Origin of the sequence: Rhodococcus sp. 66b, from assembly GCF_002076325.1 — a bacterium.
Lineage (GTDB): Bacteria > Actinomycetota > Actinomycetes > Mycobacteriales > Mycobacteriaceae > Rhodococcus_F > Rhodococcus_F erythropolis.
On sequence record NZ_MUZB01000001.1, the window covers coordinates 57,672 to 173,014 of the forward strand.

A 115,343-nucleotide genomic window follows, 5' to 3' on the forward strand; every position below is an offset into this window, starting at 1 on the left:
CCGAGTCCGGATCCGCGAACGTGGACGACACGGACATTGCCGTGCGTATCGCTCGCTTCGTCCAAGTACGACGGCACACCGTCCTCAGGGATTCGGCCGTCGAGTAAGAGCCCGAAAGCCATGGCGTTGAGTCGAGTTCGCTCGGCCCGTAGTCGAACCGGTTTCTCGAGTTCGAGAGTGAGCAGCGAGACCGCATGCCCGAGCAACACTCTGTCGATATTGCTCAGGGGCCCGGCGCCCGCCATGGCGAGGTAGCCGTGCCAACTGTCGGTGACGCCGACGGGGGACAGTGTCAGCGTCCGTTCGGGTGTGCTCTGCGAGATCGACGCCGGAGCGTTGGGATCGCGGGTGGTGGCCGCGACCGCGCGAACCTCGGTGATCAACGACTTCTGGTTTGCCGGATGCACCGCGGTGATCCGATCACCGACAAACGCCACCGAAGTTTTTGTGGCCGTGGCCAGTTCACGCACGATCGCCGACACGCCACCGCGCAGCGCAACGCGGGTGATGCGTGTCTGTACTTCTGCCGCGCGGAGTACCGATTCGTATTCTTGCTGGCTCAGACGGGTCATCACCGCGCGCGTGACCGCCGCGAACGGGGTCGTGAACGGCACTTCCAGCAGGGGGAGCCCGCGACTGCGGGCGGCGGCAATCAGGTCTGCGGGCACACTCTCGTGGGAAAGGCCGGTCCCGAAACCCAGAGCCGATACTTCTGCGGCGGCCAGACGGTCGATGTACTCGCTGTAGTCGGTGGCGTCCGCGCCCACCAGTGCCAGCCCGGTGGTGAGCACCAATTCGCCGCCGGAAAGCCACGGGGTGGGGTCCGTCAGCTCTGTGGCCTGCGCAAACGTGACGGGGTGGGTGGCGGCTGCTCGGTCGGTGAGCAGAGCCAGCGAGAGGTGTTTCTGGCGCAAGAGCCACGAGATCGGAACCGTCACCTGATCAAGGCTAGCTGTCGTTGCCGATATGGAGTAGCCCTGGAGCTTCGGGTATCCATTTCGGCAGTGCTTGCGATGCTTCGCGCGTCGCATACTCGAATGCAATACACAACCGAGAGGGTGGTCACATGAGTGCAATCGAATACCGGCTTCCGCAGGAGCGTCGCATCGTCACGGAGTTCCCGGGCCCGCGCTCGGCTGCGCTCGCCGAACGCCGTAAGAAGGTCGTCGGCGCCGGCGTCGCATCCACCCTCCCGGTCTACGTCGCCGACGCAGACGGCGGAGTCATCGTCGACGTCGACGGCAACTCGCTGATCGACCTCGGTGCCGGTATCGCGGTGACCAGCGTCGGTGCTTCCAACCCGGCCGTCGTGTCCGCAGTTCAGGATCAGGTCGCGCACTTCACCCACACCTGTTTCATGGTCGCTCCGTACGAGGGCTACGTCGAGGTCGCCGAGCGTCTCGCCGAGCTCACCCCCGGTGACCACGAGAAGCGTTCCGTGCTGTTCAACTCCGGCGCAGAAGCCGTCGAGAACGCCGTCAAGATCGCCCGTCACGCAACCGGTCGCGACGCAGTCGTCGTCTTCGACCACGCGTACCACGGCCGCACCAACCTCACGATGGCACTGACCTCGAAGTCCATGCCGTACAAGAGCGGCTTCGGTCCGTTCGCCCCCGAGGTCTACCGCGTCCCGATGTCCTACCCGTACCGCGAGGGCCTCAACGTCGACGGCTCCAAGATCACGGGTGAGCAGGCCGCACAGCGCGCCATCACGATGATCGAGAAGCAGGTCGGTGCTGCCAACACGGCCGCCATCCTCATCGAGCCCATTCAGGGCGAGGGCGGATTCATCGTTCCCGCAGAAGGATTCCTCCCGACGCTCGTCGCGTGGGCCAAGGAGAACGGCGTCGTCTTCATCGCCGACGAGGTTCAGGCAGGCTTCGCTCGTACCGGCGCCTGGTTCGCCAGCGATCACGAGGGCATCGTCCCCGACCTGGTCACTCTCGCCAAGGGCATCGCAGGCGGCATGCCGCTCGCCGCTGTCACGGGCCGCGCCGAGCTCATCGACGCCGTCCACCCCGGCGGCCTCGGTGGCACCTACGGCGGTAACCCCGTCGCCTGCGCCGCTGCATTGGCGTCCATCGACCAGATGCGCGAGCTCGACCTCTGTGGCCGCGCACGCACCATCGAGTCGACCGTCGTCGGCCGAATGAACGCACTGGCAAAGGAACTCGACGTCATCGGTGACGTTCGCGGTCGCGGCGCCATGCTCGCCATCGAGCTGGTCAAGCCCGGTGGGCAGGAGCCGGACGCCGATATCACCAAGAAGATCGCCGCCGAATGCCTCGCTGCCGGCGTCGTGATCCTCACCTGCGGTACCTACGGCAACGTCATCCGTCTGCTCCCGCCGCTGGTCATCTCCGAAGAGCTGCTCGACGACGCGTTGACCGTCCTCGAGACCGCTATCCGCACTGCAGCACAGGGGAACTGACATGTCCAACGTCTCGGATCTTCTCGACTCGGTACCCAAGGGTCTCTGGCTCGGCGGCAAGCTCGTCCCGGCCGAGAAGACCTTTGCGGTCTACAACCCGGCAACGGGTGAGGAACTCGCCCAGGTAGCCGACGCCACCGCTGCCGACGGTATCCGTGCGCTCGACCTCGCCGCTGCGGCGCAGGAAGACTGGGCGGCCACGCCGGCACGTGTACGCGGCGAGATCCTGCGCACCGCCTTCGAATTGCTGCACGCCCGCGCCGAGGACTTCGCGCTGATGATGACCCTGGAAATGGGTAAGTCGTTGGCAGAGAGCCGCGGTGAGGTCAACTACGGCGGCGAATTCCTGCGCTGGTTCAGTGAGGAAGCAGTACGCATCGGCGGACGTTTCACGCAGGCTCCGGCCGGCAACGGTCGCATCCTGGTCACCAAGGAAGCCGTCGGACCGGTCCTTGCGATCACCCCGTGGAACTTCCCGCTCGCCATGGGCACACGCAAGATCGGACCGGCGCTGGCTGCCGGTTGCACCATCATCGTCAAGCCCGCCGAGGACACGCCGCTGACCATGCAGCTCCTCGGTCAGGTGTTCGCCGATGCCGGTCTGCCCGACGGTGTGCTCTCGATCCTCCCGACGTCCGACGCGGCCTCCATCAGTGGACCGCTGATGGAAGATGCGCGTCTGCGCAAGGTCACCTTCACCGGCTCCACGGGCGTCGGAAAGCTGTTGGTGCGGGGTGCTGCTGACAAGCTGCTCCGCACGTCGATGGAACTCGGTGGCAATGCGCCGTTCATCGTCTTCGACGACGCCGACATCGACGCAGCTGTCGACGGCGCAATGCTCGCGAAGATGCGTAACGGCGGCGAGGCCTGCACCGCGGCCAACCGCATCTACGTAGCCAACTCGGTGCGCGAGGAGTTCACCGACAAGTTCACCGCCAAGGTTGCGGCCTTGAAGGTGGGCGCCGGTGACGCCGAGGGCACCAACATCGGCCCGCTGATCAACACCAAGCAGCTCGCAACCGTCACCGGACTCGTCGACGACGCCGTGTCCAAGGGCGCTCGCGTTCGCACCGGTGGATCGGCGCCCGAAGGAGCCGGCTTCTTCTTCACCCCAACCGTTCTGGATCAGGTGCCCGCCGATGCGCGCCTGCTGAAGGAAGAGATCTTCGGACCCGTTGCGGCAGTGGTCGGTTTCGACACCGAAGACGAAGCGATCGCGGCTGCGAACAACACCGAGTACGGCCTCGTGGCGTACTTCTACACCCGCGACATCGACCGGGCGATGCGCGTCTCGGCCAAGCTGGACACCGGCATGGTCGGCGTCAATCGCGGCGCGATCTCCGATGCTGCGGCGCCGTTCGGTGGCGTGAAGGAATCGGGCTTCGGCCGTGAAGGCGGAACCGAGGGTATCGACGAGTATCTCGATACCAAGTACGTAGCGCTGTAACTTGCTGTGCGCCTTTATTAACCGCGGGCGGTTAATAAAGGCGCACAGTTGTCTATTGACCTAACGGAGTGGGGCGGTAGTACTTGCCCTCGTGGTAGAGCAGCGGTGCGGCAGCGGATTCGTCGTCCTCTTCGGCGTGAACCCGCGTGACGAGTCCGATGACCAGCGTGTGGTCGCCGACAGGGATCAACTGGTCGACCTTGACGCGCATCCAGCTGGGGGTGCCGTGCAGAACCGGCTCCCCGGTGTCGAGCACTGCCCACAGTGACTCGTCTGCAAAACGCTGATCGGCGCTACGCGCAAAGCGCTGGGCCAGATGCTGCTGATGTTCGCCGAGAAGGTGGATCACCAAAGACTCGGCGGCCTTGAGCGCATTGATGCTCGACGACGTCTCCGCGATGTTGAACGAGACGAGCGGCGGCTCGAGGGAGACGGACGAGAACGAGGTGGCGGTGAATCCCACCGGGCCGGTACCCGAATCGAGGGTCACGACGGTGACACCTGCGGGGTGGCGGCGAAGCGCTGCACGGTAGTCACCGGCGCAGATGCCGGTGGACAACTCGGGCGTCGCTGCTACTTCGGGGACGTCGGGGGTGGTGTGGCTGGAAACGGCATTCGGCTTGTCAGACAACGGGAACTCTCCGGCTGGAACTCGAGGTGTGCGGTGTGGTCGAGGTGACTGCGCTCGGCATACACAGACATGCGTCGGTGCGGCACAGATCTACGTGTCGTCGACGCCAGTGGTTACCGGCCGGGGTCCTGGTTGCAGTGCACATGGTGCGTCCAACTATAGGTGGACGCACGTCTGAGTGGGTTCGGACCGGGTTGGCTGAAGTGCGTCAGTCCATGTCGACGGCGAGGCCGGCCGTGATTCGAAGGAGTTCGGAGTACGTCGTGCGAAAGACCGTGTTCGGGTGCCCGGCAGCAGCCCACAATTCGGGGTACTGCTCGAGGGCGGTATCGATGTAGGTGGGCAGGTTGGTGGGATGCCCGAGCGGAGCGACCCCACCGATCGGCTGGCCCGTTGCCGACTTCGCCATTTCCAGCGGCGCCCGCGTGAGCTTGCCTTCGAGGCGTTCGCCGGTGGCTTTCAGATTGACCTGATGTGCGCCGGAGACCAGCAGTAGGACCGGGTCGTCGTCGAGAAGGAACACGAGCGACTTGGTGATCGCGCCTACCTCCACCCCGACGGCCGCCGCTGCCTCGGCCGCGGTGTGCGTGGCTTCGGGCTGCGTGACGATGACGCCGTGGTGACCCCGTGAGATCAGTGTTTCGGCGACGTGCGAGGCGTTGGGGTGGAGGAGGCTCGTCATGAGTTCAGACTAGGACTAGTCGGCGTTCGCCACAGCTGGAGTCGGCGTCGTGTCGGTGGACTTTCGGTTACGACGGATCGTGAAGCCGAACAGCATGACCGCACCGATCAGCGCGTACAGGAAAAGCGTCAGAGCAGGCTGGCCGACGCCGACGTTGTTGAAGTAGACGATGCTCCGCACGCCTTCGGTGCCGGCGCCGGGTGTGATCCATCGGCCGATGGCGGCATAGAACGAGGGAATCACGTTGGAGCCGAATGCGCCTCCCGCACTGGGATTGCCGAGAATCACGAAGACGGCGATAGCCAGCGGGACTGCCAGAACGCCGATGGCAGCGCGCAATCCGAGTGTGAACATGGCGGTGCCGAACACCACGGCTGTTCCCAGGATCCAGAGCGGGAACCAGTGGCCCGCGAAAGTTCCGAGCACGTGTGAGGTGATGAGTGCGCCGAGGGCTCCCGAGATGATCGAGTAGATCGCGATCACGCCCGTGTGTGCGCTTGCCTGTCGGAGGGTCTTCGGCGCACCGATGAACAGTCCGATGGCTGCCGCAAGGAGATAGCCGCCGACGACCCAGCCGACCGAGAGGTAGAAGCCGGAGAGTCCGCGGTTGTCGTGTGCTCCGACGGGGATCTCGTCGCGGACGACGAACTGTCGGTCCTGCGTCGCCTCGACCTTCGTGAACACCGCTTCGAGCGACGTCGCGATGGAGCTGCCGCCCGCGCTCGCGGTGATCAGGGTGTCCGGTCCGGCCGGGTTGATGACAAACGCGCCCTGGATCTCGCGGTCGTTGATCATGCGGCGAGCGGTCGCCGTGCTGTCGACCACCTGAGCGTCGAGCGGGCTGCCGTCGATGGCATTGAGTTTGTCGGCGATCTGCTGATCCATGCCGTCCGGTGTGCCCTGATCGGCGATGACCGCGATTTCGATGTCTCGCGGAGTCGGCTGATGGAAGGCGGCGACGTAGCTGAGGATGAAGCCCATCTGCAGCAGGAGCACGCCGACGAACAGCGCGGCCATCACCTTGGGTGCGCCGTATTTCACGAGCAGATTGTCGTGGTGGTGTTCGTCGTGGGTGGAGCTGTTGTCTGGTGCGGCGTGTGCCGGATGCGTAGTGGTCACGAAAGAGTCCTGATCTTGTCGAAAGTAAAGAGCTTGTCAATACCCGAGGTATTGAATACTCTAGGTATCGTGACTGAATCTCGTCAACCGGACTGGACGCCGGTAACCCGCCCCGGACGTGACGTGGTGCGGCAAAGACTGCTCGACGCTGCGGCGGAAGAGTTTGCGGAGCGCGGATTCAGTGCTGCACGTCTCACTGAAGTTGCTCGCCGAGCGGGCTTCACCAAGGGGGCTGTCTACTCCAACTTCGAGTCGAAACAGGATCTGTTCGCCGAACTGTTCGCGCAACGGTCTCTCGAACTGGCCGGCCGTGTGCTTGCCGAGATCGCCGGGATGAACCCGGCCGACGCGGCGGGTAAAGGTGGCGAGGCCATTGCAACGTGGATGGTCGACGACCCGGGGTGGTCACTGCTCGTCCTCGAATTCGGAGTGCTCGCCGGACGTGATCCGCAGATCGCTCAGGCGTACTTACGTGAGCGTCGCCACTTGCGCAGTCAACTCGTGGAGTTGATCGGTGAACGTGCCCGCGAATGGGGAGTGGACGATTCCTTCGATGTGCGGACCACTGCAATCTCGTTGATGGCCTTGATATCCGGGCTCGTTCTCGAGCACTCGGTGGATCCGGAAGAAGTTGATCAGAGCGTGATGGGTGCCGCCGTGACGGCACTCTTCGCCGGCGCCGTCGCACGGGCAGGATTGCCCGCCGTCTGAGTTGCTCGGTTGACAGGCAACAGATTTGAGAACTACCCTCTGGGTGCAGTACCTCGTTAGGTGAGGCTTCTGCACGAACACAGGCCACTGATCTCACGACGTCGAGAGACGCCCAAGGTTAGGACAGATCTCCCCGGCTTAAGGGGTGATCCAAAGTGGCTTCCCGGTCTTGATCGGGACACGTCGTGCAGTGCCAAAACTCGGACGTGGAGGTGTTTTCGCAGCTTGATGCCGGTTTCTTCCGGCGAAGGCGAGAGTACGTCGATATTCGGTTCTCCTGGCGTGTGCTGTGCGCATGTACTTTGTGTGGCGTCAACGGACGCCCCGAACTTTCAGGAGGTGACCATCGTGGACGACCCGCCGAGTCGATATTCGACCCATCCTTCTGTTCTTACCGACGGTGCTCACCCCGGCATTTTGCTCGTCAGTCTCTGACCTTCGCACCCTCGGTTTCATCTGCGCGGCTTTGTCGCGTCCGCTGACGACTTCCGTTGTCGTTCAGCGCATTCTGCTGCCCTCATGCACTGGCACTGTCCCGTGCACGCTGGCAGTCGAGGAGATTCGTCATGTCATTTTCCGTTCTCGCATTGCGGCCACGGCCCACGAGAAACAGTGCACAACAAACACCTTCAACGGTCCTGGCAAAAGAAAGCGCACAGGAATTGGTCGACTACTCGGCCTCGGACACGCGCACCGTTCTCGCAGATCTGACTACGACGGCCAACGGCCTTCGTGACGATCAGATCGACGATCTTCGTCGGCGATACGGGCGCAACGATGTCCGCCACGACCGCCCGGCGCCGGCGATCGTGCAGTTCGCGCAAGCTTTCAAGAATCCGTTCATCTTGATCCTGGTGTTCCTCGCCCTGATCATGGTCGGGACCGACGTGGTGTGGGCAGACCCGGAAGACGGTCCCTCCTACGAGGGCATTATCACCCTCGGGCTGATGATCTTTGTCAGTGTGTCCCTGAGGTTCTGGCAGGAATACCGTTCGACTCGGGCTGCCGAGGCACTCAAGGCCATGGTCACGACAACTGTCGCGGCCACCCGCAAGATCAACAACACCGTGGTCACGGCTGAGATTCCGATCGAGCAGCTACTGCCAGGTGATGTAGTCCAGCTTGCCGCCGGCGACATGATCCCGGCCGATGTCCGCATCATCCGGGCCAAAGATCTACAGGTCAATCAGTCAATGCTCAGCGGTGAGTCGATGCCGGCCGAGAAGTCGGCGGAACCGTCGACGGGGATCGACGTCGATCGGCTGCTCGAGGCCGAGAACATCGGGTTCATGGGTACTTCCGTCGTGTCGGGCAGCGGCACCGCCGTCGCGGTGCACACCGGCAAGCGGACTTACTTCGGCGCCATGACAGCACAATTGGCGTCCAAGCGACCCGAAACCAGCTTCGACGTCGGGGTGCGCAGTGTCAGCTACCTGCTGATCAAGTTCATGCTGATCATGGTTCCCGCGGTTTTCATCATCAACGGACTGACCAAGGACTGGAGCCAAGCACTACTCTTCGGCGTCGCCACCGCGGTGGGGTTGACCCCCGAAATGTTGCCGCTCATCGTGACTGCGAACCTGGCCAAGGGTGCGCTCCACATGTCGCGCAAGAAGGTGATCGTCAAGCAGATCAACGCGATTCAGAACTTCGGTGCCATGGACGTTCTGTGCACGGACAAGACCGGAACTCTCACCGAGGACCGCATCGTTCTCGGTGAGCATCTCGATACTGCCGGACGTAAGTCCGAGGACGTATTGCGTCTCGCGGCAGTCAATTCCGTGAATCAGACCGGATTGCGCAGTCTTCTCGACGACGCGGTGATCGAGGCCGCCGGTCCCGAAGTGGTCGAGGAGATCTCGCGTCGGCACGGGTTGGTGGACGAGATTCCCTTCGACTTCAAGCGCCGTCGACTCTCCGTGGTGGTCGACCACGGCGACGCCGATCTGATCGTCACCAAAGGTGCAGTGGAAGAGCTCCTTTCGGTCTGTGAATCGGTGGAACTGGACGGGGTGACCCACCAATTGACGCCGGGATGGCTGGCCCGAGTCGACCGTCTGGTCGCGGAACTGAACGGTCAGGGCAAGCGAGTGCTTGCGGTGGCAACCAAGACAGTCGTCGAAGAGCAGCGCCGCGAGTACTCGACGGCCGACGAAGAGGGTATGACCCTGGTTGGACTGCTGGCCTTCCTCGACCCGCCGAAGGAATCTGCGGCCGGGGCGATCGAAGCCCTCGCGAGCCACGGAGTCGCGGTCAAGGTAGTGACGGGTGACAACGAATTGGTCGCCGAAACCGTCTGCGGCAAAGTCGGTATCGATGTCGGGACCGTGGTCTCCGGCGCCGAGATCGAAGCGTTGAACGACGACGCCCTCGACGAGTTGGTGCAGCGGACAACCGTCTTCGCGAAGACGGATCCGATGCAGAAGGCACGCATTGTCGAATCGCTGCGCCGGGTCGGCCACACGGTTGGTTTCCTTGGTGACGGTGTCAACGACGCACCCGCACTTCGGGCGGCGGACGTCGGCATCTCCGTCGACACAGCGGCGGACATCGCCCGCGAATCCGCGGACATCATCTTGCTGGAGAAGGACCTCGGCGTACTCGAACAAGGAGTCATCGAAGGGCGTCGTACCTTCGGAAACATCCAGAAGTACATCAAGATGACTGCGTCGTCGAACTTCGGGAACGTCTTCTCGGTGCTCGTCGCCAGTGCCTTGCTGCCGTTCATCCCCATGATTCCCGTAGTTCTGTTGTTGCAGAACCTGATCTACGATCTCTCGATGCTCACGATCCCGTGGGACCGCGTCGACGACGACTTCCTCGCGAAGCCCCGCAAGTGGGAGACCAAGAGCCTTCGCCGGTTCATGGTGTTCATCGGCCCGATCAGTTCGATCTTCGACATCTCGACCTTCGCGCTGATGTGGTTCGTGTTCGCTGCCAACTCTCCCGAGCATGCAGCGCTGTTCCAATCGGGTTGGTTCATCGAGTCGTTGATCTCGCAGACGCTGATCGTTCACATGATCCGCACCCGCAAGATCCCGTTCATCCAGTCGCGTGCTTCGCTTCCGGTACTGCTCAGCACGGGCGCCGCCTGCGTCTTCGCGCTGGTGTTCCCGTTCACGTCCTGGGGCCATTCCCTCGGGTTGGTTTCACTGCCGTGGAACTACTTCCCGTGGTTGGTCCTCACTCTCGCGGCTTACTGCGTCGTCACGCAGGTGGCCAAGGGAATGTTCATCCGTCGATTCGCGACTTGGCTCTAGGAGTTCACCGTGGAAATCCACGTCATCCTTGTGCGGATAGCGCTCGGACTCGTCCTCGGCGCTGCCGTCGGGATCGAAAGGCAATGGCGCGCAAGGATGGCGGGTCTGCGAACCAACGCGTTGGTGAGCTTGGGTGCGACGCTCTTCGTCATCATGGGCGCGTACGGGTTTCAGGGGCCGGACGCTGATCCGACGCGCGTCGCAGCGCAGATCGTCTCGGGGATCGGCTTCCTCGGTGCCGGGGTGATCATGAAGCAGGGAGCCTCGGTCACCGGCCTGAACACCGCCGCAACCTTGTGGGCCACGGCCGCCGTCGGTGCGCTGGCAGGCGGCGGAATGTACTGGGTTGCGGTGCTCGGTGCCGGTGCAATCATGTTGGCGAATACGTTGTTGAGGCCGTTGGGCCGGATGATGGATCACCAGCCTGCCCGCACCGGGCGCGAGGAACCGCCGGCTGACTACACCTTCGAGGTGACCTGCCACGGTGACGCCGAAGCTCACATCAGAGGGCTTACCGTGCAGTCCATTTCGAGGCCGGAGTTCCAGCTCCGGTCAGTGCAGTCCTTCGACATCCCGGACAGCGACCGCGTACGAGTGGTCGCGGAATTGGCCGCAGCGGAGCGTGACGACGGACTCCTGGAATCCGCCGTCAGCCGGCTTAGCCTGGAACCGTTGGTAACTCACGTTCGCTGGGAGGTGGAGCCGTCGAAGTAGATTCGAGGTCTCGGTCAGCTAGCGTGCATGTTCCTGCGGCGCAAGAGAGTTCCCCGGTGCGATATTCGCGCAGTTCGACGGAGCAGGCTTGCCGGTGAATCGGTCGTCGATCCAGGTGAGCGCACCGGGGAGCCAGAGCATGGCGCCGAGGAAGTGGCTGATGGTGTCGTACTGGTCGTACTGAATCGGCAGGCCGGCGTCGCAATACTTGCGTGCGAGGGTACGGACGTCGCCCGTGATCATGACGCCGTCGCCTGCTCCGACGCCGGGGCCACCGGGTTGGGTGCCCTCGATAGTGCCGTTGGCTGCCTGAGCGATGAACATCGGAATCGTCGGTGTGGCTGCGGTGCCCATGTTGATCTTGTTCACGACATCGACGTACTCGGGAACCGTATTGGGATCGGCGTACTCGGGCTTGACCAGTTCCTGCCAGGTCAGACCGGGGTACTGTGCCAGCACATTGCCGATGGACGCGTCTTCGAGTCGAGCCATGACGTCGCGTCCACGGTCACTGAGATACTTTCCGAAATCGATGTCGTACGAACGCGCAACGCCGACGATTGCCATGCCGACGACGCCGCCCCACCCGATGCTTCCGCTCGCGTAGCGAAGGTTGTTGGCCGGATTGACCAGCACGCCGCCCTGCGCGGCACCGATCAAGTTGTCGTTGATCTCCGGTGCGTACGCGGGAGCGAGGATCGAAGCCCAGTTGGTGGCGATCGCTCCGCCGGAGTACCCCATCAGCGCGATCTCTGCGTCGTCGGTGATTCCGGTTTCCGGGACATCTTTGGCCGCACGCAGAGCGTCGAGCGTCATCATCCCGTATTCGGGTCCGGCAGCGAAGTTTGCATCCGGGCCTTCGGTGTCCGGGACGACGATCGTGTAGCCGAGGGCGAAGAGCGGCCCGAACAAGGCTGCCTCGATGGACGTGAAGGTTCCGCCGACGTTGAAATTGCGCCCACTCGGCGTCCAATCTCCGATCGGGGTGTTGCCCGCGATGGCCCGCGACGGACTGTCGTCGGGGTTCAGTGAATCGTAAAAGGATTGGTACGAAACAACTTTATCCGGTTGAGCGTTGGCCGGGCGCAGGATCGAGGTGACGTTGGCCGACGGCTGACCGAGGGCGTCGGTTGATCGGTAGAGAACCTGCACTGCCTGTATCGGGGTCGGGATGTTGAGAATGGTGTACGGCACGGTGCGAGTCTCGAGGACCGCGCCTGGAGCGTACGACGAGAGAGGCGCCGCGCCCTCGTAGCTGTAGAAACTGTCATCAGGGGACTGGGCAAGAGCCGGCTGCGCGAGTGCTGCCGGTGCACCGACGCCTGTCAGTGCAACCGCGAGTACTCCGACAACTGTGCGAGATAAGACCCTCGACGACATACTCGTCCTCCACATTGGTGTGCCACGCCCCACCCTGAGATCGCGGTGTGACGACCACCATATATTACTCGCGGGTAATGTGGGGATCGGTCAGATCGGGCGCAGGCTCGAGGTCTCGGCGTAGGAAGATTTCGGAGGGCTCGCCTGGGAGTAACAGAACTCCCGCGTCGGTGTATCCCATTGCGCGATAGAAGTTCTGGGCTGATTCGTCGGCGAGTGTCGAGGTGAGGACCTGCGAGTGTCCCGCGCGGCTCATGCGTTTTTCCCAATCTGTGACCAAAGCGCGCCCGATGCCTTGGCCGCGGTTCGAAGACAGGACGGTCAGCATGTTCATGAACGGAATCTCGTCCCAGAACAAGCCCCAGCGGAGCCATCCGATTGGTTTCCCGCTGTCCTCGGCGACGAGTATCCGGCCGCGTTGGATCACTGACGCGAGTTCCTCGGCTGCGATGTGTGAGTCGTGCTCACGTAAGAACGGCAAGTCTGTCTGCGCTGCGACGCGAATGTTCACCACAGAAGTCAGTATCGCCGTTCACTCGGAGTTGATGGCGTTCGGCTTGGACAGGTAGACGACTCCGGGGATGTGGCTGGGGTCCGGCGGCAATTGGGAGTAGCCCGCTCGGGTGTACACGCGAATGTTCCGCACGCTCTTGCTTCCGGTGAACAGCTCGAAACTTGTGGTGTGCTCCGGAGCGTTCTGTTCCACGTGCTGCAAGAGGCGTCGGCCGAGGCCGTTGCCCGCCAAGTCCGGTGCCACCATGAGGCGCCCTATCTGCCATGCGGTTCCGTCGGCTGTGCCGCGGACGGCCCCGACGAGTCGGCCGCCGCGTCGTGCGGTCCAGACAGTCGACTCCTGAACCCAGGCTCGGACCGTGGGTAGGTCCTCGTGGAGCGGGGGTATGTCCATGCTGTTGTTCGAGATTGCTTCCGAGACCCAGCAACAGCGTTGTAGAACAAGGATTTCCGCGGCGTCCTCGTCCGCTGCGCGCTCTATGACTATCTCGTTCATGGTTTCCCTTACAAATAGGTTCTTCGCACCCGCAGGGCAATTGTTCACCCGCAGGCTGAATTTGGCGCGCGGCTGAACAATTGCCGCGCGGCTGTGAATGCAGAGCGTTTCAATTCAGGCATAACAAACAAAACGCCCGCAACCAATTGGTCGCGGGCGTTTCGAGAAAGAACGTCAGACAGTTGCCGGAGTGTTCTCGTCTAACTTCGGATCTGCGTTCGCGATTCGCTTGTTGCGAATGAGGCTGCTGATGAAAGCAGCGCCGATCAAGAAGACACCGACCAGGCCGGTGATGATCTCGTTGATGTGAACGCCGATGGACACCATCAAGATGACGGCCAGAGCGCCGATGGCCCAGTGCGCACCGTGCTCGAGGTAGACGTAATCGGAGAGCGTGCCCTTGCGGACCAGGAAGACCGTGATGGAACGGACGAACATCGCGCCGACGAAGCCGAGGCCGAGGGCGATGATGATCGGGTCTGCGGTGATGGCGAATGCGCCGATGACGCCGTCGAAGGAGAAGGACGCGTCGAGGACTTCGAGGTAGAGGAACAGGAAGAAGCCGGCCTTGCCGGTTGCCTTCGCGAATTCGGTGGGACCACCGGACTTGGTGGTCTCCTCTTCTTCGCCTTCTTCCGGCAAGTTGAACAGTTCACCCAATCCGTTGACCGCGATGTAGGTGATCATGCCCAGAACGCCCGAGATCATGACGGTGGAGACCTTGTCGTCAGCAGCGAGGAAAGAACCACTGAGAACCAGGACGATGCCGGCTACGACGACGGAGAGCTGATCGAGCTTGCCGATGCGAGCGAGGGGCTTCTCCAGCCAGGACAGCCAGGTAATCTCACGCTCTTCGAAGATGAAGCCGAGGAAGAGCATCAGCAAGAACATGCCACCGAAGGCAGCGATCTGCGGGTGAGCGTCGGTGAGGATGGTTTCGTAGCTCGGCTCGCCGTTGGCGAAGTAAGCGGCGTCGTCTGCAGGCGGGTTGAGCGCGAGGTCGAGCGCAGCTACAGGTCCGAGCCCGGAAGCAGCCCAGACGATCACGAGCGGGAACACCAGACGCATACCGAAGACGGCGATGACAATGCCGATGGTGAGGAAGATCTTCTGCCAGAAGTCACTCATTCTTCGCAGAACGGTGGCATTGATGACGGCGTTGTCGAAGGAAAGCGAGATTTCCAGAATCGACAGGATGATGACGAGGAACAGTGCCTCGGGTCCGCCGTAGATGAACGCGACGATCATCGCGATGATGGAGATCGCGATGGATAAACCGAATATTCGCAGTACCACGGAGCGTGGCCCTTTCTAGTTGGTCAATGCAGAGTGGTTACTGCAAGCGGTCTCTCACCGCATCCGAACGTGAAAACGGGGAGGGTTCCACAGACTACTGCGGAACCTTCCCCGAGTCAGCTCGTCGAGAGCGAAGATCAGACGTTGACGCCGTAATCGCGCGCGATGCCGGACAGGCCGGATGCGTAACCCTGGCCGATTGCGCGGAACTTCCACTCTGCACCGTTGCGGTACAGCTCACCGAAGACCATGGCGGTTTCGGTGGAAGCGTCCTCGGAGAGGTCGTAGCGAGCGAGCTCGTTGCCGTTGGCCTTGTCGACGACGCGGATGTACGCGTTGCGGACCTGACCGAAGGACTGCGAGCGAGCCTCTGCGTCGTAGATCGAGACGGGGAAGACAACGCTTTCGATCTCGGCGGGAACCGCTGCGAGGTTCACGTCGATCTGCTCGTCGTCGCCTTCGCCTTCGCCGTCCGTGTTGTCACCCTTGTGCTCGATCGAGCCGTCGGGCGAGCGGAGGTTGTTGAAGAAGATGAAGTGCTGGTCGGAGAGGACCTTCTTGTTCGAGCCTGCGCCGATTGCGCTGGCGTCGAGGTCGAAAGCAGCTCCGGTGGTGGAACGCGCGTCCCAGCCCAGGCCGACGACCACTGCAGTCAGGTTCGGGGCCTCCTTCGTGAGAGAGACATTGCCGCCTTTGGTCAAGCTGACGCCCATTCAGGGGTCCTTTCAAGAGGAGAGACAAGGCCCACTACGACGCGAAGTCGTCTTGGGAGTGTGTTTACCTCCACCACCCTAACCGCAGTTCCGGTGTGTTCGCCGTAACAGCAGAATTACGAACCGAGAAGCGAAGTGCTGGACCCGTAGGATTCAATCGTGGTGGGAAGATGGTCGGAGCGCTTCAATCGGGGGGCAAGAGTGGGGGAGTCGGTCAGTCGTGCGCGGGAGGCGCAGACGGCCATGGTTTCGGCGTTCCTCGACATGGACAAGCGGCAGACCATCGCGTCGGCAGCAGTCGACGCTTCCGCCGAGCTGTATCCCGAGCGAGGGTTGCGCGCTGCGTGGGAACCCGTTCGGGATCGGTGCTTCCAGGCTGCGTCGGACTACCTCGACACCTCCGAGCGCTATGGCAACGATCAGGTACTCCACCAGAACCCGAACGGTGCTCGGGCGGCGTTCGAAAAGTCGGTAGCCGAACTCGTCGAGGCGGCGAAGGGCGTCGACGCCTTCTACAACGGGCATCGTGCGCACCTCGAGCAGGCGACGGTCACGATGTCCGCCATTCCCGTCCTCGGCCAACAGGCCCGAACCCTGGCAAACGCCGTCCGGGAAAAACTGGCTGCCACCGATCAGCGCTATCGCGAGTACCCGTCGGTGGTGACGGCCTCCGAACACCTCGACGACGCGGTTGCAGCGCTCGACAATGCGCGCTCATCCGGTCGCGCCGACGCAGTCCGCACGCGGGCCGAGAGTGTCCGCGAAGCGGTATCGGCGCTCGAGGAAGCATTGGCAGAAGCCCCGTCGACCCAGCACCGTGCCGAGATGACGATCTCCTCGGTCTCGACCAGGTTGTCGGCAGTGCGCACTCGAGTGGACCGCCTCGACCCGGCGTACTCCGCATTGCTGCGCGAGTTCAACGCCGCGAGTTCCGCTGACCTCGTCGACAACAGCAGTCGCAGTCGAGCGCATATCGATCAGGCCGACATCGATCTCAAGGAAGCGAAGCAGTCGCTGGCTGCGGGAAACCCCGAACATGCACTCGCTTTGATGGCCGAAGCCCGCGTGCACCTCGCCGACGCCGAAGCGTGTGCCGACGCCGTGACGGACCGTCTCGCTACTCTGCGTGCAGTTCGGGCAGATCCGAGCCAAAAGGAACGTGAGGTTCGTTTCCGGCTGAAAGACGCCCAGATGTTCGCTGTTAACCAAGGGTTGGTGGCGGAGTGGGGCTCCGTACTCGATGCTCAACTAGCAAGGATCGAGCGAGCGAGTGCGTCACTGTCGGGAACTCATCCGGACTACTGGTCGTATGTATTACAGCTGGACTCGGTATCGACGTTCATCACCGAAGTTGTCGAGAAGATGCGGGCGCGAGCCGGCAAAAACTGAATGGTCGGGCCGATCGGGGGATCGGAGTTGCTCGACGCGTTGTCACAGGGGGTCGTTTCATGGACTTGATTGCGGTTACAGAGAGAAGAGAAATGCAGCACTTTCAACATCTCGAGGACGACGTGCGGGAGCAACTGTTCCTGCATGCGCCTCGATCGTTCGCGGATTCCGACGAGAGGGATCTGCTCGCGATTGCTCTGGGTGCAACTCTCTACGTTCCTGCCACCCGAGCCGGGTTGGCCGACATCGTGGTCAAGCGTGCGTCCGAGGGCGTCAGCTCGATGGTGCTCGATCTCGAGGACGCCGTCGCTGATCACGAGGTCGAATCGGCGCGGGCAAACGCGGTTGACGCTCTCGACAAGATCGCGTCCACCGACGCCGTCGGCATGCTGCTGTTCGTGCGGGTTCGTGAAGTCGCGGACATCCACAAGGTCGCCGCGTCGTTGACCGAGGGGCGCGCCGCGCTCACCGGGTTCGTCATCCCGAAGTTCGGCAGCGAGTCCGGCCCCGTGTTTCTCGACGCCGTCGCGGACGCATCCGAGTTGCTGGGTAAGCATCTCTACGCGATGCCGGTACTCGAATCACCCGCGCTGGTTCACCGCGATACACGTGATCTCGAATTGCGCACCATCAGTGGGATTCTCGCGCAACACCGCGAGCGCATCCTTGCCGTCCGCATCGGCGCCACCGACATGTGCAGCACCTTCGGCATCCGTCGTGACCGCGATCTGACCATCTACGACGTGCGCGTGGTGGTCGACGTCATCGCCGACATCGTCAACTACCTCGGCCGCGCCGACGGTTCGGGTTTTGTCATCACCGGGCCGGTGTGGGAGTACTTCGCCGATCACGAACGCATGTTCCGGCCGATGCTGCGCGCCACCCCGTTCGAGGAACACGACGCCGTCCGGTTCCGTCAGCATCTCGTCAGCCGCGACCTCGACGGCCTGCTCCGTGAGATCGCGCTGGACCGAGCCAATGGAATCCAGGGCAAGACGGTCATCCACCCGTCGCACGTCGCGGCGGTCAATGCTCTCTCCGCGGTCACGCACGAGGAGTACCACGATGCCCTCGACATTCTCGGTGCCGACGCCGGGGGAGTGCAGGCCTCCGGCTACCGGAACAAGATGAACGAGATGAAGCCGCACCGCAATTGGGCCCATCAGACTGCGCTCCGCGCTCACGTGTTCGGTGTGACCAACAAGGGGATCACGTTTGTCGAGTTGCTGACGGCGTTGGTCGATCGATGACAGAGGTTGTCCAGTCCCGGGACGTTCCCTGGGCTACAGCAGAATTCGGCTTGGACCTCGTTCACGGTGATTCGTCGCTCGGGCATTCGGTGCCCGATCTGGTGATCCCGGGTCTTCGGCGGAATCCGCGTCGCGCTCACCTGCTGGTGTCCACTGTGCTGGGAAAGCACGTGCCCACCGAGCCGTCCGTGGTCATCGGTGCTGCCGACGACCTCGGCGATCTGGTGCGGACAACCCTCGGTGAGGGTGTCGACGTCGTCGTGCTCGGGTTTGCCGAAACCGCAACAGGTTTGGGTCATTGCGTTGCGGCCCGTCTGCGCGCTCACTGCTACCTGCACTCGACTCGTCGCGACGTACCCGGGGCTACGACGCTCGCCGGGTTCGAGGAGGGACACTCGCACGCCACGAGCCATCTGATGCAGCCGACGTCAGCCGAGCTGTTCGAGAACGACCTGCCACTGGTCCTCGTCGACGACGAGATCTCCACCGGCGCCACCGCGATCGATGCCATCCGGGCACTGCACGGGCAATGCCCGCGCAGCCGCTATGTCGTGGCCTCGCTGGTGGACATGAGAACCGAGGAACACCGAGCCGCCAGCGAAGCCGCGGCCACGGAACTGGGTGTACGAATCGACTACGTCTCTCTCGCTTCGGGTTCGACGGTCCTGCCCGACGGCCTGACCGAGCGCGTCACGGCGCTGGATGCTCCGGATCTCAACCCGATCGGTGATCGCCGCGGCACGCTGTCTCGGATGGATCTGCCGTGGCCCGCGCAAGTCCCCGACGGAGGCCGGCACGGTTTTCTCGATGGCGACACCGCGGCATTCGAGTCAGCCGTCGAGGCAGCGGTGTCCATTCTCGGATCGTCGATCGACGCGTCGCGTGCTGTGATCGTGATCGGTCACGAGGAGTTGATGTACCTGCCACTGCGCATCGCCGCGGGCTTGGAAAGCTCTGGGCGAGCGGTTCGGTACCAGACCACGACGCGTTCACCCGCCTACGTCGTCGACGTGCCGGGATACCCGCTGCGTCGCGGGTTCACCTTTCCGGCACCGGAACTGGGCGAGAACGAACCCCGATACGTCTACAACGCGCAGTGGCCTGACGCGGCGGTCGACGCCCTTGCCTTGCTCGTGGTGGACGAGCCCGCCGATACCGATCGGTTGACGGCGATGGACGGGGTGATCGAGGTGTTGCGGAACTCCGGCACCGACGTCCTGGTTGCCACCGTTCGCGGGGCCGATCCGTCGGCGCTGCGAGAATCCAGAGCAGGAGGCTCGTCATGAACGAACCATTGGTCGGGCCCGAATTCGGTTCGTACGCGCCGGGCGAAGTGAAGTGGCTGCTCAAGGATCTTTCGCACGTGGATCTCGAAGCGGATGTATCCGTGCGCGAGAAGCGTATTCAGTCGGGTGAGGCGCACTATGCCGAGTCTCTCCCCATCGAGTACCAACCCGATCAGGCATACCGGGATCTTTTCGAGACGGTGCTCGCCGAGAGCGCTCCACGGTTGGCGCGCGCTGTCGGGACCGTGATGGACTTGGTGCTGGCCGAGCGGGGGAGTGACATCACGCTGGTCTCACTCGCCCGGGCCGGAACACCGATCGGGATTCTGATGCGGCGCTGGGCCCAGCAGACCCGCGGGTTGACGTTGCCGCACTACGCGGTGTCCATCGTCCGTGGCAAAGGTATCGATTCCGTCGCACTCGATTATCTTGCGCACCATCACGACTCGGAGAACGTCGTCTTCGTCGACGGCTGGACAGGTAAGGGCGCCATCGCCCGCGAACTCGACGCAGCGTTGACGGAGTACCACGAGGCAGGCGGAGCCAAGTTCGATTCCGATCTGGCTGTTCTCGCCGACCCCGGCCACTGCGTGCGAACGTACGGAACCCGCGACGACTTCCTGATCGCGTCGGCGTGCCTCAATTCGACGGTGTCCGGCTTGGTCTCACGAACTGTCCTCAACGACACCCTTATCGGGCCCGGCGATTTCCACGGCGCCAAGTTCTACGCCGACCTCGCCGACGTCGACGTCTCCAATCGGTTGCTCGACGTGGTCTCGGCCGAGTTCGATTCGGTTCGCGGCGACGCAGCGGATTCTCTTGCTGCAGTGCTCGAATCCGATCGGACGCCGACCTGGGCCGGCTGGGAGTCGGTGGAGAAGGTGCAAGCCGAGTACGGGATCTCGACGGTCAACTTCGTCAAACCCGGTGTCGGAGAAACAACCAGGGTGTTGCTGCGCCGGCTCCCCTGGAAGGTTCTGGTGCGTGAACTCGACGCCCCGGAGCATGCACACATCCGGTTGTTGGCGCAGGCCCGCGGGGTTCCGGTCGAGGTGGTACCCGACCTCGCCTACTCGTGTGTCGGGCTGATCAAGGACATCACGTGAGCCGTGCGGACACCGCTGCGTCCCAGGTCCTGATCGCCACGGATCTGGACCGCACGATGATCTATTCGCAGGCCGCGATCGGCGGCGATCCCAGTGGCTCCGACCTGGATTCGGCGCCGAGCCCCCTGTGCGTCGAGTACTACAACGGCGGTCCGCTCTCGCACATGAGCGTCGAATCGATCGAACTGCTGACCGCGCTTAGCTCGCGGGTTCCGGTGATTCCGACAACCACCAGGACCATTGCGCAGTTCCAGCGGATCGATCTTCCCGGCGGACCGTGGAAGTACGCCATTACGAGCAACGGCGGAAACATCCTGGTGGACGGCGAAGCCGATCGCGAGTGGCGAAACGAGATCGACCGTTCGACCAGCAAGTCCGGCGCCGAATTGCCGCAGGTTCAGGCCGAACTGGAATCACGGATCGACTCGAGCTGGGTCAGCTCCATTCGTGTTGCCGACGACCTGTTTCCGTACCTGGTCGTCGATCTGGCCCTGATGCCGAGTGAATTCGAAACCGAATGGAATCACTGGTGCGTGACGCGGGGCTGGAACGTTTCGCGTCAAGGCCGGAAGATCTACACGATGCCCGACGCCGTGTCGAAGTCACGCGCACTGGCAGAGGTGCGCCGCAGACTGGTCGAGTCGGGTGATCTGGATCAATCCGCAGTCGTGATCTCGGCAGGTGACGGCGCATTGGATGCGGACATGCTCGAATACTCCGATTTCGCGATCCGGCCGAGGCACGGTGAGCTGGAAGAACTGAATTGGCAACGGCCGACCGTTACTGTGACAGAAAGGTCCGGTATCGCAGCGAGCGCGGAGATATTGCGGTGGTTCTCTTCCGCGCTCGGGTAATACACGCTCTCTATGAAGGGGATTTAGTTGTCTGTATCGCTTGCCAAAGGGCAGAACGGCCCGCTGGACGTCTCGGATGTAGTTGTGTCGGTTCAGCTGGCTGCAGCCGCTGACCTGTCTGCACTCCTCGTGACGAGCAACGGAAAAGTTCGTTCCGACGCCGACTTCGTCTTCTTCAACCAGCCGACCGGACCCGGCGTGCAATTGGTGCCCAACCCGGGTGGCACTGCCTCACTCCGAGTCTCGCTCGCCGGCGTCCCTGCCGATATCGAGCAGGTTCGCGCCGTGATCACGCTCGACGACGCTTCGTCGAACTTCGGGCGCAGCGCTGCACCCACCGCTCGGGTCTCCGACGCGGCCGGGAACGTGTTGTACGAGTACGTGATCGACGGTCTCACCACCGAGTCCATCGTCATCGCGCTCGAGGTGTACCGACGCCAGGGTGCGTGGAAGGTGCGCGCCGTCGGCCAGGGGTACGCGGGTGGATTTGCCGCGCTGGTCACCGATCACGGTGTGTCCGTCGACGATGCACCCGCGCCGCCGCCGCCCACTCCGGTCGCGGCTCCGGCTCCGATCACCCCGCCCTCGTCCGTCGCTCCTACTCCGCCGGCGTACAACCAGCCGCCGCAGCAGCAGCCTTCGTACAACGCGCCGCCGGTTCCGCCGGCCCCGCCCGCGTACAACCAGCCGCCTGCCTACAACCAGGGACCGACGCCGCCGGCCTACCCGCCGGCGCAGCAGCCTGCGTACAACCAGCAGCCGACTTACAACCAGGCACCCCCGGCGCCTCCCGTGCAGAACCAGCCGCCGGCGCAGCAGCCCGAGGTGAGCCTGGTCAAGGGACGCCCCGTCAGCCTGACCAAGGGCCAGAAGGTCACGCTCCGCAAGGAGGGCGGCGTCGCGCTCACCATGATCCAGATGGGTCTGGGTTGGGATCCGATCAAGAAGAGCGGTCTGTTCGGAAGCCGTACCGCCGACGTCGACCTAGACGCTTCGGCACTCCTGTACGCCGACGGCAACCTCGTCGACGTCTGTTACTACGGTCAGCTGACGTCCAAGGACGGCTCGGTCCGTCACATGGGTGACAACCTGACGGGCGACGGAGATGGTGACGACGAGGTCATGCTCGTCGATCTGCAGCGGGTCCCGGCTCACGTGACCACCGTGATCTTCACCGTGACCTCGTACCGCGGACACACGTTCGAGCAGGTCTCCAACGCTTTCTGCCGTCTCGTGGACAGCACCACCAACTCTGAGCTCGCTCGATACACGCTCCAGGGCGGCATGGCTTTCACCGGAATGGTGATGGCAAAGGTGTACCGCGCGAACGGCGAATGGAAGCTGCAGGCCATCGGTGAAGGTATCCAGGCCAAGCACGCAGGAGAAGCTGCGCCGCAGCTGGGCCGTTTCCTCACTGCTTGAGTCGAGACTGCATAGTCGAGATGAATCCGGTTCGGCGGTAGGTGGTTTCGATCGCCGTCCGCCGAACCGGACATCGTTGTCCCCTCCGTGCGTTAACCTCATGCGGCATGTCGAGCCGTCAGTCGAGCGGCCGTGCGCGAGAGGACTTGGCACAGTAGATGATCACTCGAGGGAAACTTCTCGGTCGGGCGGCGGCCGTCGCAGGCGTTGTGCTGGCGCTCGTGAGCACCGGAATCGCGCAGGCTTCGGTGCCCCAGTCGGCACCGCCGGCAGGTTTTTCCGAGACCGGGATCAAGTACGTCGCCCTCGGTGACTCCCGCGCCTCCGGTCCAAGGCTGGAACCGATGTACCCCGACGCCTGCTCGCGTTCGTACGAGAACTTCGCGGGCAAGATCTCGCGGGCGCTCGACGTGGCCGAGTTCGCTGATGTCTCTTGCAGCGCGGCACGCGCCGAGAACATCATCGACACCCCACAGCTGATTCCGAACTACTGGCCCGTCCAGCTCGATGCCGTTCACCCGGACACCGACCTGATTACCATCTCGATCGGCGGCAACGACTCCAACAGCATCTTCCTCGGCCCCCTGTGCGTCGCTCCGGGACCGGGAACCGATCGTGGATGTCGGTACGACCCGCTCGCGAATTCCGTCGCCCAGTCCGGAATCGACCGGGCTGCCGGAGAATTGGATCGCATCCTGACCGCGGTCACGCAGCGCGCGCCTAACGCTCGCATCTACCTGATCGGAGAGGGCGGCATGATCTCCTCTCGCGGATGCTGGCCGAACATCCCGTTCTCAGACGCCGACGCATCCTGGTTCATGGACTACTTCGCTCGCTACAACACGAAGTTCGACGAGGTCGCCCACGCCCACGGTGTGCGCACTGTCGACATTGCGGCGGCGAGCATCGCCGGCGGGCACGACGCGTGTGCGAGTGCAGATCAGCGTTGGTTCGAAGGCCTGTTCTCGGAGTCGACGGCGCAGCGCTTGCACTTCACGGACGCCGGGATGACCGCGGTGGCCGATCTAGTGGTGGCGGACCTGCAAGGCTGACCGAGAGAGCCCGGTCATGGCATAGTTCGCTGCTGTGGGTATGACTTTTGTTCCCGGACAGAACGCGCCGCTGCAGGCGCCCGTGGTGACGTTTCGAGCCGAGAGCCAGACGCCGTTCGACGTGTCGGCGCTGGTAGCGGACGCGAACCTGCGGGCATTGACGTCCGCGGACTTCGTGTTCTACAACCAACCATCCACCGCTGGAGTGCAACTCGACCAGAGCGGCATCCGGGTGGAACTCGATCGACTTCACCCCGATGCCGCAGCAGTGTTGTGCATCGTCAGCGTGGATCCGGCAGCGACGGCCGCGGGAGCCTTTCGCACGGCCGGGCTCTCCGCCACCCTGAGCGATCAATCCGGTTCGGTCCTGGCCGAATTCGCGATCCCCACCGCAGGCACCGAGACAGCGGTCATCTGCTGGGAGCTGTACCGAAAGTCCGGTGCCTGGAAGATTCGGGCCGTAGGGCAGGGCTATGCGGGTGGTCTGGCGGAACTGATCTCGGTGCACGGCGTCGAGGTCGACGACGAGCCGGCACAACCAGCCCCGACAGCCGCGCCCGCGTGGGACTCCGCGGTGGAGCCGTTGGAGGTGGGCCGCGGCCTCGAGCGTGCGTGGATGATCTTCGAGGACGCCTCCCGATCTGCCGCTTCCTTCGTCTCCAGCAGTGAGTACGCGCTTGCCCGTTTGGACGAGGATCTGACCGCAGCCGTCGCAGATCCGTCGTTGCGGAACTCGGCAGCGGGAGTGGCGGCGCGCGATGCCGCACAGAAGCGTCACGACGACCTCGTCACACTCGCGCGGGACAATCACGCCCGCGACAGCGCTCAGCTTGCGCACGAACTCGGTGTGATCGACGGCGTGCTCCCACGGTCGATGGCGTCGTGGAAGTCGGTGTCGTGGGCGGGAACAACTGATCCGGCCCAGATCACGGCCGTCAGCGACGGTATGCGTCTTGGCGAGCTGTCGGCTCCGGACCGCGGCACGCTCACCGTGCCCTACTGCGTCCCGTTGCCATTGCGCCGGCCGATCTGGGTGGACAGCACGTCGAGCAAAGCGGCGCTCGGACTGATCAGCGCCGTCACCGTGCGCGTCATGGCCGCCGGCCCGATGCCGCTACTCGACGTCGTCGATCTGACCGGCTCGCTGACGCCACTGACCGACCGACTGGCACCCATGCTCGCGGGGCCGGTCATCACCGCTCACACCGAGATCTCGGCGCGCTTGCGGGCACTGGCCGAGGCCGTCGACATGGGCGAGCTCGCGCGAATGAGTGGTGTCGCAGATGGCCCGAGTTCCCTGCGCCTGTTGATCCTCAGCGATTTCCCGCACGGATACTCCGCCGAAGACGCACAGACCATCATGTTCCTCGCCGAACGCGGGCCGGCAATCGGTTTGTCCATACTGATTGTCGGAGAGGACGAGTCGAACTTCGCGGAAGAATCCGTCGCCGCGCTGTCCGAGGGGTGCCAACATCTTTCGGCAGCAGGGCAGACGGAGGTTCACGATCCGTGGACCCGCACGCAATGGCACTTCACCCCGGACGTGCTCGACCCGATCTCCGAGTCGCGAATTCTGGCAGTGTTCGACCGCACCTAGTGGCCGATGGCGGATTGCCGAGCGCACAGGCAGAGTGGTGGTACGACCACGCGCGGTGTGTGGCGGCTATACTCGAGGAGACTCATGGCATTCTGGGATCAGTTGAAGGCTAAGGCTCAGGAGATGAACGGCCAGCTCAAGACAAAGACCAGCCAGTTCCAGAACAAGGAATTCAAGAACGCGAGCATGGCAATGTGCGCGTTGATCGCCGCCGCAGACGGTTCGATCGATCCGTCGGAGCGTCAGAAGACCGCCGCGCTGATCATGAGCAACGAGTCGCTCGCGGTCTTCCCGCCGGACGAGCTTCGTGAGCAGTTCGACTGGTACTGCAGCAAGCTGTCCTCGGACTACGAGTTCGGCAAGGTCGAGGCAACCGCGACCATCGCCAAGCTCAAGTCGAAGCAGGATCAGGCCCGCGCAGTCATCCAGATCGGCATCATCATCGGCGGCGCGGACGGCAACTTCGACGAGCACGAGCGCGGCGTCGTACGCGACATGTGTTTTGCAGTCGGAATCTCTCCGGCCGAGTTCGATCTCTGATCGATTCAGAGCATGAAAGCGGGTGCGGCGCGAAAGCGCCGCACCCGCTTTTCTTTTCAGTACTCGGGATAACCGTCCTCGGGTCCCAGCATGCGCTCGATCCTCGTCCGCGTGATCTTGGCGAGCTCGTCGACGCAGACCTTGCGCTCGACGGACCGCTCGTTGGACATGCGCTCGCCGATGTTCTCGAGCAGGTCGTCGGCGTCGTGGCCGTGCGAACACCACAGATACCGGAAGCCGAAGTTCCGCTCGTACTCCTCGCCGGCGCGATAGATGGTTGCCATGACGGCGTCGTCCGGAACCCAGATCGAGCATTGCTCGAGGTGGGACGGCACGCTGTTCCTACGGACGCCGACCGGTGGATGGCATTGCAGGGCGCGTTCGACGTCGACGTCCGAGAGGTTGAGAATCGCGTCCTCGGCGCGCGAGAGGATCTCCGCGTGATCGGCGAACGGACGTCCGTCGCTGACCCACCCGGCCCAGGTCAGCGAGCAGCAGCACTCGAACAGTGCGTGAACTGCCTTCTGTCGCGGTAGTTCGTTGAAGCGCTCCAACCCGATCGATTGATGTAGCAGCATGTGACCTCCCGGCCCGTTGTGCCTTCAGGCGCGCTCGACATGCCGCGCGGTAACCAGATGCGCGACCATTTCGATAATCCGCCGCTTCACCTGGGAAAGGAAGGTTTGCTCACCGAGTTTTCAGGTTCTTAACGCGGCGTAACGAGCTGACCCACACAACGCAGGAGCCCCACCGGCGACAACCGGCGAGGCTCCAGACCGGGACCCCTTGGAAGGAAAAGACCCGATCGTGACTGACCTTCTTCTCTGGTCGGCCCGTATCCAGCTAGGCGCTTTGCTCGCTCGGGCTCGCGATCGCCACCGGCGCCTTCGTACCTTCTTTCGCCGTGCAACGAGACCTCACACTGCAAGCACGGATCATCGAAAACCTCGTCGGGATCTTCCCTGCGAACGTCGACAGCGCAACCATCGCCATCACCAGCAAGCTCAAAACGAACACCAAGGTCGTTAATAGGGCGCTCGCTGCGAAAAAGTGCGCAGAGACCAGTTCCGCGGTCGACGTTGAGTAGTTGTACGGATTCGCGGGTGTCGCTGCGCGTGCAGGCTCAGGATGTGACCATCTGGCGGAAGATCGGCGTGTTGTTCCTTGCATTGGTCTGGACGCTCGTGGCGGCGGCCTTGGTGTTGTTCGGTCTGTGGGATTCAATCGACACGAGCTGTGACGGACCTGCGGAACGCGACATGGCCGGTGGCGGATGGCTGGTGATCGCGACGTTGTCCGTATGGTCTGGGGCATTCGTCGTGTGCGCGCTTCGTCTCCGCACCGTGACTGCGGCCGTGCTCGCGACACTGTCGGTCGTATCGTCGACACTGGTCGTGGTGAACATGCTCGCCACTGCCTCGGGCCTTTGTTGGTGAATGTCTATTCGCCTTCCTGGTCGTTCACGCGTTCGGATTTTTCGATGATCGCGTGCATCGAAAAAATGCTTATACCCAACGTGATCACCCCCTCGAACTTCCCGAAAAGAACCGCGTTAAGAAGTTCAGAAGTGTTGCAGGAAAACAATTTTGGGCCCGGGTTGCATAGGTGATCAAGTGCCCCACAGATTCGTTACCCCAGTTCCGCCCGTTCTGGACAGGCTTTCGGGTTCCGCTCATTAGCCACCGTGGTCTTGGACATACTGAGGTCATGACGAGCCGAGGAGTGGTACGTAGTTGGGACGTGGGGGGTATGCAGGGCGTGATCGACTCCGCAGACACTCCGGGCGGTAGCTGGACCTCATGGACATCTGTAGTGGTCCACGGGTTCCCGGGTTTGGTCGAAGGTCAGGAAGTCGAGTTCGAGTGGAATCAACTCGACGAGGCGGCAGACGGTTACGACTTTCACACCGTGCAGGCGTGGCCAGTCGGCGAGGACCACACGCCGCCGGGACCGCCCGGTTTCAGGGCTTGGGATATCGATCCCGACGGCACCGTTCACGAGGTCACCGATCTAGACATCACCGACCTCGACGATACGATCGCGCCCCCGATCGGCACCCCAGCGATCGGTGTCGTCACCACGTGGAATGGTGAGGAAGGCTGGGGAGTCATCGACTCCGCGGACACTCCGGGCGGTTGTTGGACCTTCTACAGCGCCCTACACCCCGACGAAGTCATCAACGCTCGGCCGGGCGACAGTTTCAGCATCGGCGGAGGGATCAGCGCTCTCGTCGTCGGAGAGCAGGTCGACTTCGAATGGGAGCCGGTCATCGACCAGGACGGATACAAATTTCGTGCGATCAAGGTCAGGCCGCGGCGGGATATCCCCCCGTGGCGCGTCGAACGAATCGGTAGGTAGCTCGACATCGACGGCACGTCGACGACCACTTGCCCTGCCTCGAACGCCGCGAAGCGCTCGCCAACCGCAGCCTCGAGCACCCTCGCATCAAAGTCCCACCTCACTGGCTCAACGTCGACGGACCGATCATGCTCGAGGTAGCCCTTGGGCATGCCTCTTCGTGCGCATTCGACCCCGAAGACAACCATCAATCGTGCACCGTGCCACATCATTGCCCTCACCACGCATTTCCAGCCACACCTTGTGCGCGCCGTAGACCGAATAGTTCTCGGTATGCACGGCTGACCTCGGCTGTAAGTTCTTCGTCGTGCACGGTCCGCTGGCCCCTCGACTGCAGGAGCGGCACCCGAAGATGGTCGAACCAGTACGCCGGCGCCGCCGGTTCGCGCAGAATGGAAGTCGGCGCAGACACCGACGAACCACGGGAGCGATGCGATGATCCGACGACGGCTCGGCCAAGCATTGATGGTGATCGCACTCGCCTCCGCGGCCGTTTCGACCGCGCCCGTCCACGCGCAGGAACCGTCGTCAATCACGACGCCGGGCACAGTGACCGCGGCAACTTCCCTGCCGCACTCCTTCTGGATTCCCGGCGCCGCCAACGCATCAAAGCTCACGTACTGGTCCACGGGACCGCTGAACCAGCCCGCGTTGAGTACGGGCGCGCTCTTCCTGCCCCCCGGCGATCCACCCGACGGCGGCTGGCCGGTCATCTCGTGGGCTCACGGCACTGTAGGTATTTCCGACCAGTGCGCTCCCACCGTGACCGGGACCGTCGGCAGTCCGTACCTCACGAACTGGCTCTCGCAGGGCTACGCGATCGTCGCGACCGACTACGTGGGGCTCGGCACGCCGGGAATCCACGCGTACCTGGACGGACCGTCGGCGGCGCACAGCGTGATCGACATGGTGCGTGCCGCGCGTGCGGTCGAACCGTCGCTCTCACCGCGGTGGTTGGCACTCGGACAGTCTCAGGGCGGGCAGGCCGCTATGGTCACGGCAGCGATGGCCACACGGTACGCACCCGAATTGGACTACCGGGGCGCGGTCGCGACCGGGGCGCCGTCCAATCTGGAGAACCTTGCACCACTCGTGGTGCCGGACTTTCCCCGCTTGCCACTGACCGGTAGCACCGTGTTCGTCTCGTACCTCTTGGCCGGACTCCGGGCGGCGCGACCCGATCTCGACATCGATCGCTACCTGACACCACGCGGCACGGATGCCCTGGCCCGAGCCGAAACCGACTGCTACCAGGACATGGCATCGGGCCTCGGCGACGTCACGATCGGCGATCTGGTGAACCGGCCCCTCGACGATCCCGCGGTGCTGGCTGCTGCTCGCGGCATGCTGGAGATCCCGACGACCGGGTACGACCGGCCAGTGTTCCTCGGGCAGGGGCTGACGGACGAGATGGTGCCGGCACCGCTGGCTTTGAAACTCGCGGCCGAACTCGCCGCCAACCGCCAGCCAGTTACATTCCGAACATATCCGACCGGTCATATCGAGACGATGCGGGCAGCGCTCCCCGAAAGCCTCTCGTTCGTCCGGAATCTCTTCCAGCCGTAGGTGAATTCACGCGTTTGTCGCATGGCTGGCAGGGGTCCGCTTGCGGCTCGCGATCTCGTCGGAGAGCTGCTGCACGTGGGCGGGGTCCGCGTCCCTGGCAAGGGCGACGTAGTGGTCCATGACGGCCGGCCGGTAGCGCACGGGCAACGTCTGTCCCGGGGCGAGTCGCGTCAGTTCGGTGATCGTGAGGTCTTCGTCTGCGATACCGCGGAACGAGATGCCGTCGGAGGTCTCCACGTCGAACATCAGGACCGCGCGTGGATTGCTGTTGACCTCCCGCCAGTCGACGAGAACGCCGAGCGCAAGCGCCCCCGTACGTAGTTCCGCACTGCGCTTGCGTGCATCACTGCTCATGAGCGGGTTCGGGGCGACGCCAGGAAAGTCGGGCCCGACGCCGAGCGATTCCCGACTCAGGTCAGGCCGGAGCTTTGACATCACATCGTCGAGCGTCATCTTCGAATCGTGGCGCTTCTTCTTCCAACCGAACATCCTGCCCCTCCCTCACCTCGGTGCCGGAATCTCGGCCTGGCGCTTCGCTCTGACCGCGATTGTATGTCGCGGTCATTCCCGATCTCCGTCACATCGTCCCGTCGCGATGGGGTCGCCGTCTGCGGTCGCGGACGGGCTCGGTCAGGGCACCTGTCTGTCGGACGAGTCATAGACCAGGAACCCTTGTCAGTTGGATCATCTACTGCATTCGCCTGCTCGGCGGTCCGGCCACCTGCGGTGTCCACGCGAAGAGAAATTCGCTGCGCTCCGCGATGACCTTTCCGCAGCACTGGCAGGCCATGATCGAGCACCATGAGACCACGCCCGAACAGACCTACACGTGGGCAAATTGGATAAAAACTAAGGCGCCACAACAAAACCCGACGCCAGTCGAGATTCGGCCGACTCCCAAGCTGGGCGCTCCGGAGCGAAAACTAGCCGACCTCGACACCACCAAGTTTCACATCCACTGGCGCCCCGATGCCGATCACCACATGCAAGCAGGGCTGGGCGGAGGGTTTCGTGGTTGTCGACGCCGTCGATGGCGGCGTCGAAGTCCCCTACGGCATCTCTGATGGAAATACGTCCAACCCTGGGTCAGCATCGCCGGAAAGTCGAGTATGGTCCGGTCATGGGCCGACTCACAGAACTACTCAAGTCCGTAAAATCACTCGGATCGCGCAAAGACACCGCCGCCAAGCAGGAAAAACGCGCACTGGATCGGTGGGAAAACGAAGGCGGCCCTGTCGCAGAGGATCCACGACAACGCTGACCTCGGACGAATGCCAGCGCGCCTGGACCGATCAACCCAGCCAGAATGGGCCGCAACGACCTGATCGGCGCCGGCAGTGCAGACCTCGACGCACACGGAAGTACAACAGACGTTTTCGACGGCTGAGGTCGGTCGCACTACGTCGTGGGCAGTGACGAATCCCCTTGGTGATCAGTGGCTATGACGACCACCTGAACAACAGCGTCTTCAGGCATCTCGGGGTAGTAGTTGACCCGGAGTTGTCTTGCGAAATTCGTCATGTCGGTGCCGGGTGGCTGGCGAGCTGCTAGCGGCGACAGATGAGCGAGATCGTACGTTTCTACAGCGGTGACCTGTCCTGCAAGGGGGCGGGCGGTCGGGTGATTGTCGAAGATGAAAATTGCCGGCCCTTTGTGAATGTCTTCGCGCCAGCGGACGGTGGAAACTTTCGCGCCAGAAATCACTGCCGTGTAATGCTTCTGATGAAAGTGCACGGTTTGAGCAGGCGCGCCGGTCGTCATGTTCGCATTGTCCACTGAGTGTCTCCTCCGGACCATAGATCGAACGAAGAATCGCGTTCAACGACTCCCCGCCCCGGTAAGCCCGTCCTGCTCCCAATGGCTTGTCACTGATATTCGCCGACTTCTGAGGCTGCAGATGTTCACCGGATGCGTTCTCGCAGAATGCTCGAACCTCGTGGCCGAGGTCGGTTGTGCCAGAAGCAATAAACAAAGCCGGCTGTGCGAGCAACGGCGCACCGGTACCCGCGTGAGCGGTCGGTGGGAGTGCGGCGTCAACCGACGTGGACGTGTGGCCGTCGGGACTGGTCGGGTTCGGCGCGGCGGAGAACCTCACGGGTCACCGGAGCGGTTTCGCCCTCACCGATGAAGAGGAATCGGAGCAGGTACATGATCGGGTTTCCCTCGGTCCACTCGAAGTAGACGTCGGGAATCACGCCGGTGATGTCTCTCGTCCGCAGGAGAACCGCCGCAATGGTGTTGGGGACGGCAGGGCTGTCGACCCAGAGGATCCGGTGCTCACCGCGCTGTCGTCCGTGGACGAGGAGATCGGTGCTGAATTCGGAGGAGTCCGTGACATTTACTTCGATGAAGATGATCGACTCCGCCTCCGGGATGTTGCTTTCGGCGCGCTGCTGCGATTCCTTCTGCCGATACTCGTCCTCGTCGAGACGATCGACGTCGTGCGCCACCATCGCGAGGTAACCCTTCTCGGCTGCCTCGGAGATGAATCGCAGTGCAGTCTCGTCGAATTCGACAGAGGTTGCCCGTAGTTCGAAGGCTCGCGAGATCCGGGAAAGGAAGGACACCACCATGATCGCGGCGATGAAAAACGACGCCACTTTCACACCGTCTGGACGTTCGAAGATGTTCGCGATCGTCGTGTAGACGAACAAAACTGCGACAAAACTGAACCCTACGAACAGTTTTCGCTGACCGTGCTTGCGAGCGGACAGGGCAACGGCGACGGTCGCCGACGAGATGAGCACGAGGACACCGGTTGCGTACGCGGAACTCTGAGCGTCGACACCGGCGTCGAAGTAGATCGTGACAGTGATGGCGATGACGCTGAACACGAGGACCAGCGGACGCACGGCGCGGGCCCACGACGGCGCCATGCCGTAGCGGGGGAGATACCTCGGAACAAGATTGAGCAACCCTGCCATTGCCGACGCACCGGCAAACCAGAGGATCAGAATCGTGCTGAGATCGTAGGCAGTTCCGAAGATCTCACCCAGATAGTCGTGCGCGAGGAAGGCAAGCGCGCGACCGTTGGCAGCGCCTCCGGGCTGGAACTCGTTTTCTGGGATCAGGATGGTGGTGACCAGGCTCGACGTCAGCAGGAATCCGCTCATGATCAGCGCCGCCGTGGTGAGCAGGCGCCGTGCACCTTTGATGCGGCCACGTGGATTCTGTTCGGTGTCGTGCGGATCGCCCTTGATCTGCGGCATGACCGCGACGCCGGTTTCGAAGCCGGACAGACCGAGAGCCAACTTCGGGAAGACGATCAGCGCGATCAGGATCATCATCGCCGGGTTTCCGTGCTCGGTGGTCATGGCGCGCGTCCAGTCGGTGACCAACGACGGCGCGGTCGCGATGTGCCACAAACCTACGGAGATGACCACCACGTTCAAGGCGAGGTAGACGGCGACCAATCCGACAGCGATACCGATCGCTTCGGTGAATCCGCGGAGGAATACCGCGGCGAGGAGCGCGAGCAGAACAAGGGTGACGGCGACGGTGTGTCCGGAGAGAAAGGTTGGAGCAAAAGGATTCTCGACGAGGTGCGCCGTGGCATCGGCAGCCGAGAGCGTCATAGTGATGAGGAAATCGGTGGCCGCGAATCCGAGAAGCACGAGAACGAAGATCTTGCCGCGCCACTTGGGCAGCAGCTTCTCGAGCATGGCGATCGACCCCTCGCCATGCGGACTCTCGCGAGCCACTCGCCGGTAGACCGGGAGCGCACCGAACAGCGTCAGCAGAATCAACACGACTGTCGCGATGGGAGCCAACGTGCCGGCCGCCAGTGCCGCGATACCGGGTTGGTAACCGAGAGTGGAGAAGTAATCGACACCCGTCAGGCACATCACCTTCCACCACGGGTGGCGCTTCTCCTTCTTCGGCGCCATCCGGTGTGGCCCCAGATGTCCGGCGGGTTCCTCGGTGATGTCCGCGAGCAGCCAGGCCTCGGTGCGTTGTTTCACAGACGGAGCCCTGTTGTCGGCCGGAACCTCGTTGTCGGCTGCGGTCACCACGGCGTCACGGCTTCAGATAGACATCGTTGAGCGTGACCGTCCGCAGGTTCCGGCTTCGGATGATGTCCACCAGTTGCGGATACACGTGGGTCACGGGCAGATAGTTGAGGTGTCCGATCACGATGGCCCCCGGATTGAAGTACTGGTTCGCCATCTGCAGGATGTACTCCTCGGTGATCAACGAAGAATCCGACAGCGACCCGTACCAGAGGGTGGGCACGGTGTAGCCGACGCTCGCGGCCACGGAATCGACTGTCGCGTTGTGCCTTCCATACGGCGGCCGAAAGTACGGCGCCGCATCCACGCCGTAGGTGTTGCGCAGGAACGTGCCGTTCTTCGTCAGCTCGTCGGCGATCTGCTGCTTCGGCACTGACGTCAGATCCGGGTGCGAGTAGGTGTGATTGCCGAGCTGAATTTGTCCGCTCTCGACAAGAGGTCTTAGAAGTCCGGCGTTTTCGGTCCACGAGTTGTATTGCCCGTTGACGAAGTACGTCAAACGGATGCCGGTGTCTTTTGCGAACTGTGTGTAGAGGCGCACGACTTCGGAGCTGGCCCCGTCGTCAACCGTCAGGGCCAACAGATCCCCGCCGCCGGGCAGGGCGGTCAACGATCCGCCGGCGGGCAGCGGCACCCGGGCAGACGGCGGTGGAGGCGGCAGCAAGGCAGGCGGGCGATTCGGAACAGCGGCAGGGTCTGCTGGCTCGTCGGCTGCGGCGACCGCCGTCCCGACCGAACGTGACGAACAAGCGGTTCCCATGGTCACCGCGGCGGTTCCGGTCAGGGTTGCTGCTGCGAGGGCACTGAGGAAGCGTCGGCGGTCCACAGGGCGGAGCCTAGAGCAGATTTGCCCAATTCGGACTTCATTCTCAGCGTTCTTTCAGCGAATGACCAGCTGTGTCCGGTATCGACAGGTTCTACTCAGGAACGGTGGATAGCGTGTCGGCCGTGGAACCGCGACCTCGACACTCGGCAACCAGGCACAGGCGTAGGCGTCAACCGCAGCGGTCGACGCTCTCGGTAGGGCGCAAGCTGGCGGCGGCATCCCTGTCGACGACGATTCTGGTGGGCGTCGGAATCGGGTGGTACGTGCAGTCGGATCTGACGTCGGGGCTGTACCGGTCGGATGCGCTCTCCGCCCTCGGCGACGACGCCGGCAGTTCACTCGACGGGGATACCAACATTTTGTTGATCGGTCTCGACAGTCGCAAGGCGATGGACGGCAGCGATCTGCCGGCAGAGTTCGTCACCGACAAGTTGCACGCAGGGGATAGCGATGTGGGTGGGTACAACACGAACACGCTTATCCTGCTCCATGTTCCGGGCGATGGTGGCAAGGCCAGTGCGGTGGCAATTCCACGCGACGATTACGTCGCGGTACCCGGCTATGGAATGGCCAAGATCAAGGAAGCCTACGGAATGGCGAAGGCTGATGCGGACGCCAAACTCGTAGCGGACGGTGTGACGGATCCTGCTGCACGAGAACAGCAAGCGCGTGAAGTCGGTCGGCGGTCGACACTGACCACCGTGCAGAATCTGCTCAAGGTTCCGATCGATCACTTTGCCGAAGTGAACCTGATGGGCTTCTATGACGTCGTCTCGGCTATCGGCCCTGTTCAGGTGTGCCTCAACAATCCGGTGCAGGATGACTTCTCGGGCGCCAACTTCCCGGCGGGGGTTCAGACTCTCGATGCGTCACAGGCACTTTCGTTTGTCCGTCAACGCCACGGCCTGGACAACGGGGACTTGGATCGCACCCACCGGCAGCAGGCTTTCATCAGCGCGGTGATCGCCAACTTGAAGGGCTCCGGCGTCATCGGAAACATTCCGAAGATGACGGCACTGGCCGACGTGGTGAAGAAGGACGTGGTGATCGATTCCGCCATGGATCCCGTCCGATTCGCTTCTCAGGCAAGCGCTCTCGCGGGTGGGAACATCGACTTCTACACCCTGCCCATCGAGGGATACGAGACCGTCGACGGCCAGGATGTCAACACGGTCGATCCGGCACGTCTGCGTAGTGAAGTGTCGCGGATCTTCGCCGGAGGTGACTCGGCATCTGCACCTGCGATGGACACTGCTGTCTCGACTGGGAGCGAAGTTGTGGATATCCGCAACGGAACCGCGACGGACGGGTTGGGCGCCGCGTTGGCAGCGGCGATGAAAGCGTCGGGAGTCGAAGTCGGAGAGGTGAGCACCGCAGCTGCGACGGCAAAGTCGGTGGTCAGCTATGGAGTCGGCGCCAAAGCGGTCGCAGAGGCGCTGGCCGAGCAGTTGGGCGTGGCCGCAGTGCCGAACGAGCAGGCAGCGGCCGAATCAGTGTCTGTACTGATCGGTGAGGACAATGCGCAGACCGTGTTCTCGGCCGCTCCGGCGCAGTCGGACTCCTCGGTATCCGCCGGCACAGTTCCCGATACGGGAGCGCAGGGATCACCTATCCGAGCGGGCGCGAATGGCGGCATTCCCTGTGTGGACTAACTCTCAGGTAATTCGCACGAAACTCACGCTGACTTCTTCGATCTGCGGGTCTACATTGGAGAAGTCGAACTCAGTCGGGTACTTCACCTTTGGGGTACCTGACTGAGATTGCGTAGTTGAAAGGATCACCGACATGGCTACAACAGCAGCGGTACAGAATCCGACACGCTCACGTGCCAGGACCATGTCCTTGTCCGAGTACGTGGCCGAGCATCCGGCGCAGCGCGTTTTCCCACCGACCAGTGAGCGGGCGGCCAGGATGGCGATGCTGATCATGTTCGCCCTGATGGCCGTCACCCTCGTCGTACTGGTACTTGACGAGGCAGGAATTTTCGGATGAAGGCAGCGGTCTTCGGCTGAGCCGGACCTTTAGTTACTCTTGAGTAATGACTGAACAGAAGAGCTGGAATGCGTTCACCGTCGAGCGCGAAGACAACATCGCCCAGGTGACGCTGATCGGGCCGAGCAAGGGCAACGCGATGGGGCCGGATTTCTGGAGTGAACTCCCCGAAATCTTCGCCGACCTCGACGCCGATCCCGAGGTGCGTGCAATCGTCATCGCCGGTTCCGGCAAGCACTTCTCGTTCGGCCTGGACCTGCCGGCGATGAGCGGTGAATTCGGTGCCGTCCTCGCGGACAAGGCTCAGGCGGGCCCGCGCACCAAGTTCCACGACATGATCAAGCGCATGCAGTCGGGCATCAATGCCGTCGCAGATTGCCGCAAGCCCGTCGTCGCAGCTGTGCAGGGCTGGTGCATCGGCGGCGGCGTCGACCTGATCACGGCGGCGGACATCCGCTACGCAAGTGCCGATGCCAAGTTCAGCATCCGCGAGGTCAAGGTCGCGATCGTCGCAGACATGGGCAGCCTCGCGCGTCTGCCTGCGATCATCGGCGACGGACACCTGCGTGAGTTGGCTCTGACCGGCAAGGACATCGACGCAGCGCGCGCCGAGAAGATCGGCCTCGTCAACGACGTTTTCGAAGATGCCGACGCGGTACTGGCCGCGGCGCGCGCGACCGCCAAGGAGATTGCGCTCAATCCGCCGCTCGTGGTCCACGGGATCAAGGACGTGCTCGATCACACCCGCAGCGCGTGCGTGAACGACAGCCTTCGCTACGTCGCAGCCTGGAACGCGGCGTTCCTGCCTTCGCAGGATCTGACCGAGGCCATCACCGCCGTCTTCCAGAAGCGCCCGCCGGTCTTCCAGGGTGAGTAGAAACTGCAAGGGTGAGTAAAAACAGCACAAAAATCCCCGCACATCTTCCGATGTGCGGGGATTTTCGTTAGGCCTGAGAACTCGAGCTCAGTGACCGCCGTTGGCAGCGAGACGCTTGATCGAAGCCTCGATCTCGGCCTCTGCCTCGGCGCGGCCGACCCAGTTGGCTGCCTCGACGTGCTTGTTCGGCTCGAGGTCCTTGTAGTGGACGAAGAAGTGCTTGATCGCATCGAGCTCGAACTGTGAGATGTCACCCAGATCCTGGATGTGATCCCAGCGGGGGTCACCGGCCGGAACGCAGAGGACCTTGTCGTCTCCGCCGGCCTCGTCGACCATCTTGAACATCGCGACTGCGCGAGCCTCGACGATGACGCCGGGGAAGACCGACTCGGGGAGCAGGACCATGGCGTCGAGCGGATCGCCGTCCTCACCCAGGGTGTTTTCGATGAAGCCGTAGTCGGCCGGGTAGCCGAAAGCTGTGTAGAGGTAGCGATCGAGTTTGACGCGACCGGTTACGTGGTCGACCTCGTACTTGTTGCGCTGACCCTTGGGGATCTCGATGGTGACGTCGAACTCCACGCCGATTCCTCGCTGTCGTGTCGGTAATGATTCGTCGGAAGGATATCGGGTCAAGGATAAGGTTGCCTGACCACCCAGTAGGCAGAGCACAGACGGAGGGGCGTTGGCGGGCCAAGGAAAGAAGAAGATCGGCTCGTTGGAAGAGAGTCGACGGCGTAACTTCCGCATCCTTCTGGCGGTCGGTGCAGTGGTTGTACTGGCCGTCGCCGGAGTTGTCGTCGTGAAACTCGGTACGTCGAACGACACAGCCGGCAGCGCGACCGTGACTACGTCGCCGCAGCCTGCGCTCGTGACGCCGTCACCTCAGGTGGTGCCCGTCCCGACGGACGCACCGATCCCGAGCGCGTCGGGAATCGCAGCGGCGATCGGCCCGGCCGTGGCCAACCCGGATCTGGGGAAGTTCACCGGAGTTGTCGCTGATGCGCTCACCGGAAACATTCTGTGGAGCGCAGACCCGTCGACGCCGATGACGCCTGCGTCCACGACGAAGGTGCTGACCGCATCGGCGGCACTGCTGAAGCTGCCGCTCGACCACAGGCTGGCCACGACGGTGGTCCCCGGAGCGAGCCCCGGGCAGGTCGTTCTGGTCGGCGGTGGTGACCCGACGCTGACGGCGACGCCGAAGGGGCAGAGCGGGTACTACGCCAACGCAGCGCACATCGCGGATCTCGTCGACCAGATCAAGGCTGCCGGTACGCCGGTGACCAGCGTCGTGGTGGACTCGAGTTTGTTCAAGGGCGACAACATGGCCACCGGGTGGTTCCCCGCTGACATCGCGGCCGGTTACATCACCCCGATCGAATCGGTGATGATCGAAGGCGGTCGGTACGACGGCACTCAAGACGAGTCGCCGCGTTCGGAAACGCCCGCGTTGGACGCGGGCAAGGTGCTCGCTCAGGCCCTCGGTGTCGATCCCGCCAACGTGAGTCTCGGCGCGGCGCCTGCCGGTGCCAAGCCGATCGCCACCGTGCAGTCGGCGCCGCTGAGCGACCGGCTGCTGCAGATGATGGAACATTCCGACAACGTGCTCGCCGAGACCATCGGGCGTGAGGTCGCGATTGCCTCCGGAATCGAAGCCTCGTTCACCGGAGCCGTCGACGCGACCGGCAAGACCCTGCAGGCCGCCGGGTTCGACTACACCGGAGTTTCGCTGCACGATTCCAGTGGACTTTCCGTCGACGATCTCATTCCCGCTCAGGTACTCGATCGCGTCATGACGGCGGCGGCCGGTGACGGTGATCCGAAACTGCGTCCGCTGCTGGACTACCTTCCGGTGGCCGGCGGAACAGGAAGTTTGTCCGACCGCTACGCGTCCGGAAACCGAACCGGTGCGGGTTGGGTACGGGCCAAGACGGGAACTCTCTCGACGGCCAGCGCGTTGTCAGGGTTCGTGGTCGATCAGAACGGGCGAGTGCTCACCTTCGCACTGATGTCCAATGACCGGCCGCCAGAAGTGAGCCGTCCTGCCCTGGACGCGATTGCCGGAGCATTGAGGAATTGCGGGTGCCAATAGTGGCCGAAAAGACTCCACAAGATGATGAAGCCTCGGCTCCGCTCGGTGGTGCCGTCGACTGGAGTCTTGCCGCCAAAGCCGGGATAAAACTGGCGCGCGGCGGCCCCGCGATGTCTCGCTACACGGCCGAGACGGCAACCGCAGAACTCGCCGAAGCGTCCAAGCGTGCCGAACTGCCGGTTCGTGAAGTGACCGGTTTGGCCGACGGTCTACCGGTCCCGGCCGCTGACGTGCTTGACCGGGCCGGGTGGATCACGGCAGCCTCGCGGTCGATGGCGCATCTCACCGGCGCCGACCCTGACGGCAGTGGCAATCTCATCGTCGGAAAGCCGGCGGGCTTGCAGGCCGGCGCCATGCTGGCGTACCTGTCTTCGGCGATCCTCGGGCAGTACGACCCGTTCACCGGCGAGCACGGCACCCTGCTTCTGGTCACACCGAACATCGTCTCCGTCGAACGGTCCCTTCGGCTGAACCCGAGTGACTTCCGGTTGTGGGTCTGCCTGCACGAGGTCACTCACCGGGTTCAGTTCTCGTCCTCGCCGTGGCTAGCGGAGTACATGAAGGAATCCGTCGAAACGCTTGGTGCGACGGTGGACGAGTCGATGACCGACGTTGTCGGGCGCCTTGCTGCAGAGTTGCGCTCGCGGAAGGAACCCGACTCCAGTGACGGTGCGACGGCGGGCGGGATCATCGGCCTGCTGCGTGCTTCGCAGGCAGAACCTCAGCGTGACGCGCTGGATCGGATGCTCGTACTCGGCACCCTCCTCGAAGGGCATGCAGACCACGTGATGGACGCCGTCGGCCCCGCCGTGGTGCCGTCGGTGGCAACTATCCGCGCGGCCTTCGACAAGCGTCGGCAACGCAAGTCCAACCCCGTGCAGCGGATCATCAAGATGCTTCTCGGCATGGACGCCAAGATGGCGCAGTACGTGCGTGGCAAGGCCTTCGTCGACGCGGTAGTTCTCAAGGTCGGTATGGAGCAGTTCAACACCATCTGGGCCGGGCCCGAGACCTTGCCGTTGCTCGACGAGATCGACAATCCCGACGCGTGGGTAAAGCGCGTTCTCGGCTAGATGCTGCTGCCTGAGACGCCTGCCCTCCTGGCGCTGCGACAGGCCGTGCGGGCGTGGACGGTCGCATTCGAGCCACGGCGCCGGGTGGTCGTCGCCCTGTCCGGGGGAGCCGATTCGTTGGCGCTGACCGCAGCAGCCGTGGCGGAAACCGATTCTGTCGACGCATTGATCGTGGACCATCGGTTACAAGATGGTTCTGATGCCGTCGCGAGCTCGGCCGCAGACCAGGCGCTGGCGCTGGGTTGCCGGACCGCGACGGTGCTGACCGTCGACGTAGCCGAAGGTGGGAGTCTCGAAGCCGCTGCGCGTGAGGCTCGGTACAGCGCTCTGCGCGACGCCAGGACTGACCTCCCGGTTCTGCTCGGACACACGCTCGACGATCAAGCAGAGACCGTCCTTCTCGGACTGTCCCGCGGGTCCGGTGGGCGATCGATTCAGGGTATGGCTGCATTCGACGCCCCCTGGGGACGGCCGCTACTCGGCATCCGTCGGTCGGTGACCAGGGCGGCCTGCGTCGACCTGGGCATCACGCCGTGGGAGGACCCGCACAACAACAATCCCGAGTTCACTCGCGTGCGTCTGCGGCACGAGGCGTTGCCGCTGCTCGAAGAAATTCTCGGCGGGGGAGTTGCCGAGGCGTTGGCCCGAACCGCGACGCAGTTGCGTGAGGACGGCGAGGCGCTCGACGAGTACGCCGAGGCACTACTTCTACGGACTGTTGTCGACGGGGAAGTGGAAGTGGACACACTTGCCGAAGCGCCCACCGCAATCCGCCGACGCGCTCTGCGGGCCTGGCTGCTGCAGGGCGGCGCAAAAGCATTGACGGACAAACAGTTACGGGCAGTCGACGCCCTGGTGATCGACTGGCGGGGGCAAGGCGGCGTCGCGATCGGGGGCGGAACACCGGAGGCGAGGTTGGTGGCGGCCCGGCGACGTGGCAGGCTGATCCTCGGATTCGAAGACCGACGAAGGGTTTGACGCGTGTACGAGGGCGACATCGCATCGGTACTGATCTCCGAAGAACAGATCCGTGCACGAACGGCGGAACTGGCTGAGGAAATCGCCAAGCGTTACCCGGCAGGCGCCCCCGAAGGGGATCTCCTGCTGATCGGCGTCCTCAAGGGAGCGGTCTTCTTCATGACCGACTTCGCCCGCGCCCTGCCGATCCCGTCGCAGATGGAATTCATGGCGGTGAGCTCCTACGGATCCTCGACCTCGTCTTCGGGCGTCGTCCGCATCCTCAAGGACCTCGACAAGGACATCGCCGGTCGCCACGTGCTGATCGTCGAGGACATCATCGACTCCGGTCTCACGCTGTCGTGGTTGATGCGCAACCTCAAGACGCGTAATCCCGCTTCGCTCGAGGTCGTCACCCTGCTCCGCAAGCCTGACGCGGTCAAGATCGACGTCGACGTCCGCGACGTGGGCTTCGACATCCCCAACGAGTTCGTCGTCGGTTACGGCCTCGACTACGCCGAGCGGTACCGCGATCTGCCGTACATCGGCACCCTGGACCCCGAGGTCTACGGCGGCTGAGCCCGCTCGCCGGTTAGAACTCTTCACATTTCGGCACCTCTGCATCAGTCCGCCGAACGGACGACAGACAGGTCTCCGAGGCGTCGCTAGATTCACGGAATGCGCTATCGACGGCTTATTCGGTGACCCTTCCGCCACCACCGCCACCGCCACCACCGCCCCCGCCTGGTGGGGAGCAGCAGTACTGGAGTGCCCAACCGCAGGGCGTTCTGTACCAACCTCCGACCACGAACGGCCTCGCAATTGCCGCCCTGGTCGGGGCGCTCGTGCTGGCGCCGGTCGGCATTGTGCTCGGCCACATTTCGCTGGCGCAGATCAAACGAACCGGTGAGCAGGGGCGAGGACTTGCAATCGCCGGTCTGGTCATCGGCTACATCTTCACCGCGCTTCTGGTGCTGTCGATCGTGTGGATGTTTCTCATTGCCAATGCAGTCACCCGCGCGTTCGACGACTACGACAGCGCGTCTTCTCTCTACTACACATCTGAATCGTCGAGTACGACTTATCCGACGTATGCGACCACCACATCCCGGACGGTGGCGCCGACGTACAGCGGAAGCGACACGGCGTCGGTCATCGCCAATGCCTCGGTAGGTGACTGCGTCGTACGAAGGCTCGGGGCAGACAAGGGCGACGGGACCAGCGAGACATACGTCAGTCCGGTCTCGTGCAGCTCGAGCAGCGCCACTCACCGGGTAGTCAGCCGCGGCACGTCCACATCTTCGTGCACCGCCGATTGGGTTCGCAAAGAGAGTCCTGTCGTAGTGCTTTGCCTAGCGGACGAATGATCGACAGAGGGAGACACAGCCGATGACGTTGCCGCCCCCGCCCCCACCACCCCCACCACCCCCGCCTTCACCACCGCAGGCTCCGGTTGCCGGACATCCTCCGCCCTCTCGATCTCGTGGCCGAGGATGGATTCTTGCCGTTGCATCCCTTACCGCCGTCGCGGCCCTCGCCGCAGGCGCCGTCACCGTTGTCACGATTCTCCGGTCGGGAGACACCGATGGACCGGTTGCAGGCCAGCTGGTCAACACTTACCCCACGCAGCCGACGCCAGGGTGGTCGTTGGACGTTGACGAGGTTCTGCCGGGCGGAAGATTTCTGTGGCCGGATTCGCTCGGTGCGAGCTATGGAACGGCGAGATTCATCGACGTGGGACAGACTCTGATCACTACGGTCGGTCCACAGCAGGGCCAGCAGTCCCAACTTGTAGCAGTCGACGCCGAGAGCGGATCCATTCGATGGCAAACGCCGGTCGCCGGCACGGTGTCGTGTGCGACCGCCGCGATCGATGCAGCCCTACCTTGTGTCGTCAGGAACCCTGGTGGAACAGCTCGAGTCGTTTCCTTCTCGCTCGACTCGGGGGCGATTCGTTCGAGTGTCGACACCGATACAGCCACCTTGGTCGAGGTTTCCGACGGAGCGGTCTTCACTGTCGGCGGTAGCCAGTCCGGGCTGGTGATTTCGCGCGGTACGCCTAACGATCTCGACGCGGCGTGGACAACGACAACTCCACCGGAAACCGACTGCGTCGGATCCGGCGATTCGCATTCGTTCGAGATCGTGGACGGCATCGTCTATTACTCGAGCATCGGATCTACGGCGCTCAACGCGGTCGATGGCGCACTGCTTTCGAATCCGAATCTGGGTGGCTACGAGGCACTTCCAGGACAAGGTTTTGCCGGCGTCCTCTGCGCGATGCCATTTCCGTCGGACGGATACTCCAGCATCGTGTCCGACCGTGACGGTGCCGAGAGATTTAGAGTTGACGAAGACGCACCGGCATCACCGTGGCTTGTCTCGGCATCGAACTCTCGTCCGTACATCGGCTCGCACGGTGCCTACGACATGAACGACGGCACCGAGTTGTGGTCGGTCATCGGCGGAGACCACTTCTCGCTACGCCGGATCGTCGGCGACATCGTGTTGGGCAACGACTCGGACACGCTCTCGGCCTACCGAATCGACACCGGGGAACAGTTGTGGTCGACCAAGATCGGTGACTACTTCTCTTACTCGGTCTCGGACGGTGAGCGAATTCTCGTCCATCCTAACGACGGCAGGGTACTAGCCGTTGAACTCGACGACGGCTCCATCAGCTGGTCACTCGATTCCCACACCAACCACTGGTCTTGGTCGAAGGCCCACGACGGACTCGCCTCGATCTCCAATGACGAATTCCTCTACTACCCACCGACCGGCGGACCGTCAGGGACACCGGGCAGGCTGCCCGCTGTCCCTGAATTCGACGGAGGCAACGAGTACGTCACGAAATGCGGACGGACACCGACCCTGACGCCGGTTGAATACCGCACGCAGGCAGAGGGTCTCGTCGTTCTAATGGAAATGAAAGCATCATGTCCCGGCGGAGACATCGTCTCCACCGACGCGCTTCGTGTGTCGATCACCGACACCGGCCAGAGCGTTGCATCGGCGGTGTTCGACTTCTCCGATGCGCCGATCTATCTTCCCCGAACCGATGGGACGAACACGACGAACTCGATCCAGCGCGAGTTCCTGTACGACCTCGGTAGCTTCTGGAGGCTGCCGAACACTCTCGGTGAGTCTTCGAGTCTGACCAATTCGAGAGCGTCAGGTGCTCAACTCGTCGAATGCGAGGACGAGGGGACGAGTGATACCAGCCTGACATCCGGGCCGGCATCGCGAAGTGACACCAATACTCCGATCCGACCCACACGTAGCGCGCAGCCGACAACGGGCGACGTCGAATCTGCGAGTCTTGACGCCCTCCGGGCTCAGGCCGACGCCGATCGCCCCTTTGTGATCGGTGACCTCGCGAACCGGTGGGTGGCTCAGATCTCCTCCAAGCGGGTCGGACTCGATGCGGCGGATATCAATGGCGCTCAGGTGCATTGGACTGCTGCCCAGATCCTGCGACAGCATCTCGAACTTCGTCTCATGTATCCGGAGGTGCGTCTGCTCTGGAGTGACGAATGGCGGACCTTCGATCTCCGGGGTTGGTGGATAACCGTCGCAGGCTTGACGTTTGCGGATGCGGATGCGTCAAACGGGTGGTGCGATTCGAAGCGGATTGCCAACGATCAATGCTTCGCCAAGATCGTCAGCAACGATCGCGATTCGTCGGGGACCACCAAATATCGGCGATAGTGCCTGAGCCGTTCGGCGCACTTCCCACATCTGAGGAGCTTGGCGAATGACCGAAGACAACTCGCGTCAACACGGTGAACCATCGATTAACGGTTTGCCCCAGCAACACGGCGTGTATCCACCGGCTCAGGGCTATTCACCGGCGCGATCTGCGTTCGAGGATATTCGGATCGGTGACTACACCCGCGACGGGACAGCCGCGGTACTACTGTTCGTGTCGTTCTTCTTGCCGTGGAGTGCGACCGTCACAATAACCCGCGTCGGTTCGAGTGCTCTTGTGGTGCTTCTGGTTTTGCCGACACTGCTGTCGCTGGTGTCCCTGTCTCTGCCGTACGTGGCGCGACTCGGAATGCTCGGGCCGAATTGGAATGTCGGGCAGATACGTGTGCTGCGTCTGGTGGCCAACGGACCCCTCATTGCCACTGTCGTGGGTCTTGTCGTCTACGACGTCATTCGCGGAATGTTCCGATTCAGTGAGAGCTCGAGTGTTTTCACCGGCAACGGGGTCGGCGCTGGAGCGTGGTTCGGGCTTGCCGGCGCCCTGCTCGCAGCTCAACCGCGAGCGGCCGAAATTCGCATCGACCCTCGAACCGCGCCGCGATGGTTGGCGTTGGTGAAGCCGCTTGTGTTTGTGGCTTGGGGGTCGTCAGTGGCCTCGGCGCTACTCGCGCTGATCTACATCCTGGTCTCCGCCAGTCGCTACCGATATTACGACGGGCCGCAGACATTCGAGAGCCTGATCGTTCTCTTCGTGTCGTCGACCGTTCCGATCGTCGTGGTGGGTGTTGCGGCAGTCGGTCTCGCCAGACGGTTTGCGTCCTGGCGCCTCACCATCGCCGCGCTCGGCATCGCTCTCCTCGCAGCCGGATTACTCCACTCGATCAGCGAGGGCACAAGTGTCGAGTTGTTCCACACGGTCACGGCTAGTCCGTACTACGGCATCACGTTCTTGATTGCCGCAGCCGCAATTACATTCATTCCATTCGGTGTTGCATCCGTCGGCGACGGGACGCACCCCGGATACATCTGGCTCGCAGCGGCACGAAACGGCATGCTGTTGATCGCGGTGTGGAGCTTCGGTGTTGGATTCTCTCAGATCGCAATGGCAGCAACGCAATTTGGCATCGTGCCGTGGGGAGACGCGTTGGTGCTCGCTGTTCTCGCGATACTCTTCGGGATTCTTGCCGTCGTCGGAGTCAGATCACTGTCGCTTCGGTATTCTTCGCTCGACCCTCGCCCGTCACGCGAGGTCGGTCTTGGAGTCTGTGTCGGCTTGCTCGTCCTGATGATCGCTCGTCTCGTGGTGCAGTCGGCCATGTACGGCGAAATATATTACAGTGCCTGGATATTCGATCTCGCCATGGCGGTGCTGGTGGTTCTGGTTGCTCTCGCTCTCACAGTCTCACCGGCTGTTCGGAATTTGTATGCGGGGGTGCAACTGTTCGCGTCGGCCACCACGGTTGCAGCTGCGGTACCGAATCTCGGACAGCCCGTTCAGCCTTCGAGGCGTGCTCTCGAGGCTGCGGATCCGCGGACTCCGGCGGCGGTGCTGTTCGAGATCGCATCGAGTTCGCCGGAGTTGCGGCCGGCGATCGCTGCGAATCCGTCGACGTACGACGATCTTGTGACGTGGCTCGAAGCGCTGGGTGATCCTGCTGTGGATGCAGCGTTGGACCGAAGGGCTGCTGGGCAATTCGGTCTACCTGAACCTGAACCTGAACCTGAACCTGACCGCGTGCCGGTGCCCGTGCCTGCGCCGGTGCCCGTGCCCGTGCAGCCTTCGAGACGTGCTCTCGAGGCTGCGGATCCGCGGACTCCGGCGGCGGTGCTGTTCGAGATCGCATCGAGTTCGCCGGAGTTGCGGCCGGCGATCGCTGCGAATCCGTCGACGTACGACGATCTTGTGACGTGGCTCGAAGCGCTGGGTGATCCGGCTGTGGATGCGGCATTGGACCGAAGGGCTGCTGGGCAATTCGGTCTACTCGGACCCGAACCCGAACCTGCGACCGAGACGTTCATTTCGAGCGGACCGGAGGCCCGCTCCAGTGGCGACCTTGTGCAACCGTCCGCACCGCGACCGGCCGTGCCGCAATTTGCCGTGCCGCAACCGAACCCGGGGTATGGGCCGACCGGCGTTCCACTCCTGCCTGGTGGGTTTCGGCCGGCCGGCGCCGGGATACGAGTTGCCGCGCGGTTCATCGATTTTGCCATTCTCGCAGTTGTGTCGGTCGTCGGCGGAATGATCTCCACCGCGACGCTCGGAAACGGATTCGACTTCGATTCCTACCGGACAAGTTCGGGTCTGATCGGCCTGCTGATCGGGATCGGTTCGATCGTGTACTTCGTATGGGGAGAGTCGGCATTCGGGGTAACCCTGGGCAAACTCGCCCTCGGAATAGGGGTTCGCTCGGTAGGAGGTGCACGTCCGGCCTTGGCGCAGTCCTTCAAACGGAATGCATTCGTGATCCCCATGTACTTCGGATCGGCTGTTTCGGCGTTGGCCATGCTCGGTAGTGGTGACGAGCTCGTCGGCATGCTGAATTCGATGTCGTTGGGCAGTGTCGCGAGCATTCTCGGTTCTCTTGTAACAGTCGCTATTTCGATCGCGATCATAGTTTCGATCAGTAGCGCACCGGACGTCCGCGGCTTCCACGATCGGATGGCTGACGCCGCCGTCGTGGTGACCCGACAGTGACCGAGCACGCTTCGATGGAAGAGGCTTGCCTTCAGAGCGTCAGCAGCTTCTTCTGGACCTTGCCCATAGCGTTGCGGGGCAAGCTGTCCACCAGACAAACCTGACGAGGGCGCTTGTGGATCGACAGTGATTCGGCGACGAAGTCCGAAACCACCGCGCAGTCGGCTACGTCTCCGACGATGAAGGCGACTATGCGTTGGCCGAGGTCGTCGTCCGGCACACCGACGACGGCGGCCTCGCGAACGCCGGGGTATGCCAGAAGTGCCTGTTCCACCTCGCCTGCACCGATGCGGTATCCACCGGACTTGATCATGTCGACCGACTCGCGACCTACGATGCGGTGGAATCCGCTGTCGTCGATCACCGCGATGTCGCCGGTGCGGAACCAGCCGTCCTCGGTCATGGATTCCGCTGTCTTCGAGGGGTTCCCGAGGTACTCGTCGAAGAGCACGGCTCCCGCAACTTCCAGTTGCCCAAGCTGCTCTCCGTCGTGCGCCGACAATTCGCCGTTCTCGCCGCGCAACCTCGTCCTGACTCCCGGAACGGCGTGCCCGACCCAACCCGGGCGACGTTCGCCGTCGTGCGTCGTGCTGACGGTGATGAGGGTTTCACTCATTCCGTAGCGCTCGACGGGAGCCAATCCGGTCAGCGATTTCATCCGCTCGAACAATGGAACCGGAAGTGGTGCACTTCCGGACACGAGCAAGCGCGCGGGTCGCAATGCTGCCGCCGCCGAGGGCTCACCGCACACGCGTGACCAGACGGTCGGAACACCGAAGTACAACGAGCCACCCGCTGCGGCATACGAATCCGGAGTTGGTCTGACGGTATGAATCAGCGGTGAACCGACGCGCAAGGCGCCCAACACGCCGAGAATCAACCCGTGGACGTGGAAGAGGGGCAGTCCGTGGACGAGTGTGTCCTCCGGAGTCCAATTCCACACGTGGGCAAGTGCGTCGAGATCTGCTGCGATCGCTGCTCGCGAGAGGACGACGCCTTTCGGCGCTCCGGTGGTTCCTGAGGTGTACATGATCAGTGCGGTAGCTGCCGCGCTCGGTTCGGGATAGGACGTCGCAGATCGCGCGTGAATATCGATGGGAATCAACGGGATGCTCGAATCCGACGGTCCGTCTCCGAGTATCAGTTCGGCCTGGGAATCGGCGATGATGTGCTGACGTTCAAGCGGGCCGGAGTCCGGTGGGATCGGGACCACGGCCACACCGGCGATCAGCGCGCCGGCGACGGCGACCACTGTCTCGAGGCCGGCGGCGGCTTGTACTGCCACTCGCTGTGCACCGTGGATTCGATCGGCGACCGCGGTGGCGGCGGCCAACAGGTCGGCGCGAGAGAGGGTCGCGCCTTCGCCGAAACTGACCGCCGCTCCATGATCGTCGAATGTGTGGGGGTCGAGGGAGCGTAAAAGTGTGGATTCGCTGTTCATCGCGAGTTTCCTTTCTTCAAACGAAGATTCAGACGGACCAGGGAACAACGAACAGCAGCCAGGCGAGGATCGGCGTCACGACCATGATGGTCATGCCCCACCGCATCGTCAGCCCGAACACCACGTCGCGTTCTTCCGGAGCGGCGTTCGCCACCACCAGCGCGCCGTTGGTCGAGAACGGACTGCAATCGACCAGAGACGACGAGATTGCCAGTGCGATAACCAGGCCGGTTGCATTGACCTGGCCGGTCATGAGGAAGGGAATTGCCAAAGGGATTAGTGCACCGAGGATTCCGGTGGTGGATGCAAACGCCGACACGATCGCGCCGATCAGACAGATCAAGAACGCCGCGAGAAGTGGAATGCCCACGTGAGCTACCGAATCCCCGAGCCACTGGACGGTGTTTTGGTTCTGCAATAGGGCCACGTAGGTGACGATTCCGCCGATGAGGAGCACGGTGCCCCAGCTGATCTTGTCGACGGCCCCGCGGGCGGAGGCCGGGAAGATCAGGGTGAGAAGTACCGCGACGGTCAGTGCGGTGAATCCGACGTCGAGGTCGAAGACCAAGGCGCCGAGTGCAAGTGACGCCAGTCCGAGCAGGGTGAGTCGCCGCTCGAGATTGAGTGCACCCTCGTGCGGAGCGGTCCCACCCGAGGACTTGCCGCCACCCTTCGAGCTGTCGCCGGAACCCGAACCGGTGATGGTGTCGCCACCGCCCGAAGCGTTGCCGACTGCGTTGCCGACTGCGCTGACGAGCACGCGCTCCGAGGCGCCGCGTGCAATCAATGCGCGACCGCCGAACGAGACGTACGCGATTGCGGCAACAACGGCCGCGGCTGCGAAGGTCGAGACGAACAGCAAGGCCGGGCTGGACGGGAGGCCGTTCTGGCGCATGACGTCGTTGGTGATCACACCGAAGATTCCGATAGGGGAGAAGCTGCCCGCCGTTGCGCCCTGGACGACCATGAAGCCCATCAGCATGGGGTGGATCCGGTAGCGGGTGGCGAAGCCCATTGCCACGGGCGCGATGATGGCGACGGCAGCGGGACTGACCGCGCCCATGGCGGTGACGGCCGCGCACACCGCGAACATCGCCCACGGCACGAGGGCCACTCGTCCTCTGACCGCACGGACCGCCGCGTGAATGATCCAGTCGACCGTGCCGTTGTTTCTGGCCAGCGCGAACAGGTAGGTGACGCCGACCAGGATGACGAAGAGGCTGGCCGGGAAGCCGTCGAGGATCTCGCTGGTATCGACAGTGAAGACCAGTGTTCCGACGACGAAGGCAGCCACCAGGGCAAGCGCACCCATGTTCACCGACCTCACGGTGGATATGACGAACACCAGGACAAGTACTGACAGGGCTATGACATTTGCCATCGAACTCTCAATCCGTTCGCGACCAGCTTGTGGTCTGCATCACTTGGAATTGGCCTAGCCTCTCTGCCACTGCTCCATTTGTCAAGTACACTCCGAGGCATGAATTCGACGTCATCGCCCGGCTCGCGCTCGGGCCTGCCCGGACGATTGAAGCGTCCGCGTCTGTATGAGCAGTTGGCCGAGCACATTTCGAATTTCATCGAGGCTCAAGGCCTTTCACCCGGCGATCGGCTTCCTCCCGAACGCAGCCTGGCTGCCGAACTCGGCGTGAGTCGAGCGTCGCTGGCTCAAGCGCTCGTGGCCCTCGAGATTCGGGGCAGAGTCGAAATCCAGCACGGTAACGGTGCGGTGATTCGCGAAGCTCCGACGCCCGACGCGGGTAGGTCTGCGGATTCGGGAGTGCGGTTGCAAGACCGAACCGTCGACGAACTGACTGCTGCCAGGGAAGCGATCATGGCCGGCCTGGCTCGGGCGGCGGCGTCGAATCCCAACGCTGCGCTTCGGGTCGCGATGTTGACCGACGACGGGACCGCGAGAAACTTCGCCGAGACATGGCGCTGCGTCAGGCACCTGGCCGGCGGCGGCTTATTGGCTGATCTCGACGACACCATCGCCAAGCAGGCAGACGTGCCCGAGTCCTCGGCGCGACTGTCTGCGCGACTCGATCAGCTCGCGCACCGGATCATCGACGGTGACCAATCGGGCGCCGCTGACGCTGTTGCGGGAATCCTCTCCGAAACGGCCTGACGAATAACGACGGACGAGCGTCGGAAAAGCGCACGATAACCACTATGAGCATGTTCGCTCACAGGAAACTGTGCTGCGACGTAGCCCGGGAACCTGATCGGCAATGCGCACGTTGAACACAGTGACGACCGTTCCAACCAAGCGGCACGGCCGCTGGCGGGCATCGATGGGGCCGATCGCGGTAACCTGCAGGTGTCCGGTTGGCAGCCGGAAGGCGACCTGGCAGACCCGCACTCTCGAAAGGACCGGCCACATCGGCCGACCTGTATGAACCGTAAGACTGTGTTCCGTAACGTGCTACTCGTAGCCGTCGTGCTGTTGGTGATCTATGCCTTCAGCTACTTCAGCAACGACACCCGCGACTTCAAGACCGTCGACACCTCGGTCGCGATATCCCAACTCGACGCCAAGAACGTTGAGTCGGCGCAGATCGACGACCGTGAGCAGCAGGTTCGTCTGTGGCTCAAGAACGGCAACGACGCCACCGACGGTAAGACGCAGATCCTGGCGAAGTACCCCGCGAGTGCGTCGGAGCAGATCTTCGACAAGGTCGAAGGCGCCGGAGCGGACAAGTTCAACACGACGGTCACTCAGGAGAGTTGGCTGACTTCTATCCTTCTGTTCGTGCTGCCGATGATCATTCTGTTCGGCATCTTCTTCTTCGTCATGAACCGGATGCAGGGCGGCGGTGGGCGCGGCGGAGTCATGGGATTCGGTAAGTCGAAGGCCAAGCAGCTCACCAAGGACATGCCGAAAACCACGTTCGCCGACGTCGCCGGTGCGGACGAGGCTGTCGAAGAGCTGTACGAGATCAAGGACTTCCTGCAGAACCCGGCTCGCTACCAGGCGCTCGGCGCCAAGATTCCGCGCGGTGTGCTGCTGTACGGCCCTCCCGGAACCGGTAAGACGCTGCTCGCTCGCGCTGTCGCAGGCGAAGCCGGCGTCCCGTTCTTCACTATCTCCGGTTCGGACTTCGTCGAGATGTTCGTCGGTGTCGGTGCTTCGCGTGTTCGCGACATGTTCGAGCAGGCCAAGCAGAACAGCCCCTGCATCATCTTCGTCGACGAGATCGACGCCGTCGGTCGTCAGCGCGGCGCAGGCCTGGGCGGCGGACACGACGAGCGCGAGCAGACGCTCAACCAGTTGCTCGTCGAGATGGACGGCTTCGGTGATCGCACCGGCATCATCTTGATCGCCGCAACCAACCGCCCCGACATCCTCGACCCAGCACTGCTGCGTCCGGGACGCTTCGATCGCCAGATTCCGGTCGGCGCCCCCGACCTCGCCGGCCGCCGCGCGATCCTGCGCGTGCACTCGCAGGGCAAGCCGATCGATCCCAACGCCGATCTCGAAGGCCTCGCCAAGCGGACCGTCGGAATGTCGGGTGCCGATCTTGCGAACGTCATCAACGAGGCTGCGTTGCTCACCGCACGCGAAAACGGGACCGTCATCACCGAAGCCTCGCTCGAGGAATCGGTGGACCGTGTTGTCGGTGGACCGCGGCGTAAGAGTCGCATCATCAGCGAGCACGAGAAGAAGATCACGGCGTACCACGAGGGCGGTCACACGCTGGCTGCTTGGGCAATGCCTGACATCGAGCCGGTCTACAAGGTCACGATCCTCGCTCGCGGTCGCACCGGCGGTCACGCGATGACCGTGCCCGAGGACGACAAGGGTTTGATGACGCGTTCGGAGATGATCGCTCGTCTCGTCATGGCAATGGGTGGACGCGCCGCCGAGGAGCTGGTGTTCCACGAGCCCACCACCGGAGCGTCGTCCGATATCGACATGGCGACCAAGATCGCACGCGCGATGGTCACCGAATACGGCATGAGTGCCAAGCTCGGCGCGGTTCGCTACGGACAGGAGGGCGGGGATCCGTTCCTCGGCCGTTCGATGGGCGTTCAGTCCGACTACTCGCACGAGATCGCTCGCGAAATCGACGAGGAGGTGCGCAACCTCATCGAGGCGGCGCACACCGAAGCGTGGGCCATCCTCAACGAGTACCGCGATGCGCTCGACCTCATCGCTACCGAACTGCTCGAGCGTGAGACGTTGACTCGCAAGGACCTCGAGAAGATCCTTGCCGGCGTCGAAAAGCGTCCGCGTATCACGGCTTTCAACGATTTCGGTGGGCGCACGCCTTCGGATCGTCCGCCGGTGAAGACTCCGCGCGAACTCGCGATCGAGCGCGGCGAAACGTGGCCGGAGCCCGCTGCTGCACCTGTTCTCGTCAAGGCAGGCGCACCCAACAGCGGTGCACCCAACAGCGGTGCACCCAACGGCGGTGTCCCCAACAACGGTGGTCTCCCCAACAACGGCAACCAGGGACCCTCGAACGGCTACGCACAGCCCTCGTACCCGCAGCCGAGTGCCCCGCAGCAGACTCCGCAACCGGGAACACCCGACTACGGAGCGCCCGCCGGATGGTCTGCACCGGGTTGGCCTCCGCGTGAGAACCCGTCGCCGACGTACCCCGGACAGCAGTCGGGTGGGTACACCGGTGGACAGAATCCGACCCCGCCGAACCAGTCGCAGGGCCAGTACGGTCAGCCCCAACACGGTCAGCCCCAGCCCGATCAGGGGCAGTACGGTCAGCCGCACCCGGGACAGCAGGCGTACCCCGAGCAGCCGCACCCCGGCCGTCGTTACCCCGCGCAGCCCGACTACCCGGTGCAGTACCCGGACGGTGGACCCTTCGCCGATCCGAACCGGGGAAACCCGACCGGCGAAAACCAGTGGCAGAGCCCCGCACCGGAACAGCCGCAGACTCCACCGCCGCATCATTCGGCTGAGGACGACGGCCCGAGCACCGCTCGCTGGGACGGACCGGACGGATCCCGCTGACCTTGCGCCACTAGGCTCTGCGGCGGGGGACCTGTGAACAATTCTCGAGGAGAGTTCGGTTGTCGGTGAATGATGTGGCCAGTGAACTGGTGTCGCTCGGAACGGGCCGCCCGTTCGATCAGGCGCGGGCAGAGGCTGCCGTACGGGAATTGTTGATCGCGGTCGGTGAAGATCCGGAGCGCCCCGGTCTGCTCGATACGCCGGCCCGGGTTGCGCGCTCGTACAAGGAGATCTTCGCGGGTCTGTACTCCGAGCCCGACGACGCGTTGAACACAACTTTCGACGAGGGTCACCAGGAATTGGTGCTCGTGCGAGACATTCCGATGTTCTCGACGTGCGAGCACCACCTGGTGTCCTTCCACGGTGTTGCTCACGTTGGCTACATCCCGGGAAAGTCGGGCAAGGTCACCGGTTTGTCGAAGCTCGCGCGCGTCGTGGATCTGTACGCCAAGCGTCCGCAGGTTCAAGAACGCCTGACCAGCCAGATCGCGGATGCTTTGATGCGCAAGCTCGACCCGCGTGGAGCCATCGTCGTCATCGAAGCCGAGCACCTCTGCATGGCGATGCGCGGTATCCGCAAGCCTGGAGCCAGCACGACCACGTCAGCGGTTCGTGGGCTCCTGCAATCCAGCGCGGCCTCACGGTCCGAAGCGCTGGACCTCATCCTTCGTAAGTGAGCGAGATGTCCGCGGCTCCCGTTGCAGGTAGCGATCCGGCCCGGATGGTCGTGATGGGGATTCTGAACGTCACCGCCGATTCGTTTTCCGACGGTGGTCAATTTCTCGATCGTGACGCGGCGATCGCTCGCGGGCTCGAACTGCAACGCATAGGCGTCGACATCGTCGATGTCGGCGGCGAGTCGACCCGCCCCGGAGCCACCCGCGTCGATCCGAAACTCGAGGCGGACCGTATTGCCCCGGTGATCGAAGAACTCGTGGCAGCCGGAATTCGCGTCAGCGTCGACACGATGCGTGCTTCCGTCGCCGCCGCCGCGATCGAAGCGGGCGCAGGCATCGTCAACGACGTATCGGGCGGTCGCGCAGACCCCGACATGGCATCCGTTGTGGCCGACGCCGGAGTGCCCTGGATCCTCATGCACTGGCGCTCGGCCGGTGACTACGTCCATCGTGGCAGCGCCGATCACTACGACGACGTGGTCCGCGACGTCCGTGACGAACTGCTGTCGCAGGTCGATCTGGCGTTGAAAGCAGGGGTCGATTCGTCGTCGATCATCCTCGACCCCGGCCTCGGGTTCGCGAAGAACGCCGACCACAACTGGGCCCTGTTGCGAGCACTACCCGAGTTCAACGCGACCGGATTCCCGATACTGGTCGGCGCTTCCCGCAAGCGGTTCCTGGGGTCTCTGCTCAGCGATCCCGACGGCAATCCCCGTCCACCTGGTGGCCGCGAGACTGCGACGGCCGTGGTCTCGGCCCTTGCAGCACGTGAGGGCGCCTGGGGAGTTCGGGTGCACGACGCACAAGCCTCGCTCGACGCCATTGCCGTGGTCGACGCCTGGAACCGTGGACGAGAAAGGGCCTGACATGGGGGACCGAATCGAATTGCGCGGGCTGAAGGTTCGCGGCAATCACGGAGTGTTCGACCACGAGAAGCGTGACGGTCAGGACTTCTTCATCGACATCACCGTGTGGATGGACTTGGCTCCCGCCGCGGCGTCGGACGATCTGACCCATACCCTGCACTACGGCGAGTTGGCGGAAGCCGCCGCAGCCATCGTCGCCGGCCCGTCGCGCGATCTCATCGAGACCGTCGCCGCTGAGATCGCCGACGACGTCATGAAAGATTCGCGAGTCGAGAGCGTCGAGGTCGTGGTCCACAAACCGTCGGCACCGATTCCGCTGGTTTTTGCGGACGTCGCCGTCGTCGCACATCGGACCAGATCGGCATGACGCGCGCTGTTCTGTCGATCGGTTCCAACATCGGCGACAGCGTGGCTCACCTGCAGTCCGTCGTCGACGGGTTGGGCAGCGCCGTCGTTGCTGTCTCACCGGTCTACTCGACGGCGCCGTGGGGTGGCGTCGAGCAGCAGGATTTTTACAACGCGGTGGTGGTGGTCGACGATCCCGAGGCCGACGCCGCTGAGTGGCTTCGCCGGTCGCAAGCTCTCGAGGAAGCTGCAGACCGGGTGCGCGAACAGCGTTGGGGACCCCGGAGCCTGGACGTGGACGTGGTCGACTGCGAAGGCGTCGTCAGTTCCGATCCCGTGCTCACCCTTCCCCATCCGCGAGCGCATCTACGGGCATTCGTGCTCGTTCCCTGGCTGGACGTCGAGCCTGACGCGACGCTGATCGTCGACGGCCAGAAGTTGTCGGTGGCACAAATTCTCGACGGCCTCGATCGCACTGAGCGTGAAGGTGTGCGCACTACCGATGTGGTGCTTGCGCGGTGACCGAAGAAGGCAAGGGTTTGAAGCCGACCCGGATCAGTGAACTCGCGGTTCTGGCTGCGGTTGCTGCTGTGGCGACCTGGATTCTGATTCGCGTGTTCTACGGTTCGATGCCGCCCATCCCCGTTTATGCGGGAGCGTCGCTGTACTTCGTGGCCGTTGCCGAGGCCGTCTTCGCTTTTGTCATTCGTTCACGCGTCAAGAACCGTCAGGTCGGAGACGGGCTCAGACAGCTTCATCCCATCACCGCCGCCCGAGCGCTGGCATTGGCCAAAGCATCCGCTTTGGTCGGTTCAGCTACCGTCGGTGTCTGGGTCGGAGTGCTGGTGTATCTCATCCCACAGCGCTCGGTTCTGCAGGCCGCAGCCTCCGACACGCCGGGCGCGTGGGTGGGGTTGGGCGCCGCAATTGCGCTGGTAGCGGCAGCTCTGTGGCTCGAACATTGTTGCAAGACGCCGGAAGATACACCTGACGAGCCCGCGCACTGACAGCCTGGTCGGCAAATCACCCACCGAGGTACGTGGCGACCCCGGTCTCGGCAAGTACCCTGGCAACCATGACAAATTCTGGTCGATCGAAGTCTGCGCGCCGAAGCAAGCGCAGCGCGAGCCAGATGATCATTGCTGCTCTTCTGGCACTTGCTGTCATTGCTTCGCTGTTTCTGATCTTCAGCAACAGCGTTCAGCTTCTTCGGGTGGGACTGGTCGTCGCTCTGTGGGCAGCCACCCTCGGCGCTATCGCCATGACCAAGTATCGGCGTGAGTCGGCACTGGACAAAGCCAAGGTTGCCGATCTGCAGACCGTGTACGAACTGCAGCTCGAACGTGAAATTTCGGCTCGACGTGAGTACGAACTGAGCGTCGAAGGTCGCGTGCGACGTGAGGTGACCGCGGACGCTGAGGAACTGGCCGGGCTGCGCGCCGAATTGGTGGCGCTGCGCCGAAACCTCGAAGCACTGTTCGAAGGTGGACTGCTGCCCGAACAGACCGCGCTCAAGACCGATTCCACGCGAGTACCGGAACTTGGCGGTAGTTCGTATGGCGCGTACCAGCCGGCACCGTCGGGGTTGTACGTTCCCGGCGCCGGCCAGAACGGACCCAGCCAACCGGCACCGAACGTCGGCGGCTTGGCATCGCCCAACGACGATCCGGTGACTGCTGAGACGACCGTCGTGTTCGCGGAGACGTCGTGGCGTGACAGCAGCTTCGTGGCGCCGCGCGTCATCCCGACGCAGAAGCCACAAGAGACGCAGAAGCCACAAGAGACGCAGAAGCCACAAGAGACGCAGAAGCCACAGAATCAGAGCGGGAACCAGGCACCGAAGAGTTCCCCAGCGAGTTCCCCAGCGAGTTCCACTGTGAGTTCCTCGCCGACACGAACGGTGAAAGACGTTCCGGTGGAGAAGGATCCGGAACCGGTAGCGCCGGTCGAGCCTGAAATCAAGGCTCCCGCCCAGGCCCCGAACATCGAAGACGCCGTCATCGAAGACGCTGTCGTCGAAGAGGCGCCCGAGGTTGTTCCCGAGATTGTCGCGGAAGCTGAACCCGCTGCGGAGCCTGACGCAGAGCCGCGCCGTCGTCGTCGCGCTGCCCCGGAAGATGCCGCGAGCGGTGCTCATTCCAACGGATTAACCGTCGCCGAAATAATGGCGAACCTGAGTTCGAGCAACCCGTCCGAAGGCTCCGGTCGACGTCGTCGCCGAGAGGACTGAGTCGCAGATCACTCGCCCGGCCATGGCATGACGGTTCGGGCGAAGGATATCCTCGGACGCAGAACGTCTGGTACCCGCCGAGCGGGACTGGAACGAACGAGAGGAATCCGGTGACTTCCTTCGGGATCACTAATGGGCCTGCACCTGCGCGATTGACGGTAGGAATTGTCTCAGCAGGACGGGTCGGAACAGCTGTCGGTGCCGCATTGGAGCGAGCCGGTCATGTTGTCAGCGCTTGCTCCGCCGTCTCCAGTGCCTCGGTCGCCCGCGCTGTGAAGCGGCTTCCCGATACCGAAATTCTTCCGGCTGCCGACGTCGCAGCTCGCTCCGAACTGCTGATTCTTGCCGTTCCTGACGACCAGCTTGCGGATCTTGTGCGAGGTCTCGCGGCCACCCAAGCCGTCAAGCCGGGCACGCTCGTCGCCCACACGTCCGGTGCCAACGGCATCGCGATCCTGACTCCGCTCACCGAACTCGGCGCGCTGCCCTTGGCTATCCATCCGGCGATGACGTTCACCGGTCACGACGAGGACACCGCACGGCTGTCGTCGGCATGCTTCGGAATCACTGCTGCCGACGACATCGGTTACGCGATCGCGCAGTCACTGGTCCTCGAGATCGGCGGCGAGCCCGTCCGAGTGCGCGAGGAGAACCGCGCGCTCTACCACGCGGCACTGGCTCACGGCAGTAATCACCTGGTCACGCTCGTGGTCGACGCCGTCGAGGCGCTGCGAGCGTCGTTGCAAGGTGACGAGTTGCTCGGTCAACAGTTGGTCGACGGAGATCCGGGTGGAGTGGCCGAGCGTGTCCTGCAGCCGCTGCTGTCGGCGGCCTTGGACAACGCGCTACGACGCGGTCCCTCGGCGTTGACCGGCCCGGTGGCACGCGGCGACGCTGCTGCTGTCGACACACATTTGCGCGTACTGACAGAACTGGATCCGGAGCTCGCTGCCGGCTATCGGGCGATGTCCTTGCGATCGGCCCAGCGGGTGGGCGCCCCCACCGAATTGTTCGACATCTTGACTGAAACGGGAGGTGACCGTCGTGAGTGATCTGCAGGGCGGATACAAGCGCGGCGAACTGACGGTGCACCACGATCCGGACAAGCTTCGGCGCGTCTCGCGGGCACTGCGAGGTGTCGGGCGTCAGGTGGCGCTCGTTCCGACGATGGGTGCGTTGCATGCGGGCCACATCGAATTGGTTCGTCAGGCCAAGGTCACCGGCGCCGTCGTGATCGTTTCCATCTTCGTGAACCCGCTCCAGTTCGGTGCGGGCGAAGACCTGGACGCGTACCCGCGCACTCTCGATGCGGATCTCGACCTGCTTCGCGCCGAGGGCGTCGAATTGGTGTTCGCGCCGAGCGCCAAGACGATGTACCCGCGGGGCCAGCGCACCACCATCGTGCCGGGCCCGTTGGGTAGCGAACTCGAAGGCGGAGCGCGCCCCACTCACTTCGCGGGAATGCTGACGGTTGTGGCGAAGCTGCTGCAGATCGCGGCACCCAATCACGCCTACTTCGGTGAGAAGGATTACCAGCAGCTGACGCTCATCCGTCAGATGGTGTGGGATCTCAACTTCGATGTACAGATCATCGGAGTTCCGACGGTCCGCGAGTTCGACGGCCTCGCGTTGTCCTCTCGCAATCGCTACCTCGACGAGGGCCAGCGCGCTGCAGCGGTCGCGCTTTCCGCTGCTCTGATCGCCGGTGCACACGCGGCGTCCGGGGGAGCGGAAGCAATTCTGGAAACCGCACGCGCTGTTCTGGCAGCTGTTCCGGAAATCGAGGTCGACTACCTCGAGGTTCGGGGCGTCGATCTGGGCCCCGCGCCCGAGCGAGGTGACGGCCGACTGTTAGTGGCCGCCAAGCTCGGAACCACCCGTTTGATCGACAACGTCGGTGTCGCGGTGGGAACCGGTTTCCTCGAGCGTGACACCGACCCATCCGCCGACGCCATCGACGACCTGCTGTCTCACTGAGCACTTTTCACGAGTAAGGACCTGGATATGTTTCGCACAATGATGAAGTCGAAGATCCACCGCGCCACCGTGACTCACGCCGACCTGCATTACGTCGGCTCCGTCACCGTCGACCAGGATCTGATGGACGCCGCAGACCTCCTCGAAGGCGAACAGGTGTGCATCGTCGACATCGACAACGGTGCGCGTCTCGAGACGTACGTCATCGCCGGCGAGCGCGGAACCGGTGTCATCGGAATCAACGGTGCGGCAGCGCATCTGGTCAAGCCGGGCGACCTGGTAATCCTCATCGCCTATGGCGTGATGAACGAGCAGGAAGTCAAGGAATACTCCCCGCGCGTCGTCTTCGTCGATGCCGACAACAAGCAGATCGAACTCGGCTCAGACCCGGCTCACGCGCCGGAGGGTTCGGGTCTGATCACCCCGCGCATGCTGTCGACACTCGAGGCCTCGCGCGAATCCAGCCTGGTGTAATCCATGCTGCTCACGGTCGACGTGCGGAACACCAATATCGTTCTGGGATTGTTCTCCGGGACTGGTGAGTATTCGAAGCTGTTGCAGGACTGGCGAATGCGAACCGACCCTCGGATGACTGCCGACGAGTTGGCGTTGACCTTCCGTGGGCTGTTGGGTACTCATGTCGATGAGATCACCGGCGTTGCGGCGCTGTCGACAGTGCCGTCCGTCTTGCGTGAAATCCGCGTGATGCTGGAGCGGTACTGGGGTCACGTTCCCCATGTGGTGGTCGAACCGGGTATTCGCACCGGTGTGCCACTGCTGGTGGACAACCCCAAAGAGGTGGGAGCCGACCGGATCGTCAACAGTCTTGCCGCTCACCATCTTTACGAGGGTCCGTGCATTGTCGTGGACTTCGGTACGTCGACCTGTGTCGACGTCGTTTCCGCCAAGGGTGAGTTTCTGGGCGGCTGCATCGCGCCCGGACTCGAGATCTCGACCGATGCCTTGGCGTCGCAGTCCGCTGCGCTGCGCAAGGTCGAATTGGTGCGCCCGCGTTCGGTGGTCGGCAAGAACACCGTCGAATGCATGCAGTCCGGTGCGGTATTCGGCTTTGCCGGCCTCGTTGACGGATTGGTCAACCGCGTACGCGACGAACTGCCGGAGTTCGGTGGTGACGACGTCTCCGTGATCGCAACCGGGGACAGCGCACCGCTGATCATTCCCGAATCCGACACTATCGATCACCTCGAACGGGACCTCACTCTCGAGGGGCTGAGGTTGGTCTTCGAGCGCAATCAGGCGCGTCGTGGATCCGGTCGACGACCGGTCGCCTGATCGATGGTTTCGTTCCAGCAGTTTCGCGATTGCAAAAGTTATGCCACAATGGTGCTCGTGAATCGCTGCATGGGTGCTCAGGAGTGTTGTCGAGGCTGACCGCTGCCTTGACCAATTCACATTCCTTGGAGCTAGCTCGTGCTATCCACATATTCTGCAGATCTCTCTGTTTTGACCCCTGCTCTCGCTGCTGATCGTGCTGTTTCCGCAGGTCGTAGCGCTAATCGTGGGGCGTCCGGACGCCGTCCGAGTGGTGCGTCGTTGCCTACCCGCCTTCGCCCGGCCGATTTGCTGCGACTGACCGACGAGGGAGCGAACGGCGTGCTCGACGGCCGTTTCGACCACCTCATCCCCGACGCCTTCCCGACGCTCGATCGTTGGTCCACTCGCCTGCATGCGGACGACGACGTCGATGTGTGGCTCATCAGCTGGGTACCCGAACGCAACACCGAATTGCACGACCACGCAGGTTCGTTCGGCGCATTGACCGTCCTCAGTGGTTCTCTCACCGAATTCCGTTGGGCCGGTGACGCCCTGGTGGAACGCCAGCTCGACGCCGGCGATCAGGCTTCGTTCCCGCTCGGCTGGGTTCACGATGTCGTGCGTTCGACGGATGTTCCTGGTGCTCCGATCGAAATCAGCTCTGATGCACCGACTCTGAGTGTTCACGCTTACTCGCCGCCGCTGACGGCAATGTCCTTCTACGAAGTGACGGATCACCGGACTCTTCGTCGCACCCGTACCGAGCTGACCGACCTGCCCGAGGGGGGCACCAAATGACCATCGACCAAATGCTCGACGACGCTCGCGCACAGATCGATCGTATGTACGTCTTCCAGCTCACCGAAGCCTTCCATCGCGGCGCGATCTTCGTCGACATTCGCCCGCAGGCGCAGCGCGCCATCGAGGGAACCCTCCCCGGTGCACTCGCGATCGAGCGGAACGTTCTCGAGTGGCGACTCGACCCCACCAGCAGCGCACACCTCGCGTTGGCCACCGACCACGACGTCGAGTGGGTGATCGTCTGCTCCGAGGGCTACACCTCGAGCCTGGCCGCAGCGTCGTTGCAGCAGTTGGGTCTGCACAAGGCAACCGATCTCGTGGGCGGGTACCAGGCGATCAAGGCCGCCGGACTGCTCGGTGCTCTCAGCGGAGTTCGTCATTGCTCCCGCGAGTTGGCGGCGGTTTCGGCTCATTGAGGTATTTGCTGTGCGCCTTTATTAACCGCGGGCGGTTAATAAAGGCGCACAGCGGGTCTGGCGGTAAATCTTCGGGCTCATTCCGTGATGGCGGGTGAAGGCCGTTGTGAGCGCAAAGGGGCTCGAGTAGCCCACTTCTCGCGCGATCGAGGACACCGTTCGTGCCGGGTCTGCGAGTAGATCCGCCGCCACCGACAAGCGCCACTCGGTCAGATAGCCGACGGGTCCGATCCCCATGAGACCGGTGAACCGGCGTGCGAAGGCCGCTCGTGAGCTGCCGGACTCCTGGGCCAGGCTCGCGACCGTCCAGGGGTGTTCCGGCCGATTGTGTATGAGCCGCAAGGCATGCCCGATGACGGGATCCTCGTAGGCCTTGATCCATCGCGGTGATCGATTCGGGTTCTCGGCGAACCACGTACGGACCGCCGAGATCAGAACCAGGTCCAGGAGCCTGTCCAACAACACTTCCTGTCCTGGCCCGTCCGCGGCGATTTGTTGTTCCAGAAGCTTTGTCATCGGCGTGGTTTCCATGCTGCGACGGACTACCGCGACGGGTGTCAGGCTGTCGAGGATCTGACGGCTGACATAGGAGTCCAAACGGTATGTGCCCGTGAGCATGACGGTCTGGCCACTGGTCGAGTTGCCCCAGGTGCGAACGCCGAGAACTGACATGTCCTCGAGTGGTGATCCGTCGACTGTGGCGCAGTTTTGTGCCTCGTCGATGAGTACGTGGACCGGGGTGTCCGGGTGATCGGCGACCGTATAGGGATCGGGGCCGCGCAGGAGTGCAACGTCGCCGGCCTCGAGATCTTCTGTCTGTCCGGTGTCGGAGACGACAACTGCGGTGCCGCGAACCAGAACCAGCACGGTGATCGGTGCGTGGTCTTCGATACGTAATGACCACGGTGGATCGAGCAGCGAGCGCAGCAGAAAAGCGCCCTCCGCCCGCGACCCGGCCAGCATCATCGACAATGCATCCATGTTTCGACGGTAGACGCTGACGTATGTTTTTGCGACCTTCGGCTATGGATCGTATTGACGCTCCGCGGTCGAATGAGTACATGACGACAACAAGCGACATTCAATCGGCAGTAGTGATCGGTGGTACCGGCAAGACCGGTGCGCGCGTTGCGCAGAGGCTGACGGCGGTGGGAATCCGTACCAGAATCGCGTCGAGAACATCCGGGACGCGTTTCGACTGGAACGATCAGACGACGTGGCAGCCTGCAGTGTCCGGCGTCGACGTGGCATATGTGACGTATGCGCCGGACCTCGCAGTGCCGGAATCGAGCACCCACATCGAGGAACTCGCTGAGCTTGCGTACCGCGAAGGGGTTCGTCGCATGGTGCTCCTGTCCGGGCGCGGTGAACCGGCGGCGCAGAAAGCCGAGCAGGTTCTGGCCGACACCGGTCTGGAATGGGCTGTGGTGCGGGCCAGTTGGTTTGCCCAGAACTTCAGTGAGGGGTATCTACTCGATCCGATTCGGGAAGGCCACCTGGCACTTCCGGTCGGTGAAGTGGGGGAGCCGTTCATCGACGTCGACGATCTCGCTGACGTGGCGGTCGCCGCATTGACTCGAACCGACCTCCTCGGCCGAGTTCTCGAGGTGACGGGTCCGGAGTTGCTCACCTTCGCGGAGGCGGTTGAGGCGATTTCGGCGGCGTCGGGGCGTGCGATGTCATTCGAAAGAATTGGACTGCAACAGTTTTCCGACGGCATGGCAGAAGTTGGCGTCCCGAGTGATGTCGTGGAGTTGCTCACTTACTTGTTTGCCGAGGTTCTCGACGGACGAAATCAAAGTGTGACCGGCGTCGTCGAAGAGGTCCTGGAACGACCCGCTCGAGATTTCACCACTTTTGCCGCCGAGGCTGCTCGAACGGGGGTCTGGTCGTGAAGAAATCCGAGATCTTCTTGGAGTTGCTCGTCGGCGTGACTGCGCTCGGCGCGCTCGTTGCCGGTGGTGCGTTGTTCGCGTTCTCGTCCTTCGTAATGCCCGCTCTGCGGTCGGTCGATGCACACGCCGCGATCACGTCGATGCAGGCGATCAACGTCGAAGCACCGCGGAGCGCCTTGATGCTGCCCCTCGTCGGATCGGCGCTCACCGCGATCGCCGCCGGAATCTGGGCAGCGATCTCCAGACCGGACGGCTGGGTCCTTGCCGTTGTCGGTTGCATCGGGGTGCTCGCGTCCTTCGCGGTGACAGCGATCTACCACGTCCCCCGCAACGACGCCTTTGCCTCGGTCAGCGCTACCGATGCAGCCGCATGGGCGTCGTACGAGGCGGGTTGGACGGTGTGGAATCACGTCAGGGTTGCGCTGTACTTCCTGTCGGGAATCGTGCTCGCGGTTGCCGCGGTGCTACCAGCAACAAACGCGGTGGACACGGCCCAGTAGTCTTGTACCCCGTGAGTGATGTAGAAGCCCAGCCAGTCGACGACACCCCCGAGCAGCTCCGTATCCGGCGCGAGAAGCGTGAACGGATCCTCGCGCAGGGGCAGGAGGCGTACCCGGTTTCGGTCGATCGCACCCACACGCTCGCGCAGATCCGCGCGGAGTACCCGGAACTCGAGCCGGACACGGCGACTGGCGTGCTGGTCGGCGTCGTCGGCCGCGTCATCTTCATGCGCAACACCGGCAAGTTGTGCTTCGCGACTCTGCAGGAAGGCGACGGTACCCAGCTGCAGGCCATGATCAGCCTCGCCGGCGTCGGCGAAGAGGCACTGGCTGCCTGGAAGTCCGACGTCGACCTCGGCGACTTCGTCTTCATCCACGGTGAGGTCATCAGCTCCCGTCGGGGTGAGCTCAGCGTGATGGCCGACGCGTGGCAGATCGCGTCCAAGGCGCTGCGCCCCCTGCCGGTTGCTCACAAGGAGATGAGCGAAGAGTCCCGGGTGCGTCAGCGCTACGCGGATCTGATCGTTCGCCCCGAGGCTCGCGACAACGCCCGCAAGCGCGTCGCTGTTGTCCGTGCGCTGCGTAATGCGCTCGAGAGCCGCGGCTTCCTCGAGGTCGAGACGCCGATGCTGCAGACGCTGCACGGCGGCGCGGCAGCTCGCCCGTTCGTCACGCACTCCAACGCCCTCGACATCGACCTGTACCTGCGTATCGCGCCGGAACTGTTCCTCAAGCGTTGCGTCGTCGGCGGTATCGAGAAGGTCTTCGAGATCAACCGCAACTTCCGCAACGAGGGCGTCGACTCCACTCACTCGCCCGAGTTCGCGATGCTCGAGACGTACGAGGCCTACGGCACGTACGACGATTCCGCGAAGATGATTCGTGAGCTCGTCCAGGAAGTTGCGCAGGAAGCATTCGGCACGCAGGTCCTCACCCTCGCCGACGGTTCCGAGTACGACGTCAGTGGCGAGTGGCAGGTTCTCGAGATGTACCCGTCGCTGTCGGCTGCCATCGGCACCGAGGTCACGCCGGATACGACGGTCGACGAGCTTCTCGCTCTGGCGGAGAAGGTCGGCCTCGAGGTTCCCAAGGACAAGGGTTACGGCCACGGCAAGCTTGTCGAGGAGTTGTGGGAGCACCAGTGCGGCGATCAGCTGTACGTGCCGACGTTCGTCCGTGACTTCCCGGTCGAGACGTCGCCCCTGACCCGTGATCACCGAAGCAAGAAGGGTGTCACCGAGAAGTGGGACCTGTACATCCGCGGATTCGAGTTGGCGACCGGCTACTCCGAACTTGTCGACCCCGTCATCCAGCGTGAGCGCTTTGTCGACCAGGCGCGTCTCGCGTCGGCAGGCGACGACGAAGCGATGGTGCTGGACGAGGAGTTCCTCGCCGCGATGGAACAGGGCATGCCGCCGACCACCGGCACCGGCATGGGAATCGATCGACTGCTGATGGCTTTGACGGGTCTCGGTATTCGCGAGACGATCCTCTTCCCGATCGTTCGTCCGTCCGCTCGCTAGCTTTACTTCGATCAAGGTTCGGCCGCACATGTTGCGGCCGAACCTTTTTCAGTTGGGGCACTCCCAAGGTATTCGATACGGTTCACAGTCGGCGTCGTCGTCGGCTATCGGCGGTGCCGAAAACCAGATGAATCTGGGTGAATTCTTCAGCTCGATCAGCTCAGCGGGGAGCGCTCGTAGTTGGGATTCGATTTGTTCCCAACGACATTCGCCTGCGGCAAAGGATTCATCCATGCGCGGTCGCCTGAGTTTCGGGCTTTCGAATTGTTGCGATGATTTGGTCGATCGTGCCCTGGTTGAGTGCGTCAGGTAGTCCCTGATCCGACTGGACAAGGAAGACCATGACCTCGGCTGTGGAGTATCCGGGTGTGGTCATGACATCGAATTGTGCTGAGGGCGGATCGCATTCCTTGTCCGCCGGGATAATTGTGACGGTTGCGGTGTACCGGATCGCAGGGCGTCCGGAGATGGTGAAATTCGTGGGTCCGCAGTAAGCGATGCTGGCGAGAGTGCCGTTCTTGGAGGCGAAGATTGCGCTCGGTAGAGGTCTTGTCTCGAGCCGTCGTCTGTCATGATTCCCACGTCTGGATGCATCCCCCGATGCGCCGCAAGGAATGTATCGGCACTGTCTTTGTCGCAAGACAAGTCGACTGGCATACCCGGCGGAGATCAGTCCCAATCATCCGGACGAGCCAAGACAGGACGTTTGTCCAGGTGCTATTGTCGCTGCTTATCGAAGGATCTGGGGAGGAATGGTCGTGGTGAAAAAGGTTGTTGTCACGATGGTTGACGATCTGGACAAAAAATCGCCCGCGGACGAAACTGTGGAGTTTTCCGTCGACGGAGTTGCTTACGAAATCGATCTGACCGCCGCCCACGCCGCGGAACTGCGCGATGCACTGAAAAAGTGGATTCCTCATGCGAGAAAGTCGAATTCCGCCAAATCAGTCAACGGAGCGGTGACCAAATCCCGTCCCGTTGCGGACCGCGATCAGAGTGCCGCCATCCGCGAATGGGCCAAGGGTGCGGGCTTCGAGATTTCGGCCCGCGGTCGTATTTCCACGGAGGTGCGCCGAGCCTACGAAAAGGCCGTCTGAAATGGATCGCGAATGGATTCGGGCGCATTTTGCCGAAACGGATTGATAACGCGTTCTAGTTTGTTAGCGTCTGCACGGTTCGCATCTCTCGTAGAGGAGTCGGTCGTGCACAGAATCGGGTTGTTCGGGGGCGTGGTTCTTGCCGCTCTGATGCTTGTCGGGTTCACCTCCGTGGCTTCGGCTCAGGCCCCGTTGCCCGTGCCCAATGCCTTCCTTGCCGGTGTTCCTCAGGAGTTGGGAAATCCTGGCGGTTCAGCTCCTGGATCCAATGACTTTTCGTGTAAACCGACTGCCGAACATCCCAATCCGGTTGTGCTCGTTCACGGAACGGGTGGAAACAGGCAGACCAACTGGGCCACCTATGCGCCGTTGCTCGCCAACGAGGGCTACTGCGTCTTCGCGCTGACGTACGGCAACTTCCCCGAGCAGCCGTGGCCGTTGTCGGCCATCGGTGGAATGCAGGAAATTCCTTCCAGCGCAGCACAATTGTCGAATTTCGTCGATCAAGTTCTGGGCGCTACGGGCGCAACGTCGGTGGATCTCGTCGGGCATTCGCAAGGCACGATCGTCAACGGGTACTACGCGAAGTTCCTCGGCGGTGCCGACAAAGTGGACAACATCGTCTCGGTGGCATCGCTGTGGAAGGGAACCCTCGGAAACGAGCAGGCAAGTATCGGCCGCAGCCTTCGCGAACTCGGGGTATCCGAGGCAGCACAGGCAGGATTCCCGATCTGCAAGGCGTGCCTGAACATGGGGGCCGGTTCGGAGTTCATCGAAAATCTCCGTGCGGGAGGCGTTTACGCGCCGGGCGTTCACTACACGAACGTCACGACGCGCTACGACGAACTGGTGCTGCCGTATACAAATGGGCTGGAGCCCGGGCCGAACGCAACCAACATCGTCGTCCAGGACGGTTGTGAGCAAGACATCTCCGATCACCTCGCCATCGCGGCATCGCTGCGCGCGGCGACTTTTGCTCTCAATGCACTCGATCCCGCGCATCGGCGGCCGGTACCGTGCAACTCGGTATTGCCCGTCGTGGGTTGATCAATATGTGGAGGCCTTCGGTGGGGATTCGAACATGCGTGGGTGCGCTCGCTCTGGCGGGGGCCGTGGCCGCGACAGCCGCACCTCTTGCGTCGGCGAACGAACCTCTTCCCGTTCCGTCCGGTTTCTTCAGTGGAATCGCCCTCGAAGCGACCAACCCGGGCGGATCGGCCCCTGGCACCAACGACTTCTCGTGCACGCCTTCCGCTGCTCATCCTGATCCAGTCGTCCTGGTGCACGGGACGGCGGCCAACCGTCAGACCAATTGGGGCGTACTCGCACCCGTACTGGCCAACGAGGGATACTGCGTTTTCGCGCTCACCTTCGGGAATCGAACGGACCAGCCGTGGCCGATTTCCGCAGCCGGCGGTCTCGCACCACTCGGAGACAGCGCAGGGCAGCTGTCGGACTTCGTCGATGACGTTCTCTCTGCGACGGGTGCCTCGAAGGTCGACCTGATCGGACACTCTCAGGGGACGACGGTCAGTGCGTACTACGCCAAGTTTCTCGGCGGCGACGCGAAGGTTTCCAAGATCGTCTCCATCGCTCCGTTGTGGGACGGCTCGGAGGTCGGGCCGCCGGAAGGCGTCGGGGGACCGGATTTCGACAACGCCACCTTCGTGACCGAGCTGCGCGACGCGGGCGTCTACTCGGATGACGTCGAGTACACCAACATCGTGACTCGGTTCGATCAAGTGGTCGTTCCGTACAGCAGCGGAATACTGGCCGCGTCGAACGCGTCGAACATAGTTGTTCAGGACGGTTGCGAGCAGGACCTGTCGGATCACATCGCGCTGGTGGCGTCGCAGCGAACGGTGACTCTGACGCTCAACGCGCTTGATCCGTCGAATCCGCGTGAGGTGCCGTGCACTCGGGTACTCCCGATATTCGGCTGATCAGGCGTCGAAAATCGCTGTTCGCTTCAGGCGTACAGGAACCGGGAAACGATTCCCTCAGCTGCGACGTTGTGAACGGTAAGCAGTCCGGCTTCCGCCGCCAATCGGGTGGAGGAGCAGCAGGTGGACTTCGCGCCCTCTAGAGTAATAAGTGGGGTCGTGCAACCTTTGTCGATTCGTGGACGTCAGTCCGCTGACCGGCGAGGCGATCAGTCTGTAGTGCCGGAGCGAAACGCGGCGACCAGGGACGAGACATCCGGTCTCGAACCTGCCCGCCGGAGAGTGTGAGGGAGAGCGATGTTCGAGAGGTTCACCGATCGCGCGCGGCGCGTTGTTGTCCTGGCTCAAGAAGAAGCCAGGATGCTCAACCACAACTACATCGGCACGGAGCACATCCTTCTCGGCCTCATTCACGAGGGCGAAGGTGTTGCAGCCAAGTCGTTGGAGTCGTTGGGTATCTCCCTCGAGGGAGTCCGCAGCCAGGTCGAGGAGATCATCGGCCAGGGCCAGCAGGCTCCGTCCGGTCACATCCCCTTCACACCGCGCGCCAAGAAAGTCCTCGAGCTGAGTCTGCGCGAAGCGCTGCAGCTCGGACACAACTACATCGGTACGGAGCACATTCTGCTCGGTCTCATCCGTGAGGGTGAGGGCGTAGCAGCCCAGGTTCTGGTCAAGCTCGGTGCCGATCTCAACCGTGTCCGCCAGCAGGTCATCCAGCTGCTGTCGGGCTACCAGGGCAAGGAGCCCACCGAAACCGGTGGCACCCGCGGAGAGGCCGGCACGCCGTCCACCTCGCTCGTGCTCGACCAGTTCGGTCGCAACCTGACGCAAGCTGCCCTCGAAGGCAAGCTGGACCCGGTCATCGGCCGCTCGAAGGAAATCGAGCGCGTCATGCAGGTTCTCTCGCGTCGTACCAAGAACAACCCGGTTCTCATCGGTGAACCCGGTGTCGGTAAGACCGCTGTGGTCGAGGGCCTGGCTCAGGCAATCGTCAACGGTGAGGTCCCCGAGACCCTCAAGGACAAGCAGCTGTACACGCTCGACCTCGGGTCGCTCGTGGCCGGCAGCCGTTACCGCGGTGACTTCGAAGAGCGCCTGAAGAAGGTTCTCAAGGAGATCAACACCCGCGGAGACATCATCCTGTTCATCGACGAGCTGCACACCCTCGTTGGTGCGGGCGCGGCCGAGGGCGCTATCGACGCGGCCTCCATCCTCAAGCCCAAGCTTGCCCGCGGTGAGCTGCAGACCATCGGTGCCACCACTCTCGACGAGTACCGCAAGTACATCGAGAAGGATGCCGCTCTCGAGCGTCGTTTCCAGCCCGTTCAGGTGGGCGAGCCGACCGTCGAGCACACCATCGAGATCCTCAAGGGTCTTCGTGACCGCTACGAGGCTCACCACCGTGTCTCCATCACGGACGGTGCTCTCGTGGCAGCGGCGACGCTGGCCGACCGCTACATCAACGACCGCTTCTTGCCGGACAAGGCGATCGACCTCATCGACGAGGCGGGCGCGCGAATGCGCATCCGTCGGATGACTGCACCGCCGGACCTGCGCGAATTCGACGATCGCATCGCCGACGCGCGTCGCGAGAAGGAGTCCGCGATCGACGCGCAGGACTTCGAGAAGGCTGCGAACCTGCGTGACAAGGAGAAGACCCTCGTTGCTCAGCGCGCTGAGCGTGAGAAGCAGTGGCGTGCGGGCGACCTGGACGTCATCGCCGAGGTCGACGACGAGCAGATCGCCGAGGTTCTGGGCAACTGGACCGGTATCCCCGTCTTCAAGCTCACCGAGGAGGAGACCACTCGTCTGCTCCGCATGGAAGAGGAACTGCACAAGCGGATCATCGGCCAGGAAGAGGCAGTCAAGTCCGTCTCGAAGGCGATCCGTCGTACGCGTGCAGGTCTGAAGGATCCCAAGCGTCCCTCGGGCTCGTTCATCTTCGCCGGCCCGTCCGGTGTGGGTAAGACGGAGCTCGCGAAGTCGCTCGCCAACTTCCTGTTCGGCGACGACGACGCTCTGATCCAGATCGACATGGGCGAGTTCCACGACCGCTTCACCGCTTCGCGTCTGTTCGGTGCCCCTCCCGGGTACGTCGGATACGAAGAGGGTGGCCAGCTCACCGAGAAGGTGCGCCGCAAGCCGTTCAGCGTTGTGCTGTTCGACGAGATCGAGAAGGCACACCAGGAGATCTACAACACCCTCCTGCAGGTGCTCGAGGACGGCCGTCTCACCGACGGTCAGGGACGTACCGTCGACTTCAAGAACACGGTGCTGATCTTCACGTCCAACCTCGGTACGTCGGACATCTCCAAGGCAGTCGGCCTGGGCTTCAGCTCGGGAACGGGCACGGAGTCGAACTACGAGCGCATGAAGCTCAAGGTTCACGACGAGCTGAAGAAGCACTTCCGTCCCGAGTTCTTGAACCGTATCGACGACATCGTCGTCTTCCATCAGCTCACGAACGAGCAGATCGTTCAGATGGTCGACCTGATGCTCGCTCGCGTCGAGGCGGCACTCAAGAACAAGGACATGGCCATGGAGGTCACCGACAAGGCCAAGTCGCTTCTGGCCAAGCGCGGATTCGATCCGGTACTGGGTGCACGACCGCTGCGTCGCACCATCCAGCGCGAGATCGAGGACCAGATGTCCGAGAAGATCCTCTTCGGAGAGATCGGACCCGGCCACATCGTGCTCGTCGACGTCGAGAACTGGGACGGCGAAGGCTCGGGCGAGGACGCGAAGTTCACGTTCACGCCCACCAAGAAGCCGATCGACGTGCCGGACGCACCGCCGATCGAGCTGACCAAGGCCGGCGAAAGCGAAAGCGCAGCAGAGTAGTACAGCAGAGTAAGTAACGAACGGGCGGCACCTCACCGGTGCCGCCCGTTTCGTGTATCACGGGAGAGGGCGTACACATGAACGACATCGAACTGGGTCACCTGCGTCGTTGCGTCGAATTGGCAACGGAAGCATTGGATGCCGGCGACGAACCTTTCGGTTCCGTCCTGGCAGCGGCCGACGGAACATTTCTGGCGGAAGATCGAAACAGGATCGCGGGCGGCGACAACACCCGCCACCCCGAGTTCGAGCTGGCTCGGTGGGCGGCTCAGTATCTGACGCCGGAAGAGCGTTCGACGGCAACGGTATTCACCTCGGGAGAGCACTGCGCGATGTGTTCGGCTGCGCACGCATGGGTGGGCCTCGGACGTATCGTCTACATCTGCTCTTCGGCTCAACTCGGCGACTGGCTCGCGGAGTGGGGTGCGGCCCCGGCGCCGGTGAAGTCTCTGTCCGTCAACGAGGTTGCGCCGAACGTCCCGGTCGAAGGTCCGGTGCCGGAGTTGGTTCCGCTGGTGCGAGAACTGCATCGGAAGTTGCATTCGCAGAGCGCTTGACGGGCACACGCAAACGGGCGGCACCCCGCTGGAGGTGCCACCCGTTTGCGTGTGGAGTCAGGAAACTGCGTCGACCGCTCGAACCTTCTCTCGCAGTTCGCCCTTGACGACCTTGCCGCTTGCATTGCGCGGCAGCGCTTCCACGACGACGATGTCCTTCGGGTGCTTGTAACGCGCGAGACGATCATTGAGGAAGCTGCTCAGTTCCTCGATGGTCAGGTCCACGGCTGAACCTGGCGCCATCGCGACGATCGCTACCGGCACCTCACCCCACTTGGCGTCGGGGCGACCGACGACGGCCGCTTCGACGATCAATTCGTGTTCGTAGAGAACGTTTTCCACCTCGGCGCAGTAGATGTTCTCTCCGCCGGAGATGATCATGTCCTTCTTGCGATCGACGACGTAGACAAAGCCTTCGTCGTCGACTCGAACGAGATCGCCGGAGTGGAACCATCCACCGTGGAAGGCGTCAGCGGTGGCGGTGGGGTTGTTCCAGTACTCGCTCATCATCGTGGGCCCGCGGTAGACGATTTCACCGATTTCACCGGGCGCCACGTCGTCCATGTTCTCGTCGACGACCCTGGCCGAAATGGTCGGGATGACCCGACCGACGGATCCGAGCTTGCGAATCGCATCCTCACCGTCGAGAACGCAAGTGATGGGCGACATCTCGGTCTGACCGAAGACTGCGACATTGAACGCGTCCGGAAAGGTTTCGGCCATTGCCCGCAGGATCGTATCGGACGATGGTGCGGCGCCCCACGAGATGTTCTTCAGCGACAGTGCTCGAGGTTGCGCCTTCTGCACTGCGCACACGGCCTGCCATTGCACGGGCACGAGGAACAAGCTGGTGACCTTCTCGGCTTCGAGAATGTCGAGTAGTTGACCAGGGTCGAATGCGCCGACCGGATGGATCACCGTGGTCGTGCCGAGTTGCAGGCTCGGCGCGATGGAACCGAGGGCCGCGATGTGGAACATGGGCGACGCGCAGAAGCCGATGGAATCGGCATTGAACAGGTGGAAGGCCCTGATACAGGTCAATGCTTGCGAAGACAGGTTGGAGTGGGAGAGCACCGAACCCTTGGGGCGACCGGTGGTTCCCGAGGTGTACATGATGAGTGCAGGAGTGTCGTCCGGGATGTCGACGAACGCGTGCGGCTCGCCTGCCTCGCTGATCAGGTCCTCGTAGTTCAGGCTGTCACCCTCGGCGGGGGCGCCTACGGTGATGGAGATGTCGATACCCTCTGACACGGCACGCGCCGCTCCGGCCAGTGGAGCCAATGGTCCTTCGGCGACAATGACTTTGGAGCCGGAGTCGTTGACCAGGTAAGCGACCTCGGGTGGCGTGAGACGGAAGTTCACCGGAACAGCTATCGCGCCCAGTGCGTTGGTCGCGAGCACGATCTCGAGGTATTCGGGGCGATTGAGCATCAGGATGAGCACGCGGTCGCCGAAGCTGACGCCGCGTCGGGCTAGAGCGTCTGCCAGCTTCTCGACGCGCGCGTCGAGGGTGCTCCAGGTGATGGAATCGCCCAAGAATCGCAGCGCGGTGCGATCGGGAATCATCTGCGCATGCCTGGCGATCTGATTGTTCCAGTTGGTGCGGCGTGAACGCTGCGCCTCGGAGACTGCATCGGTGGAGGCCATCGATGGGTTCCTCTCATGCGTGGGTGATTGTGTGACTCAGGCTACAGTGAGCCGTCGATCCTCACAGTGGTTTTGTTAACGAAAATTCGCAACGACTACTTGAAGTGCGGTGCGCGCTTCTGCAGCATCGCCATCGCGCCTTCTTTGAAGTCGTCACCGGTGAGAAGTTCTGCCTGACCGGTATTTTCGAGCTCCAACGCGGCATCGAGGCGGTCCAGCGTCGCCGCATTGAGTGCGCGCTTGGTGAGTTCGAGTGCGCGTCGGGGAGCCTTCGACGTGCGATCGACGACCGAGTCGACGAGTGCGTCGAACGCGTCGTCTGCGACGGTGCGGGACACGAGCCCGAAACGCTCTGCGTCCTCGGCGGAAACCCGCTCGCCCAGCAACGCCATCTCGGCCGCTCTGGCACGTCCGATCGCTGCCGGCACCAGCGCACTGGCGCCGCCGTCGGGCATCAGGCCGATGTTGACGAACGAGAGGAGGAAATAGGCGCTCGATGCTGCGTACGTCAGGTCCGCGGCCAGAGCGATGGACACTCCGACGCCGGCTGCCGGGCCGTTGACCGCGGCGATCACCGGGACCGGGGCACTGGTGATGGCGCGAATCAGAGAAGTCGCGGCATCCATGACAACTTTCGGGTCTGCGGGGTTGAGGGCCGCTGCCGCAAGATCGGCTCCGGTGCAGAACGCTCGACCGGATCCGGTGATCACGATGGTACGAACTCTCGGGTCTGCGCCGCCCTCTCTGACGGCGGCTGCGAAAGCAGTCATCGTGGGTAGATCGATCGCGTTCATCCGCTTCGGGCGGTCGAAGGTCAATCGCAGTACACCGTCGGTGATTTCGGAGCGAAAGCCCGTCTCGGCGGTGGCGGTCATGCCGCGCTCACAGCGGTGACGAATCCGGAAAGCCGTGAGGTGATGAGGTGTTCGGCCTCCGAGACCATGCGGTCGATCATGTCGGCGACGGTCGGGATGTCGTTGATCAACCCTTGGCTTTGCCCGGCGGACCAGATGCCTGCATCGAGATCGCCGTCTTCGAAGACCTTGCGCCCGCGTGCCCCGGCGACCAGATGCTGGATGTCGCTGAACTGCGCGTCGCCGCGTGCCTCGATGTCGACGACTTCGGCGCTGATCGCATTCGCTGCTACGCGTGCGGTGTTGTGCAGAGTCCGGAAAATCAGCTTGGTGTCACGCTCGGTGTTGGCGACTATCTGCTCTTTAACCGATTGTGCTACAGGAGATTCCACGGTGCACATGAATCGAGTTCCCATGTTGACGCCGTCTGCTCCGAGCGCAAGCGCCGCGACGAGACCGCGGGAATCTGCGATTCCGCCTGACGCGATCACCGGAATCGTGAGTTGCTGCGTGGCCGCCGGAATCAGAATCAGCCCTGGTATGTCGTCTTCACCTGGGTGTCCGGCGCATTCGAAGCCGTCGATGCTGACGGCGTCGACGCCCAGTCTCTCGGCCTTGACCGCGTGACGAACTGCAGTGCACTTGTGGATCACCTTCACTCCCGCGTCCTTGAAATGCGGAAGATGATCGATCGGATTGGAACCGGCCGTCTCGACGATCTTGATCCCGGATTCGATGATCGCCTGGCGATATTCGGCGTACGGCGGCGGCGTGATCGACGGCAGAATCGTGAGATTGACGCCGAAAGGCTTGTCGGTGAGATCGCGGGTCCGAGCAATTTCCTTGACGAGGTCTTCCGGAGTGGGTTGGGTAAGGCCGGTCAGGAACCCCAGGGCGCCGGAATTTGCCGTGGCCGCAACAAGTTCTGCGCGTCCTACCCACATCATGCCGCCCTGCACGATCGGATGGTCTACGCCGAACATCTCGGTGAAGCGAGTGCGAATCATCTGCTCACAACTACTTTCTTACGATCGGTCAATCGGCATCGAACCCTATTGCAGGCGACGAAAAATCCTGCGCTGCATGGAACGAGCCCGCCAGCGGACTGCGTGCAAGTTTGTGCGAATCATCACTAACATAACACCGGTGTGAGAGCGGGTGTCAAGACTCTTTCTCCGGAATCCGTCCGCAGTGACAGCCGCGTTGTAGGGTTTCGGGTGAAGCCGTACCGGGCGCGAATTGCGACCTTCGCGACGGTTAACATGGTCCGTTCGGACTCGCGCCCGTAGAAGTGCGGTGCAGCGGACGAAGGCAGTGGAAGAAAGCAACGGAAGTGGAGGTCAGGTGCCCGGACAGACACGCGTTTCCGTGAGCGGCAGTGGCTCTGCACCACGAACGCGTCCGAAGAATCGGAAGGCGCAAATCGCGGCCGCTGCTGCGGAGGCATTCAGTGAACGTGGCTACCACGCGGTCGGCATCGACGAGATCGCCGCGAAGGTCGGAATCTCCGGGCCGGCCCTTTACCGCCATTTCCCCACGAAGTACGCGCTGTTCGTCTACACGGTGAACAACCTGACCCAGGCGTTGCTGGATGCCAGCGATCCCGCGGTACACGGAAACGACGATCCACGCGAGCAGTTGAACTCCACCATGGTGGGGGTCATCCGCGCGACGATCGAGAATCGGCGTAGGGGAGGGCTCTACCGTTGGGAGGGCCGGTACCTGGTCGACGAGGATCGTGAGCAATTGCGGGCGGGAATGCGCACGCTCAATCTTCGGATTGTCGGGCCGTTGGCCGCAGTGCGCCCGGAACTGGACCCGGCCGATGTCGAGCTGATCGCACCGGCTGTGCTCAGCGTGATCGCCAGTATCACCGGTCATCGATCGGCGTTGTCCGCCAAGCAGATCGAATCGTTGATTCTCGCAGCTTGTTGGTCGGTCATCGGCGTCGAGTTGCCCGTTGGTGCGAAGGACAGCGGGAAGAAAGCGGCGCCCGAACGCAAACCCGGTCTTGCGCGGACATCGAAACGTGAAGTGCTGCTTCAGGAAGCCGTATTGCTGTTCGATCAGCGCGGCTATCACGACGTGAGTATCGAGGAGATCGGCGCCGCAGCGGGTATCAACGCGTCGAGCGTGTACCGGCACTTCGCGAGCAAAGCCGATCTACTCGCCGCGGCTTTCTATCGGGCGTCCGATCGCCTGACGATGACGTTGGGTTCGGCGTTGGCGGAGTCGGAGACACCACTCGCGGCCGTAGAGACATTGGCCAAGATGTACGTCGAGGTGTCGTTCGGCAGAAGCGAACTGTTGGCCGTCTATTTCGCCGAGATCGGCAGCTTGCCGGACCGGTCGCGGACCGAGTTGCGGAACATTCAGCGGCTCAACGTGGAGGAGTGGGCGCACTTGTGCGTCGAGGCGCGGCCGGAGTTGACGATCGTCCAAGCGCGGTTCCTCGTCCACGCGGCGCTCGGTCTGGTCTTCGACATCGGCAGGATCGTGCACTTTTCCTCGGAGAACTCCGCGCAAGCACGCGTCGAGAAATTGCTGACCGCGACTCTCCTGGGGTAGAGCAGTCCGAAACAGTAGGTGTGACTTCACGTATCGCGGGTAGGTTCGTGATCGCAAGGCGTTCACCGAATCATGTGAAGACGGAAGTAGGGACAGCAATGCCAACTCGTACCGCACGCACCGCCTGGAACGGCACCCTCGAAGCCGGGTCGGGACAGGTCGAACTCACCAGCTCGGGTGTCGCGACCTTCGATGTGTCGTTCCCCAAGCGCGCAGCTGAGGAAGCCGGCGGAACCACCAGCCCCGAAGAACTGATCGCCGCGGCACATTCGTCCTGCTACGCGATGCAGTTGTCGGCATTGATCGCCGAGGCCGGCGGAACCCCGCAGAGCCTCGACATCACCGCAGACGTGTCGCTGGGCCCCGACACGGTCGGCTTCAAGCTCACCGGAATCAAGCTCACCGTTCGCGCCGAGGTCGACGGCCTCGACGCCGACGGTTTTGCCAAGGTTGCCCAGGCGGCCAAGGAAACGTGCCCGATCAGCAAGGCACTGACCGGCGTCGACATCACGTTGGATGCGGCACTGGACTGATCACCTCGTGCTCGGGCGCCCCCTGCGGCGCCCGAGTGCGGTTGTGTGTGACGACCAGGTAGCTTGCGAACGATATCGGGAGCACCCACAGATCCGAGGGATCACGAAAGACCACGATCGGCAAGAGCTCGCCGCGGAATCCTCCTGCGGTCCAGCGGAAAAACCCGATCACCCACTCGTACGCGTCGCCGATCGGCGAGACCGTCTTCACCGCGGCGAAGCCGATGCCCGTGACCGCGATGGACCAGGCGATCGCTGCTCGCCCCGCCAGCTTTCGTCTGAGCACCTCGAGAACCGAGAGCAGAAGCAAGGGAAACAGGAACACGCCGGCGACGTCGGACAGCTTGCCCGTCATCGTGTTCCCGAATGCCCCTTTGAGTACGTGGTCGTTGACCAAGATGACGGCCACCGAGACCAGCGCCCACGGACTCAGCAGCAGATCGCCCGGGCGGTTCACGACAGGTTGATGGTTGCCGAGCCGGACGAGAACAGGTCGCACTTGAACTGAAGGCGAAGACCGGTGGCGGCTTCGGGGACCTCGTACGCCAATTCGCCTCGCTTGGCTGCACCCGGCGCAAGCTCTCCGTCGACACTCGACGTGCTGCTGTCGGTGAACGTGATGTTGTACGACTTGTTGGTCGAGTCCTGCAGTTCGAAGCACATCATCGATGACACGGTCGACGGCTTGTCGCTGTTGTTGGTGACCTCGGTGTCGACCACGACGTAGCGGTTTCCGGGATCCGCGGTGATGAACTGATTGGTCGAGACATAGGGATCGACAACGCCGTGTACCTGGACGCGCCAGTCGCCCAGTTCGACGACGTCACCGATGCCGAAGGCAGCCGCGGGTGCGGCGGAAGAACCGTTGTCGTCGACCTTCTTCGCTTCGTCGGTCTCGCCCGAGGCGATGGTTGCGAACAGGGCTGCGCCGACGGCGAGGAGGGCGAGGGGAGTACGGAGTGATCGCATGATGTGCGCCTTTCGAGAGTTGGTATGGCACAAGTCAACGATGTGGGGACCGCTCACCGCTTCGGTCGAAAGATCGGGGAGCCTCATCCTTTCGGTCGGAGCTTGACGGTTCGTCCACCCGTTCGGCTGATTCGAGGCGTCGGTGGCGGTGGATACGCTTGCTCGGTGATCACCACCAAAGGAACCGTTGTGCGACGACGCGTATGGACTACCGCCGCCGTCGCGTTCAGCCTTTTCTGTTCCTTCATGACGGTGGGCATCGCAGGCGCGTCGGGAAATATGCCACCGGCATTGGTCGGGATCGGGTTCGTCCTGGGCGTGGCCGGTGGGATATCGCTTGTCTGGCGCCATCAACATCCCTGGGTGGTTCTGGCGATCACGCTGGTCGGCCCGCTGTTCTTCCCCACCGATGCGACGGCGGCGCTCATCGCGTTGTTCGCCGTTGCTCGGATCGCGCGTGGGCCTCGGCTTGCAGCAGCCGCGGCAGCTGTCTTCGTCGTGTGCGGAATTTCGTTGACCTACGACGCTTTTCGAAATCGTGAGTACTCCGTTCTCACGATGGGCACCGCGAAACCCAAAGACGGTTCGGTGGTTGTTCAATACGACGTCGCCATCTGGATCCCGTGGCTCGTCGCTGCCGTCATGGTCGGCATTGTCGTGGCGCTCTCGCTCCTGATTCGGACCAGAACCGAACTCGTCGAGGCAGAGCACGTACGGGATCTGGCCACCGAGAAAACCGACGTGATGCGCGACGAGATGATTCGCACCGAGGAACGAACGCGGATCGCTCGAGACATGCACGACACGATCGCGGCCAGTTTGAGCCGGATCTCGTTGTTCGCCGGCGGGTTGCAGGTCAGCGCGGCAGACAATCCCGAGAAGGTCGTCAATACCGCAGCGATGATCAGAACCACCGCGCACGAGGCTTTGGACGAATTGAAGGGAATCGTCGGAGTGCTCAGGGGAAGCGGTGATCGCCGCGAACACGGTGGGCACCAGGGGATCGACGCGATCGGTGACCTGGTCAACAGTGCACGCGCGGCAGGCATCCACTGCCGTCTCGAATCCGAGTTGCTCCCGGGTGATGTCGGAATGTTGGCGGGGCATGTCTGTTATCGCGTCGTTCAGGAATCGTTGACCAACGTCCAGAAGTACGCGAGCGACCAGATGCTCGTCATTTCCGTGACCGGGTCGCCGCACGACGGAATCCGCATCCTCGCACGCAACAAGCTGAGCGAGCTTGCACCCATGACGTCGATCGGTTCACGATCCGGCCTACGCGGGTTGGCCGAACAGGCGCGAGAGATCGGCGGCAAGGTGGAGGCAGGCGCGTTGGGGGACGATTTCCTCGTCAGTTGCTGGGTGCCCTGGTCGTCGTAGCCCTCCCACCCTCTAACTGTCGGGGGCTCTGGGTAATCTGAGCGCACTATGGACGCTGACTCGCGCATCACAGTTTTGATCGTCGACAACGACGCGTGGGTTCGGCGCGGGATGAAGGACATCCTGGAAGCAGCGCCGGACATCGTGGTGGTTGCCGAGGCCGAGGACGGCGATCAGGTCGCAGCCAAGGTCACTCGTTTTCGTCCCCACGTGGTGCTGATGGATCTGAAAATGGCACGGGTCGGTGGCTTGGAGGCCACGCGTGAATTGATGACCATGAGCAATCCACCGAAGGTCATTGCCATGACCGCCTTCGACGTCGACGACATGGTTGTGCAGGCAGTCGAGGCGGGCGCGCACAGTTTCCTGAGCAAGGACGCAGCTCCGCAGGCGTTCCAGCAGGCAGTGCGGGTAGTGGCGTCGGACCACTCGTTGTTCAGTTGCGATTCTCTGCGCGCCATCGTGGCCTCGTCGCCGCGTCGGCAAGCGCCCGATCAGACTCCGCTCGCTTCGCTCACCGAGCGCGAGCGCGAAGTGCTGACAATCCTGGCGACAGGCGCGGCCAACAGTGTCATCGCGGAGCGGCTGTACCTCGGTGAGACCACCGTCAAGACGCATATCTCTTCGCTGTTCGGCAAGCTGGGTGTGCCCAACCGCGTGAGTGCATCGTTGATCGCGTTCCGGTGTGGCCTTGTGACGTGACTCGGGACTAATCCCGACCCTGTTCGTTGTTGCACCTTCGGTGACTGATCAAATCGTGATTGACCAAGACGTGACCATCGAAGTGTGGTCGGACGTCGCTTGTCCGTGGTGCTACATCGGAAAGACCAGGTTCCTCTCGGCGCTGGATCGTTTCGAGAACAAGGACCGCGTCAACGTCATCTGGCGCTCGTACCAGCTCGCTCCGGAGACGCCGGTGGGAGAGGGCCGAACCGAACTCGACGCCTTGGTCGAAATGAAGGGGATGGCGCCTGATCAGGTACGTCAGATGTTCGCCCACGTCAGCGCGACGGCCGCCGAGGTCGGGTTGACCTTGGACTTCGAAACCGTGATCGCCGCCAATACCTTTGATGCGCACAGGTTGCTGCATCTCGCGGGTGAGCGGCAGAACGAGCTCCTCGAAGCGCTGTTCAAAGCGCACTTCAGCGACGGCAAGGTGATCGACGACCGTGAGGTGCTGGTCGAGCTGGCCGTGAGCGTCGGCCTCGACGCCGATGTCGTGCGCGAGCAACTGGGCTCCGATGCCGCAGCGGAGGCTGTCCGCGAAGATCTGTCCATGGCCCGCCAACTGCAGGTCAGCGGCGTTCCGTTCTTTGTCGCCAACCGTGCGGTTGCCGTGTCCGGCGCTCAGCCCGAAGAGGTGTTTCTGCAGTTGCTCACTCAGGCCTCCGAACCGGCCTGAGAAAGGCGAGCGGCACGCACCGCCGGGGCGTTCGAAAACGGCAACAGATGTGCGCCGTTCACAGGGCAGGACAAGGTCACGTGCGCTGCATCGACGAACCGGTACGGCTGCGCTGCAACAACTCCGGCGAGGTTCTTTCGCAGACGCGACATCTCGGCCCGCGCGGTCACCGTGCGGGCCGGGTCGCCGAACAGATCTTGCGCCAACCGCGATGCAGTCAGTCCCCGTCTCTCGGATCCGAGGAGGAACAGAATCTCCGCATGTCGTTGGGTGGGGGCGTATGCCCATTCGCCGAAACCCGACGTGACTGTCACCGACATGTTCTCGGAATCGCGCAGATCGATATGCACCGTGGGCGCGCTGATTCTCTCGCCGGTGGTGATCGGTCTAACCAGCCACCCGCCGGGAAGCGGATCCAGTTCGCACAGGCCCAGTGCCGGGAACCATGTCCTGCCGGGAGCCAAAGCTGCGGGGAGCAGCACGCGCGAGCGATGAGGTAACGCGTCGACCGCTGCGACCCATCCGTGGGTGTCGATCACCAATGCGGGTGATCCGCTTCGTGCAAGCATCGGCCCTGCAACAGAACGTAGTTGATCGAGATTGTCCCGATGCTTGTCGCGCAGGTGTGATTGAGCGAGGCGTGCGACGGCGTCGACCAGAGCGAGCGTCGTGGGATGGACGGTCTTGGCAGGACCACTGATGTCGACGACGCCGATGACACGGTCGTCCCGCGGATCGCGGATGGGCGCCCCCGCACACGTCCACGGATGATGGCTGCGCGCATAGTGTTCCGCCGAGAAGATCTGAACCGCCTGTCGTGACACCAATGCCGTTCCGATGGCATTGGTGCCGACGCTGTCCTCCGCCCAGTTCGCCCCTTCGACAAATCCCAGACGCGCAGCTTGGTCCAGTACGCGATGGGAACCGCTGCGCCACAGTACAGTTCCGCGAAGATCTGCGACGACCATGATGTTCTCACCGCTCGCGGTGACCGATTCGAGTCCGCGTGTCACGTCGTCGAGCACGTCGTACAGTCCGGACTCGCGACGACGGAGATCGAGTTCGGCGACGTCCATCGACGGTTCGACCCGGCTGTGCTCGGGATCGATACCGAGTTCGCGCAGGCGCTGCCACGATTGGCGAACCACGTCCCTTGGGCGGGCCGGTGCGCGGTCTCCGGCCATCGTCGCGTCGTACACCGCGGCGAGGGTCCTCGCGTAGTCGCGAGGATCCTCGCCGGGCGGCATCGCAGGCTCTGGCAACCGCTTTTTCAGTGAAGACACCGCTTTCAGCGAAGACACCTCGGTCAGCGGTAGACGAGACCGCCGTCGATGAGACCGGCCTGCCCGGTCATGTAGTCGGAATCGGGCCCAGCGAGGTAAGAGACGAAACCGGCTACGTCGTCGGGGGTTTCAGCTCGACCCAGCGCAATTCCGCCGACGAACTTCTCGTAGGTGGCGCCCTCTGGCGCACCGGTCAACTCGGCGAACCTCTTGTCGATCGTCACCCACATGTCGGTGCCCACGACGCCGGGGCAGTACGCGTTGACGGTGATTCCGTCGGTCGCGTATTCCTTGGCCGCAGCCTGAGTGAGGGCCCTGACCGCGAATTTTGTTGCGCTGTAAACACCTAACATGGCGAACCCGTCATGACCGGCGATGGACGACGCGTTGATGATCTTTCCGCGCTGACCGAGCGCCTGGAACTTTGCCGCTGCGGCTTGAATTCCCCACAGGACACCGTCGACGTTGACGCTCCAGATCTTGGAGACCTCTTCCGGCGTCGCATCGGAGATCGGGCCGACGAGAGCGATTCCCGCGTTGTTGACGATGACGTCGAATCCGCTCAACTCACTGTGCGCGTGTTCGACTGCGGCGTGAACCTGCGCGCGATCGCTGACATCGGCGATAAACGTCGTCGCACGACGACCGATCTGTCTGATCTCGTCGGCAACCGCATCCAGCTTGGTCTGGTCGAGGTCGACCAACGCGATGTCGGCGCCGTCGTGGGCGAGGCGGAGAGCGATTCCGCGTCCGATTCCTTGGCCGGCGCCGGTGACCAGTACTACCTTGCCCGTGATGCTCATGCAGATCTCCTCGTAAGCAGTGAACCAGTCGGTTGTGAACCGGTGAGTGATTTGTATGTGACGGCGACCACAATGCGGAAGGGTTGCACCGTGTTGCAATTCCGGAAAATCGGACAGCAGTTGCAACCCTCGGCAACCCTCCCGGTACCCCGCGCGACGGTTCCATAGTTGCGCCACCACTTCGCGAATCATCTTGCGAGACAATCTGGGAGAGGGCACATGACCGCTACAGTCGACACACCCACGGAACCGGCCACGCCGAGCCGACAACCGTCACGCCGCTGGATCGGGTTCGGGATCGCGAACCTCGTGATCGTTCTCGTGCTGACCGTGGCGAGTTGGTACCTTCTGGCCGATCCGACCACCAGTCCCTGGAGTTTCTATCCTCTGCCGTTCAACGCGGCGCTTTTCTGGGCAATCCTTTTTGTTGTGTTCATCGGCTTCAATTGCGAGTTCGCCGGCTTCGATCGACTCCCACAGCCGGCGAAAGGCTTGGCGATCATGGTCGCGACCGCGGTCTTCGCCGTCGTGGTGACGTGGCTCCTGGCAAACGGCTTGGGGAGTTTGTACCCGGATTTCGCGGCCGATCGTGAGGGCGGCCTCGGATATTTCGCGGGTGCGCTGTTCGTGCTCTTCGGCTTCGGGACCTGGGTGATGGTGGTCCTGAACTGGCAGCATTGGCCGTGGACTTCCCTAGGGATGAAGCAGCCGTTGGTGGGTTTGTGTGAGATCGCGTTTGTCGCCGTCCCGACGCTGGCGCTGTACTTCGTGTTCGGTCTGCCGTCCGTGTCGCTGTCCGCCACGGATCCGTTGATGACCGTCGACACCGCACTCGGATGGTTCTACTGCGTCGTGGTGGTCGTGATCCTGACTGGCCAGACGCTCGACAACTGGCCGTGGCGACTGTTCGGCGGCGGCGGTAAGACGGCGCTCGCAGCCACGATCGGTAACTTCGCCGTCGGAACCGGCTTGTACTTCGTGGCACTTCCGGTCGTGAAGGTGTTGGTGGGAAGCGATGCCGTTGCCGAGTTGGGTGGTGTGGTCCATCAGTTCCCGGCGCAGCTCGGTGTGTGCTGGGCCTTCTGGATGATCTTCTGGGCCAACGCCTTCGGTAACAAGCCCACGGGCTTTGCGGACGGGGTCAACCTGGCGATCCGCGCGCTGCTCACGTTTGCGCTCGCGGTGGTCACATTCTTGTTCTATTACCGCTTTGCGGCAGAGCACATTCTTCACGAGCCGGCAGTTGTCGACGGATTACACGGCAATGCACTGGGTTTCGTGGACTGGGCCGTGTTGTGGACGCTGTTCTACGTCGTGGGATTTCAGTCGCTGGGACTCGGCAAATTCAAGCCTACTGAGGGGTGAGTCGGTTGCCCGCACATCGGTGCGGGTAACCGGTATCGGGCGGCGGCACCGCGCCCGCTGATTGCAACAGACTGCAACGCTTGTGACCGGGGCCACTTATGGGATGTGCTGTGTGTCACATTCACAAACAAGGAGAAGTGATGACGCAAACCATCGATTCCGCAGTCACCCCCGAGGTGAAGTTGACGGCGGTGACACCTCAGGAACGCGTCGACGCCTGGCTGGCGGATTTCGAGTCGGCCCTCGCGGCTCGTGACATCGAGCGTGTGGCAGGCAAATTTGCACTCGACAGCTTCTGGCGCGACTTGGTGTCGTTCACCTGGAACATCAAGACCGTCGAAGGTCGCGAGCAGATTGCCGACATGCTCTCCGAGCGTCTCGACGACACCGATCCTTCGGGATTCCGGACCACCGAGACACCCGACGAAGCCGACGGCGTCACGTCGGCCTGGATCGAATTCGAGACTGCAACCGGTCGCGCGCACGGGCACCTTCGTTTGAAAGGAGATGAAGGTTGGACCCTGCTGACGTCGTTGCAGGAATTGAAGGGACACGAAGAAGGTAAGGGCACTCGCCGGCCTCGTGGAGCGAAGCACGGAGCAGACCCGAACCGCATCACGTGGGCCGAGCAGAAGGAGATCGAGGATCGCGAACTCGGTTACACCACACAGCCTTACGTCGTGATCGTCGGCGGCGGCCAGGGAGGCATCGCCCTCGGTGCCCGGATGCGCCAACTCGGAGTTCCGGCCATCGTGATCGACAGCCACGAGCGGCCGGGCGACCAGTGGCGTGGACGCTACAAGTCCCTGTGCCTGCACGACCCGGTTTGGTACGACCACCTGCCATACATGCCGTTCCCCGACAACTGGCCGGTGTTCGCGCCCAAGGACAAGATCGGCGACTGGCTCGAGATGTACACCAAGGTCATGGAGGTTCCGTACTGGAGTTCCACGACCTGCACCTCTGCGTCGTTCGACGAGAAGACCCAGGAATGGACCGTCGAGGTCAACCGCAACGGCGAGAAGCTGACGTTGCGTCCCAAGCAGTTGGTGATGGCGACGGGTATGTCCGGCAAGGCCAACATTCCGACGTTCCCCGGGCAGGACAAGTTCCTCGGCGATCAGCACCACTCGAGCAAGCACCCCGGCCCGGATCAGTACGTGGGCAAGAAGGTCGTCGTGATCGGGGCCAATAACTCCTCGCACGACATCTGCGGCGCACTGTGGGAGAACGGCATCGACGTCACGATGGTGCAGCGCAGCTCGACGCACATCGTGAAGTCGGATTCGCTGATGGATTTGGGCTTGGGCGATCTGTACTCGGAGCGTGCACTGGCCGCAGGCATGACGACGCACAAGGCGGACCTCACGTTCGGTTCGCTGCCGTACCGGATCATGCACGAGTTCCAGATCCCGGTGTACGACGCAATCCGTGAGCGCGACAAGGATTTCTACGATCGCCTCGAGAAGGCGGGCTTCGAGCACGACTGGGGCGACGACGGTTCAGGTCTGTTCATGAAGTACCTACGCCGCGGTTCGGGGTACTACATCGACGTCGGCGCGGCCGAACTGGTTGCCAATGGAGACATCAAGCTCGCGCACGGCAACATTCGTGAGCTGACCGAGAACAGCGTGATCCTCGAAGACGGTACGGAATTGCCTGCCGACGTGGTGGTCTACGCGACCGGCTACGGCTCGATGAACGGCTGGGTGGCGGATCTGATCGGTCAGGACACCGCCGACAAGGTCGGCAAGGTGTGGGGCCTGGGGTCGAACACCACCAAGGATCCGGGACCGTGGGAAGGCGAGCAGCGCAACATGTGGAAGCCGACGCAGCAGGAAGCGCTGTGGTTCCACGGAGGCAATCTGCACCAGTCGCGCCACTACTCGCTGTACTTGGCGTTGCAGTTGAAGGCGCGTTACGAGGGCATCCCGACGCCGGTGTACGGACTGCAGGAAGTGCATCACCTGAGCTGAAATAGAACTGCTGTGCGCCTTTATTAACCGCCCGCGGTTAATAAAGGCGCACAGCAGGTTCAGCGAAGGGCGTACTTCTTTGCTACTTCGGTGTTCTTGGTCGCGCGCTCGGTGAGGAAGGCGAATGCCAACCCGAGTACGAGCCAGAGCGTCGCCTGCGTAGCGAGCGAGGAAAGTCGGAACTCCCACAGCAGAGTTGCCGGGAAGTCCTCGCCCACCTCGTTGATGCCGGGAAGCGAGACGTAACCGATCGTGGCGATCACCAGGAACGCAGCCACCGGAGCAGCGATGCGCACGCTGAGGAACTCGTGCCCGGAAACTGCCTTTGCCGCCGCTGCTGCCGCGGTGACGGACAGTAGCCCGAGAATCACGGCGGCCAGCCACAGCAGTGTGCGCTGGTTGATGGTGTCGGGATCTCCGACGGCCGGCGGATTGGCCGGGTACTTGAAGAAGGGCACGGCCTCGATGGCCAGCCAACCACCGACGGCGATGGTGATCGCCAACAACGGCCCGGACATTCCGGTGAGTCGTCGAGCGTAATTGGCAACGACCGAGAAGATCGCCCCGAGTGCCAGTCCGGCCAGCGCTGTGGCCAGGAACAGCCCGGCGCGCTGCCCGTCGCGGCTCACCAGTGGTTCTTCTTCGTCACCGTGCGAATGCCCAGCGGCTTCGCCGGCAACCTCACCGGTGGCGCTGTTGGCTTCTTCGATCGCAATGGCGGCATTGACGTGCGGTTCACCCAGCACGAATGCAACTCCGCCGGCAAGGATGCCTGCGATCAAACCAGCCAACAAACCACGAATGAGAAGCTTCGTGAAATTGTCGACTAGTGGCACGGCAGGCCCATCAAGTGTCGACCGTCGTGCATCAATTCATGCATGTACATGCCGGTGCGAGAGATAGCGCCCTGGTCGAATCCGACCAGGTAGAGAGCGAGCATCGCGAACAGAACTACTGCAGCGGCGAGGAAAGCAAGACGAGTCGAATCGATCGACGTATCGGGAGAATAGGCGAGAGCCATCGAAGCCTCCTGGGATTTTCGCGTCCCCTAGGTCCATGCGATGGCCGAAGTGTCTGGCTGTCGAAATAGTCGTGCCGAAAAAGGCACTTCACCTCGAATTACAGTGGCGCGACCGCTCCGGGCTTTCACCGGATTCCTGTCGGACCATCGCGTTTACATGCGAACTTTTGCACTACTGCCCGCACCGTGTCAACGCGTAAGCCGAGATGACCGTCGATTGTGCCCGCCAAGGCGGGCACAATCGTTCTAGATCAGCTCTTTGCGGCGACGTCCAGAACAACTTCGAACTCGAGCAACGACGCACCCGAAGCGACGGGCTTCGCACGCTCGCCGGAATGGGCTTCGCGGGCAGGGCCGTCACGCCAATCGGCGAACGCCTGCTCGGACTCCCACTGCGTCACCACGAAGTAGCGGCTCTCACCTGCGGTGGGGCGGAGGAGTTGGAATCCGAGAAAGCCCGGGGAGTTCTCGACTGCATGAGCGCGTGCTGCGAAGCGCTTCTCCAGTTCGGGGCCGGCGCCCTCGGGGACCTCGATTGCATTGATCTTCACGACTGCCATGCAAGCGACATTACCCGCGCACCTTCACCGCGTACCGTGACACTCGTGTTGCATGACGAAGGTGGAACAGGACAACCGATTCTGTTGTTGCACGGCCTCATGGGCAGCTCGAGGACGTGGCGACGCCAGGTGCCGTGGATCCGCGAGTTCGGCCACGTCTACACGTTCGACGCCGCCGGTCACGGCCGGCCCGCGCCGTCAGAGCTGACCACCGAGGCATTCGTCGACGACCTGGCATCTGCCGTTGCGTCCATCGAGGAGCCGATGATCGTGATCGGCCATTCGATGGGGGCTCTGCACGCGTGGTGCTTCGCCGCATCGCATCCCGAAAAGGTTTGTGCACTGGTCCTCGAAGACATGGCTCCGGATTTTCGCGGACGCACCGCCGCGGATTGGGCTCAGATGATCTCGGCGTGGCCGCAGCCGTTTGCTTCCGAGGACGCGATGAAGGAATTCTTCGGGCCCGTCGCCGGCCAGTACTTTCTCGACTCTTTCGACCGCCGCGACGACGGGTGGTACCTGCACGGCGAGGTGTCGACCTTCCGCGACATCTCGGAGGAGTGGGGCACGAGGCATTTCTGGGATCAGTGGAAGGCGATCGACGTGCCGACCTTGCTGATCGAGGGAGAGTTCACCATCACCCCCGAGGGACAGATGCGAGAGATGGCCGAGAGGCCGGGAACTCGGTACGTACGTATTGCCGACGCAGGCCACCTGGTTCACGACGATCAACCGCAGCGCTATCGCGAAGTGGTGACGGAATTCCTTCAGACGGTGAGCTGACTGCGGATCGACGCGCCCACCTGCTCCAGTTCGACGGCTCGCCTGGCCAGGAGTCCGGCAGCGAACTTCGCCTTGTCGCCGCGATGGCGGGGGACGACGTGGAGGTGCGAGTGGAACACGGTTTGCCCCGCGGCACGCCCGTCGTTGACCAGAAAGTTGACTCCGTCAGCGGCGATGTCGCAGCGGCGTAGAGCTCCGGCGATGAGCGTGCCGACGCGGAACATCTCTGCGCCCTCGTGGCTTTCGAGAGCATCGAGGTTTTCTGCATGACGCTTGGGGACCACCAGGGTGTGTCCGCGACTCACCGGTCGGGCGTCTAGAAATGCAAGAGTCGTCTCGCTCTCGTGGACGAGAATCGCCGGCTCGGTCAGCGCGACGATCTTGCAGAAGACACAGGTATCGGTGCTCATGCCTACAGAATGTAGTCCGAATCAGATCCGACCCGGGACTACAGCAGGCGCAGCTGACGTGCCTTCGTGATCGCTTCGTTTCGATTGTGCACGTCGAGCTTCTTGTAGAGAGTGCGCAGTTGAGTCTTGACGGTGTTGACGGACACGTACAGTTTGTCGGCCATCGCGGCCGACCCCATGCCGAGCGCCAGGAGTGAGAGGACCTTCTGTTCGCGTTCGGTCAGCTCCACGATACGTACGAATCCCGGAAATGATTCCGCAGGAGCCCTTTTCGAGAACTCGGCGAGTGCACGCGATTTTGTTACTGCCATCGATTCGAGTTTCTCGACGTCCGCCGATCCAATGGTCGCGAACGGACGCAGAAGTCCGGTTTGGTCCGCGATACTGCACGCTCTGGACCACTCCTGAGAGGCGAGGCGTGGCTCACCCAGCTCGGAGTGTGCAACCGCTTGCACCAGAAGCGATTCCATCTGTGCCCGCGGATAGGATTCGCCAGACCAGTCGAACTGATGGCACAGCGCCACAGCGGCCTCGTTCTGGCCGATTCGCTGACGTAAACGCGCCACCGACGCGAGCGTCCACGGGTTGGCTGCAGGATCGGCAATTTCCTTGGCCAGAGCCGTCGCCTTGTTTCCCTCGCCGAGTGCGAGCAGGAGATCGATTTCTGCGGATTGCAGCAGAGGAAGCGCGAAAGACGTGGCCGTGTACTGCTTGGAATGCACTCCAATCGCATTGTGGAGCAAGGACAGAGCGGAAGATGCACTGCTCTGAGTCAGGGCGAATTGGCTGTGCGCATAGACGACGAACGCCCATAGCTCCTCGGTGTCGGACGGAACGCCGAGGTCGGTCAGTGCGATACGTGCGTCACCGAAGTCGAGTGTGTCGAGAGCGGCGAGAGCCCGTGCCGTCAAGCCGGCGATCTTGACTACAGGTTCGAGCCAACCCCCGGGGTCAGGATGCTTCTGTTCGAGTTCGAACCAGTGTCTGGCCTGCCGCGGCTCACCTGCCAAAGCCCAATTCAGGGCGGCACTACCCGCAGAGTTGCGAGCGATGAAGTCGACTCCGTGAGACAGGGCGCCGTGGTATGCCATTCGAGCCTTGATCGTGGATTCGGTGAACCTGCCGCTCAATTGAAAATTGATCGCCCATTGAAGTCGCATCAGGGGGAGTTGTGCGCTGACCGCTTCCGGATTGTTTTCCAGCGCACTGCGGCTGAGGTGAGACAGCCGCCTGGTGGTCTCTGCCGAGAGCCCGTATTCACCGGCCATCCTGAGCATGATCGATTGAACGCAGGCGATGCTCAAGGCGTCCTTCGCGCTGGGTTGGGCGCCGAGTTCCCACAGTTCGGCCGGCGATTCGGGTAGCAAGTCGATTGACGTGGATCGCTTGCTCGGATGCATCGTGAACAAGGCACGCCCGGCCTCAACGGCAGAGTGCTTGTCGGCAGCTTCCGCCGGAATCCGTTGGAGGGCGGAGCGAACCGAGTCCAGGTTATGCACGATCATCGTCACCCAATGTTGTTCGACGATGTCTACTGCCAGGGTCCAGTTCTGTGCCTCGACCGCGTAGTCCAGCGCCGACGCGTGATGACCGTTGTCGAGTCGATTGTGAGCGAGGAATGAAAGACGTTGCGACGGATCGATTCCCGCGCGGGTGTGGTGCGCGAGCATCGATCTTCGAATGGCGGGAGCCAATGCCCATGTTTCGTCGGCTTCGGCCTCGACGCGCGACAACAAGCCGGCTGTCTCCAGCGTCACCAGCCGCGAGCGGATCTCATGAACGGTTTCGGCAGTGTCAGGGCGCTGGGACTCGAACAGCATTGTGGCGACGCCGACGGTGATCGATCGACCAAAGGCGGTCGCGAGTAGGAACTCATGTTGCTTTAGGCGCTCAGCGGTGGCGAGAACGGAATCAGTCACGTAATCGTCTATCGCTTGCGCGGTGTTCGTTTTGATCTCTCGCTCACGGTTGCTGTTACGTGAGTCCCTGACGGCGGCGACTGCGGCGCGAACCAATGCGGGCAGCCCACCCGTCAGGGATGTGATTTGTTCTGCATCACCCTCAGCCGTGCGCACCCCCGCCTGTTCCAGCAATTGGGCGGTATCGGATGTCGTGAACAACAGCTCATCGGCGCCGATGACCTCGTGATCCGTGTCGAGAAGGTATGGCTCGGCGAACATGCCGAATCCCGAGAGCGTGACCACGAGGTCCAGGTTGTGGCAGAGGGTGAGGAGATCGATCAACTGATCGTCCAACTCTGGTTCCGATATCAGATCCGGCCTGATCAGCACGAGCAGCACGGGGCGGCTGAGGGCGTTCAGGGATTTGGCGGCAGCGGTGAAAGGATCGGCGAGATCGTCGACGTCGGGCAGTGCGATTCCGGCAGCGTGGATTCGATCGAGGACAACGGCCCAGAAATCTTCGAGTGTCGACGAGGGCTGTGGGGCCGAGACCCAGACGAGTATTCGTTCGGATGCCAGATGGGCGCGCAGCCACGATGCGATCAACGACGATTTCCCGTGGCCGTTCGGTGCACGGACGACGGTCAGAGCGGCGCGTCGATCCAGTTTCGCGAACAGTGCTTGCCGAGGAATCGACTCGGTGAGAGTGCGCCTTTCGGGAATAGCTGCCCAGTCGTGGCCGTCCCTCCCGAACATCAACGCGGACCCTTTCTGCTTTCACGCCCCACGCTAATTGGCGGATTTGGGCGGATTGTCTCGATCCATCTATCTACAGGGAGGAGCGTAGCTGGTGCGAATCCAGAGCGTGTCATCCCGGGCAATTCACCCGCGACTTCACCCCGGGTGAGAGAAGTTCACCCACATAATCATGCCGTCACCATTGGCTTTCGAGTCCCTCGAGCGACTTCTATTGAACGTAGCTCGGGATTCGCCAAATCTGGTCGAGAGTGCCCGACCGGGCCCCGAGGGTCGGCCATCGAAGGAGCGTCGTGAGAACTCGTCTGTCAGAGGTGTGGTCGAAGGCGGTTACGGTCCGACTCCGACCGAGAGCGTGCGCCCGAAGAGTGCGAGGCGTAGTCGTGGTGACAGGAGTGTTACTTGTCGGCGCAGCTGTGCTCGGTGCGCTACCGATGCAGTCGGATGTTCGATTGGCAGCGGAGGGAGAGTCCGCTTCTCCCTTCACAGTCGAGTTGACGGCGATTGACGGTGCGCCGCCCTTCGATCCCGGTGACGGCCCAGGGCTCGATTCCGGACCGTCCAACGGTATTGTCCGAGAAGGTGATCCGGTGACGTATGTCGTAGACATCGGCGTCCGGGGCAACCCGCTCTCGGACGTGGTCGTGCAGCTTCCGGTGCCTCGAGGTTTCGTTCTACCCTCCGTGCCTGACTACTGCGGAGACGGCTCGGGTGTCGACGAGTTCGGGTTACATTGCCTGATAGGCAATCTGGAAGCGGACCGGTACTTCACCCGGACAGCGACGATGACTGCGGGAAAGCGGGAAGACGCCGACGGTCTATCGATTGCTGCACTGGTCACCGCAGATCGAGGGGCGGCTCGCGTGCGGTCGGACGATGTCACCGTGCGGGTGGCGACCACCCCGGGAGCGTGTGATCCACAAGGGAATTCTGTTGGTGGTCGGAGAGACCAGGGGACAGCTGTCTCGGCAGATGGTCGGATCTCAGGTCTGGTGACGTCGGGCATCTCGGAGGCGGTGATGATCAACGGCGTCGATCAATGCGGGCACGCGACAGCGCGGACGGTGAAACCGTTCGAGGGTCGCTTCTCGTTTGTCGGACTCCTGCCGGGGACGTATCGCGTCACGGTCGACGGCCGAGCGCCGGTGGACGTGGTGTTGGAACCAGGCGCAATGGCGGTCGGTGGCCTGACGTTCTGATACAGCTCCACAGTGATAGCAACACCTGAAACAGTTCAGAACCAGTTGGAAACAGTCAATGGAGGATCCAGTGCGTGAAAGCCTGGGCGTGGTATTCGAAAACAATTCCATTTCAACAGCTCTCGTAGATGCGGACACACCCCTTCTCGGCTCGATCGACGAGTTCCGTCATCCGTGGGGCGCGAACGGGGCTGTTCCCTCTGCGCAAGCGTCGGCACGCGCGCTCGCCTCCGCTGCCGAGGTCGCCACCGGTCGGGCCCTGCGCTCGAACCTGTGCCCCACCGTCGTCGGAGTGATGTGCGAGCGCGCGGACGTGCGCGAATTTGTCCCGGATTCATTGTCCTCCAGCACTTTCGAGAACGTCGAGTTGGTCAACGGTCTGGACGCTCGCATTGCCTACTTGCGGACGGTCGACGCCCTGAATGGTGTTTCGCCGATTCTCGCGTTCTGGCCGGACGGCAGTGAGACTGTGATCGCTGCCATCGATCCGAGCGCCGGCGTCGTGGACTCGGCGCACCGCTACGCTACCGCCGAGTTGCTTACAGACAGCTCGACATTTGCTGCGACATTGGACCTGCTCGTCGCTGAACGAGACCCCGTGCCCAAGTTGCTCGTCGCCATGCTCGGCAAGGAAGAGTCACGGCAGTTGTCCGCCGAAGCCGCCGAATCGGTAGGGCTCGGCTTCCTGTATCTCGGCGAGCGCGCCCAACTGGCGATAGGCGCTGCGCTGGTAGCGGCCGGTCGGGGGAGTGAGGTCAGGTCCGCTGGCGGCGCGGCTGTTCAGCCCGTCAACAGAATCCGGTGGGCGGCGGCAATAGTGCTGCCGCTCCTGCTCATGCTGACGGGATTGCTGATCGCTCTGTCGCCGGACGGGTCGCGAGCGGTGTCCACTGATCGCCCGAACGTCGGCGCCGAGCCGGCGAACCCGACGAGCGGGCCACCGTCCGGAGCGGCCCTACCGATCCTGACGCTCCCGCCTTGCGACCCGGTGGTACCCGTCGTCCCCGCTGCGTTTCGGCGTTCGGATCCTGATGTCACACCACCCCAGACCGTCGAACCAGCAGAAGCATGCGACCCGATGCGAGTGGGCTAGGGCGTACCTTCTCCAGCCAGTGCAAACAAGCCGTCATCGGTCTGCTCGACCAGTCCGTCGACCAACAAGGAATGTAGTGCGCGGTCACGCTGACCAGGATCGGTCGGCCAGACGATGTCGAGTTGCGCGCGTTCGACCGGACGGTGGCTCTCGCGCAGAACGGCCATCAATTTTCCGCGAACTTGGCGATCGGTGCCCGCGAACTTCTGCACCTTCTTGGGCGGTCCGGTGTGTGCCGGTTTGCCCGAAGCGACCCACGCGCAGTTCGGCAAAGGGCAGTTCTCGCAGTTCGGCGTCCGCGCAGTGCAGATCAGTGCACCGAGTTCCATGAGAGCGGCGCTGTAGGTGGCGGCGCGCGCTCGTGTCCGTGGCAGCAGCGCCGCGACGTCGGCGAGGTCTCGCGTGTTGGACGGATTCCCGGGTTCCGCATTGCCGTGGACGGCTCGCGCAACTACGCGTCGTACGTTGGTGTCCACCACCGGCACTCGCTGTCCGTATGCGAAGCACGCCACGGCGCGGGCGGTGTACGAACCGATTCCCGGTAGCGAGAGCAGGGTGTCGACGTCTTCCGGCACCACGTCACCGTGCTCGGCGGCCAGGACGCCCGCGCATTCGTGTAACCGAAGCGCGCGTCGTGGGTAACCAAGTTTGCCCCACGCGCGAAGTACTTCTGCCTGACTCGACGCTGCCATCGCGGACGGTACCGGCCAGCGCTCCACCCACTCTTCCCAGATGGGCGCAACGCGCACCACCGGCGTCTGCTGGAGCATGATCTCGCTCATCAGGATCTGCCAGGCACTGACGCCCTCGCGTCGCCACGGCAGGTCACGAGCCGTCTCGGAGTACCACTTCAGTAGCACCGAAGATTCCACTGCCACTGCTACCGACACACTCCTCGAACCTGTGCTCCTGGTCGACGAAGGACACGTCGACTTGTGGGGGCCACTTTATCGGCAGTCGCCGACACGGCTGCCTGTGACGCCAGACCTCCGAGTCACAACAGCTGCACGTTGCTCAGTTTCCACTCGCCGTCCTCGCGGACCAGAGAAAGTTGCATGCGGTTACGGTCGATCCTCGGATCGGGGGAGTTGGTATTGGTGATCGTCTGATCGAGGAACACGAGCACCTCGGCGTTGTCGCGATCACTGCTCGCCAGCCCGGCTGAAATGATCTGAGCGGACGAGGTCGCCTGATACTGCACGATCATGTTCTGCAGGTTGGCTGCCACCTGGGCGTACTGACCGGCGAACTCGCCGACAGAGTTGTCACGCACCACGGAAAGATTCTGATCGAGGTTCTGGAAGTTGTACGTCGCAAGATCAGTGGCGAATTGCCGTCCGCTGTCCAGTGCGCTGGTACGCGCGTCTTCGTCGGCCGATTTCTGCCAGGTCGCGAATGCGCCCCATCCGAGCGCCGCGACCACGACCAGGACGCCGGCAACGATCAGCAAGGTCTGCTTGCGAAGCCTCTTGGGCTTTTCGGCGATTGTGGGTGTCGGACTCTCGGGGGTCTGGGATTGGGGTGTCTCGGTCATTGCGTTCCTTGTACTAGTAGTGCGGCAAACGAGTTGTCACCGAGAACGGTGTTCTGACCACCGTTGAGGCCCAGACGAATCGACGTTCCGTCACCGGTCGCTACGGTGCCGAGGGCAGGATCGTATTCGGCAACCCCGTCGATCGTTCCAGCTCCGGTGGGGACGTTCTGCGAACCGCGATTCTGGATCCGGCCCGACTGGTCCGCGCAGTGTTGGTTCTTGTCGAGCGTGGTCGGTGAGGTGTCCTGTACCGATCGCCGGGGCGTGTCGTAGATACAGACCGGTCCGAGTGCTGTGATCAGATCAAGCTGTGCGCGTCCGTCTTTGACGATACTTCCGAACTTCTCGAATCCTTTGGGCACCACCACCAACAAGGCATCGACGGCGGGCATCCGTGCGGTGACGATCTGAGTGGAGACGAGAGAATTGGCCAACAGCAGACTGAACGGCTCACGACTCTGTTCGATGAGAGGCAGTATCTGATTGTCGAGAACACTCGGGCTTCGATCGAGGAGTGTGCGCAGTTGCGGATCGGAGTTTCGTACCTGATCTGTCAATTGGCGAAGTGTGAGTGCAACTTCGGGAAGAGCGTCAACATTTTCCTCGTTCGCAGTGAACAGTGAGCGCGAGTTCTCGACGAGTGTGTTGACACGCGGTTGATCGGCTTGGACAGTGCGCGCGAGCACGTCGAAGTTGTCGACGAGCGCCTGCAGATCCGGACCCAATCCGTTCAATCCCTCACCGAGTTCGTGCGAGAGGGTTCGCAGGTCTGCCGGATCGACGGTATCGGCAGCAGCGTTGAAATTCGCAATCACGGTTCCCAACGCGACCGGGATCGAAGTGCGCTCAGTCGGAACAACCGAACCTTCAACCAGATACGGGCCGCCGTCGGTCTGCGAGGACAACTGAACTTTCAATACCGGAACGGCGGTGTCCTGGCTGATGGCCACATGCGAATCGTTGGGGATCTGTTGGTCGGCGGCGATGCTCAACGTCATCACGACGAGGTCCTGGGCAGAGTCCACCTCCACCGACTCGACGTCGCCGACGGTGACTCCGCGATAGGCCACTTCCGAACCCGGAGCGATTCCGGCCGCGTTCTCCAATTCGACGGTGACCGAGAATGTTCCGGTGAAAGGATCTCCAGCACCTACTTGTCGGAGCACATACGTAGTGCTTACCACCGCGATGAGGAGAAAGGCGACGATCTCGAAATAGACGGTTCGGTTCTTCATCGCGTTCCTCCTTGCAGGGGTGTCGTGATCGGCAGTTCCCGATCGGAGGCGGGCAGAGGTGGCAGTGGCGGTGCGGCGCCCGGAATTATCTCGTTGAGCACCCCGGTCACGGTGCCCTCGACATCGACGTCGAGGTCGATGTTCACGTAATCACCTGGGCTGGCGCGCTCGAGGAGCACTCTCGCGTTGTCCAGGTTGGACATGGTCTCACTCAGTGTCGGGCCCATTGCCGAGAACTGGTCGAGGATGGGTGACAGTCGTCCGGTGATCTCGGAAATCTGGTCGGCCGACTGGTCGAGCACGGAATTGGTTGCGGTACTGAGCCGATCGGTTTCGTCGAGAAGATCGAGGAGCGGTTGTCGTTGGTCGGCGATCACGCCCAACGCGGGTGTGAGTGTTCGCAAGCCTTCGTCGATGGTGGCGCTCTCGTCACCGATCAGAGCGCTGAGCCGGTTCAGGGAATTCAGTGCCGAATTGATCGATTCCTTTCGGTCGTCAAGTGTTCCGAGAAAAGTGTCAAGGCGCGCAAGCAGATCGCGGATCGTCTCCTCCCTGCCGTCGAGAATCTGATCAGCCTCACTGACGATGTTCTTGACCTGCGCCAACCCACTGCCGTTCAACAGAGTTCCGACGGCGCCGAGCAGTTGTGCGACATCGGGTCCGCGCACGGTCTCCGCTCGCGCGATGGTGGAACCTGGTTCGAGCCTGGGGCCCGTTGGATCGACCGGAACTTCGAGGTTGACAAATGCGTCGCCGATCGGGGTGGACAGCTCGATCCGAGCGCGAGTGCCGACGGGTAGTTCGATGCTCGATTCGATTTCGGTATGTACCACGGCTGCAAAGGTTTCCGCGCTCATCGACGTGACTCTGCCGACCACTGCCTGGCCGATCCGCACCTCGCCGCCGACGGGCAGCAATGACGCATCGACGAACTCCATGTTCAGCGGGTACGACTCTCCTGGCAGACCGCGCCCGAGGGGGAGGTGCTGGAAGTTGAGACTGCAGCCGGTCAACGGCGCCGCGATGACAAGTGCCACGACAACGCTCACCACGGACTTGTTCGACGCCATCAGTTGCCCCCACCGAGGATGCGTGCCAGGTCGGAGCTGCCTGCCGAAGGAAATTCGATGGGATTGACGATCCCAGGCCCGGTGCACAGAGGAATCGGCATCTTCTCGCACAGTTCTCGCGTCGTGTCGAACTGTGAGAGATCGGTGGCGACGTTCAGTCGCGCTCTGGCTCGGCCTTCTTCGGTGACGAGGTTGGCGACGTTCTCGAATCCCGTTGGTGCCGTTTCGATGATCTCGCGCAGTTGGTCCTGTTTGATCGCGACTGCACCGGCCAACTGTGCGAGCGCACCCAGATCGGCGGTGACCGCCTCGCCGTGTTCGGCGAGTAGCGCTGAGACCTGTCCGAGCAACGTGGTCAGGGAATCGAGCGCCCCGCTGATGTCTTCTCGCTGGGTACTGAACGCGCGGGCGGTGACTGTCACCGAATTCGACAGCGAGTCGACCTTGGTCTGGTTGTCCGCGATCAACTGCACGAGGGTGTTCAGGTTCTTCACGAGTTCGGAGATGTCGGGACTTGCACCCGCCAGTACCGAACTAGCCTGTGAGATGGACCGAACGGCATCGTTGAATGCTTGCCCGTTGCCGTCCAACGCGTGGGCGCCTTCTCCGATGAGGTCACCGATCCCACCGCCGTCCGCGCCAGGGCCGAGCGCCACCGTCAGTTCGTTCACCGATGCGGTGAGCTGGTCCCATGTCAGAGGGGAGTGAGTTCGTTCGAGAGGGATCACTGCGCCGTCCGCGAGGAACTCACCGTCCTCGTAGCCGGGGCCGAGTTCGATCGTGCGGTCGCTGATGACCGAAGGAGACAGGACCCAGGCCTGAGCGTCGGCCGGTATGCGTGTTCCGGATGGCAGGCTCATCGCCACTCGTACCCGGGACCCTTCCGGCGTGACGCTCTCGACCCTCCCGCTGGGAACTCCGAGAATAGTCACCGTGTTTCCGGTGAAGATGGCGTCGGTCGAGGTGAATTCGGCAGTGAGAGTGAGTTGGTGTTCGTCACGCGTGACGAACAGGACCGCACCGATCGCGCAGATCATTATCGCTGCCAGCACGGCGAGCTTCTTGACGGTCGTGGTCATCGACACCCCTGAACGAGCCCGACGACGCACAACCAATTGTCCGGGATGAGGGTGGAGGGCGAGTTGAGGTCGAGCCAGTTGCCGTTACCGGTCGCATTGGTGACGTACCGAACGCTGGGGGCGAAGTTGTCGAGCAACGTGGTCAGTGATTGTTCGTTCTCGGAAAGCACTCCCGTCACCTCGTGGATGTCTCCCATGACCGAGTCGACCAATGCCTGGTTGTCGCCCAGGAACTGGGCAAGTGTGGTGCTCAACTGATTGAGGTCTTGTACAAGCGCATTCAGCACATCTCGCCGATCGGCGATCGTGGCCATCACCAGGTCCGCATTTCCCAGAAGGGTTTCCAGAGTGTCCTTCTGCTCGATCAGTGTTGCGGTCGTCTGCTGCGCTCCGGTGAGAAGGGAACGGAGCGCAACGTCGTTGTCGTTGACTACTCCGGAGAGTGCGTCGATTCCCTCGAGCGAGCGGCGAATGAGTTCGGGATCGTCCGGTGAGTTGTCGGACACCACGGTCAGCATGTTTCGCAGTTGTTGCAGATCAAGGTTTTCCGAAGTGGATTGTGCTCCTCGTCCGAGATCGTCGAGGGTGAACGGAACACTCGTGTTCTCGATGGGAATGGTCGAACCTCCGGGTAACGAGCGCGATCCGTTCGGAGTGATGTCGAGCGAGCGTCGGCCGAGCAGAGTCGAGATCTTGATGTCCGCGCGCGAGTTTTCGCCGAGAGTGACGCCGTCGTCGAGTCGGAAGGTGACTTCAACAGAGTTGCCGCTGACCGCCAACGAGGTGACCACCCCGCTCGGGACTCCCGCGACGTTGACCGGATCGTCCTGCGTCAATCCGGTGGCGTTGGCAAACGCGGCGCTGTACTCGTTGGTCTTGACCTTCAAGATCAGTTGAGGGACAACGAGTGCGGCCAGAACGACACAGACTCCGACGAGAATGCAGATCATTCCGTTGCGGACGGGGTTCTTGACGGTAAGCCAGTTCATCGGCACACCGCCGAACGCTCGGGGCCGCCGAGAGTCACCGATTGGTCCAGCGCGCTGAGTCGGAAGTTACAGATGTAGATGTTCGCCCAACTGCCGTAGCTCATTGCGATTCCCAATTGGGTGAACAGTTGATCGAAAGCGGTGATACCGGTCGCCAGCGACTCACGATTGTCGACGACGACGCTGGCCGACTGATCGATCGAAGTCAGCGCGCCAGCCAAGTCCGGTTCCACGCGCGTCACCAAGTCCTGAAGGGAAGAAGTCAGGGCACCTGCGGAATCAACTGCGGCCGAAATCTGTTGGCGGTCCTGTGCCAAACCGCCGACCAGTGTGTCGAGCGTGTTGATCATCTCGACGAAGTTGGGTCGATTCGTCGTCGTGACGGTGAGTACCCGGTCGAGGTTGGTCAGTAGTTGGTCCAAGATCGCGTCTCGGGACGTCAAGTTCTCGGTGACGACAACTGTGCGCTCCAGCAGGCTTTCGATGGTGGAACCTTGTCCTTGGAATACCTGGACGACCTGTGCGGCAAGCTTGTTGACTTCTGCGGGGTCAAGTGCGTCGAACAGGGGACGGAAGCCGCCGAGGATGTCGGTGAGGTCGATCGCCGGCTGAGTCTGTTCCACGGGAATTGTGGCTCCGGGGGAGAGGTAGTTGCCGGCTACGAGTTCGCCCTGTCCGGGTTCGATCGAGATCGTCCGTGCCCCCAGCAGATCTGCATACCTCACCACAGCCCGACCGTCGGTCGGAATACGTTGTGTGGATTCGAGTTCGAAGCCGACGACGGCTTGGTTGTTCACCAACTCGACGCTGTCGACGCGCCCTACTCGCACCCCGGCGATCTGAACATCGCTGCCGGTGACCAGGCCGGAGGCATTGACGAAGACGGCCCGGTACTGCGAACTAGACCCGGAGACTGGGTTGATCAGAGTGCTCACCACGACCACGGTGGCGAGAATCGACAGCGCGGCAAACAGTCCGAACCTGATCAGCGATTTCTTCACGCTCATCCGCCCACCACCGTCGTGCCGCGAAATACCGGCCCCGCCACGAGAGTGTCCAAAGCTGTACCGCCCTGGGTGATAGCTGAGATCAGGGATTGTTCGGCAGGGCTGCCGACCGGGCCGACGGTTCCGCCGAACGCGGTCGCGGCGGCAGGGCAGTTGGGGCCGCGGGTCCCGTCGTATTGTGGGCAGTCGGTCTTTCCGTACGGATACAGATCTGTGACAGACAGGCGCAAGTCAGTGCTGAGCCAGGGACCGTGCGCCATTGCGGGCGGGAGTTTGATCGTGAGATTGCGCAGGCCGTTGTAGAAGGTGGTGATGTGGTCCGGCCGCGAAGTGATTGCACCGGTGAGGGAATCGGCGTCGTCGACCAAGGTGATCAGGCGGTCGCGATTGTCGCCGATCAGACTCGTGGCAGCAGATCCAGTGCTGGTGCCTGCTCGCAGAAGCCCCGCCAATCCGTCGGATTTCTCGACGACGGTCTTGGATGTGGTGATGGAGTTCTCGAATGCGGCGAGCATGTCGGGCGCACTCGTCGAGAGACTGTCGGCGAGCGTGGCTATGTCGTCGAGGTCGTCACCGAGTCCGTCGATGACGGGCTGCGCACCGACCAACGCTTGGTGGACTGAATCGAGAGACTCACCGATCTGGTTTCCCTTGCCGCTCATCGCATCCGAGACTGCCGTGAGCGCCACGTTGATGTCGGCGGGGTCGAGGGAAGAAACGAGCGAGTAGATCCGTGAGATCGATTGGTAGAGCTGGACCGCGACTTCGGACTGATCTGATGCCAACTCGGTACCCGGCGCTAGAGCAGGACCGCGCGAGAGACCGTCAGGTTGAATCAGGTCCACGAAGAAGTCGCCGAAGATGTTGCGGGGCATCAGCCGCACCTGACTTGTCGACGGTATGTCCTCGAATGCACCCTCGTCGATTGCGAGTGAGATGGTGGAAGCGGTGGTGCCAGGCTCGATGTCGGCGACCGAACCGACGACGACGCCGCGGTACTGAACCGAGGATCCGACTCGCAGCGCACCGGCGCTGGCAGGGACGACAGCACTGACCTGCGGTGTGGAACTGAACGTGTCCGTGCCCCTGCTGAACAAGAAGACGTAGGCGACGATCAGCAGGACTATCGCAAGTAAACCACGCAGTGCCAGTGCAATTCGACTGGTACCCGTGACGATCATCCGGTCAACCCGGGCACCTGAGGTTTGAGTCCCCAGAGCGCGATGGTCATGGCGACGTCGGTGAAGGCCAGGAAGACGATGCTGGTGCGCAGCGCTCGCCCGGCTGCTCGCCCGACGCCTTCAGGTCCGCCAGTCGCGGTATAACCGTAGTAGCAGTGCACGAGGGTCACGACGACCGCGAACACCATGACTTTGATCAACGACAACCAGATGTCGTTGGGAGAGAGGAAAAGACTGAAGTAGTAGCCGTATGTTCCCTCCGACTGGCCTTTGACCCGGATCACCGCGAGCGCCGTTGCCATGTACGAAGCAAACAGGCCGACCAGGTACAGCGGGACCACCGCGATGAGCGCCGCGATCATTCGGGTGGTGACCAGGTATCGCAGCGAGGGAATCGCCATGACTTCGAGTGCGTCGATTTCCTCGGAGATCCGCATGGCTCCGAGCTGCGCGGTGAATCCAGTTCCGACCTTGGCAGCCAAGGTGATTGCGGCAACGAGTGGTGCGACCTCACGAGTATTCGCGATGGCGGACATCACGCCGGACAGCGGTGCGAGGCCGACGAGGTTGAGTCCGCGGTAGCCCTCGAGTCCGATCTGGGAACCTGCGAAGAACGAGATCGCGAAGATCACGACGACGCTGCCGCCGCCGGCGAGCAGGGTGCCCGAACCGAATGCCACCTGGGCGACGAGACGGGCGACTTCACGCCAATATCGCTTGAGGGTTGCCGGAATCGAGGTGATGACACGCGCGTGGAACGTGAACTGATCGCCGAGTCGACTCAGACCGTCGACGGTGCGCGAACTGGCCCGCTTGGCACGAATTGCGATGGGCAGGTGCATCAGTAGGCACCCTTCACCGAGACGAACAGCGGGTAGAACTGGGTAATTGCGAGGTTGGCGACGAACACGAGGACAAACGAGAGCACGACGGTCTCGTTGACTGCGTCGCCGACGCCTTGAGCTCCGCGCTTGACGGTCAGGCCCTTGTAGCAGGCCACGATTCCCGAGATGAGAGCAAAGGCAACGGCTTTGATACCGGAGACGACGAAGTCGCTCGGTTGACTGAATTGAACGAGATTGCGCAGGAAGCTCTGTGCGTTGCCGTCGAGTATCAGGACGTGAACGAAGAGGCTTGCGCCCAAACCGATCACGAGAACTATCGAATTCAGCAGGAGGCAGACGACGGCAATTGCGATCATCCGCGGCACGACCAGGCGTTCCAACACCGGCAGGCCCAGTACTTCGAGCGCATCGATCTCTTCGCGGATCGTGCGCGCTCCCAAATCTGCGCAGATTGCGGAACCGCCGACGCCGGCGATGATCAGGGCGCAGACCAGCGGTCCGGCCTGTCCGATGATGAGGAACGCGACGACTGCACCGCTGTATGAACCCGCGCCGATTTGGTCTGCGAGCGAACCGATCTGGAGAGCTACGCCCACGCCGAGGGGAATCATCACCAGTGCCGAAGCGACCGAGGTGACGTGGGCGAGAAACCACATCTGGTCGAGCGCTTCACGCCAGGCGAGGCGCTTGTGTCGCAGAGTTGTGAAAGCGGCGACGCATACGCGAACGGTGAAGGTGAACAGCAGTCCGATCTCGGACAGCAGGTTCGAGAACATGTTCGTCTTGGCGGGGGAGGCAGGCGTTGCGTCCCCGGTTGTTCCAACTTCAGTGCTCACGCCATCCCCCTTTCCGTCCGAATCGTTCTGGTCGGGTTTCTTCGATCACACTCGGAAGGTCGAAGTGCTCCAGGTCACGTTCGGAGACGGTATCAGGAAACTGACTCTGAAGTAAGTTCCAATTCGGGCACGCCATCACAAGGCGTGAATGTGGACGCGGAGCTTCCGTTTGCGTCTACGCAACCTTCCCGGCGAGAGTCCGAAATGCGACGGGTGCACAATGAGTGAATGCCACGATCAAGCCCCATTTCCGCTTGGAAGTCCCTTCGCGAAGGCAACGAGCGATTTGTCAACGACGCGTCCATTCACCCCAGCCAGGGAATCGCCGATCGCGCGAAGCTGGTCGATGGGCAGCACCCCACCGCGGTGCTGTTCGGTTGCGGTGATTCGCGCGTAGCCGCCGAGATCATCTTCGATCAGGGCCTCGGCGACATGTTCGTCGTGCGTACGGCGGGTCACGTGCTCGACGATTCGGTGCTCGGTTCGATCGAGTACGCCGTTCACGTGCTCAACGTGCCGCTCATCGTCGTCCTCGGTCACGATGGTTGCGGTGCGGTGAAGGCAACGCTCGACGCCTTGGACAAGGGTGCGGTTCCCGACGGCTTCATTCGCAGCGTGGTCGAGCGCGTTGCTCCCTCCATCCTGATGGGTCGCAACGAAGGCTTGTCCACCGTCGACGAACTCGAAGGTCGACACGTCGTGGAGACCGGCTCGTTGATCATGCAGAGGTCGCGGATCATCGCAGACAAGGTGGACAACGGTGCGTGCGCGATCGTCGGCGTCACGTACACATTGTCCGACGGTCACATGCGAGTTCAGGGCGCGGTCGGCGACATCGGCGAGAGCGTCGAGACCGTCGAGGGTTAGATCTTCCGGGGCAGTGATACCCGGTAGCAGACAATGGGTACCGACACGCCGCCTCAGCTGACGGTTAGTGGACCCTGCGCCAACTACCGTTGAGTCCGTGTTGGAACCGAATGGACCACTGCCCCCCGAGATCTACTGGCGTCGCCGGGCGCTGGCCATTGGTGCCGCCGTCATTGCACTGGCGTTGATCATCTGGGCGGCGTCCGCCCTCTTCGGCGGTGGAAGCGATACTCCTGAGGCCAATTCGGCCGCTGCGAGTTCCTCGCTGACGACGGACGTCTCCTTCACCCCCAACCCTTCCGGCTCCAACGCGCCGGACGGTAACGGTGGTTCGGGTGGCGGTGCTGCGGGTGGATCAGGTGGCTCGGGCACGCAGGCTTCGGGATCGTCGACGTCGGCATCGTCCTCGTCGACCACCGGCGCTCCGGTCCCGGCTGGTCAGTGCGCGGACTCGTCGTTGGCAGTCAAGGCGACCGCAGACAAGGCGACCTTCGCTCCCGGTGAAGAGCCGTCCTTCACGATCGTCATCACCAACATCGGTTCGGCACCCTGTGATCGAGATCTGGCGGGCGGCCTGCAGCAGGTGCTCGTCTACAGCATCGACGGCAAGACCCGTTTGTGGTCCAACGTCGACTGCTATCCCCAGCCCGCAGCCGACGTACGCAATCTCGCTCCCGGCGAGCAAGCTGCGTTCAAGGTCGCCTGGTCGGCCACGACGTCGACCCCCGAGTGCGCGACCGCGCAGAACCCCGAGCGCAATCCGGTGGGCGCAGGCGCGTACACGGTTGTCGGTCAGCTCGGTGCACTGCGAAGCTCCCCGGAGCCGTTCAACATCGCGTGAGAGCGGGCAAGCCCGAACAGGCCCGCTAGTTGAACGATCCGGTGATCGACGTCTCCGCGAGCCGGGAAAGTCCCTCACGGATGTGACGGGCCCACAGCCCGCCGATGCCCTCGACCGACTGCAGATCGGCAGCCGTAGCGGCCAGCAGCGACTGGAGAGTGCCGAAGGATCCGACCAACCGGTGGATCTGATGGAACTGCAATCGAGGCACACGCATCAGTACGCGATATCCACGAGGAGTCATCGGAGTGTCGAGGGCTTCGATCGTGCCCGGATAACCGAGAACACGCGCAAGAGTCGTGAGATCGAGTAGGTCGGCGTCGGTGACACGATCGAGTGCGACGAGGACGTTGTCCATCGCCGCGGTGCCGATGGGTTCGGGGCCGGCAAGATAATCCCGAACGATCAGTTGACGTGCAATGTCGTTGTCGCCGACCAGTTCTTCGAGCTGCAGTGCCAGCTGGCGACCGTCGGTGCCGAGCTCGAGGACATCCTGCTCGATTTCGATCGACACACGGCGAACCATTTCGAGTCGCTGTACGACGGTCAACGCGTCGCGCAGAGTCACGAAATCCTCGATCTCGACCACCGACAGTTGCCGTGTCACTTCGTCGAGTCGCGCTTTGTATCGTTCGAGCGTCGCGACGGCCTGGTTGGCGCGCGAAAGTATGGTGGCCGAGCCGTCGATGACGTGCCGGATACCACCGACGTACACACTGACGATCGACATCGACTGACTGACCGAGACCACGGGATAGCCGGTTTGAATTGCCGTGCGCTCGGCGGCACGGTGCCTGGTGCCGGATTCGACGGTGGGAATCTTGTGATCGGGAACCAGTTGGACATTGGCGCGCACGATGCGTGTGCCGTCCGTCGAGAGGACTACCGCGCCGTCCATCTTCGAGAGCTCGCGCAATCGGGTCGGTGCGAACTCCACGTCGAGGTTGAATCCGCCGTCACACAGCGCTTCCATCTCCTCGTCGTATCCGAGGACGATCAGCGCGCCGGTACGTCCGCGCAGAATTCGTTCGAGCCCGTCTCGCAAAGCGGTACCCGGCGCCAACCTGGCGATGGTCTCTCGCAATGCCGACGACGACTGTGTGTCCGCCATCGCACTGATCATTGAGAAACTCCCTGCTGAGGTCGATGTCACTTCGGTCGGGTCCGATGCCTGCGCCGGACTGATCCCCGTTTAGATTACCTATCCATGAGTAGTACCTGGACCCTGCCTGATGACCTGACTGTCCCGGAGCCGGTCGAATTCTTTCCGGCCGCCGGCGAGAAGTTGCCTCAGCACTGGTCGAAATGCTTCGGCTGCGGCGACGACCAGCCTGCGGGAATGGCGATGAGTTTCAGGGCTGGTGACGGGTTGGAAGTGACGGGCCGTCTGGAGGTCGCCAAGAAGTATCAGGGCGGTCCTGGGGTCATTCACGGCGGTATTTTGTCGACGGCTTTCGACGAGGCGCAAGGCATGGCATGCATGGCTCTCGGCTCGCCGGTGGTGACCGGGCACCTCGAGATCGACTTCGCCCGACCGATCCCGTTGGGATCGGTGCTCGAATTTCGGGCTCGCATCGACGGCGTTGTGCGCCGCAAGGTCTACACCAGCGCGGAAGCGGTGATCGTCGAAGGTCCGACAGCGGATCCGGACACGGTGGTGGGAACGTCCCGCGGACTGTTCCTGACCATCACGTCGGAACACTTCGCCAAGACCAAGGAGTTCGTGGACGGCGAACCGACTTCCCCGTTCGGCACCTCGTCGGTCTGACGCGGTAGTCGGCCGCAGGCCGGTCACTTCACCGGAGTGAGCTTGGGGCGAGACGGGGCTTGTTTGCCGCCCATCAATCCGGCATAGGCGAGTGCCTCGGCCAGGTTCGCTACTTCGTTGACGCGCATGCCGGGAATGTTCGGGCCGGAATCGACCGGCACGATGGCGCTGGTGAATCCCAATCTGGCAGCTTCGATCAGCCGTCGGTTCACGCCGGCAACTCGTCGAACCTCTCCGGCGAGTCCGACCTCGCCGAGGATGACGAGCCCCTTGGGTACAGGTTTGGCTTTCACAGCGGAAGCGACCGCTATGGCAAGAGCCAGATCGGCACCCGGCTCGGTCATCCGCATACCGCCGACGGTCGCGGCGTAGACGTCGGCCTTCGAGATCGACACCCCGACGCGGCGCTCCAACACGGCCAGAACCATGGCCACACGGGCGGTGTCGAGCCCGCTGACGGCTCGACGAGGTGTCGGTAGAGGCGTGGCGGCGACGAGGGCCTGAACTTCACCGAGTAGAGGTCGCTTACCGTCCATCATCACGGTGACAGCCGTGCCTTCCACGGCTTCTTCGCGGTGATGCAGGAACAGGCCGGACGGATCGCTGATCTCGTTGATGCCCTGCTCGCTCAGCTCGAAGCATCCCACCTCGTCGGCCGCACCGAATCTGTTCTTGACGCCGCGGACCATGCGCAGCGTGGAGTGCTTGTCGCCTTCGAAGTGCAGAACCACGTCTACGAGATGCTCGAGCGAGCGCGGTCCGGCGACGGCGCCGTCCTTGGTGACGTGGCCGATCAGAAGCACCGGGATTCCACTGGCCTTCGCCAGGGAGGTCAAGGCGCTGGTGACGGCCTTGACCTGAGTCACGCCGCCGACGACTCCGTCGACGTCGGCAGCAAGCATGGTCTGCACCGAGTCGACGATGACCAGGGTCGGCTTGACCTGCTCGATGTGGCCGAGGATGGTCGCGAGATCGGATTCGGCCGCCAGATACATCCGTTCGTGGACAGAGTTGGTGCGATCTGCCCGAAGTCGGACCTGACCGGCGGACTCCTCGCCGGTGACGTACAACGCTCGATCATCCGCGCTGCGCATCGCCCAGCGGTAGACGACCTCGAGAAGTAGCGTCGATTTTCCGACTCCGGGCTCGCCCGCGAGCAGCACCACCGAACCAGGTACGACGCCACCGCCGAGGACGCGGTCCAACTCGCCGATCCCGGTGGGCTTGGCCTGCGTCGAGGTGCTGTCGATCTGTGTCAGCGGCGTGGCCGGCGTCGTAGGGAGCACGGCGCTCGATCCCGCTTTGGCGAGTGATGCGCCGGCGCGACTGGCGACGGGTGCCACTACCGCGACCTCGGTCATCGAGCCCCACGAATCGCAGTCCGGACATCTACCGACCCACTTGGGCACTACCGACTGGCATTCGGAGCATCGGTAGTTCGATTTCACTTTGGCCACCGGGACAGACTAGAGGCGGGGTCCGACATGGACCCCGCCTCTAGTGTGATTCTTAAGTTGTTCTGCGAAGCGCAGTGTGCGCCTTGGTGATTCGGGCTCAGTGCCCGGCTTCTGCAACGTCGGGCGACTTGTCCGACTCGTTGCGCTCGAGCTGCGGGCCTGCGTCGACCGGTACGTCGACGGTGACCGAGCCGGCCTTCTCGAACTTGAAGGTGATCGGGACGGTCAAGCCGGGGCGAACGCCTGCCTTGATGTCCTGCAGAACGACGAGAGTGAGCGCAGCGGGTGCGTCGTCGTTCTCTTCGTTGTTCTTGATCTGGGTCTCTGCCTCGGTCGCGGCACCTTCGCCTGCGGGCAACTGGCCGGCCTGCAGCGACGTCTGCGGCTTGATCGTCAAGCCACCTACCTCTTCACCCGCGATGACGCGTGCTGCGTAATCGGTGGTGATGCTGACGAGCTTGTCCGTGGTCTCGGCGCTGTCGTTCACGACGGTGAACGCGAGCACGGCGTTGCCGCCCGGCTCGATGCTGTATTCCTCGGACGAGGGGTAGGCGATGTGCACGTTGCGCAGTGCGATCTCACCGAGGTTGGCGCTGTTGCCGTTCACGGCGGCCTGCTGGACGGCGGTCTGGCTCACCTGTCCGGAACCGCAAGCGGACAGCGCGATGGCTGCGCCTGCAGCCAGTGCAATGGCGGTAGCGACTCGACGAGTCGGCTTACGGATAGCAGTCACGATTTGTCCTCCACGGCGTCAGGTTCGCACTCCACTAGGCAGAGTAGTAGATAAGGTCCCGCGGGCTGGCCGTCGGGTCGCCACAACGGTTGTCTGCGTGGGCTTTCAGTCGGTTATGCAGGGGTGCTCCAGACCAGTTGAATGCACGTACAACAAGCCCTGTCAACCCCTACGCTCGAGCAAGGATGCCCCTGACCTGCACAGTTGATGAGTGGTCGGTTCTTTCACGTGTTAAACTAGTGGAATCGAAAGGGGCACGGGACACATGATTTTCAAGGTCGGAGACACCGTCGTATACCCCCATCACGGTGCGGCGCTGATCGAAGCTATCGAAACCCGCACCATCAAGGGTGAGCAGAAGGAGTACCTGGTTCTGAAGGTCGCTCAAGGCGATCTCACAGTACGGGTTCCTGCAGACAACGCAGAGTACGTCGGAGTTCGTGACGTGGTCGGCCAAGAAGGCCTCGACAAGGTTTTCCAGGTTCTGCGAGCACCGCACACCGAGGAGCCCACCAACTGGTCTCGTCGATACAAGGCAAATCTCGAGAAGCTTGCCTCAGGTGACGTGAACAAGGTTGCGGAAGTTGTTCGTGACCTGTGGCGTCGTGAGCAGGACCGCGGGCTTTCCGCTGGTGAGAAGCGCATGCTCGCCAAGGCTCGTCAGATTCTCGTCGGAGAGCTCGCGCTCGCCGAGGGCACTGACACCGAGAAGGCAGAGACCATTCTCGACGAGGTCCTCGCGGCCGCGTCCTGACTGCAACACAACAAAGCTGACAGTGGCAGTAGTAGCCCTGGTACCTGCCGCAGGTCGGGGAGTGCGATTGGGCGAGAAATTGCCCAAGGCATTTGTCGAACTCGGTGGGTGCACCATGCTTGCACGCGCGGTCGATGGACTCCGGAAATCCGGAGCGATCGACCGCGTTGTTGTCATTGTGCCGCCTGAACTGGTCGAATCCGTCGTAGCCGACCTCGGTCGTGCATCGGACGTCGACGTCGTCGGTGGTGGTGCCGAAAGAACCGATTCGGTTCGAGCCGGTCTCAGTGCTGCCGGCGATGCAGATTTTGTACTCGTGCACGACGCCGCGCGGGCATTGACACCGCCGGCGTTGATCGCGCGCGTCGTCGACGCTCTCCGAGCCGGCAGCTCCGCTGTCATCCCGGTACTCCCGGTTACCGACACGATCAAGTCGGTCGACGTACTCGGCGCAGTCACCGGAACGCCTCTGCGTTCGGAGTTGCGTGCGGTTCAAACTCCTCAAGGCTTCTCCACCGACGTCCTGCACAGTGCGTACGACGCCGGTGACGTCGCCGCGACCGACGACGCCGCTCTGGTGGAGCGTCTCGGTGTTTCGGTGCAGACGATTCCCGGCGACGCTCTCGCCTTCAAGATCACCACTCCGCTCGACCTCGTCCTTGCACGGGCGCTCCTGATCTCGGAGACAGAGTTGAGCGCGGACTCACAGGACGGAAAATAGATGCGCGTCGGTCTCGGCACGGATGTTCATCCCATCGAGGTCGGCCGACCTTGCTGGATGGCCGGGTTGCTGTTTGAGGAAGCAGACGGGTGCTCGGGGCATTCGGACGGCGACGTCGCCGTCCACGCGCTCTGTGACGCGTTGCTCTCCGCCGCAGGTCTTGGCGACCTCGGTTCGGTTTTCGGCACCGGCAGGCCCGAATGGGACGGCGTGAGCGGCGCTCGAATGCTTGCCGAGGTTCGTCGACTGCTCGAAGAGAACCAGTTCACCGTCGGCAACGCCGCGGTGCAGGTCATCGGCAACCGACCGAAGATCGGGCCGCGACGCGACGAGGCGCAGAAGGTGCTCTCGGACATTCTCGGCGCGCCTGTTTCGGTGTCCGCGACCACCACGGACGGGCTCGGCTTGACCGGTCGCGGCGAGGGGATCGCCGCCATGGCCACCGCGTTGGTCATGACAACCGAACACGACAGGTAAGATCGCTGGTCGTGACCCTGCGCCTATACGACACCGGTACGCGGGCCCTTCGGGATTTTGTTCCGTTGGCCCCCGGACATGCATCGGTGTACCTGTGTGGGGCGACAGTTCAGGGCGATCCTCACATCGGACACGTTCGTAGCGGCGTCGCTTTCGACGTGCTGCGACGCTGGCTGTTGGCGCACGGCAACGACGTTGCCTTCGTGCGCAACGTGACGGACATCGACGACAAGATTCTCAACAAGGCCGCCGGCGCCGGTCGACCTTGGTGGGAGTGGGCGGCGACGTTCGAGCGGTCGTTCACGTGGGCCTACGACCAACTGGGTGTGCTGCCGCCGTCCATCGAGCCGCGGGCCACCGGTCACGTGACGCAGATGGTCGAGATGATGGAACGCCTGATCGAGAACGGCCACGCGTACGCGGCGGGCGGCGACGTCTACTTCGACGTGCAGAGCTACCCCGAGTACGGCGCACTGTCCGGCCACAAACTCGACGACGTTCATCAGGGCGAGAGTGCGGCCGAGGGCAAGCGCGATCCTCGCGACTTCACCCTCTGGAAGGCCGTCAAGCCCGGTGAGCCCTCGTGGCCGACACCGTGGGGACCTGGCCGTCCGGGCTGGCACCTCGAGTGCTCGGCCATGGCGGAGTTCTACCTCGGGGCGGCATTCGACATCCATTGTGGTGGACGCGATCTCGTCTTCCCGCACCACGAGAACGAAATTGCGCAGGCCAAGTGCGCCGGCGACGATTTCGCTCAGTACTGGTTGCACAACGGCTGGGTCACGATGAGTGGCGAGAAGATGTCCAAGTCGTTGGGCAACGTTCTCTCGGTGCCGAACGTGCTCAAGAAGGTTCGTCCGCAAGAACTTCGGTACTACCTCGGTAGTGCGCACTACCGTTCCAATCTCGAGTACTCGGACGAGGCGTTGGACGAAAGCGCGAAGTCCTACCAGGGGCTCGAGTCGTTCGTCCTGCGCACACACAAGCGTGCGGGTGGCGTCGAACTCGGTACTTGGACCGAAGGTTTCGCGGCGGCTCTCGACAACGACTTGTCGGTGCCGATCGCGTTGGCCGAGATTCACGGCAAGGCGAGCGAGGGTAATTCCGCGCTCGCTGCCGGTGATCTCGACGCGGCTCGGGTGGCTGCCGGTCAGGTGCGGGCCATGCTCGCGATCCTGGGCGTCGACCCACTCGACGAGCATTGGACGCAGTCCGGTGGCGACACCGAGACGGCAATGGAAGCTTTGGACGTGTTGGTGCGGGCCGATCTCGATCGTCGGCAGCAGGCACGTACGGAAAAGAACTGGGCGGTGGCGGACGAGGTCCGCGATCGCCTCATCAAGGCGGGTATCGAAGTAACCGATACTCCCGACGGACCCGAATGGTCCCTTAAGGCAGGGCAGTAACAATGGCTGGAAACTCGAGCAGGCGCGGCGCAGTCCGTAAGGGCGGCACCAAGAAGGGCCAGGTTGCCGGTTCCGGTGGCCAGCACAAGCGTGGTCTCGCCGGCCGCGGTGCTACCCCTCCCGCCGAGGCACGCACCAAGCACCCAGCGGCAAAGCGTGCAGCGCGCGCCGCCCGGGCCGACGAGAAGCAGAACCAGGGCCGCGGTGGCCGTCCGGGGCCGGGCCGCAAGGTTCTCGACGGTCCCGAGACCGTGCTCGGTCGCAACCCGGTGGTGGAGTGCCTGCGCGCGGGTGTTCCGGCGACGGCGCTGTGGGTGGCTGTCGGTACCGAGAGCGACGACCGGTTGAAGGAATCCGTTCAGCGGGCTGCCGACGCCGGTATCTCCATCCTCGAGGTGCCGCGCTCGGATCTGGATCGCCTCAGCGCCAACGGTCTTCACCAGGGCATCGCTCTGCAGGTTCCGCCGTACCGCTACGCGCACCCGGACGATCTTCTGTCCGAGGCACGTAAGCACGCCGAGCCGCCACTGCTCGTCGCGCTGGACAACATCACCGATCCCCGCAACCTGGGTGCCGTTGTGCGCTCGGTCGCAGCTTTCGGTGGACACGGCGTCGTGATTCCGGAGCGTCGTAGC

113 protein-coding genes and 2 riboswitches (2 of these 115 cut by a window edge) are annotated in these 115,343 nt (G+C 62.8%); of the genes, 68 read left to right on the forward strand and 45 right to left on the reverse strand.

What is annotated here, in order from left to right; genetic code table 11:
• On the reverse strand, nt 1-938 hold the 5' portion of the coding sequence (locus tag B0E55_RS00245; RefSeq protein WP_019746725.1) for a PucR family transcriptional regulator. 580 nt of this gene lie to the left of the window's left edge; 938 of the gene's 1,518 nt are visible here — the first part of the coding sequence; it begins with the start codon at nt 936-938; its stop codon lies off the left edge, out of view.
• A 128-nt stretch (nt 939-1,066) separates the two neighbouring features.
• Here B0E55_RS00245 and gabT point away from each other — a divergent pair, with 128 nt between their 5' ends.
• Nucleotides 1,067-2,431: a 4-aminobutyrate--2-oxoglutarate transaminase gene (gene gabT, locus B0E55_RS00250; protein ID WP_007727077.1), complete on the forward strand. Its 1,365-nt coding sequence runs from the start codon at nt 1,067-1,069 to the stop codon at nt 2,429-2,431.
• 1 nt (nt 2,432) lies between these two features.
• Nucleotides 2,433-3,878 carry an NAD-dependent succinate-semialdehyde dehydrogenase gene (locus B0E55_RS00255; protein WP_019746726.1) on the forward strand — a complete coding sequence of 482 codons (1,446 nt, stop codon included), beginning with the start codon at nt 2,433-2,435 and terminating at the stop codon, nt 3,876-3,878.
• Between the two features lie 52 nt (nt 3,879-3,930).
• Here B0E55_RS00255 and dszD read toward each other — a convergent pair whose 3' ends face one another.
• From dszD to B0E55_RS00270, 3 genes are all read right to left on the reverse strand, one after another.
• Complete coding sequence (gene dszD, locus B0E55_RS00260) at nt 3,931-4,509, reverse strand: NADH:FMN oxidoreductase DszD (protein ID WP_003941189.1); 579 nt, start codon at nt 4,507-4,509, stop codon at nt 3,931-3,933.
• A 208-nt stretch (nt 4,510-4,717) separates the two neighbouring features.
• Entirely contained in the window at nt 4,718-5,191 is a 474-nt protein-coding gene (locus B0E55_RS00265) for a YbaK/EbsC family protein (protein ID WP_019746727.1), read from the reverse strand.
• Between the two features lie 15 nt (nt 5,192-5,206).
• Nucleotides 5,207-6,310 (reverse strand): membrane protein, encoded by a 1,104-nt coding sequence (locus B0E55_RS00270; RefSeq protein ID WP_003941129.1) that lies wholly within the window; start codon nt 6,308-6,310, stop codon nt 5,207-5,209.
• Between the two features lie 126 nt (nt 6,311-6,436).
• Here B0E55_RS00270 and B0E55_RS00275 point away from each other — a divergent pair, with 126 nt between their 5' ends.
• The 3 genes from B0E55_RS00275 to B0E55_RS00285 all read left to right on the forward strand — a co-directional run bounded on the left by B0E55_RS00275 (nt 6,437) and on the right by B0E55_RS00285 (nt 10,995).
• Nucleotides 6,437-7,021: a TetR/AcrR family transcriptional regulator gene (locus B0E55_RS00275; RefSeq protein WP_029254386.1), complete on the forward strand. Its 585-nt coding sequence runs from the start codon at nt 6,437-6,439 to the stop codon at nt 7,019-7,021.
• A gap of 45 nt (nt 7,022-7,066) precedes the next feature.
• Nucleotides 7,067-7,240, forward strand: a riboswitch (M-box (ykoK) riboswitch).
• A 347-nt stretch (nt 7,241-7,587) separates the two neighbouring features.
• Nucleotides 7,588-10,281 (forward strand): magnesium-translocating P-type ATPase, encoded by a 2,694-nt coding sequence (gene mgtA, locus B0E55_RS00280; protein WP_080908868.1) that lies wholly within the window; start codon nt 7,588-7,590, stop codon nt 10,279-10,281.
• 9 nt (nt 10,282-10,290) lie between these two features.
• Nucleotides 10,291-10,995: an MgtC/SapB family protein gene (locus tag B0E55_RS00285; RefSeq protein WP_080908869.1), complete on the forward strand. Its 705-nt coding sequence runs from the start codon at nt 10,291-10,293 to the stop codon at nt 10,993-10,995.
• 18 nt (nt 10,996-11,013) lie between these two features.
• Here the strand turns inward: B0E55_RS00285 and B0E55_RS00290 are convergent, their stop codons facing one another.
• The 5 genes from B0E55_RS00290 to B0E55_RS00310 all read right to left on the reverse strand — a co-directional run bounded on the left by B0E55_RS00290 (nt 11,014) and on the right by B0E55_RS00310 (nt 15,393).
• Nucleotides 11,014-12,375 (reverse strand): lipase family protein, encoded by a 1,362-nt coding sequence (locus B0E55_RS00290; RefSeq protein WP_041814613.1) that lies wholly within the window; start codon nt 12,373-12,375, stop codon nt 11,014-11,016.
• A 64-nt stretch (nt 12,376-12,439) separates the two neighbouring features.
• Nucleotides 12,440-12,889 (reverse strand): GNAT family N-acetyltransferase, encoded by a 450-nt coding sequence (locus tag B0E55_RS00295; protein ID WP_019746731.1) that lies wholly within the window; start codon nt 12,887-12,889, stop codon nt 12,440-12,442.
• 18 nt (nt 12,890-12,907) lie between these two features.
• The gene (locus B0E55_RS00300; protein WP_080908870.1) at nt 12,908-13,384 is read right to left on the reverse strand and encodes a GNAT family N-acetyltransferase; all 477 of its coding nucleotides are present in this window, start codon (nt 13,382-13,384) and stop codon (nt 12,908-12,910) included.
• A gap of 174 nt (nt 13,385-13,558) precedes the next feature.
• On the reverse strand, nt 13,559-14,680 hold the full coding sequence (locus tag B0E55_RS00305; RefSeq protein WP_020906048.1) for a DUF475 domain-containing protein: 1,122 nt from the start codon (nt 14,678-14,680) through the stop codon (nt 13,559-13,561).
• A gap of 137 nt (nt 14,681-14,817) precedes the next feature.
• Nucleotides 14,818-15,393 (reverse strand): TerD family protein, encoded by a 576-nt coding sequence (locus B0E55_RS00310; RefSeq protein WP_020906049.1) that lies wholly within the window; start codon nt 15,391-15,393, stop codon nt 14,818-14,820.
• Between the two features lie 243 nt (nt 15,394-15,636).
• Between B0E55_RS00310 and B0E55_RS00315 the strand changes: the two genes are divergently transcribed.
• From B0E55_RS00315 to B0E55_RS00355, 9 genes are all read left to right on the forward strand, one after another.
• On the forward strand, nt 15,637-16,782 hold the full coding sequence (locus B0E55_RS00315; protein WP_007727045.1) for a hypothetical protein: 1,146 nt from the start codon (nt 15,637-15,639) through the stop codon (nt 16,780-16,782).
• A 92-nt stretch (nt 16,783-16,874) separates the two neighbouring features.
• Nucleotides 16,875-18,032, forward strand: a complete 1,158-nt coding sequence (locus tag B0E55_RS00320) for an HpcH/HpaI aldolase/citrate lyase family protein (protein WP_021342746.1) — start codon at nt 16,875-16,877, stop codon at nt 18,030-18,032.
• Nucleotides 18,029-19,318, forward strand: coding sequence for a phosphoribosyltransferase family protein (locus tag B0E55_RS00325; protein ID WP_080908871.1), 1,290 nt, complete (start codon nt 18,029-18,031; stop codon nt 19,316-19,318). Before B0E55_RS00320 ends, B0E55_RS00325 begins: the two co-directional genes overlap by 4 nt.
• Nucleotides 19,315-20,424 carry a cysteine protease StiP family protein gene (locus B0E55_RS00330; protein ID WP_080908872.1) on the forward strand — a complete coding sequence of 370 codons (1,110 nt, stop codon included), beginning with the start codon at nt 19,315-19,317 and terminating at the stop codon, nt 20,422-20,424. Before B0E55_RS00325 ends, B0E55_RS00330 begins: the two co-directional genes overlap by 4 nt.
• A complete protein-coding gene (locus B0E55_RS00335; RefSeq protein ID WP_080908873.1) occupies nt 20,421-21,278 on the forward strand; it encodes an HAD family hydrolase in 858 nt (285 codons plus the stop codon). Before B0E55_RS00330 ends, B0E55_RS00335 begins: the two co-directional genes overlap by 4 nt.
• Before the next feature lie 27 nt (nt 21,279-21,305).
• Entirely contained in the window at nt 21,306-22,700 is a 1,395-nt protein-coding gene (locus tag B0E55_RS00340) for a TerD family protein (RefSeq protein ID WP_080908874.1), read from the forward strand.
• A 158-nt stretch (nt 22,701-22,858) separates the two neighbouring features.
• Nucleotides 22,859-23,752, forward strand: coding sequence for an SGNH/GDSL hydrolase family protein (locus tag B0E55_RS00345; protein WP_021333791.1), 894 nt, complete (start codon nt 22,859-22,861; stop codon nt 23,750-23,752).
• 40 nt (nt 23,753-23,792) lie between these two features.
• Complete coding sequence (locus B0E55_RS00350; RefSeq protein WP_080909045.1) at nt 23,793-25,349, forward strand: TerD family protein; 1,557 nt, start codon at nt 23,793-23,795, stop codon at nt 25,347-25,349.
• An 84-nt stretch (nt 25,350-25,433) separates the two neighbouring features.
• Nucleotides 25,434-25,889: a tellurite resistance TerB family protein gene (locus B0E55_RS00355; RefSeq protein ID WP_003941110.1), complete on the forward strand. Its 456-nt coding sequence runs from the start codon at nt 25,434-25,436 to the stop codon at nt 25,887-25,889.
• 56 nt (nt 25,890-25,945) lie between these two features.
• Here B0E55_RS00355 and B0E55_RS00360 read toward each other — a convergent pair whose 3' ends face one another.
• Entirely contained in the window at nt 25,946-26,467 is a 522-nt protein-coding gene (locus B0E55_RS00360) for a 2-oxo-4-hydroxy-4-carboxy-5-ureidoimidazoline decarboxylase (protein WP_080908875.1), read from the reverse strand.
• A gap of 525 nt (nt 26,468-26,992) precedes the next feature.
• On the opposite strand from B0E55_RS00360, the gene B0E55_RS00370 reads away from it, so the two are divergent.
• Nucleotides 26,993-27,325, forward strand: coding sequence for a hypothetical protein (locus B0E55_RS00370; RefSeq protein WP_020968326.1), 333 nt, complete (start codon nt 26,993-26,995; stop codon nt 27,323-27,325).
• 271 nt (nt 27,326-27,596) lie between these two features.
• Nucleotides 27,597-28,247, forward strand: a complete 651-nt coding sequence (locus tag B0E55_RS32095; RefSeq protein ID WP_241895995.1) for a hypothetical protein — start codon at nt 27,597-27,599, stop codon at nt 28,245-28,247.
• A gap of 217 nt (nt 28,248-28,464) precedes the next feature.
• On the opposite strand, the gene B0E55_RS00380 is transcribed toward B0E55_RS32095, so the two are convergent.
• Nucleotides 28,465-28,659, reverse strand: coding sequence for a hypothetical protein (locus tag B0E55_RS00380; protein ID WP_024488001.1), 195 nt, complete (start codon nt 28,657-28,659; stop codon nt 28,465-28,467).
• Nucleotides 28,660-28,682: 23 nt separating this feature from the next.
• On the opposite strand from B0E55_RS00380, the gene B0E55_RS00385 reads away from it, so the two are divergent.
• Nucleotides 28,683-29,813 (forward strand): lipase family protein, encoded by a 1,131-nt coding sequence (locus B0E55_RS00385; protein ID WP_108912683.1) that lies wholly within the window; start codon nt 28,683-28,685, stop codon nt 29,811-29,813.
• 6 nt (nt 29,814-29,819) lie between these two features.
• Here the strand turns inward: B0E55_RS00385 and B0E55_RS00390 are convergent, their stop codons facing one another.
• A complete protein-coding gene (locus B0E55_RS00390) occupies nt 29,820-30,302 on the reverse strand; it encodes a hypothetical protein (protein ID WP_046377878.1) in 483 nt (160 codons plus the stop codon).
• 631 nt (nt 30,303-30,933) lie between these two features.
• On the opposite strand from B0E55_RS00390, the gene B0E55_RS31625 reads away from it, so the two are divergent.
• Nucleotides 30,934-31,074, forward strand: coding sequence for a hypothetical protein (locus B0E55_RS31625; RefSeq protein WP_154606704.1), 141 nt, complete (start codon nt 30,934-30,936; stop codon nt 31,072-31,074).
• Nucleotides 31,075-31,211: 137 nt separating this feature from the next.
• On the opposite strand, the gene B0E55_RS00395 is transcribed toward B0E55_RS31625, so the two are convergent.
• From B0E55_RS00395 to B0E55_RS00405, 3 genes are all read right to left on the reverse strand, one after another.
• A complete protein-coding gene (locus B0E55_RS00395) occupies nt 31,212-31,589 on the reverse strand; it encodes an ASCH domain-containing protein (RefSeq protein WP_198538379.1) in 378 nt (125 codons plus the stop codon).
• A 257-nt stretch (nt 31,590-31,846) separates the two neighbouring features.
• On the reverse strand, nt 31,847-33,826 hold the full coding sequence (locus B0E55_RS00400) for an amino acid permease (RefSeq protein ID WP_080908878.1): 1,980 nt from the start codon (nt 33,824-33,826) through the stop codon (nt 31,847-31,849).
• Nucleotides 33,827-33,830: 4 nt separating this feature from the next.
• Nucleotides 33,831-34,649 carry a polysaccharide deacetylase family protein gene (locus B0E55_RS00405; protein ID WP_080908879.1) on the reverse strand — a complete coding sequence of 273 codons (819 nt, stop codon included), beginning with the start codon at nt 34,647-34,649 and terminating at the stop codon, nt 33,831-33,833.
• A gap of 122 nt (nt 34,650-34,771) precedes the next feature.
• Between B0E55_RS00405 and B0E55_RS00410 the strand changes: the two genes are divergently transcribed.
• From B0E55_RS00410 to B0E55_RS00420, 3 genes are all read left to right on the forward strand, one after another.
• Nucleotides 34,772-36,301, forward strand: coding sequence for an LCP family protein (locus tag B0E55_RS00410; RefSeq protein WP_241895976.1), 1,530 nt, complete (start codon nt 34,772-34,774; stop codon nt 36,299-36,301).
• A 133-nt stretch (nt 36,302-36,434) separates the two neighbouring features.
• Nucleotides 36,435-36,641, forward strand: coding sequence for a hypothetical protein (locus tag B0E55_RS31490; RefSeq protein WP_124568973.1), 207 nt, complete (start codon nt 36,435-36,437; stop codon nt 36,639-36,641).
• A gap of 46 nt (nt 36,642-36,687) precedes the next feature.
• Nucleotides 36,688-37,518: a crotonase/enoyl-CoA hydratase family protein gene (locus tag B0E55_RS00420; RefSeq protein ID WP_080908881.1), complete on the forward strand. Its 831-nt coding sequence runs from the start codon at nt 36,688-36,690 to the stop codon at nt 37,516-37,518.
• Between the two features lie 87 nt (nt 37,519-37,605).
• On the opposite strand, the gene B0E55_RS00425 is transcribed toward B0E55_RS00420, so the two are convergent.
• Nucleotides 37,606-38,097, reverse strand: a complete 492-nt coding sequence (locus B0E55_RS00425) for an inorganic diphosphatase (RefSeq protein WP_003941181.1) — start codon at nt 38,095-38,097, stop codon at nt 37,606-37,608.
• A gap of 103 nt (nt 38,098-38,200) precedes the next feature.
• Between B0E55_RS00425 and dacB the strand changes: the two genes are divergently transcribed.
• The 7 genes from dacB (at nt 38,201) to B0E55_RS00460 (ending at nt 48,046) form a co-directional block, all read left to right on the forward strand.
• Nucleotides 38,201-39,610, forward strand: coding sequence for a D-alanyl-D-alanine carboxypeptidase/D-alanyl-D-alanine endopeptidase (gene dacB, locus B0E55_RS00430; RefSeq protein ID WP_029254401.1), 1,410 nt, complete (start codon nt 38,201-38,203; stop codon nt 39,608-39,610).
• Nucleotides 39,610-40,683, forward strand: coding sequence for a zinc-dependent metalloprotease (locus B0E55_RS00435; RefSeq protein ID WP_003941120.1), 1,074 nt, complete (start codon nt 39,610-39,612; stop codon nt 40,681-40,683). Before dacB ends, B0E55_RS00435 begins: the two co-directional genes overlap by 1 nt.
• A complete protein-coding gene (tilS, locus tag B0E55_RS00440) occupies nt 40,684-41,661 on the forward strand; it encodes a tRNA lysidine(34) synthetase TilS (protein ID WP_030534815.1) in 978 nt (325 codons plus the stop codon).
• A gap of 3 nt (nt 41,662-41,664) precedes the next feature.
• Entirely contained in the window at nt 41,665-42,219 is a 555-nt protein-coding gene (gene hpt / locus B0E55_RS00445; protein WP_019746778.1) for a hypoxanthine phosphoribosyltransferase, read from the forward strand.
• A 122-nt stretch (nt 42,220-42,341) separates the two neighbouring features.
• Nucleotides 42,342-43,007, forward strand: coding sequence for a DUF4190 domain-containing protein (locus tag B0E55_RS00450; RefSeq protein WP_020968343.1), 666 nt, complete (start codon nt 42,342-42,344; stop codon nt 43,005-43,007).
• Nucleotides 43,008-43,029: 22 nt separating this feature from the next.
• Nucleotides 43,030-45,351: an outer membrane protein assembly factor BamB family protein gene (locus tag B0E55_RS00455; RefSeq protein ID WP_080908882.1), complete on the forward strand. Its 2,322-nt coding sequence runs from the start codon at nt 43,030-43,032 to the stop codon at nt 45,349-45,351.
• Between the two features lie 46 nt (nt 45,352-45,397).
• A complete protein-coding gene (locus B0E55_RS00460; protein WP_133053395.1) occupies nt 45,398-48,046 on the forward strand; it encodes a DUF7937 domain-containing protein in 2,649 nt (882 codons plus the stop codon).
• Nucleotides 48,047-48,077: 31 nt separating this feature from the next.
• Here the strand turns inward: B0E55_RS00460 and B0E55_RS00465 are convergent, their stop codons facing one another.
• Together B0E55_RS00465 and B0E55_RS00470 are read right to left on the reverse strand one after the other, a co-directional pair.
• Nucleotides 48,078-49,487, reverse strand: a complete 1,410-nt coding sequence (locus B0E55_RS00465) for an acyl-CoA synthetase (protein ID WP_080908884.1) — start codon at nt 49,485-49,487, stop codon at nt 48,078-48,080.
• 28 nt (nt 49,488-49,515) lie between these two features.
• Nucleotides 49,516-50,868, reverse strand: coding sequence for an SLC13 family permease (locus tag B0E55_RS00470; protein ID WP_080908885.1), 1,353 nt, complete (start codon nt 50,866-50,868; stop codon nt 49,516-49,518).
• Nucleotides 50,869-50,967: 99 nt separating this feature from the next.
• On the opposite strand from B0E55_RS00470, the gene B0E55_RS00475 reads away from it, so the two are divergent.
• The 14 genes from B0E55_RS00475 (at nt 50,968) to B0E55_RS00540 (ending at nt 63,049) form a co-directional block, all read left to right on the forward strand.
• Nucleotides 50,968-51,615, forward strand: coding sequence for a FadR/GntR family transcriptional regulator (locus B0E55_RS00475; RefSeq protein ID WP_007727006.1), 648 nt, complete (start codon nt 50,968-50,970; stop codon nt 51,613-51,615).
• Nucleotides 51,616-51,882: 267 nt separating this feature from the next.
• Nucleotides 51,883-54,462 (forward strand): ATP-dependent zinc metalloprotease FtsH, encoded by a 2,580-nt coding sequence (ftsH, locus tag B0E55_RS00480; protein WP_080908886.1) that lies wholly within the window; start codon nt 51,883-51,885, stop codon nt 54,460-54,462.
• 59 nt (nt 54,463-54,521) lie between these two features.
• Nucleotides 54,522-55,139, forward strand: a complete 618-nt coding sequence (gene folE, locus B0E55_RS00485) for a GTP cyclohydrolase I FolE (protein ID WP_019746783.1) — start codon at nt 54,522-54,524, stop codon at nt 55,137-55,139.
• A gap of 5 nt (nt 55,140-55,144) precedes the next feature.
• Complete coding sequence (folP, locus tag B0E55_RS00490; protein ID WP_029254407.1) at nt 55,145-56,005, forward strand: dihydropteroate synthase; 861 nt, start codon at nt 55,145-55,147, stop codon at nt 56,003-56,005.
• A 1-nt stretch (nt 56,006) separates the two neighbouring features.
• Nucleotides 56,007-56,372 carry a dihydroneopterin aldolase gene (gene folB, locus B0E55_RS00495; RefSeq protein WP_019746785.1) on the forward strand — a complete coding sequence of 122 codons (366 nt, stop codon included), beginning with the start codon at nt 56,007-56,009 and terminating at the stop codon, nt 56,370-56,372.
• On the forward strand, nt 56,369-56,872 hold the full coding sequence (gene folK, locus B0E55_RS00500; protein WP_019746786.1) for a 2-amino-4-hydroxy-6-hydroxymethyldihydropteridine diphosphokinase: 504 nt from the start codon (nt 56,369-56,371) through the stop codon (nt 56,870-56,872). The genes folB and folK overlap by 4 nt, the downstream gene beginning before the upstream one ends.
• A 17-nt stretch (nt 56,873-56,889) precedes the next feature.
• Complete coding sequence (locus B0E55_RS00505; protein ID WP_153213529.1) at nt 56,890-57,357, forward strand: DUF3180 domain-containing protein; 468 nt, start codon at nt 56,890-56,892, stop codon at nt 57,355-57,357.
• Between the two features lie 68 nt (nt 57,358-57,425).
• On the forward strand, nt 57,426-58,580 hold the full coding sequence (locus B0E55_RS00510; RefSeq protein ID WP_198538380.1) for a DUF6779 domain-containing protein: 1,155 nt from the start codon (nt 57,426-57,428) through the stop codon (nt 58,578-58,580).
• Nucleotides 58,581-58,690: 110 nt separating this feature from the next.
• Nucleotides 58,691-59,632 carry a Rossmann-like and DUF2520 domain-containing protein gene (locus B0E55_RS00515; RefSeq protein WP_019746789.1) on the forward strand — a complete coding sequence of 314 codons (942 nt, stop codon included), beginning with the start codon at nt 58,691-58,693 and terminating at the stop codon, nt 59,630-59,632.
• Nucleotides 59,625-60,557, forward strand: coding sequence for a pantoate--beta-alanine ligase (gene panC, locus B0E55_RS00520; protein WP_170320391.1), 933 nt, complete (start codon nt 59,625-59,627; stop codon nt 60,555-60,557). Before B0E55_RS00515 ends, panC begins: the two co-directional genes overlap by 8 nt.
• Nucleotides 60,558-60,584: 27 nt before the next feature.
• A complete protein-coding gene (panD, locus tag B0E55_RS00525) occupies nt 60,585-61,031 on the forward strand; it encodes an aspartate 1-decarboxylase (protein WP_003945761.1) in 447 nt (148 codons plus the stop codon).
• Nucleotides 61,032-61,034: 3 nt separating this feature from the next.
• Entirely contained in the window at nt 61,035-61,850 is an 816-nt protein-coding gene (locus tag B0E55_RS00530) for a type III pantothenate kinase (protein ID WP_019746791.1), read from the forward strand.
• Nucleotides 61,851-62,111: 261 nt separating this feature from the next.
• Complete coding sequence (locus B0E55_RS00535) at nt 62,112-62,630, forward strand: cysteine dioxygenase (protein WP_019746792.1); 519 nt, start codon at nt 62,112-62,114, stop codon at nt 62,628-62,630.
• Nucleotides 62,627-63,049, forward strand: a complete 423-nt coding sequence (locus B0E55_RS00540; protein ID WP_003945445.1) for a rhodanese-like domain-containing protein — start codon at nt 62,627-62,629, stop codon at nt 63,047-63,049. The genes B0E55_RS00535 and B0E55_RS00540 overlap by 4 nt, the downstream gene beginning before the upstream one ends.
• Before the next feature lie 21 nt (nt 63,050-63,070).
• Here B0E55_RS00540 and B0E55_RS00545 read toward each other — a convergent pair whose 3' ends face one another.
• The gene (locus B0E55_RS00545) at nt 63,071-64,030 is read right to left on the reverse strand and encodes an AraC family transcriptional regulator (RefSeq protein WP_080908888.1); all 960 of its coding nucleotides are present in this window, start codon (nt 64,028-64,030) and stop codon (nt 63,071-63,073) included.
• An 80-nt stretch (nt 64,031-64,110) separates the two neighbouring features.
• On the opposite strand from B0E55_RS00545, the gene B0E55_RS00550 reads away from it, so the two are divergent.
• From B0E55_RS00550 to lysS, 3 genes are read left to right on the forward strand one after another with little or no spacing between them, the layout of a single operon-like run.
• Nucleotides 64,111-64,944 carry an NmrA family NAD(P)-binding protein gene (locus B0E55_RS00550; RefSeq protein WP_080909046.1) on the forward strand — a complete coding sequence of 278 codons (834 nt, stop codon included), beginning with the start codon at nt 64,111-64,113 and terminating at the stop codon, nt 64,942-64,944.
• The gene (locus B0E55_RS00555; RefSeq protein ID WP_080908889.1) at nt 64,941-65,444 is read left to right on the forward strand and encodes an anthrone oxygenase family protein; all 504 of its coding nucleotides are present in this window, start codon (nt 64,941-64,943) and stop codon (nt 65,442-65,444) included. Before B0E55_RS00550 ends, B0E55_RS00555 begins: the two co-directional genes overlap by 4 nt.
• Before the next feature lie 11 nt (nt 65,445-65,455).
• Complete coding sequence (lysS, locus tag B0E55_RS00560; RefSeq protein ID WP_029254413.1) at nt 65,456-66,967, forward strand: lysine--tRNA ligase; 1,512 nt, start codon at nt 65,456-65,458, stop codon at nt 66,965-66,967.
• A 226-nt stretch (nt 66,968-67,193) separates the two neighbouring features.
• Here lysS and B0E55_RS31800 read toward each other — a convergent pair whose 3' ends face one another.
• Nucleotides 67,194-67,343, reverse strand: a complete 150-nt coding sequence (locus B0E55_RS31800; RefSeq protein WP_167333742.1) for a hypothetical protein — start codon at nt 67,341-67,343, stop codon at nt 67,194-67,196.
• Between the two features lie 382 nt (nt 67,344-67,725).
• Between B0E55_RS31800 and B0E55_RS00570 the strand changes: the two genes are divergently transcribed.
• From B0E55_RS00570 to B0E55_RS00590, 5 genes are all read left to right on the forward strand, one after another.
• Complete coding sequence (locus tag B0E55_RS00570) at nt 67,726-68,064, forward strand: histone-like nucleoid-structuring protein Lsr2 (RefSeq protein ID WP_003945673.1); 339 nt, start codon at nt 67,726-67,728, stop codon at nt 68,062-68,064.
• A gap of 105 nt (nt 68,065-68,169) precedes the next feature.
• Nucleotides 68,170-69,111 carry an esterase/lipase family protein gene (locus B0E55_RS00575; protein WP_080908890.1) on the forward strand — a complete coding sequence of 314 codons (942 nt, stop codon included), beginning with the start codon at nt 68,170-68,172 and terminating at the stop codon, nt 69,109-69,111.
• A gap of 5 nt (nt 69,112-69,116) precedes the next feature.
• Nucleotides 69,117-70,007, forward strand: a complete 891-nt coding sequence (locus B0E55_RS00580) for an esterase/lipase family protein (protein ID WP_443216800.1) — start codon at nt 69,117-69,119, stop codon at nt 70,005-70,007.
• A gap of 297 nt (nt 70,008-70,304) precedes the next feature.
• Entirely contained in the window at nt 70,305-72,848 is a 2,544-nt protein-coding gene (locus B0E55_RS00585) for an ATP-dependent Clp protease ATP-binding subunit (RefSeq protein ID WP_003945604.1), read from the forward strand.
• Nucleotides 72,849-72,925: 77 nt separating this feature from the next.
• A complete protein-coding gene (locus B0E55_RS00590) occupies nt 72,926-73,405 on the forward strand; it encodes a nucleoside deaminase (protein WP_019746801.1) in 480 nt (159 codons plus the stop codon).
• A gap of 57 nt (nt 73,406-73,462) precedes the next feature.
• Here B0E55_RS00590 and fadD5 read toward each other — a convergent pair whose 3' ends face one another.
• The 3 genes from fadD5 to B0E55_RS00605 form a co-directional block, all read right to left on the reverse strand.
• Nucleotides 73,463-75,052: a fatty-acid--CoA ligase FadD5 gene (fadD5, locus tag B0E55_RS00595; protein ID WP_020906085.1), complete on the reverse strand. Its 1,590-nt coding sequence runs from the start codon at nt 75,050-75,052 to the stop codon at nt 73,463-73,465.
• Between the two features lie 95 nt (nt 75,053-75,147).
• Nucleotides 75,148-75,927, reverse strand: a complete 780-nt coding sequence (locus B0E55_RS00600; RefSeq protein ID WP_019746803.1) for an enoyl-CoA hydratase — start codon at nt 75,925-75,927, stop codon at nt 75,148-75,150.
• Complete coding sequence (locus tag B0E55_RS00605) at nt 75,924-76,913, reverse strand: NAD(P)H-dependent flavin oxidoreductase (RefSeq protein ID WP_019746804.1); 990 nt, start codon at nt 76,911-76,913, stop codon at nt 75,924-75,926. Before B0E55_RS00605 ends, B0E55_RS00600 begins: the two co-directional genes overlap by 4 nt.
• Before the next feature lie 337 nt (nt 76,914-77,250).
• On the opposite strand from B0E55_RS00605, the gene B0E55_RS00610 reads away from it, so the two are divergent.
• Nucleotides 77,251-78,474 (forward strand): TetR/AcrR family transcriptional regulator, encoded by a 1,224-nt coding sequence (locus B0E55_RS00610; protein WP_024487747.1) that lies wholly within the window; start codon nt 77,251-77,253, stop codon nt 78,472-78,474.
• 98 nt (nt 78,475-78,572) lie between these two features.
• Nucleotides 78,573-79,007 (forward strand): OsmC family protein, encoded by a 435-nt coding sequence (locus tag B0E55_RS00615; protein ID WP_003945839.1) that lies wholly within the window; start codon nt 78,573-78,575, stop codon nt 79,005-79,007.
• On the opposite strand, the gene B0E55_RS00620 is transcribed toward B0E55_RS00615, so the two are convergent.
• Together B0E55_RS00620 and B0E55_RS00625 are read right to left on the reverse strand one after the other, a co-directional pair.
• Nucleotides 78,982-79,464, reverse strand: coding sequence for a hypothetical protein (locus B0E55_RS00620; protein ID WP_080908892.1), 483 nt, complete (start codon nt 79,462-79,464; stop codon nt 78,982-78,984). The two genes, B0E55_RS00615 and B0E55_RS00620, sit on opposite strands and share 26 nt — an antisense overlap.
• A complete protein-coding gene (locus tag B0E55_RS00625) occupies nt 79,461-79,976 on the reverse strand; it encodes a DUF4352 domain-containing protein (RefSeq protein ID WP_019746807.1) in 516 nt (171 codons plus the stop codon). Before B0E55_RS00625 ends, B0E55_RS00620 begins: the two co-directional genes overlap by 4 nt.
• Before the next feature lie 24 nt (nt 79,977-80,000).
• Here B0E55_RS00625 and B0E55_RS00630 point away from each other — a divergent pair, with 24 nt between their 5' ends.
• From B0E55_RS00630 to B0E55_RS00640, 3 genes are read left to right on the forward strand one after another with little or no spacing between them, the layout of a single operon-like run.
• The gene (locus tag B0E55_RS00630) at nt 80,001-81,356 is read left to right on the forward strand and encodes a sensor histidine kinase (RefSeq protein ID WP_030534796.1); all 1,356 of its coding nucleotides are present in this window, start codon (nt 80,001-80,003) and stop codon (nt 81,354-81,356) included.
• 48 nt (nt 81,357-81,404) lie between these two features.
• A complete protein-coding gene (locus B0E55_RS00635; protein ID WP_021342792.1) occupies nt 81,405-82,058 on the forward strand; it encodes a response regulator in 654 nt (217 codons plus the stop codon).
• A gap of 55 nt (nt 82,059-82,113) precedes the next feature.
• Nucleotides 82,114-82,758: a DsbA family oxidoreductase gene (locus B0E55_RS00640; RefSeq protein WP_232816808.1), complete on the forward strand. Its 645-nt coding sequence runs from the start codon at nt 82,114-82,116 to the stop codon at nt 82,756-82,758.
• Here B0E55_RS00640 and B0E55_RS00645 read toward each other — a convergent pair.
• Together B0E55_RS00645 and B0E55_RS00650 are read right to left on the reverse strand one after the other, a co-directional pair.
• Nucleotides 82,737-84,005, reverse strand: a complete 1,269-nt coding sequence (locus B0E55_RS00645; protein ID WP_046377894.1) for a GAF domain-containing protein — start codon at nt 84,003-84,005, stop codon at nt 82,737-82,739. The two genes, B0E55_RS00640 and B0E55_RS00645, sit on opposite strands and share 22 nt — an antisense overlap.
• 59 nt (nt 84,006-84,064) lie before the next feature.
• On the reverse strand, nt 84,065-84,844 hold the full coding sequence (locus B0E55_RS00650) for an acetoin reductase (RefSeq protein ID WP_080909047.1): 780 nt from the start codon (nt 84,842-84,844) through the stop codon (nt 84,065-84,067).
• Nucleotides 84,845-85,063: 219 nt separating this feature from the next.
• Here B0E55_RS00650 and B0E55_RS00655 point away from each other — a divergent pair, with 219 nt between their 5' ends.
• Nucleotides 85,064-86,209: a hypothetical protein gene (locus B0E55_RS00655; protein ID WP_069146921.1), complete on the forward strand. Its 1,146-nt coding sequence runs from the start codon at nt 85,064-85,066 to the stop codon at nt 86,207-86,209.
• A gap of 140 nt (nt 86,210-86,349) precedes the next feature.
• Nucleotides 86,350-88,185 carry a flavin-containing monooxygenase gene (locus tag B0E55_RS00660; RefSeq protein WP_046379764.1) on the forward strand — a complete coding sequence of 612 codons (1,836 nt, stop codon included), beginning with the start codon at nt 86,350-86,352 and terminating at the stop codon, nt 88,183-88,185.
• A gap of 59 nt (nt 88,186-88,244) precedes the next feature.
• Here the strand turns inward: B0E55_RS00660 and B0E55_RS00665 are convergent, their stop codons facing one another.
• The 3 genes from B0E55_RS00665 to mhuD all read right to left on the reverse strand — a co-directional run bounded on the left by B0E55_RS00665 (nt 88,245) and on the right by mhuD (nt 89,766).
• On the reverse strand, nt 88,245-89,021 hold the full coding sequence (locus tag B0E55_RS00665; RefSeq protein ID WP_019746815.1) for a CbtA family protein: 777 nt from the start codon (nt 89,019-89,021) through the stop codon (nt 88,245-88,247).
• The gene (locus B0E55_RS00670; protein WP_003945915.1) at nt 89,012-89,206 is read right to left on the reverse strand and encodes a CbtB domain-containing protein; all 195 of its coding nucleotides are present in this window, start codon (nt 89,204-89,206) and stop codon (nt 89,012-89,014) included. The genes B0E55_RS00665 and B0E55_RS00670 overlap by 10 nt, the downstream gene beginning before the upstream one ends.
• Nucleotides 89,207-89,231: 25 nt before the next feature.
• Nucleotides 89,232-89,370, reverse strand: a riboswitch (cobalamin riboswitch).
• 87 nt (nt 89,371-89,457) lie between these two features.
• Entirely contained in the window at nt 89,458-89,766 is a 309-nt protein-coding gene (gene mhuD / locus B0E55_RS00675; RefSeq protein ID WP_007726927.1) for a mycobilin-forming heme oxygenase MhuD, read from the reverse strand.
• 45 nt (nt 89,767-89,811) lie between these two features.
• Here mhuD and B0E55_RS00680 point away from each other — a divergent pair, with 45 nt between their 5' ends.
• Nucleotides 89,812-90,549, forward strand: a complete 738-nt coding sequence (locus tag B0E55_RS00680; protein ID WP_029254422.1) for an alpha/beta fold hydrolase — start codon at nt 89,812-89,814, stop codon at nt 90,547-90,549.
• On the opposite strand, the gene B0E55_RS00685 is transcribed toward B0E55_RS00680, so the two are convergent.
• The gene (locus B0E55_RS00685; RefSeq protein ID WP_019746817.1) at nt 90,534-90,959 is read right to left on the reverse strand and encodes an HIT family protein; all 426 of its coding nucleotides are present in this window, start codon (nt 90,957-90,959) and stop codon (nt 90,534-90,536) included. The genes B0E55_RS00680 and B0E55_RS00685 overlap by 16 nt on opposite strands.
• Nucleotides 90,960-90,997: 38 nt before the next feature.
• Nucleotides 90,998-93,616 carry a helix-turn-helix transcriptional regulator gene (locus B0E55_RS00690; RefSeq protein ID WP_080908893.1) on the reverse strand — a complete coding sequence of 873 codons (2,619 nt, stop codon included), beginning with the start codon at nt 93,614-93,616 and terminating at the stop codon, nt 90,998-91,000.
• Nucleotides 93,617-93,999: 383 nt separating this feature from the next.
• Here B0E55_RS00690 and B0E55_RS00695 point away from each other — a divergent pair, with 383 nt between their 5' ends.
• Both B0E55_RS00695 and B0E55_RS00700 read left to right on the forward strand, forming a co-directional pair.
• Entirely contained in the window at nt 94,000-94,815 is an 816-nt protein-coding gene (locus B0E55_RS00695) for a hypothetical protein (protein WP_241895977.1), read from the forward strand.
• A gap of 70 nt (nt 94,816-94,885) precedes the next feature.
• Nucleotides 94,886-95,908: a hypothetical protein gene (locus B0E55_RS00700; RefSeq protein ID WP_225320265.1), complete on the forward strand. Its 1,023-nt coding sequence runs from the start codon at nt 94,886-94,888 to the stop codon at nt 95,906-95,908.
• Here B0E55_RS00700 and B0E55_RS00705 read toward each other — a convergent pair.
• The 10 genes from B0E55_RS00705 to B0E55_RS00750 form a co-directional block, all read right to left on the reverse strand.
• Nucleotides 95,905-96,786, reverse strand: a complete 882-nt coding sequence (locus B0E55_RS00705; RefSeq protein ID WP_024487744.1) for an A/G-specific adenine glycosylase — start codon at nt 96,784-96,786, stop codon at nt 95,905-95,907. The two genes, B0E55_RS00700 and B0E55_RS00705, sit on opposite strands and share 4 nt — an antisense overlap.
• 116 nt (nt 96,787-96,902) lie before the next feature.
• A complete protein-coding gene (locus B0E55_RS00710; protein WP_070385784.1) occupies nt 96,903-97,442 on the reverse strand; it encodes a hypothetical protein in 540 nt (179 codons plus the stop codon).
• A complete protein-coding gene (locus B0E55_RS00715; RefSeq protein ID WP_046377901.1) occupies nt 97,439-98,677 on the reverse strand; it encodes an MlaD family protein in 1,239 nt (412 codons plus the stop codon). The genes B0E55_RS00710 and B0E55_RS00715 overlap by 4 nt, the downstream gene beginning before the upstream one ends.
• On the reverse strand, nt 98,674-99,747 hold the full coding sequence (locus B0E55_RS00720; protein ID WP_070385785.1) for an MCE family protein: 1,074 nt from the start codon (nt 99,745-99,747) through the stop codon (nt 98,674-98,676). Before B0E55_RS00720 ends, B0E55_RS00715 begins: the two co-directional genes overlap by 4 nt.
• Entirely contained in the window at nt 99,747-100,826 is a 1,080-nt protein-coding gene (locus B0E55_RS00725; protein ID WP_070385786.1) for an MCE family protein, read from the reverse strand. Before B0E55_RS00725 ends, B0E55_RS00720 begins: the two co-directional genes overlap by 1 nt.
• The gene (locus B0E55_RS00730) at nt 100,823-101,815 is read right to left on the reverse strand and encodes an MCE family protein (RefSeq protein WP_070385856.1); all 993 of its coding nucleotides are present in this window, start codon (nt 101,813-101,815) and stop codon (nt 100,823-100,825) included. Before B0E55_RS00730 ends, B0E55_RS00725 begins: the two co-directional genes overlap by 4 nt.
• Nucleotides 101,812-102,822: an MCE family protein gene (locus B0E55_RS00735; RefSeq protein WP_080908896.1), complete on the reverse strand. Its 1,011-nt coding sequence runs from the start codon at nt 102,820-102,822 to the stop codon at nt 101,812-101,814. Before B0E55_RS00735 ends, B0E55_RS00730 begins: the two co-directional genes overlap by 4 nt.
• The gene (locus tag B0E55_RS00740; RefSeq protein ID WP_080908897.1) at nt 102,819-104,003 is read right to left on the reverse strand and encodes an MCE family protein; all 1,185 of its coding nucleotides are present in this window, start codon (nt 104,001-104,003) and stop codon (nt 102,819-102,821) included. Before B0E55_RS00740 ends, B0E55_RS00735 begins: the two co-directional genes overlap by 4 nt.
• A complete protein-coding gene (locus B0E55_RS00745; protein ID WP_020906104.1) occupies nt 104,000-104,845 on the reverse strand; it encodes an MlaE family ABC transporter permease in 846 nt (281 codons plus the stop codon). The genes B0E55_RS00740 and B0E55_RS00745 overlap by 4 nt, the downstream gene beginning before the upstream one ends.
• The gene (locus B0E55_RS00750) at nt 104,845-105,684 is read right to left on the reverse strand and encodes an MlaE family ABC transporter permease (RefSeq protein WP_020968384.1); all 840 of its coding nucleotides are present in this window, start codon (nt 105,682-105,684) and stop codon (nt 104,845-104,847) included. Before B0E55_RS00750 ends, B0E55_RS00745 begins: the two co-directional genes overlap by 1 nt.
• Nucleotides 105,685-105,912: 228 nt before the next feature.
• On the opposite strand from B0E55_RS00750, the gene B0E55_RS00755 reads away from it, so the two are divergent.
• Complete coding sequence (locus B0E55_RS00755) at nt 105,913-106,551, forward strand: carbonic anhydrase (RefSeq protein WP_019746832.1); 639 nt, start codon at nt 105,913-105,915, stop codon at nt 106,549-106,551.
• A 97-nt stretch (nt 106,552-106,648) separates the two neighbouring features.
• On the forward strand, nt 106,649-107,392 hold the full coding sequence (locus tag B0E55_RS00760; RefSeq protein WP_019746833.1) for a DUF4232 domain-containing protein: 744 nt from the start codon (nt 106,649-106,651) through the stop codon (nt 107,390-107,392).
• A gap of 25 nt (nt 107,393-107,417) precedes the next feature.
• Here the strand turns inward: B0E55_RS00760 and disA are convergent, their stop codons facing one another.
• Complete coding sequence (gene disA / locus B0E55_RS00765; protein WP_024487741.1) at nt 107,418-108,503, reverse strand: DNA integrity scanning diadenylate cyclase DisA; 1,086 nt, start codon at nt 108,501-108,503, stop codon at nt 107,418-107,420.
• Between the two features lie 96 nt (nt 108,504-108,599).
• Between disA and B0E55_RS00770 the strand changes: the two genes are divergently transcribed.
• On the forward strand, nt 108,600-109,160 hold the full coding sequence (locus tag B0E55_RS00770) for a PaaI family thioesterase (protein WP_019746834.1): 561 nt from the start codon (nt 108,600-108,602) through the stop codon (nt 109,158-109,160).
• Nucleotides 109,161-109,183: 23 nt separating this feature from the next.
• Here B0E55_RS00770 and radA read toward each other — a convergent pair whose 3' ends face one another.
• Nucleotides 109,184-110,617 (reverse strand): DNA repair protein RadA, encoded by a 1,434-nt coding sequence (radA, locus tag B0E55_RS00775; RefSeq protein WP_003945739.1) that lies wholly within the window; start codon nt 110,615-110,617, stop codon nt 109,184-109,186.
• A gap of 97 nt (nt 110,618-110,714) precedes the next feature.
• Nucleotides 110,715-111,350: a copper chaperone PCu(A)C gene (locus B0E55_RS00780; protein ID WP_021342814.1), complete on the reverse strand. Its 636-nt coding sequence runs from the start codon at nt 111,348-111,350 to the stop codon at nt 110,715-110,717.
• A gap of 265 nt (nt 111,351-111,615) precedes the next feature.
• Between B0E55_RS00780 and carD the strand changes: the two genes are divergently transcribed.
• The 5 genes in view from carD to rlmB are tightly spaced (at most 22 nt apart) and all read left to right on the forward strand, a layout consistent with a single transcriptional unit that may run on beyond the window.
• Nucleotides 111,616-112,104 (forward strand): RNA polymerase-binding transcription factor CarD, encoded by a 489-nt coding sequence (carD, locus tag B0E55_RS00785; protein ID WP_003945666.1) that lies wholly within the window; start codon nt 111,616-111,618, stop codon nt 112,102-112,104.
• Nucleotides 112,105-112,126: 22 nt separating this feature from the next.
• Nucleotides 112,127-112,825, forward strand: a complete 699-nt coding sequence (gene ispD / locus B0E55_RS00790) for a 2-C-methyl-D-erythritol 4-phosphate cytidylyltransferase (RefSeq protein ID WP_080908898.1) — start codon at nt 112,127-112,129, stop codon at nt 112,823-112,825.
• Nucleotides 112,826-113,302, forward strand: a complete 477-nt coding sequence (ispF, locus tag B0E55_RS00795) for a 2-C-methyl-D-erythritol 2,4-cyclodiphosphate synthase (RefSeq protein ID WP_020968387.1) — start codon at nt 112,826-112,828, stop codon at nt 113,300-113,302.
• Between the two features lie 11 nt (nt 113,303-113,313).
• The gene (cysS, locus tag B0E55_RS00800; RefSeq protein WP_003945830.1) at nt 113,314-114,708 is read left to right on the forward strand and encodes a cysteine--tRNA ligase; all 1,395 of its coding nucleotides are present in this window, start codon (nt 113,314-113,316) and stop codon (nt 114,706-114,708) included.
• A gap of 2 nt (nt 114,709-114,710) precedes the next feature.
• On the forward strand, nt 114,711-115,343 hold the 5' portion of the coding sequence (gene rlmB, locus B0E55_RS00805) for a 23S rRNA (guanosine(2251)-2'-O)-methyltransferase RlmB (protein ID WP_020906105.1). Its footprint extends 345 nt past the window's final position; only the first 633 of its 978 coding nucleotides appear in the window; it begins with the start codon at nt 114,711-114,713; the stop codon falls past the right edge of the window.

Coding starts and splice junctions, on each gene's coding strand:
- gabT (WP_007727077.1), top strand. CDS start 1,067: ATGAGTGCAATCGAATACCGGCTTCCGCAGGAGCGTCGCATCGTCACG.
- B0E55_RS00255 (WP_019746726.1), top strand. CDS start 2,433: ATGTCCAACGTCTCGGATCTTCTCGACTCGGTACCCAAGGGTCTCTGG.
- B0E55_RS00265 (WP_019746727.1), bottom strand. CDS start 5,191: ATGACGAGCCTCCTCCACCCCAACGCCTCGCACGTCGCCGAAACACTG.
- mgtA (WP_080908868.1), top strand. CDS start 7,588: ATGTCATTTTCCGTTCTCGCATTGCGGCCACGGCCCACGAGAAACAGT.
- B0E55_RS00290 (WP_041814613.1), bottom strand. CDS start 12,375: ATGTCGTCGAGGGTCTTATCTCGCACAGTTGTCGGAGTACTCGCGGTT.
- B0E55_RS00300 (WP_080908870.1), bottom strand. CDS start 13,384: ATGAACGAGATAGTCATAGAGCGCGCAGCGGACGAGGACGCCGCGGAA.
- B0E55_RS00310 (WP_020906049.1), bottom strand. CDS start 15,393: ATGGGCGTCAGCTTGACCAAAGGCGGCAATGTCTCTCTCACGAAGGAG.
- B0E55_RS00315 (WP_007727045.1), top strand. CDS start 15,637: ATGGTTTCGGCGTTCCTCGACATGGACAAGCGGCAGACCATCGCGTCG.
- B0E55_RS00320 (WP_021342746.1), top strand. CDS start 16,875: ATGCAGCACTTTCAACATCTCGAGGACGACGTGCGGGAGCAACTGTTC.
- B0E55_RS00325 (WP_080908871.1), top strand. CDS start 18,029: ATGACAGAGGTTGTCCAGTCCCGGGACGTTCCCTGGGCTACAGCAGAA.
- B0E55_RS00330 (WP_080908872.1), top strand. CDS start 19,315: ATGAACGAACCATTGGTCGGGCCCGAATTCGGTTCGTACGCGCCGGGC.
- B0E55_RS00345 (WP_021333791.1), top strand. CDS start 22,859: ATGATCACTCGAGGGAAACTTCTCGGTCGGGCGGCGGCCGTCGCAGGC.
- B0E55_RS00350 (WP_080909045.1), top strand. CDS start 23,793: ATGACTTTTGTTCCCGGACAGAACGCGCCGCTGCAGGCGCCCGTGGTG.
- B0E55_RS00355 (WP_003941110.1), top strand. CDS start 25,434: ATGGCATTCTGGGATCAGTTGAAGGCTAAGGCTCAGGAGATGAACGGC.
- B0E55_RS00360 (WP_080908875.1), bottom strand. CDS start 26,467: ATGCTGCTACATCAATCGATCGGGTTGGAGCGCTTCAACGAACTACCG.
- B0E55_RS32095 (WP_241895995.1), top strand. CDS start 27,597: ATGACGAGCCGAGGAGTGGTACGTAGTTGGGACGTGGGGGGTATGCAG.
- B0E55_RS00385 (WP_108912683.1), top strand. CDS start 28,683: ATGATCCGACGACGGCTCGGCCAAGCATTGATGGTGATCGCACTCGCC.
- B0E55_RS00390 (WP_046377878.1), bottom strand. CDS start 30,302: ATGTTCGGTTGGAAGAAGAAGCGCCACGATTCGAAGATGACGCTCGAC.
- B0E55_RS31625 (WP_154606704.1), top strand. CDS start 30,934: ATGGGCCGACTCACAGAACTACTCAAGTCCGTAAAATCACTCGGATCG.
- B0E55_RS31490 (WP_124568973.1), top strand. CDS start 36,435: ATGGCTACAACAGCAGCGGTACAGAATCCGACACGCTCACGTGCCAGG.
- B0E55_RS00420 (WP_080908881.1), top strand. CDS start 36,688: ATGACTGAACAGAAGAGCTGGAATGCGTTCACCGTCGAGCGCGAAGAC.
- tilS (WP_030534815.1), top strand. CDS start 40,684: ATGCTGCTGCCTGAGACGCCTGCCCTCCTGGCGCTGCGACAGGCCGTG.
- B0E55_RS00455 (WP_080908882.1), top strand. CDS start 43,030: ATGACGTTGCCGCCCCCGCCCCCACCACCCCCACCACCCCCGCCTTCA.
- B0E55_RS00460 (WP_133053395.1), top strand. CDS start 45,398: ATGACCGAAGACAACTCGCGTCAACACGGTGAACCATCGATTAACGGT.
- B0E55_RS00465 (WP_080908884.1), bottom strand. CDS start 49,487: ATGAACAGCGAATCCACACTTTTACGCTCCCTCGACCCCCACACATTC.
- B0E55_RS00470 (WP_080908885.1), bottom strand. CDS start 50,868: ATGGCAAATGTCATAGCCCTGTCAGTACTTGTCCTGGTGTTCGTCATA.
- B0E55_RS00475 (WP_007727006.1), top strand. CDS start 50,968: ATGAATTCGACGTCATCGCCCGGCTCGCGCTCGGGCCTGCCCGGACGA.
- ftsH (WP_080908886.1), top strand. CDS start 51,883: ATGAACCGTAAGACTGTGTTCCGTAACGTGCTACTCGTAGCCGTCGTG.
- folP (WP_029254407.1), top strand. CDS start 55,145: ATGTCCGCGGCTCCCGTTGCAGGTAGCGATCCGGCCCGGATGGTCGTG.
- folB (WP_019746785.1), top strand. CDS start 56,007: ATGGGGGACCGAATCGAATTGCGCGGGCTGAAGGTTCGCGGCAATCAC.
- folK (WP_019746786.1), top strand. CDS start 56,369: ATGACGCGCGCTGTTCTGTCGATCGGTTCCAACATCGGCGACAGCGTG.
- B0E55_RS00510 (WP_198538380.1), top strand. CDS start 57,426: ATGACAAATTCTGGTCGATCGAAGTCTGCGCGCCGAAGCAAGCGCAGC.
- panD (WP_003945761.1), top strand. CDS start 60,585: ATGTTTCGCACAATGATGAAGTCGAAGATCCACCGCGCCACCGTGACT.
- B0E55_RS00530 (WP_019746791.1), top strand. CDS start 61,035: ATGCTGCTCACGGTCGACGTGCGGAACACCAATATCGTTCTGGGATTG.
- B0E55_RS00540 (WP_003945445.1), top strand. CDS start 62,627: ATGACCATCGACCAAATGCTCGACGACGCTCGCGCACAGATCGATCGT.
- B0E55_RS00545 (WP_080908888.1), bottom strand. CDS start 64,030: ATGGATGCATTGTCGATGATGCTGGCCGGGTCGCGGGCGGAGGGCGCT.
- B0E55_RS00550 (WP_080909046.1), top strand. CDS start 64,111: ATGACGACAACAAGCGACATTCAATCGGCAGTAGTGATCGGTGGTACC.
- B0E55_RS31800 (WP_167333742.1), bottom strand. CDS start 67,343: ATGACCACACCCGGATACTCCACAGCCGAGGTCATGGTCTTCCTTGTC.
- B0E55_RS00580 (WP_443216800.1), top strand. CDS start 69,117: ATGTGGAGGCCTTCGGTGGGGATTCGAACATGCGTGGGTGCGCTCGCT.
- B0E55_RS00585 (WP_003945604.1), top strand. CDS start 70,305: ATGTTCGAGAGGTTCACCGATCGCGCGCGGCGCGTTGTTGTCCTGGCT.
- B0E55_RS00590 (WP_019746801.1), top strand. CDS start 72,926: ATGAACGACATCGAACTGGGTCACCTGCGTCGTTGCGTCGAATTGGCA.
- fadD5 (WP_020906085.1), bottom strand. CDS start 75,052: ATGGCCTCCACCGATGCAGTCTCCGAGGCGCAGCGTTCACGCCGCACC.
- B0E55_RS00600 (WP_019746803.1), bottom strand. CDS start 75,927: ATGACCGCCACCGCCGAGACGGGCTTTCGCTCCGAAATCACCGACGGT.
- B0E55_RS00605 (WP_019746804.1), bottom strand. CDS start 76,913: ATGATTCGCACTCGCTTCACCGAGATGTTCGGCGTAGACCATCCGATC.
- B0E55_RS00615 (WP_003945839.1), top strand. CDS start 78,573: ATGCCAACTCGTACCGCACGCACCGCCTGGAACGGCACCCTCGAAGCC.
- B0E55_RS00625 (WP_019746807.1), bottom strand. CDS start 79,976: ATGCGATCACTCCGTACTCCCCTCGCCCTCCTCGCCGTCGGCGCAGCC.
- B0E55_RS00630 (WP_030534796.1), top strand. CDS start 80,001: ATGGCACAAGTCAACGATGTGGGGACCGCTCACCGCTTCGGTCGAAAG.
- B0E55_RS00635 (WP_021342792.1), top strand. CDS start 81,405: ATGGACGCTGACTCGCGCATCACAGTTTTGATCGTCGACAACGACGCG.
- B0E55_RS00645 (WP_046377894.1), bottom strand. CDS start 84,005: ATGCCGCCCGGCGAGGATCCTCGCGACTACGCGAGGACCCTCGCCGCG.
- B0E55_RS00650 (WP_080909047.1), bottom strand. CDS start 84,844: ATGAGCATCACGGGCAAGGTAGTACTGGTCACCGGCGCCGGCCAAGGA.
- B0E55_RS00655 (WP_069146921.1), top strand. CDS start 85,064: ATGACCGCTACAGTCGACACACCCACGGAACCGGCCACGCCGAGCCGA.
- B0E55_RS00660 (WP_046379764.1), top strand. CDS start 86,350: ATGACGCAAACCATCGATTCCGCAGTCACCCCCGAGGTGAAGTTGACG.
- B0E55_RS00670 (WP_003945915.1), bottom strand. CDS start 89,206: ATGGCTCTCGCCTATTCTCCCGATACGTCGATCGATTCGACTCGTCTT.
- mhuD (WP_007726927.1), bottom strand. CDS start 89,766: ATGGCAGTCGTGAAGATCAATGCAATCGAGGTCCCCGAGGGCGCCGGC.
- B0E55_RS00685 (WP_019746817.1), bottom strand. CDS start 90,959: ATGAGCACCGATACCTGTGTCTTCTGCAAGATCGTCGCGCTGACCGAG.
- B0E55_RS00690 (WP_080908893.1), bottom strand. CDS start 93,616: ATGTTCGGGAGGGACGGCCACGACTGGGCAGCTATTCCCGAAAGGCGC.
- B0E55_RS00710 (WP_070385784.1), bottom strand. CDS start 97,442: ATGACCGAGACACCCCAATCCCAGACCCCCGAGAGTCCGACACCCACA.
- B0E55_RS00715 (WP_046377901.1), bottom strand. CDS start 98,677: ATGAAGAACCGAACCGTCTATTTCGAGATCGTCGCCTTTCTCCTCATC.
- B0E55_RS00720 (WP_070385785.1), bottom strand. CDS start 99,747: ATGGCGTCGAACAAGTCCGTGGTGAGCGTTGTCGTGGCACTTGTCATC.
- B0E55_RS00725 (WP_070385786.1), bottom strand. CDS start 100,826: ATGACCACGACCGTCAAGAAGCTCGCCGTGCTGGCAGCGATAATGATC.
- B0E55_RS00730 (WP_070385856.1), bottom strand. CDS start 101,815: ATGAACTGGCTTACCGTCAAGAACCCCGTCCGCAACGGAATGATCTGC.
- B0E55_RS00735 (WP_080908896.1), bottom strand. CDS start 102,822: ATGAGCGTGAAGAAATCGCTGATCAGGTTCGGACTGTTTGCCGCGCTG.
- B0E55_RS00740 (WP_080908897.1), bottom strand. CDS start 104,003: ATGATCGTCACGGGTACCAGTCGAATTGCACTGGCACTGCGTGGTTTA.
- B0E55_RS00745 (WP_020906104.1), bottom strand. CDS start 104,845: ATGCACCTGCCCATCGCAATTCGTGCCAAGCGGGCCAGTTCGCGCACC.
- B0E55_RS00755 (WP_019746832.1), top strand. CDS start 105,913: ATGCCACGATCAAGCCCCATTTCCGCTTGGAAGTCCCTTCGCGAAGGC.
- disA (WP_024487741.1), bottom strand. CDS start 108,503: ATGGCGGACACACAGTCGTCGTCGGCATTGCGAGAGACCATCGCCAGG.
- B0E55_RS00770 (WP_019746834.1), top strand. CDS start 108,600: ATGAGTAGTACCTGGACCCTGCCTGATGACCTGACTGTCCCGGAGCCG.
- carD (WP_003945666.1), top strand. CDS start 111,616: ATGATTTTCAAGGTCGGAGACACCGTCGTATACCCCCATCACGGTGCG.
- ispF (WP_020968387.1), top strand. CDS start 112,826: ATGCGCGTCGGTCTCGGCACGGATGTTCATCCCATCGAGGTCGGCCGA.